The organism is Epibacterium ulvae (assembly GCF_018678075.1).
In the GTDB taxonomy this organism is placed as follows: domain Bacteria; phylum Pseudomonadota; class Alphaproteobacteria; order Rhodobacterales; family Rhodobacteraceae; genus Epibacterium; species Epibacterium ulvae_A.
On record NZ_JAHHIR010000039.1, the window covers coordinates 1 to 98,811 of the forward strand.

Consider the following 98,811-nt stretch of genomic DNA (forward strand, 5'->3'; position numbering starts at 1 on the left):
CAGCGTCTGTTCCGCCTGGGCTGCCAGCGTCGTGACCCCGCGCCGCATGTCGGTCACACCAGCCGCAAGCCAGACCCGCGTGTTCGCCGGAACAGGGATCATGTAGACAGGCCCCGGATGAGCTGGGCCAATGCTTCTGGATCATAGCTGCCGACAATCCTCAGTTGATGACCGCCCACGATATCGATCTCAATCGCGCTTTGTGCGGGCTTGGTGTCAGTCGTCGAGGCCGTCTCTTTGATCGGGGTGCGGTCGACAATCTCAACAGGAAGAAAGCACGGCTCCGGGGCAGTCTGTTCTTCGACAGCCTCCAGGTCAGGCGCAAACTTGGGATCACGCAGCCATTTGTGGATCAGATTGGTGTTCATCGCATACCGACGTGCAGCTTGCGCGACACAAACACCAGGCGCGCATGTTTGCGCGCAGATCGACACCTTCTCGTCATCCGACCAGAACCGCTTCTTCTGACCCTTCTTGCCCGCCATATCCGCCCTCAAGATGTCCACTAGCAATAGTGGACACTTATCAACACACTCTATGCCGCGTCAGACCAGCCTGGCCGGACGCTTACCTCATTTCTGACATTCGCCACGTGTTTACCAAAACTATCTGACCCGCCCTGCGCCCCATAGAAAAAGCGGACCCCGTTACAACGGGATCCGCTTTATATCTCTCAACCAAAACCCCCGCGTCCGGGAGCGGCCACCTTAGTTGGTGGTGGAAGTGGTTGTGCTTGTTTCGTCGTCGTCGGATACAACAACGCCAATCACAACGGCAGCGGCCAGAACGCCAGCTGCGATGGTGCCTGCTGCCAGACCGGTACCCGCGATGCCACCAGCGGCACCGGCGCCGCCAGCGCCACCGGCTGCTGCGCCTGGCTCAGCGGTTTGTGCGGAAGCGGAACCTGCGGCCAGAACGGCAACGAGAGCTGCTGCAAAAATCTGTTTCATAGTCAAAAAAACTCCATGGGGTTTTCATTAGGATATCCTGCCTGGACCCTAGGCAAGAAGTGACCTTATTTCAACGCGACTTATGCGGGCAAAACACTTAAAAATCAGTTTGTCCCGCCATCAGTGCACAGATGCCACGGCTTTGCGGCGAAAATCAGCCAATTCATGCTTAAAGCGTTAGCTGACGGATGCGAATATAGCCATTCAAAGGCCCGGCCCATTGGCGCGATTGCCAGACGCGGCCCGTGCGGGAATCAACCCAGAAGTCATTCACAATCCGTCCATTCGCGCCTTCGCAAGTCTCCTGCAGGTGGTGCGTGGCATAGGTGATCTCGACAATCTCCAGAGGCTCCGCCCCTAGATCGGCAACGGTGCAGGCCATCTCAAGCGTTTTGGATTCGTGATCGCCAAAACGCAGATCAAACAGCCGCGCGCCACGGCCTTCGGGGCCTTGCGGCCCACCGGACTGCGCCAGAGTTGACGCCGACAAAAGATCGCCGCGCAAGCCCCGCGTGGCAATCAAGATCCCATCACGCAAAGTCACGCTGACCTGGTCTTCGGTCACCCAATGCACCACCTCACCGGGGCCATCATCGCGGCGCACCAGCTGTGGCTGCAGATAGGCAAAGATTCCATTGGCCTCTAGCGTCACCTCGATATAGGGGCTGCCCAGCGTGTCCAAAAGCGCGCGGGTCAGGGGCGGGCGCTCCTGTTTGGGGGCGCGGCGCAGGGCGATCTGTTCGCGGATGGTCGAAAAGATCTCCACCTCCAAGGGGGTGCGTTCCGGGCCTTTGGCGCAGGCGGCCAGCAAGGCCAACCCCACAAGGGCGCCCATAAGACGTGTTTGCTTGATCATTCCCAGATCCTCGCCTTTTGATCGACCAGGCTTTTGCGATGGCCTTCGCGGATCTGCCCATACAGGCGTCCGGGCACCGACAGGCGCGCGCCGCCGTCGCGCTGGGTGGGGCGCACCGTCAGACCAAAGGCATTGCGCGAGGGTTTCCCCCAGAGCCAGTCCAGCGGAATGCGGAAGCGGATCCCCTTGTCAAAGGAGCCTTCGCCAAACTCTTCGGCCGAGACATTGGTGAGGGTGAAAAAACCGCCCACCGACCAGCCGTTGTTAAAGGTCTTGTCGACGCTGAAGGTCGCGCCCACATCGCCGGCCAGATAGCGACCCACATCCACCTGGGCCAGGAACCCGCGCGGTGCCTCGTAATAGGCCGAGGCATGGCCGGTAAAGACGCTGTACTCCTGAAAGGAGAACCGCTGATCGAAATCGCGTTGCTTCACATAGTTGCCCTCAACCCCCAGCGCGAGGCGGGAATTGACCGGCTTCCACAGAACTTCGCCTGAGACACCGCCAAAGTTACTTTCCAACAGGCCAACGGTGGCGCGGGCATAAAGATCAGACGCCGGTTTCCAGTTGCGCGCCACATAGAGGTTTTCCAGCGTGGTATCGAACTGGGCATATTCCACCTGATTGGTGCGCACCCGTGGCAGAACCGAGTTTGAGGCGCGCCCGTCTTCCACATTGCCCGCCAGACGGTGGCGAATGGTGCCCGAGACAAGCCAGCCCGGCGCCGGCGCATAAGAGGCTCCGAAATCCAGCCCCACATCCAGCCGGAAGGGTTGGTCGGGGTCAAAATAGGCTGGGGCCGCATAGGGCGAGATTGAGGTGGCAAAAGCCGGGTAGAGCTCATCGGAGAAATCAGCCCCCTCGGGCAAGGGGCCTGCGTTTTGAAAACCCGTGACCGCCACCAGCGCATCTGCGGCCTCGGGGGCAAATTCCAGCGCTTCCAGATCGCTGCGCCGGATCACCGTGGTCGACAGGCCCAAGCCCCGACGCACTGGTACAATCCGGAAGGTCTCCACCGAGGGCGGCAAGGTGCGCGCCATCGCGCGCGCCACCCGGCCGATGGTCAGCGTATAAGAGCGATAGCGGTTATTGCGATAGCGCACCTCGGCCACATTGCCCTCAAGGATCACCGCCTCCAGCGTCAGCCCATCCGCCTTCAAAGCGTCGGCCATCAGATCGCGGATCTGGCCGCGTTTGTTTTCACTGGCCGCCCAGTCGGGGCTCCAATGGGCCTCTTCGGTCGCCCATTGGCTGCGCGGCACCACCGGGGTGGGCGCGGGGATGCGAATGGGTTGGGTGGGATGGCGCGGGTTCAGCTGGATCTGCGCGTTTACACCAATTTCAGAGCCATAAAGGTAATAGGCCCCCAGCCGCAGACCGGGGCTTTGTTGGTATTCCACCCCAAAGTTCAGCGAGGACTTGCGTTCAAAGACGTTGGATTGCTGGGTTTCGAGCTCATAGGCGTCTGAGGAATATTCCGCCTTGATCCCCCAGCGGTCATCCAGCTCCCATTCCAGACCGGCAAACGGTGCCACATCGCCGCGGAACCATTGATCCACCGACAATTCGCCCCCGGTATCGCCGCCATTAAAGGCGCCGCGGGTGCCAATGGTGCCAATCGCCCCGTTTGACCCCAGCCGTCCCCAACCCAGACCGGCCGTGACTTTCAGCGTGCCATCCCCACCGCCCAGACCGGGCGTGTCAAAGGTCTTGGTCGCGGCAAGATATTCGCTGGCATAAATACCGGTGCCGGCAAAATCCTGCAGCCCCAGCGTCAGCGTGGGCAGGTATTTGCGTTCGCGCAAAAGCCGGAAGCGCACGTCAAAGCCACGGTCATAATAGGTGTTGAAGCCAAATAGGTTCAGGTTCTGGATGCCGTTATAACGAAACGACGCCGACAGCCAGGGCAGCGCCTGAAAGGTCAGGTTATACCGGCTGGTGCCGCCAAAATAGGAATAGGTGGTGGTGAACTGGCCTTCGGGCAGATGTTCGCCCGAGGGCAGGTCGATAATCCCCGGAGAGCCATAAAAGTTCAGACTGGGCTGGGCGGGGCGATCAAAATTTGGCGCCTCTGCAACCGTCTGCGCCTGTGCGATGCTGGTCAGGCCTGCGGTAAAAGCCAGCACCAGTGCTGCGCGCAGCTTTGCACGGCCCCGCATCTGCCTTGGGGTTGTTGTGGAACCGGTCACCTTCTGCCCCGCCTTTATCTCATGTCTTTGGCTTGCGCCTGTTTTTCGCCTTAGACCACGAAAGCCCGGCACCGATCAACTGTTGCTGGGATCTCGACCCTCAGGATGTGGCATGTGTGGCCACTTTGATCCCATCGCCTTCGACCCAATGGGCCACCAGGGCGCGTGCCGCCTCGGCGTCATTACTGGCCACCGCCTGGCGCAGCGCCCGCACAAAGGCGGCCACTTCGATCTCAGAGATCACCGCTTCATGGGCGCAGAAGATCTTGGGATGGCGAGTCAGCATCAGCTCATCGGTGAGCGTCAGCTCCTCTTCCATCTTTTCACCAGGGCGCAACCCGATGATTTCAATCGGAATATCTCCCTCGGGATTGGCCTCATCCCGCACGGTATAGCCACCGCTTTCGATCACTTGACGGGCCAGTTGGATGATCGGCACCGGTTTGCCCATATCCAGAACAAAGACCTCGCCGCCTTTGGCATCCGCACTGGCGGTCAACACCAGCTGCACCGCTTCCTGGATGGTCATAAAGAACCGGCGCACATCGGGATCGGTCACCGTGACCGGCCCGCCACGTGCCACCTGTTCCTGAAACAGCGGAATGACCGAACCCGACGAGCCCAGCACATTGCCAAAACGCACCATCGAATAGACCGTATGGGAGCTGCGGCTGGCCAGATCCTGCAACACCAGTTCCGCCATCCGTTTGGAGGCGCCCATCACATTGGTTGGGCGCACCGCCTTGTCCGATGAGATCAGGATAAAACGGTCGACGCCAAAATCCCCCGCCGCGCGCGCCAGGGTCCGGGTGCCAAAGACATTATTGGCCAGCCCCGCCAGCGGGTTTTCTTCCACCAATGGCACATGTTTATAGGCGGCCGCATGCAGCACCACCCGCACCTGATGGCGGCTCAGCACTTCGCGCACCTGACGCGGATCAGTGACCGAGCCCAGCACCGGCACCAATGCGATGCCATGCGCCTTGGCCTGGGCGCACAGCTCCTGGTGGATGGTATAAAGCGCCAGCTCCGACAGCTCATAGAGCACCAATTTGGTCGGGCGGCAGGCCATCACCTGACGACAAAGTTCCGACCCGATGGATCCCCCCGCGCCTGAAACCAGCACAACCTTGTCTCGGTAGGCATCTGCCGCTGCGGCCAGGGGCACATCATGAGCACGCCGGCCCAAGAAATTTTTCGGTGCCACGGGGGTGAGCTTTTCCACCAGAGCTTCGGTGCCGATCAGTTGGGCAAACGACGGCAGCGCCTGCACATCCAGTTTCAACGCCTGCAGACGTTGGGTTATCTGCGCCTGCTTTGGCATGCTTTGTGACGGCATTGCCAGCAATACGCGTGTGATTTGGCGGGTTTTCACCAGCTCTTCGATATGCGACGGCGCATAGACCTGCAGGCCAACCAATGTCACGCCCTGCAGGGATTTATTGTCATCCACAAAAGCCACCGGATCGATCCAGTCATGGCTGCGCAGCGCCTGTGCCAATTGGGTGCCTGTGGCCCCAGCCCCATAAATCAGAACACGGTTACGCGGTTGCGCCCGGCGGTAGATCGACATCACAATCTGAAACAACACCGCCCGCACCGCCACCATGGCGATAAAATAGACCAGCGCAAACACCACATAGGTGCCCAACGGCAGCGCCGGGCCAAACAACAGCATTGCCGCCGCCCCTACCCCACCAGCAAACAGCGCCACCAAGGCCGTCATCCCCACTGCATGGCGTTCATAGGCATTGAGCTGCACATGCGGCAGCCCCAGCCACAGCGCAAACAAGGCGGAAAAGACCATCACATAAGGCAAAACGGGCAGGCTGGCCGCAAGAAGATCCGCAGCCGGAGTTGGCAGGTTTTGTACAGCAAATGTAAAAACAAGCGCCAACGGCAGCAGCAGCAGGTCAATGCCCAGGAAAATATATGATTTTTGCGCCCGCGTCAGAGAGCTCAGTAGTCGAAACATTCGCGTCCCACCCACCCATACAGGGAGGTCTTTAATTCATGTGCCTGTGCTCATAAGGTCCAAAGCATCAATTCTTTTTTAACATCCGGCCAATCATCGTGGCCAGATGCGCATGTGATGCACATTTCAGCTATATCCCCCGAAATGCACCACGGCGCGAACCCTCGCGCCCGTCCTCACCTGTTCAGACAAATCACAGGCCTACACAGAGGCGGTAGCTTTTATTTGCACTGCAGCAAAATAAATCCCGCTTTGGGCGAAATTGTGCCAACAGATTAAGTTCTTATGTTTCCTGCGTGCACCACACAACTCAAAGATGCAAGTCTGATTTCCATGCCTTAGACCGCACCGTCGCAATTTGTGTCCCAAAACTCAGCAGATTCGCCCGCCCGGCTACCCCCGCCGCAACAGGTTGCCGATGGTCTGAAACACCAGGTCAAAGTCGTACCACATGCTTTGATGGCGCTGATAAATCAGATCCAGCCGCGCCTTGGTGGGCACGCAGGTGAGCGAATAGACCGTATCGGTCTCCTCAGAACTGGCGCAGCGCTCCAACAGCTGGGTTTCATGTTTGTGATAGACGATTGACGCAAGCCCGGTGACGCCGGGGCGCGACTTCAGCACCTCGTTGTAGATTTCCGGATAGGCTTCCACATATTGGCGCAGCGGCGGGCGTGGGCCTACAAAGGACAGATCGCCGCGCAGGATATTCCACAGCTGCGGGAATTCATCGAGCCGTTTGGAGCGCAGCCAGGCGCCGGTCCTGGTGATCCGCGCCGCTTTATCGCCCCCTGACACGCCGCTGTCGTCGTCAACCACCGTCATCGTGCGCAGTTTCCACAGGGCAAACGGCTCGGTCGGGGTTTTCATCCGCTCTGCCACATAAAACAGCGGTCGGCCTTCCTTGATCAGCAACCAGACCAGCAGCGCCAACAGCACCGGGCCCAGGATCACAATCAACAATGTGACAAAAAACAGATCAAACAGCCGTTTGCTCCAGGTCATAGTCTACCCCCGGGGATTCCTTTGCCGCCCTTATTGGCAGAAGCCATGCCATTGCGCCACCAGGCTGATGCCACAGGCGGGCACCACGGGCGTGTTCAGGCAGGATTGCAGCAGGGTCAGGTCCAGCGTGACATCAGAAATCGCATCCGCAGGGGCCGGGCGGGTGGCAAATTCCAGATCAGCCCTGGTCAAAAGCTCTCCCATTTCAATGGGGCGCAGCTGCGCCACGTTGAGCGCAGGCGGCAGGCGTTTGGCCTCCATCAGATCGCAGATCACCTGCGCCAGCGCCTGCACGCCAATGTAACTGCGGCGCGGCGTTGTGCCATCTGGGAACTGATCCAGCGTAAAACCGGGCTTCCAGCCGCCAAGGATCGCATCAAAGCCTGCCACATTGCCAATCCTGAGCGCGCAGACCGCCACCCCCAGCGCATCAGCCCGCATCCGCCCGGCCTCTTCCATCCGGACCTTGGCCTCCCCATAGGCGTTGGCGGGCCGCAACGGCTGATCCTCACGCAAGGGGCCGCTGCTGCGCCCATAAACCGCCGCAGATGAGGTCAAGATCACCCGGCCGCAGCCCGCATCTGCGGCGGCCTCGACGGCTGCGATGGCCAGACGGGCGTTATCCTCCAGATCGCCGCGCCCCGGCACGCTGCCTGCCAGACACAGGATATGGCCGCAGCCGGTTGCGGCCGCGCGCAACGCCTCTGGGTCGGTGAGTGGCGCAAAAACACGCCAATCCGCTCCGTTTTTCGTACTGTCGTCCGCCGGGCTGCGCCGCTGCAGACGCAGCCGCTCTTGCCAGCTTTCGGGCGCAAAATGGCGCAGCGCCTGACCAATGCGGCCATTTGCGCCCAGAATTAAGGTGGGTCTGGTGATGTCTTGCGTGCTCATTGTGCCGCGTCTTTCATTGTGATTGCGCCTTGTGTTGACGCAACTGCCCGTCTGGCTATCTTGCGTTTACCCAAAATTAATTTTTCCTGACTGGATTCTCAATGCTCCGCTTCCTGTCCGCCGTCCTGTTGTCAGGTCTGGTTCTTGTGCCCGCCGCCTGTAGCCGCTTACCTGGAGGAGCCCCGGCCAGCCGCGAGATCCTGCGCGAGGCCCAAGAGGTGGATGCGGATTTCGCGCTTTACCCGGTCACCCGCGCCTTTTTGCCCAGCGTTGAACATTGGCCCGCCACCGGCCAGCAAGAACACCTCAGCTGGATTGGTCGCAGCCAAGGGGCCAAAACCCAATATATCCAGCCCGGTGATTTGTTGACCCTGCAGGTCTGGGACAGCGGTGACAACTCGCTTCTGACGGCACCGTTGCAGAAGGTCGCACAACTACAGGACATGAAGGTTGCCGGCGATGGCACCGTGTTCATGCCCTATGTGGGCAAAGTTGCCGTGCGCGGCCTGACCCCGGATCTGGCGCGCGAACGTCTGCAAGAGGCGCTGGAAGAGATCGTGCCCAATGCGCAATTGCAGCTGAGCCTGCAGGAAGGGCGCAACAATTCGGTGGATCTGGTCTCGGGCGTGGCCCGTCCCGGCACCTATCCGATGCCGGATCGCAATTACACGGTTCTGGGGCTGATCTCAGCCGGGGGCGGCATTGGGCTCAACCTCAACAACCCACAGATTCGCCTGGTGCGCGGCAACCAGATCTATGGCACCTCGGTGGAAAACCTGCTGAATAACCCAACATTAGACACGCTCTTGCGCGGCGGTGACCGGGTGTTTGTAGAAGAGGATGAGCGCTATTTCCTCTCCTTTGGTGCCACCGGCACCGAGGCCCAGCATATTTTCAACCAGGACGCCATGTCAGCGATGGATGCGATTTCCGTGGCCGGCGGGTTGTCGGACCGCAATGCAGATCCAAAAGGCATCCTGATCCTGCGCGAATATGGCAATTCCGCCATCGCACCGGGCGCACGGGGACCGCGCAAAAAACGGGTGGTGTTCTCGTTGGATCTGACCACGGCAGACGGTCTGTTTTCCGCCCGTCAGTTTGCAATCCAGCCGCAGGATCTGGTGATCGCAACCGAGGCTCCGGTAACGGATGTTCTGACCGTCGCCTCGATCTTTGGCAATTTTGTCGGCGTCTTCAACACCACCAGCAATATCGGCAATTGATTTGAAAATAGAACCCTAAACCGGGGAATAGATCGGTTTAGGGCAGTTTGATCTGCGCGCCGGTGGTCACCAGACTGTTTATGCGCGTCAAGTGCTCGGGCAGACACCGGGTGAGGAAATCATAGTTCTCCACCACATGGGCGCGCGCATTTGGCCCCAGATGGGCATAGTCATCCGGATGCGCCAACACCTCGACCACCTGTTTGGCCAAGGCGGCAGGATCAAAGAAATCCACCAACAGACCGGTTTGCCCATGGGTGATGGCTTCCCGCACCGGACCCACATCGGTGGCCACCATTGTGGCCCCCATCGACATCGCCTCAAGACACGACCAACTGAGCACAAAGGGCATGGTCAGATACAGATGGCAGCGGCTGATCTGGATCACCTGTTGATAGGCGTCATAGGGCACCTGGCCCAGGAAATGCACCCGGCTCCAATCGACCCGGTGGCCCAGCTCGGCCTCCATCTCTCCGCGCAAACCACCGGGATGGGTGCTTGCCTTGCCATAGGATGTGCCATTGCCGCCAATCACCAGAACCCGCGCCGCTGGACGTGCCTCCAGGATTTCCGGCAGCGCGCGCATGAACACATGGAACCCCCGCGTGCGTTCCAGATTGCGCGCCATAAAGGTCAGCACCTCATCATCGCGGGTGATCGGCTGCTCCAGCCGGCCCAGCGACAGGTTCACATCGGGGTTGGGCTTTAACAGATCGGTGCGAATGCCGTCGTGGCAGGTGTAGAAGTTCGAATGAAACCGTTCGGGGAAACTATCGCGCTGCCACTGGGTCGGCACCGTGCCCAGATCCACCGCATCCAGATTTGCATTGGGCACCGCATTGCGGGCGCGCAGCAAAAACCGGCTGTGTTCGCTGGGCGGATCTTCGGGGTCAAACCCCACCGGACCGCCACTGTTCAGGTAGAAATATTCAAAAAAGCCCAGCACCGGCACATCTGGCCAGACGTCCTTCATGAACAAGAGTTCCCCCCATCCCGTGTGGCCCAGGATGATGTCGGGCTTGAACCCGGCCTCGCGCTCCAGCTTTTGTGCAGCCATCGCCGCACCAAATCCAGAGCCTGTGGCCTCTTCCCAGACTTTGGACAGCCCATAGGCCTCCTCCGCGGCGCGGTGATGGGGCTTATACTGCACCGTCTTCACGCCTTTGAACTGGGGCGCGGGGTGGCGCTGGGTCAGAAACACCAGCTCATGATCCCCCTGTGCCGCCAGCCACCCAATCATTTCCCGATATTGGCCGGGCATATTCTGGTGCACCAAGAGGATCTTCATGGAAAAGTCTTACTCCAAAAGTTTCGCCAAATAAGCGCCATAGGCGTTTTTCTTCAGCATTTCAGCCCGCTGTGCAAGCGCCGCAGCGGAAATCCAACCCTGATCATAGGCGATCTCTTCTAAACAGCCGGTTTGCAGACCCTGACGCTCTTGCAATGTGCGCACAAAATTACCCGCATCCAAAAGCGACGCATGGGTGCCGGTATCCAGCCAGGCATAGCCACGCCCCATGGTTTTGACGCTCAACGCGCCCTCATCCAGATAGGTCTGCAACAGATCGGTGATCTCCAACTCGCCGCGCGGCGACGGTTTCACGGCGCGGGCGCGTTCCGGCGCGGTACCATCCAGAAAGTAAAGCCCGGTGACCGCATAGTTGGACGGCGGTGCGGGGGGTTTTTCAATGATCTCGCGCGCCTGGCCCTGATCGTCGAAATCCACCACGCCGTAGCGTTCCGGATCCGCCACGTGATAGCCAAAGACGGTGCCGCCAGCCGGTTTTTGATCGGCTGCCGCCAGAAGATCCGGCAATCCGTGACCAAAGAAGATATTGTCGCCCAGAACCAGCGCAGAGGGCGCGCCGCCCAGAAACGCTTCGGCCAGGATAAAGGCCTGCGCCAGACCATCCGGAGAGGGCTGTACCACATAGGTGAAGTCCACCCCCCATTGGCTGCCATCACCAAGGGTGCGTTTGAACTGGGCCTGATCCTGCGGCGTGGTGATCACGCAGATCTCGCGGATGCCGGCCAGCATCAACACAGAGACCGGATAATAGATCATCGGCTTGTCATAGATCGGCAACAGCTGTTTGGAGACCCCCATGGTGATCGGGTACAGCCGGGTGCCGGAACCGCCTGCCAGAATAATACCTTTGCGCTGTAGTGTCGCTGCAGTCATGACCCTGCTCCCAAATCCTTCAAAATATCACCTAGACCCTGCCGCCAATCCGGCTGGGTTATACCAAAAACAGTCTCTAATGCGGTGCAATCCAGCCGCGAATTCAACGGGCGCACCGCGGGCGTCGGATAGGCAGTGGTGGGGATATCTTCGACCACGCATGTGGTGCCGCTTTGCGCAAATATCTCACGGGCGAAATCCGCCCAACTGGCAAAGGGGGTGCCCTGAAAATGATAGGTGCCGGATTTTGCCGGATCTGCCGCCAGCTGTTGCGCCATCTCCATACAGGCCGCCGCAATATCACGGGCCGGCGTGGGCGCGCCGATCTGGTCGGCAATAATGGTCAGCTTGTCACGCTCTGCCCCCAGACGCAGCATGGTTTTGACAAAGTTATTGCCATGGGCCGAGACCACCCAAGAAGTGCGCAGGATCGCATGGCTGCCCCCCGCCGCCTGCACCGCCTGTTCACCGGCCAGTTTGGAGCGGCCATAGGCATTGGGCGGGTCTACCGGATCTGCGGGCGTCCAAGGGCTCTCTCCGTTACCGGCAAAAACATAATCGGTGGAGATATGCAAAAACGGGATATTGAGCGCCGCGCAGGCCTGCGCCATCGCACCGGGCGCCGCCCCGTTGATGACAGAGGCCAGATCTTCTTCTGCCTCCGCCTTGTCCACCGCCGTATAGGCGGCAGCATTGATCACCGCATCAGGTGCGCGCGCCTCAATCAGTGCCGCACAGGCCGCAGGATCAGCGAGATCCGCCAGATCACGCCCCACACAGGTGACACCGTCAAACGGAGCCAATTCCTGCGCCACCTGCCCGGTTTTGCCAAAGACCAGAATGTTCATCTCTTACCCTCTCCACGCAGAAACGTGCCCCATGTCCGCGCGCGCTTTCATCTTTTCCCAAATACGTCCGACCGTGTCTTGACCGGGGGCCGCCTCTAAGCTTTCACGCCCAGACGTTCGCCGACGCCCGCGCGTTCCTGCAACGCGCGCCACCAGGCCTCATTGTCGAGATACCATTGCACGGTTTTCGCCAGACCTTCTTCGACCGTCACAGATGGCCGCCAGCCCAGCTCGGTGCGGATGCGGGTGGGATCAATTGCGTAACGCGCGTCATGGCCCGGACGATCCGTCACAAAGGTGATCTGATCCGCATAGGAACCACCACCCGCCTTGGGGCGTTTGTCGTCCAGAATGGCACACAGGGTTTTCACCAGTTCCAGATTGGTGCGCTCATTCTCACCGCCAATGTTATAGGCGCGGCCCAATGCGCCCTTTTGCACCACCAGCAAAAGCGCATCGGCGTGGTCTTCCACATAAAGCCAGTCGCGGATGTTGGAACCATCGCCATAGATCGGCAGATCTTGACCCGCCAGCGCATTCAAAATCACCACCGGGATCAGTTTTTCCGGGAAATGGAAGGGGCCGTAATTGTTGGAACAGTTCGTCAGCACCACCGGCAGACCGTAGGTTTCCGCCCACGCCCGCACCAGATGGTCGCTTGAGGCCTTGGACGCCGAATAGGGCGAACGCGGATCATAAGCCGTGTCTTCGGTGAACATCACGCTCGGATCTTTGGGCAGGCTGCCGTAAACCTCGTCCGTCGAGATATGGTGGAAGCGGAAACTCTCGGGCTTGCCGGCGTCGGTCCAATATTTGCGCGCTGCTTCCAGCATATTATAGGTGCCGGTGATATTGGTCTCGATGAAATCGCCGGGACCATCGATGGAACGGTCCACATGGCTTTCGGCCGCCAGATGCATCACCGCATCGGGTTTATGGGTTTCAAACGCCCGGTCCAAGGCGGCGCGGTCGCGGATATCGGCCTGTTCAAAGGCGTAATTGGCATGATCCGCGACGCTTGCCACATTCTCCAGACAGGCGGCATAGGTCAGCGCATCCAGGTTGACCACACTGTGGCCCTGGGCAATGGCCTGACGCACCACAGCCGACCCGATAAAACCGGCACCGCCGGTGACCAGAAGTTTCATGTCTCACCCTTTTGTTTAATCACCCGCGCCGGGGAGCCCACGGCCACCGCTCCGGCGGGAATATCGCTTAATACAACCGCATTGGCCCCGATCACCGCGTGATCGCCAATGCTGACAGGGCCCAGCAGCTTGGCGCCGGCCCCCACATCCACATGTCCCCCCAAACGCGGCGCGCCGCTGCGCCCGGCGGTGGTGCCCAGGGTCACCTGTTGAAACAACAGGCAATTGGGTCCGACCACGGCGTCCGGATGGATCACCACCCCATTGGGATGGGGCAACAACAGACCGCCTGCGATCTGCGCGTTCAAGGGAATATCGGCGCCAGTGACCGCAGACCAGAACCGGTGATGCAGCACCGCCAAACGGCGACGCAGCCCGCCAGCAAACCCAGCAGTACCGGGGCGCTGATAGGCGCGCAGGCTGCGCAACAGGCGCCGAGACGGCTGCCAGCCGCCTGTGCAGGCCTCACGGCTCCAGTCGGGATCCTGCGCCGACGGGGTCATCCCGCGACGCTTTCGGTCGCCTCAAAGGTAAAGGGGCTGTCCAGATCCGCCAGGGTCTGTGCCACCGCGTCCTTGTCAGACAGGATCGGGCTGCCATCAAAGCCCCAGTCGATACCGCAGCTGTCCCAGCGCACCGCACCATCACAGTCGGGCGCATAATAGTCGGTGCATTTATAGATGATCTCGGTCATCGGCGCGCGGGTGACAAACCCGTGCAGGAACCCTTTGGGCACCAACAGCTGTTTGCCGTTCTCTGCCGTCAATTCGACCCCGACCCACTGCCCATAGGTGGGCGAGCCCTTGCGGATATCCACCGCCACATCAAACAACGCGCCTTGCCCACAGCGCACCAGCTTGTCCTGGGCATGGGGGGGCGTTTGGAAATGCAGACCCCGAATGGTGCCCACTTCGGCGGACATAGAATGGTTGTCCTGCACGAACTCCAGATCAATGCCCGCATCCACCATCCGCTGCTTGTTCCAGCTTTCGCTGAAAAACCCACGTGCATCGCCAAAACGTTGCGGGGTCAGGATCAAAACACCGGGCAGTTTGGTTTGTTCCATCAACATTGTGAAACCCCCTTTACTCTCTTCTTGCCCATCCATAGGGGCTCTCCCGCGCCCGTGCCACAGGTTTTTTGCCCCCTGCCCGCACCAAACAGAGCCCGGCCCGAATCTGCAGCTGCAACCCACATTTCGCAGCATATAATCACCTATAAAGTGTGCGGCATTTTCCAGTCATAGTCATGATCGCGTCACAATCTGGTAACTCATTATTAAGGAACTCCCTGAGTTTTGCTCAAATTTGCCACGTTATTTTGGGCGCACCCATAAAGTCACAATTAATGGACCAGACAAGGCTTGCGCTCGCAAAATTAGATAGGCAAAACAAATCCGTATTGAATAAAATAATTATTGTCTGCGGCACTACCTTTTGGCTCTGGTCTGCACCCCCTCGCCCTGAGACGGCATCGTTTTTAAAGCTGTCTCCCAGGCATGGTTCGCCCCGGCCAAAGCATATGAATTATACGCCAAATGCTTTAGGAGCAGAATAGATATGGGACTGATTGATATGCGGAAGATGAGCCTGCCTCACACCAGCGAGTCCGCCCAGATACCTCCTGCAAAATTCTATCTTCGGATTGGCAAACGCCTCTTGGATCTGACCCTGGTTCTGATCGCGGCACCCATTGTTGTGCCCCTGATTTTGACCCTGGCCCTTGTGGTCGCTCGCGACGGCGGCAAACCCTTTTACCGCCAGACCCGCGTGGGCCGCGGCGGGCGTGCATTCACCATGTGGAAGGTGCGCAGCATGGTGCATCAGGCCGATGAAAAGCTTGCGGCCTATCTGGAGAAAAACCCAAAAGCGCGCGCCGAATGGGATGAGAAACAAAAGCTGAGCCAGGATCCCCGCATCACCCGGTTTGGCCGGATGCTGCGCAAAAGCTCGCTGGATGAGCTGCCGCAATTCTGGAACGTCTTTCGCGGCGATATGAGCCTGGTGGGACCGCGGCCGATGATGCCCGACCAACAGGTGCACTACCCCGGCACCGCCTATTACGACATGCGCCCCGGCATCACCGGCAGCTGGCAGGTATCTGCCCGTAATGAAGCCTCATTTTCAGATCGTGCCTGGTTTGACAACGCCTATGCGCTCAGCATTTCTCTGCGCCAAGATGTGCGGCTCTTGGCAGCAACCGTTCGGGTGGTGGTGCAGGCAACCGGGCGCTGAAGATCACGCGCGCGCCGAGCAAAAAGGCGGCGCCGCAAACCACTCTTCTCAAATCAAGCCCCCCATCTGCGTTCCAAACCTGGGCCCTATCCGTCAGACATTGACGGGATTGGAGTTCGGCCAGCCCAGACAAGCCCAGGCTCAGGCCCTGCGGAGGCGGGCTGTGAACGCAAAACGGGCCGCATAAGCGGCCGGGCATTTTGATGTCAGAAATTTTGGCGATATGCTGCGCCTTAGCAGAGCTCTTCCTTGACCGCTTTGACCGTGCGCAAAGGGGTCGCCTGCCACAGAAGACTGGCCAGCAGCATCACGATTGCGACGGGCCATAGGGCCGACAGGGCCAAGCCCAGCACCCCATTCACCGCCGAGATCTGCCCATGGCTGCGCTGTTCACGCCGCGTCATCGTGATCGCAAAAAGCGCCACAACACCGTAGCAGGCAGTCCATGTCATCGAGAGATCCATCGCGGTTTCCATACAGCTATATCTAACGGTAACTAGACTTGGTTAATTTGACTAAAAAAAGATTAATCCTTGGCGGAAATAGGGCAGGGTTTCGCCGATCCTGCCTACTCCTGCAGCGGCAAATTCGACCATGGATAAAAGCACCCCAAAAAGTCCGTGAAATAAAATGCACCTCGATAATTGAACACTCTATTTAATTCACGAAAAAATGAAAACCCGTGAGTTTTTAAATATCCCCTGGGTTGCGCTGGCCTTTCCCTCTTCTCACGCCGTGCCCCGCACGCGCGGGAAGAGCGGGAAGACAGGTCGAAACCAGGAAGTAGCCGGCGGGCAAACAGAGCGGCAGATCACCGCGTTTGGGCGCGCTTTTTGACCCAGCCCAGGAACGCCGCATCCGCATTGCGCAAAGCAGGCTGGCCGCTGCGCAGCCAGGTGGCGCGCCAATCGGCCTCCAGCGCATAGGCATCTGCGCCGGGCATCAGGGCGCGCGCCTCCTCCAGCGTCTCGGGGCGCAAGGTCGGCAGCGCCTGCGGCACGCCGCCGCTTTCGACCACAGCCCCCTTGCGGAAGAACCGCATCAGATCGCCGGGACGTTCCTCGATCGCGTAATCGGGCAACGTGTCCGCCGCAATCATATCGCGTAGCATTTTGCGAAACACCCGGCGCGGGCTGGCCGAACCGGATTTCTTCAGCAGCGTATCCACCGAGACGGTCCATTCCGGCTGGCGGCCACAGTGTTTGCGCGCCAGCTCATAGATCCGCCGCTCCAGCGGTTTGCGGAGCCGGAAATAGTCGCGGCTGAGCGTCAGCACCGATTTCGACAGCACCGCCCGATACAGCCAATCCGACAGGGTGACCGCGACCGAGACCATGCGCCCACCATTCTTTTTTGACGTGGGCGCCTTGCGCACGATCTCCCATTTCTCGATCAGGCCAAAGCCGCTGGTGATCTCATGACCGCCGGTGACAATATTGGTGGTGATCCTAGTGCCGGCCAGACGTTCAAACGCCTCACGCAAACGCCGGTAGGCATCGCCAGAGGTTTCGCGATTGGTGGCCACCAACAGATCATGCGCCGTCAGATGCAGGGTGCGGCTCACCTGGCGGCCCGCATTCAACGCCGCCATCAGCTGGCTGACACAGAAGATCAAGATGTCCTTGTCGTGGATGGTCGCCAAGCCTTTGACGCTGGGCGTCACCGTAATCTCGGCGCCATTGTGTTCGTAATTCAGGATGCGCCGATCCGGACGCGTGGCCAGCGAGAACAGCGGATGTTCCATCGAGACCAAATCGTTCTTGGGGATCGCCCCAAAAATATCGCACAGAAAGAACTCCCCCTGCCCTTCTGGGGGATATGCGCTCACCGCGTCTGTCATCGTAACTCTGCCTGCCTTCATGCCCCCGATTTCGGGGTGCGGATTATACTGCTCTGGTCTCCCCTGTTTGGCCTGGTTTGAGGTCCTGAAACGGGGCGACTCGTTTTCGTGGTTTTGATTACACCCACCCTAGAGTTATCCACATGCGCTCGCAACGGGGGTTTGGAATCGCTTTATCGGGGGATCGGAGTCATTTGATCGGGGTTTCAGAGTCACTCGGCGACGGAATTTGCACCCCATCCCCCTATAAAAAAGGGCTTTGCAGGGAGATTAGGACTCCTGTAACTAATATATAACTCAAAATTAACAGGGGATTTTTTTTCACACCCCTGCAACACCCCCCAAATCTCATGCCGCAACTGCCGGATTTGCTTAGAAAATCTGCAAGGTGGTGCGATATATCTTTCATGTAGCGCGTTTTGTGGTATTCTGCCAAAAACACCGCACATGGACCAGGGAGCCCCCTACGGATCCACGCGCGCCAAAGAGCACACAGACCAGAGCAGTCGCCATCCGCATGAGGCTTTGAACGCAAATGGCCAAAGATATCCACAAGACCCGCAGCGCGCCAAAAGACGCCGACCTGCCCCCCTATTTCAACATCGACCCCGATGCCGCCCTTGCGGATCTGGATCAGCCTACCTCCACCGAAGGCTTTGCTGAGATCGCCGAGGCCTGCGGGCGCGGGCGCACTGATCTGGCCAGTCGCGGCATGAATGAGGACGGCCAGAAAGAGCTGCGCCTGTTCTCCACCTGGGAGATCACCCGCTATGTGATACCCGTCGCCCAGGCCCATTTCCGCCGCGTGCTGAAACAGAACCCCGACCTGCCCCAGGGCCGGGTGGAGACCGAAGGTGGCGCCAAATGGTTCACCCTGGATGAGGTGCTTACCTTGCGCGCCTTCTTTGGCGCCCAGGGCTCCAAGGCCAAGGATTACACCCCCTACCGTCCCGAAGGCCTGCCGGCCAAAATGGTGGCTGTTGCCAATTTCAAAGGCGGTGTTGGCAAGACCTCTACCGCGGCCCATCTGGCGATGTCGGCGGCCTTGGATGGTTACAAGGTGCTGGTGGTGGATCTGGACAGCCAGGGTTCGATGACCTCCATTTTCGGCGGCAAGGTGGACGACGAATGGCAAACCGCCTTTCCGCTGCTGGCGCGCCACTACGGCGAACATCTGCGCCAGGAAAACCAGCGCCGCATGGATCGCGGCGATCCGCCCCAGCCCCTGGACGAGGCGCTGACCGCGGCGATGGATATGACCGCGCAAGACGTGATCCAGCCCACCCATTGGCCCAATATCGATCTGATCGGTGCTCAGCTGAATTTGTACTGGGCCGAGTTCCAGATCCCGGTCTGGCGCATGGCGGCCCGTTCGTGGAAGCTGTGGGATGCGCTGACCGACCGCTTGGAGGCCGACGGGGTCTTGGACCAATATGACGTGATCTTCATCGACACGCCGCCTGCCCTTGGCTACCTGACGATCAACGGGCTGTCGGCGGCGGATATCCTTCTGGTGCCCATGGGGGCGTCCTTCCTGGAGTTCGACAGTACGGGGCGGTTTTTCGATATGCTGCATTCCACCTTTGCCTCGATCGAGGAGGGGGAGAACCTTGCAGCGCGCGCGCTTGGCCGGCCCGAGATCGGCTTTGAATGGGATGCGGTGCGCACCGTTATCACCCGCTATGACGCCGCCCAACAGGGCGAGCTTGCCGCCTTGATGCAGGCCTATATGGGGCGGGTGCTGAGCCCCCATAAACAGGATTACACCGCCCTCATCGGTCAGGCCGGTGAGCAGGTGTCGGGCATCTACGAGGCGGATTATCGCGATTTCAACCGCGAGACCTATGCCCGGGGCCGGGAAACCTTTGATGCTACTTATGCCGCCTTCAAACGGCTGTTGCTGGGGGTTTGGCGACGCGATGCGTTGCAGGACGAGGCCGACCAGCGCGCGGCCCAGTAACGCCGCCCAAAGAATAATATGCCAGGGTGCACCGCCCCTGGACGAGGAGAGAGAGCATGGCAAAACGCAAACGGCTGACGCCGGCCCAACCCACCTATCTGGCACCGACGCCGGATGCCAAACCCAGCCCCTCGCTGGCAGGCCCCTCGATTGGTGCCGCGCCCATTGCCCAGGTCGCCAGCGAAGCCTCCACCCATGCCGCCCTGCAGGAACTGTCGGGCGTGCTGGAAAACGCCCGCGCCAAAGGGTTGATGATCGCCGAGTTGGCGGTGGATGCCATCGACGCCTCGCATCTGGTGCGCGACCGGTTGGAACAAAACCCCGAAGAGATGGCCGCGCTTATGGCCTCCCTCAAGGCGCGCGGCCAGCAAACCCCGATCGAAGTGGTTGCGGTGGATCCCCGCGCGGATGGCACCACCCATGGTCTGATCTCTGGCTGGCGGCGCCTGACCGCCTTGCGCAGACTCTATCAAGAGACATCAGAGCCGCGCTTTGCCCAGGTTCTGGCCCGCGTCATTGAACCCGGCAGCGCCGAAGACGCCTATGTGGCGATGGTCGAAGAGAATGAGATCCGGGTCAATCTCTCCCATTATGAACGCGCCCGCATCGCCGTGCGCGCCCTGCATGAAGGGGTGTTTGCCAATCAGAAACTGGCGCTTCAGGGTCTGTTTGCCAATGCTACCCGTGCCCGACGCTCCAAGATCGGCAGCTTTGTCACCCTGGTCGAGGCGCTGGATGATATGCTGTTCTACCCCACCGCCATCACCGAACGTCTGGGCCTGTCCCTGGTGCGCGAGATGGAGCTGGATGCAGGCTTTGCCGAGACCCTGCGCCAGGAGCTGGCCCTGACCGACCGCCCCACGGCGGAGGTTGAGGTTGAGGTCCTGATGCGCACCCTCGCCGCCGCTCAGGCCCCCGCGCCCGTGCCACCTGCCCCATCAGATGATGCCTCAAATCAGAGCCTAAATAAGCAAGCAGAGCCTGTCTCGAGCCCATCTGCCACCGCAGATTCCAGCGCGCCGGTGGCCAAACCACAACCCCGCCCCCGCGCCCGCAGCTTGTCGTCAACCATGGCACCGGGCGAACGGCTGATCCTTAATGCCGGTCCCGGCCTGCGTCTGGGCTTTTCCCCGGATGAGAAAAAGATCGAGCTGATGGGCGATGGGGTCACCGATCAATTGATGGAAGATCTGCAGGATTGGTTGCGCCGGCGACAGGGGTAATTGGGGCCTCTTTCATGGATCATTGCGCAAGAGAGACGGGGTGCCTGGCGGCGCCCCTTTTTATCTCTAACACATGGGGGTCTCCGCGTCGCTGCGAAACACTTCACAACGCATGCGTAAAGTTGAATGTTTCGCATGCGAAACATTTGGGGGCATGTCCTCCCCTGGCCTCTCACAAATCGGCAAAGCAATTGACATTGGGCGGCGGCTCAGGTGTTTCTCCCTGCGAAACTCAGACGATAAAAACACGCGTGCCAATACGGCCAAGGAGCAGTTCGATGACCCAATCCAATCCCGCCCCCCGGCGTCTTGTGGCTGTGGTGGTGACCTATAATCGCTTGGACAAGCTGAAGGTGACATTGGCGCGGCTGTTGGACAGTCCGGAACAGGAACTGGCGGCGGTGGTTGTGGCCAACAATGCCTCGACGGATGGCACCACACAATGGCTGGCGACGTTGGATGAGCCGCGTTTGGATATTCTAAACAGCGCCCAAAACACCGGTGGTGCCGGTGGGTTTGAAATGGGTATGCGCCGCGCGATGGAACATCATAGCCCTGATTGGCTGGTGGTGATGGATGATGATGGCCGCCCGGAACCCGGTGGTCTGGCGACGTTTCACGCCCTGCCTGCCCATCAGGAAGACGGTGGCAAGTGGGATGCGGTGGCGGCGGCGGTCTATTTTCCATCCGGTGAGATCTGCGAGATGAACCGCCCGTCCCGGAACCCGTTCTGGCACGCGCCCGAGTTCTTTCGCACCCTGTTCGGCGGCGGCCGGTCCGGGTTCCATATTCAACCGTCGGATTACGAGGGCGACGGGCTGCAGGTCGATGTGACCTCATTTGTGGGGTTTTTCATCTCAGCCCAATCGGTGCGCAAGATCGGCTATCCGGACCCTACCCTGTTTATCTATGGCGATGATGGGATTTATACGCTGGGGCTGACAAAATCCGGCGGGCGGATTGGCTTTGAGCCCGGCGTGCGGTTCGAACATGATCTGACTAGTTTTCAGGGCAACGTAGGTATTGAGAAAACCGCCGTGCAACGCGGACGACTGACGCCCTTGTGGAAGGTTTATTACTACCACCGCAACTTGCTGCTGCTCTACCGGATGGCAGCGGGTATTTGGTTCTGGCCCGCGCTTTTGGCGGTAGTGCCCAAATGGATCTTGAAAAGCCGTCACTATGGAACGGACCGCGCCATCTTTATGCGTTTGCTACGCTGCGCCCTACGCGATGGCCTGTTGCGCCACCCCGGTCTGTCCCATGCCGAGGTTCTGGAGCGCAGCGAGTAAAGGTGTTGCTTAACCGTTGATAATATCGCGGTGATAGCGGCCCATAAGTGTCAGCCCGAGGGTCAAAAGCATGAGCGCAACCGACAACACATAGACCTCGCTCACATAAGCTGCGGTGTAGGTCGGATAAAACCCGGTGCGCATCAGGCCGACGATATGGACCAGTGGATTGTACCAGAGCAGTTCCTGCGCAACGGGCGACATCTCATCATAGAGAAAGAAAATTCCCGATGCGATGAACAATGGACGGTTGAGGACACCCCAAATCAAGGCCCAGATCGGAAACAGTCCCATCAAGACACAATTGACAGATCCCACACCCAATCCAAGGATCATCGCCAGCCCCATTGCCTGCAAGACCGGAGGCAGGTTCAATGTGGCGCGGCTGTCAATCAGGATAAGTATCGCACCCAATAGCAAGATGGTGTTCAAAACCCCGGTCAGACTGTTCAGAGTAAATCGCGCGAGCAAGGCATCCACCCAGGTCACGGCAGGAAATTTCAACAGCGGACGGGAAAACCTGATCGCAGCACTACAGGATTGGCTAACGGTTCCATAAAGATCAAAGGGCATATAGCCAGTGGCATAAAACAACAGGAAGCTGGTGCCGAGAGCCGGAGAGCGCAAAAACAGCGAAAATCCGAGGCTCAGGAATAGAATTGCGGCCAGGGGTTCGACGACATTCCACAGGTATCCCCCCGGTGTCCGGCTGTAGCGCGTTGACATCTCGCGCAACATCAGCGCCGCAATTGTGCGCAAAGAGGCAAATCGACGTGGGCTGCTGCGGACGGTCGCAAGGGGGCCTGGCTGTGGGATGTGGGATGTTTTGGTCATAAAAGCCTTTGGTTATAAACCCGTTGTGGACGATCACCTTACGCGCGATACTATGGGCAATAGAAACGGTATTTACAAACAACTCTGAGGCAGGCGCCGAAACCGTGGCGTTAAAAGGACAGACAGCAATGACACAGGATCACGCGGCCGTAGACTTCAAGACGGTTCCGCAGGGAACCGCTGAGGGCGGCCAGACGGCGCAACCCGGCGTGGCGCATGCTGAAACTGAAGGCACAGAGGCTCCGTTGACCGTGACTGAGCAGCTGGCTGATGCAGAAAAGCGCGCTGCGGCAGCAGAACGGCGTGTGGGGCGGCTCAAGAGCAAACTGGCGGAGGCCAAACGCCCGCCGATGGCGGAGTCGGCCAAAATGAAACGCCGCCACTGGGGACTGATGGCCAGTTTCCTGGTTCTGGTTCTCGCCCCTTTGGCCGCAGTGACGTTCTATCTGACAACGATTGCCGAGGACCGCTATGCCTCTACGGCAGGCTTTGCAGTGCGTAGCCAGGAAAATTCCGGTGCAAATGAGCTGTTGGGCGGGCTGGCGCAATTGACGGGCGGCTCAACCGCATCTGACAGTGATATCCTGTATGAATATATCCAAAGCCAGGAGTTGGTCGAACAGGTCAATGCGGCGCTGGATCTGACGGAACATTTTGGTCAACATTGGCCCACGGACTGGGCTTTTGCCTTGTGGCCCGAGCCGACGCTGGAAGACCTGACCTGGTATTGGCACCGGATTGTTGGCATCTCTTATGACAGCGGTTCTGGGCTGATGGAGGTTCATGTGACCGCCTATGACGCGGAGTTGGCCCAGTTGATCAATCGCACTATTGTGGAACTGAGCCAGACCCGTATCAATGCGCTGAATGAACAGGCCCGCGAGGATTCCATGCGCTATGCGCGTGCCGATCTGGATGAGGCTCTGGAACGCTTGAAAGTAGCGCGTGAGGCACTGATCAAATTCCGTACCCGCACCCGAATTGTCGATCCTGAAACGGATATCCAGGGGCGTATGGGGGTGATGAACAATCTGCAGCAGCAGTTGGCCGAGGCCTTGATCGAGCTGGATCTGCTGCGCGGATCTTTGAACAATAATGATCCACGGATCACCACTGGGCAGAAACGCATTGATGTCATTCGCGAACGGATCAATCTTGAACGCAACTCATTTGCCTCGGCTGAGACCACGGAAAATGGCGGCATCGGCGAAGATTACCCATCGTTGATTTCCGAATACGAACGCCTGAGTGTGGACCGGGAATATGCCGAACAAACCTACCGCGCAGCCCTGACAGCGCTTGAGGTGGCGCGCGATGACGCCACCCGTCAAAGCCGATATCTGGCGACATATATCAAACCCACCCAGGCCGAGGCCTCGGAATATCCACGCCGGCTCACCTTGATTGGCCTCGCGGGGCTGTTCTTGTTGTTGGGCTGGTCGATCCTGACACTGATCTACTATTCGATCCGCGATCGCAGATAATCGAGGCAGGCATGATAAAGATCGAGAACCTGACCAAAAGCTTTCGGGTGACAGGGCACCGCAAGGTTGTGATCGACAATCTGTCGCTGACTTTGCCAACCGGAAAATCCCTAGCGCTTTTGGGGCGCAATGGGGCGGGGAAATCGACGTTATTGCAGATCATTGCAGGCACGTTGCACGCCGACAGTGGCCGGGTGTTAAGTGATGGTACGATCTCTTGGCCGGTGGGCTTGTCCTCATCCTTTCACCGGGATTTGACCGGGGTGGAAAACGTGCGCTTTGTGGCACGGATCTACGGCGTGGACACTGATCAACTGGTGGCTTTTGTGGAAGATTTCGCCGACCTTGGCCCATCATTCCATGCGCCCTTACGCAGTTATTCCAGCGGGATGCGGTCGCGGCTCACTTTTGGAACGTCTATGGGGATCAAATTTGATACCTATCTGGTCGATGAGGTGACAGCCGTGGGCGATCGGTCATTTAAAAATAAGAGCCGCGCGCTTTTTAAGGAACGGATGGGAAACGCGAGCGCGATTATGGTTAACCACTCCATGGGGCAGATCCGTCAGTTCTGTAATGCCGGCGTGGTGCTGGAAGCCGGGAAGGCCGAGTATTTTGAGGATCTCGAAGAGGCGATTGCCTTGCACGAAGAGCTCCTGTCCTAGGTGAAATCCGCTAATTAGGCTCTGTTTCACCGCCAAACAGAGCTTTATTCCGAGGTTACATCAGGCGCGAGTGTCTTTTGCCAATAGGGTTTTGAGGCCATCTCCTGATACCCCTTGCGGTGGGCGGCCTTGATGGCATCAAAGTCCCGCTTCAGCTCCCAGGTCAGCTTGACCGCGTCGCATGCAATGCGGAAAAAACGCCGTTTGTCATGGCGACGGGTATAGGCCTTATCGCGATCTGTATTGAGGAATGTAATCTGCGCGGCACCCAAGGCGTGATAGACCAGACCACGATCTTTGATGTGCAGCGTCATCCGACTGCCCAAACGACTCCAAAACGGGATTAAATGGCCATTTAGGGTCAAAAGCCCAAGTTTGGTGCGCCAAGGGCGGGACATACGGGTGATATTACGGGGCTGATTTTCCTGCGGTTGGGTCTCGATCGGGTGCCAGTTTTCATCGCTGGCCAGCTCTTTGATCGCGGCGCGGCGGGCGCTCATGTCGATATTGTCATCAAAAAACTGCGGACTCGACATCACGTCACGCCAGGCCATTAGCTGGGCCTCGGCGGTGGAATAGTGCATGCGCAACAGCGACCGCAGGATAAAACGCAACGGTACTTTGGCGGTGCTCAGCGGGCTGCGTGCCAGGCTGTCAAACACCAGGTGGTGATGGATATGATTGCGCAGATCCAGGTAAAGCGTTTGAGCGCTTTCTTTTTCGGTAAAGTCATCCTGGAAGGAAACTACCCCATTTAGGGTCTGAATATTGAAGTCATTGGCCAGCGAAAACGAGATGTCATCACCACGCACAAAGAAGGGGAACGGGTAATGCTTTACCTCGGCAATCGGGAAGGCAAAGAACCACCAACCACCATACAGGGTGTCTGGTTTTTGATCATTGACCCCATGTTGCATCTGCATCAACCGTGAGGTGCTGCGTAGGTTTGTGCCGCCCCACAAGGGGCGACATGCGCCATTAAACCAGGCCCCGCTTTCCCAGATTGCCCATTTGTTGGTGGTGTTGATCATTGCTCCGGCCAGCGCGGTTTTGGGGTCGCGGGCCAAAGCCAGAAACATATAGGTGCGCGCGATGTTTTCCATGTGAAACGACGCATCATCATCCATAAACAGACAATGGCTGGCGCCGGCAGTTTCGGCTTCAAGCAGGCCTCGGGCAAATCCGCCGGCCCCACCCAGATTGCGGTTGGGGTAAGGGGTCACATGATCGGATTTTACTATCTCGGCGCTTTGACCATTGTCCACCACCTGAACCCGGATACGGTCGCCGTGAGAAAAACCAGCTAAAAAGGTTTCCAGACGGTCCACCGTGGCGCGCACTTCGTCTTCGCGCTTAAAAGTGGTAATCGAGACGGTCAGGTCGGGCAGGGTGTCGGGCAGGCTGCGGGTGGCGAAACGGGCGGTCTCTAGGCGCACCTGATCGCCGATCGCAGTCAAGGCCAGTGCAAGCACACCGCCGACCTTGCCATTGGCATAAGCGCTTATATCCACCAAATGAGGCTGCCCAGGTTCAAGTGTCACAACCGAGCGGTGGATGACCTCGGCAGAGCGGCCGACGGGCGAGTGGGTGATCTGCAGCTCGACCTCTCCCGTGCCGATCAATTCCAGAAACAGACCGTCCAAGGTGCAGGCCTGCCAACTGTCTAGGTTGAACAGGTTGAAATAAGTGTCAAATGACAGCCGGGACGCCCGCGGGATCACATAGATACCGCTGTCATAGGAAAACCCCACAACACCGCGTTCGCGATGATACAGTGTTTGTTCGGTGCAGATGCCGGGCTCGGGAGCGAGAAAATTTTGCAGGGTAATCATAGAGCTCATGGTTGCGTCTCAGGCGCGTTTTGGGTGGATTTTTCGCCTATTAGGGCCTGAACAAAGGTCGTCAGCTCTGGGTTGGGAAGGTCAACCTGGCTGAGGGTCTGCAGCAGTTTCGCATGGGCATCGTGTAGCGGAATCAGACAGGGGCGGCGCATCCATTCCAGGTCTGGAAAGAAACCGTCTTGGCCAATGAGCGTGCCAAGATAGGCGTCGATTGGCGCAAAGGCCTCATACAGTTTGTGGCGCAGCTCAACACCAAAAAGTTCAACATCAGAATTGGTCCAGGGTGTCAGGTTGGTGTCGCCTCTCAACAAGAATTGCAACAGGGCCTGTGCTTGGTTACGGGGCAGGTCTTGATTGGCGCGGCGCTGCACTTCAAAGGCGGCACGCGACAGGCCGCGGTTGCTTGGGCCTTTGCGCGATAGTCCCATGGGAAAGGTGCAGCCGACTTGGGCGGTGAAATCCTGTACCGACCCACCAGCGGCCAGGATGGCGTCGTAGCTGCGCAAATGCAGCGAACTGTCTGGAAAGGCTGCGACCCAGGGGGCAATCATCTTGTGATAGTCAAAGTGAATGCTTTTGGTGTCCTTGAGCGCAGTTCCCTGATCCAGAGCCGCCGGTTTATGGCCAAACCGTAGCCGCTGGCCGAACCAGGAGGCAAGATATTCATCGGGGCGGCGCAGCGCGCAGTAAATCTCAAACTCGGCCTCGGGAAAGGGCGCACGCAGAGCGGCAATCAAGTCATCGTGGCCGTTGCCAAAATTGGACAGAACCTCGGAACAGATGATCACCGTATGGGGTTCAAAGACGTTGATTTGGTGTTGAATGGCGGCCAGCATATCGCTGGTTTGCGGCAAATGCCCATGCCAGGCAGGGGTTTTGGCTTTGGCGGGGGTTTTAGCTCTGTCGGCCAACATGCGAAAAGCCAAGGCATTGTGGGGCTCACGCAGGTTCATACAGGCCAGTTTCGGCTCTTTATGGATACCGGTGGCCTGCGCCAGCAGATGGCTTAGCCCCTCGCTTTCTACAGCAGGGTACAGAATGCCTTTTTTCAACAAGGACAGCGTATTGCGTGCAAAATAGGCCTGAAGAGCCGTGGAACCAACTTTGTGGTGACCGATATAGAGGATAATCTTCATAGATAGCTGCCTGTCAATGTGGCTCGTACTCCTGGGGACGTGCCCTAGCATGATTGGTACGGATTGTCAGAGCTTTGTGGAGGTGATGTCAGGAGAGTACGCGCCTGTGATGCAAAGACCATCATCCGGCTGGTCCGGGTCGGTGTGCGGTTGCTGCTTCAAGGAGTGGATACGTAACGGGCGCGGGCATTATCCACCTCATCGAGGCGTTTTTGGTGGAAAAAATGCGACCAGTCGACCGCTTCATTGTTCAACATGTCAGAGAAAATACTGGCCATCAGGGTCAGAGACTGGATTTCCGAGGCCGACAGATAGGTTGCAGGTTCAACGGATTGCGCGCGCAATCGCGCACCGCGCACGGCCCTTCTCAGCTCTAGTTCCAACAAGGGCGCCCCACTAAAGAAATCTCGGTCCATGGCGCAGGCATCCTCTAGGTAGGTGCGCTGTAGCGTTTTGGCCAAGGATCTGTGCAGCTGCAATTTCTGCCGGTTTGGATTGGCAGGCATCTTCGCCACGTGGCGGGAAAAATCCCATCCAATCCTGTGGCGTAGCTTTCGGTCTTTGTGCTGTAGGTTACGCTGCAAAACCTTCAGCCGCATCAAATCTACAAGGTCTAGAGATACATTGGCCGTATCATCACCGTGCAAGACATAAGGCTCATCTGGGAAAGCATGATGGATGAAATCAGTTACAACAGAGCCCTGCTGCAATTGGCTGTGGATCATGGGACGCAACACAAACGCATCACCAAATTCCTGGCGCCAGGCCGAAAACCGGGCGTGATAATTGGAGTTCTTGTTTTTCAAACGCAATGCTACAAACTCTGACAGATTTTTTGTCAGAGTTTGTGGCAGGCCCACTTTGGTGCGTTCACTGAACGAAGATACCAGCCGCGGCCCATGTGGACGGACGTAGGCAATGACGCGGATTTCATTGGCGGTGTTCGCAAAGAAATGATCCACCACCTTTTTGAAAAGCGGGGCAGGGATGCCTTCAAACTCTTCTGCCGAGACCAGCACATAATCGGCAGAAGAGTTGCGGATCTTCTGGGCCAACGCGGTCAACTGGGGGGCGTGTTTCTGGCGCTCTGCCTCTGTTTCGGCAGTCGCCCAAGCATGAAAGGGAGGTTTTAGCGCGTTCGACGTAAGCTTGGCCGGATAAAAGACCGTTTTTTGATCTAGCGCCACGCGCCCTTCGGCAAAGGCGAGTTGGATCGAGGTGGATCCAGTTTTGTGATCGCCAATGTGGAAAATAAGCGTTTTTGTGGCCATCATCGATTGCGAATCTTTCGTTGAAGTTCTCCAAATAGGGATTAGATGATTTCAAGCAAGCAAACAATAAGCCGGTGCATGCCGATAAGATGTATGCCGACGGTGGACTTGTGAGCTTTTTGAAGGCATGCCACATGAGGCTAGATAAATTTGAGATCTGAGTTACATGTTGCAACGCTATTTAAAGGCCGCCGTAAGTCGGATGCGGCCGCGCCCAAAGGCCCAGCGGGTGAAACACGCGCCAATTACATTTTCCTATATTGCGCCAAACCTCCAGGATGCCAGCCCTGACCGTCCGGCACGGGTCTATGCGTTTGGGTCGTCTTCTACCGAGGTGCTGGATTATGTGTTTGGGGCCACGTCACGCTACCGCAGCTATTGGGCCAGCGGCTGGTCTGCGCGAGGGCTGCGTAAGGACGACAATCGCAACTATGTGCTGCGGTGTTTAGAAGGGGCGGCGGCGCAGGATATTATTTTCCTGCATTTCGGCGTAGTGGACGCCCTGTTTAATGCACCGTTCCGAATGGAAAAAGGTAACTTTATGGACCCGGAAGGGTTTTGCCAGGAAGCTGCCGACGGCATCACTACTTTGGTGGCGGATCTCAAGGCGGCAGGGTTTGAAAATGTCTATACGCTGTGTGTTGGGGCGCCGTGTCGGGTGCCTGTTAACTATTTTCACCGCCGGTTTAAATTCCATGGAATTCCGGTGCGCTATCAAGCGCAGCTGTTGAACAGGATCATGGAGCTGACCGGGCAGCGTTGTGATATGCGGGATTTATCATCGGTGTTGGCAGACGAATATGCGCTGATGAAGCGGGAATTCTTGCGTGCGAAGCCTAATCACCATGCGGATTACAGCAAAATTCAAGATCTGGTCTGGCAAGGGATTGCCGACATTCCCGGGCTTCCACCACGGCGTGAGACCTGGCGTACATCGCTTTATCGCAGTGGTACCCGAGGCGGGGTTGCAGCACGGATTAAGGCCAAGAACTATGGCGCGGTTGATCTGAGCCAATTTGAGCCGGAAAACTTGTAACCTACGCCTAGCATGGGCGGCTCTGCGCCTGTATTGAAGCAGCCAGACATGATCCAAGTACAACCGCGACAGACGGTGAAAGAGGAAGTAGGATGACATCCAAAAAGCTGTTGATGGTAGGCGCAGGCCTTTCGGGCGCTGTGATCGGGCGGCATCTGGCAGAAGCCGGACATGAAATCACTGTGGTTGATGCGCGTGCCCATATCGGCGGCAACTGCCACACCGAACGCGACGAGAAGAGCGGCGTTAACGTTCATGTCTACGGGCCGCATATTTTCCACACCGATGACACTGAGGTCTGGGATTATGTGAACCAGTTTGAGACGTTCATGCCCTATAAAAACCGGGTCAAGACCACCTCACTGGATCCCAAGGGCGACCGAGGCGTGTTCTCGCTGCCGATCAACCTGCACACCATCAACCAGTTCTTTGGCAAGACCCTGCGCCCGGATGAGGCGCGCGCCTTTATCACCGAGGAGCAGGCCGATACCTCGATCAGTGATCCCCAGACCTTTGAAGAGCAGGCGATGCGCTTTGTGGGCGAGGATCTTTATGAGGCGTTTTTCAAGGGCTACACCATCAAACAATGGGGCATGCACCCGTCAGAGCTGCCCGCGTCGATCCTGAAACGCCTGCCGGTGCGGTTCAACTACGACGACAATTACTTCTTCCACAAATACCAGGGCATGCCGGAAAACGGCTATACGGCGATGATCGAGAAAATCCTCGACCATCCGGGGATCACGGTCAAGTTAGAGACTGTTTTTGATCGGAAAATGGGCGAGATCTTTGATCATGTGTTCTATTCTGGGCCGCTGGATGGCTACTTCAACTATGAGCTGGGGCGTCTGGGCTATCGGACGCTGGATTTCGAACGGTTTGAATTTGACGGCGACTATCAGGGCTGTGCGGTGATGAACTACGGTGAAGAGGCGGTGCCATATACCCGCATCACTGAGCACAAACATTTCTCCCCCTGGGAAAACCACGAGGGTTCGGTTTGCTACCGTGAATTCTCACGTGCCGCTGAACCCGATGACATCCCCTATTACCCGATCCGTCAGGTGAAGGAAAAAGCCCAGCTGGCCGATTACGTGGCATTGGCGGAACAGGCCGAGGGCGTGACCTTTGTGGGCCGTCTTGGCACCTATCGTTACTTGGATATGGACGTCACCATCCGCGAGGCGCTGGACACGGCGCGTAGTTTTGAAGCGGCGTTGGAGACCGGCGCAGCAATGTCTGCGTTTTTTGTGGCACCGGTGTGATATCGAATTCCTATTGGGGTATTGGTGCCGATAGACAATACGAAGCGAATGAATTTTTGATACGCTTCCATTTGTGAAATAGGAGATATGCAAGAGATGCGACCAAAGATTGTCATTGATTTGGACGGCACACTAACGATCGACGACAAGGACGTCGCATACCCTGACAAGCGGCCCAATTTGGAAGTGATTGAGAAACTGCGTGCATACGCCCAGGACGGGTATGGGATTGTCATTCATACCGCCCGAAACATGCGCACCTACAAAGGTAACCTCGGCGAAATCAACGTCCACACCTTGCCTGTAATCCTCGAGTGGCTGGCCAAACATGCGGTGCCGTATGATGAAGTAGTGGTTGGCAAAGTATGGTGTGGTCACGGTGGATTTTATGTTGATGACCGGGCCATACGACCTGATGAGTTTGCACGATTATCAGCGGGTGAAATTGAAAAACTCTTGGGATCCTGGGCACCTCAATGATTACTCTTATTACGTCCGGAGATTATGTCAACGCAGAGATGAAGGCCGAGTTCGGCCAGCTACCACCAGCAATGCTGCCGCTTGGAACATGGCGACTTATTGATCATCAGGTTCAGGCCCTCAAAGAACAGGGACAGGATCGGCAGATTTTTCTATCTCTGCCAGAAAGCTATGCGCTTGGAGAGGCTACTCTTAGTGATTTAGAGGCCAATGGTGTGAAGCTGATCTCTGTTCCAGATGGTCTCTCTCTGGGGCAGTCGGTCTTGCATTGTATCGAACAGGGTCAGTTTTCGGGACCCTGTTCGATCTTGCATGGCGATACGCTCTTGGATGTGCCGAGCTCTGAGCTGACCAATACACATCTCATTGGAGATCGAGTTGGGGGCTATGCTTGGGGCCATGCGGTGCTGGACAATGAGCGCTTCACCGGTGCAACCCCGCTGTCTCAAGGTGAAGAAAACGACGGCCCGGTTCTGGTTGGGTATTTTTCGTTTTCCTGTGCTCAGGAATTTGCCAAAGCTCTACTTCAGGTCGAGTGTAATTTCTTAGAGGCACTGGGACGCCATGCCAGCGAGGTGCATGTGCAAGCGCGTTGGTGTCCTGACTGGTCAGATTTTGGCCACTTGCAGACATACTACAGATCTCGGGCTGCGTTTGCATCAAGCCGTGCTTTTAACAACTTACAGATCTCAGATAGCATTGTGCAAAAATGGAGCAGTGACAGCGATAAGATCAATGCAGAGTCTGATTGGTATTCCAACCTGCCCGCCCGATTGCACCCTTATACGGCGCGCCTCATTGATGCAGGCGCAACCGAAACCGGCTGGCAATACTCCACGGAGTATGAACATCTACCAACATTGCAGGAGCTCTTTATTTTTGGGCGACTGGATCATGTGACATGGGATGAAATCCTGGGAGCCTGTGTGCAATGTTTGGAAGCCTTTGCCGACACGGATGTTGCGGATGCGCCGCAAGATGCTGCTCTCTGAGCGGAAAACCTTTCGCAGGATCGCGCAGTTTGAGGCTGAGAGCGGGCTGAACTTTGCACAAGACATGCGTTTGAACGGTCAGATTTTGCCTGCTCCCCGGCGCATCGCCGAAGAAATGATTGAGATCATTCGGAATGTTCCCAAACGGCCTGCTTCAGTCCTGCACGGTGATTTCTGCTTTTCCAACATCCTCTACAACAGTCGCACACGCCGCGTGCGGGTTATCGACCCGCGTGGTCATATTGATAGCTTTGGTACCACGATTGGAGGGGACTGCAGATATGATATGGCGAAACTGTCGCATTCTGTTGTGGGTTGGTATGATCTGATTATTGCGGGGCGTTTTGAGTGTCGCGTGTCACATGGGCAAACGCTTGGCTTTGATTTCGCCTTTGAGAATGCGCAGAGATATACGTGGATGGTTGAGCGACTTGAAAGGCTGTCGGTGACCGGTATTGCTTTTGACGCCCCTGAAATCAGGGCGCTGACTATTTTGTTGTTCCTGTCTATGTTGCCGCTGCACGGGGACCAACCCACGCGGCAAATGGCATTTTTGGCGAATGCACTTCGCCTGTATCAGCAGTTCTCATGAGGTTTTGATGATCGTTATACCCATGGCCGGCCTGTCCAGCCGGTTTACGAAAGCGGGCTATACAGAGCCTAAATATATGTTGCCGCTCTGGGGGGGGACAGTCTTTGATCACTCCGTGTCCAGTTTCAAAGCGGACTTTGAGGAGGAGACATTCCTCTTCATTGCGACGCAGCGTCCTGGGATTGAAGCTTTTGTGGAAAGCCGGCTGAAGGTACTGGGGGTACGCAATTGGTCCCTGGAGCTGTTGGAAGAGACGACCCGTGGGCAGGCAGAGACCGTTATGGTGGGCGTGGAACGCAGCGCGTGTCCGCCTGAGAGCGCGATTACGATCTTTAACATTGATACATTCGGCCATGCTCGGTTTCAGCCGAAGCAATCCAAATGGGCGCGCTCTTCCGGGGTGTTACAGGTCTTCCGCGGCAGTGGCGATAACTGGTCGTTTGTCGCGCCTTCGGCCGAAGAAGACGGGCGTGCGATCCAGACTGCGGAAAAACAGCCGATTTCGGATCTGTGTTGCACCGGCCTCTATCACTTTGCCAAGTTTAGCGACTATCGCAGAGCCTTCTGTCTGGAGCTGAAGGCACCGCAGGCTCCGGAACTTTATGTGGCACCAATGTACAACCACCTGATCGCAGATGGGCAGGCCATACACTATGATCTGATTGCGGAAGACGATGTGGTTTTTTGCGGTGTGCCCGCAGAATATGAAGCACATCTCAACAGAAAACCGGAAGAATAGGTTGTCTGCGTGGTACATGCCCCATACCAAGAGACCTGGATAAGACAATAAGCGACAGCGCGCCTTAAACTCTGGTGCGCCCACGCAATTCTCGATGAGCAGGTCACATAAAAAAGGTGAGCGAGATGAAGATGCACGATGTTCCTGAGGTGGTTGTTACCGGCGCGGTGCGCGACGAGGCTGAATTCAAGAACACATTTGAATTCCTCTTGGAACAACGCAGCCAGGGGAGGCTTGGCCGCATTGTCTTTTCGTCTTGGAAAACATTGGCTGAAACGGATGGACCCGTTTTAGAATGGTGCAAGGCGAAAGGGATCGAGGTCGTTCTGTCCCTGGAACCCCCTAAGACAATGATGGGAAACTGCTGGAAACAGCATCGCGCCCTGTTGGCGGGGTTGAAAATGCTGGACCCCAATAAACCGGTTTTGAAGACACGGACCGACAAAGCCCAGGATCAGACACGGCTTGTCCTCCAAGAGTATCACAGCCTTGGACTGAGCGCGTGTACGTCGCCGGTGTTGGACTTTCGCGTTCTGTGCACCAAAGTGTCCACTTCCATGATGTTCAACATCGCAGATATGGTTTTTATTGGCCTTGGGCACGATCTCCTTAAGTTGATCAACTTCGAAGGATATTATGACGTTGTGGCCGTGCCCAGCACGATCAATGCGGAAATTCGGATGTTCTCGTGGCCCTTTGTGCAGCACTATGGGTTTGTTGAAGAATACTATCGCAACATGAATGTCCGGCGTGTGTCCACAAAGCTCATCTCCGCCGAGGGGCGGGGGTATATTCCGGCCTATTTGTTGGGGCTCCACGCGCGCTATTTCCAGCTGCTGCGCACGTGTTTTCAATTGCCAAGTGGGCCGGTGCATCGGCAGACGGTTCCGTTTTCGACCGTTTGGGCCAACCCGCCGGAAGGGCTTGGGTACCCATCTAAGTTGATTGATGGCTTCCATATGGCGATTACCAATGATGCCATTCTCGACAAGATTGCCACGCTGGATTTCGCAGAAGATGCGCAATTGCTTCAGGTCCGCGATGCTTTGGAGAAAATCACCAATGCACCCTGCGATGGCGAGGTCCTGGCGTTATTTTCGTGGGATGAACTGGTGGATTTTGATCGGCGGGAAACCTCTGCTGGCCCGATGTTGCGCCGGGATCCGATATTTTTCTGATAATGTTCTGATTATGGTCAGCGTTCGATTTCGATCGCCCAGATTGCCGAGGAACGCCTTCTGTGCCTCCGTGAACTTCGATGCCTTCATGTGATTCCGCTCCCCTCCCAGCCTGGAAAAATTAGCGGAAAACTCCAGCTCCGAGCGATCCAGTTTTCAGGGAGCAGAGCATTAATTCTTTGGCTTTAGGCAGCCATCTTGTCCATCATCTTTATCTGCAAGAATTCCATTGGGCTCAGGTCATCGGGTCAGGACGTGTGATCGAATATGGTGGTCTCGACAATAGATTGGGACACCAAGCGACCCCAGCCGGGGCTACCATGAATCTTGTCCCCCTTCATCGTCGAGTAGTAGGGCTGGGCCAGGGCAGTGGTTTCAGGGTCTCGGGAAAGATCTGAAACATCAATGAGTGGGACGCCAAGGGCGTCAAAACGCCTGTGCAGAACCGCACGAAGCGCGTCATGGACCTGGACTTTGTAGTTTTTATTGTCGCGTGGGAGCGGGGAGACAATGTTCACTACGGGATGTCCTGCCTCTGTCAGCAGCTCGAAAAAATGAAGAATATGACCAAAAAAACCGGAAACGATTTTGTCCAGGACAGTATCTGAGATGAAATCTCGATCCGGGGTCGGGGCGGGGCACCATTGCGTCCACATCCAAGAGTGGACACAATGTTCAATACAGGTGACCGAGCACAGGATCTGAGCCTCTACGTCCAAAATGTTTGTGACCTGCTGTCCTGTCAACGCTGTGACCCATTGCTCAAACAGAGCTTGGGCTTCGGGGCGCGTGAAGGTCAGGGGGGCTGTTTGGGAATGAAAATTCTCAAACCAGCCGGGGCCTAGGGGGAGTTGGCCACCGACGATATTGTGGCTGGTCAGCTGATTTTTTAATGCGGGTATGAAGACGTTACAGTGGCTGTCTCCCAGGACAAGAATATTAGAGCTCACGGTTTTCATTCCCTAAAAGCATTTCATCACAGATGGTTTGTTGTTCCGCCGCAAAACGGTCTGCGGCTTCTTTGGCCGCTGCCGCCGTGTTGGGGGCAGGTGGTGTGATGTGGGGTGCGGGGACGGTCTTTTGATCTGCCTGATGGGCAGAGAAGAAGAGGTCCATTGCAGCGGCAATTCCGTCGGGTGAGGGGTCGCGCATGTTGTCCTGATAGAACTGTCCTTTGAACAAAGGGCTGGTGAATATTTCATAGGATGGAAAATAGTCGACATCGGGAAATTGGTCGCAGACTGTGCCTGCCACAGCGCGCAGGACCGATTTTGAGTAGCTGGTCGCACAAATCACGTTGTGTGCGGTGGCCGTGGCTTCCAGAGGTACGGGGGAGACCGTTAGAATGAATTTTAGATCCGGATTCTGGGACTTAAGGAAGCGGCGTAATGTGCAAAAGCTTTCCAGGTTTTCACTGAAACCGGTATTGGAAAACGCATATTTTTCATCGTCGAAGACACCGGCATTGACACCTGGGCACAGAGGAAAGACGGTTCCATCCTCTTGGCTGATCCACGTTTCCGTCAGCCCAAGTGTGAAAATAAGAACGTCCGCGTGCAAAAACATCTCGCGCACTCTGCGCAGGTGGCTCGCACGTGCAGCCTGGGCATCTTCTATGGAGGCAAAGCCGTTTGGTTCTATGGTGCTGCGCAGCGGGTCAAAAAAGCGGCTGTCTTTTTCCCAGAAGGGTTCGCTCGTTTCGAATTGGCCGAAGCTTCTCAACGCAAGTTGGTGCAGCTGTTCCAAAGTGTAGATATTGCCGAACCGAGCTGAAAACAGCTCATAGCCGAACGATTTGCGCTCGACCTCGGGAAAGAAGGGGGGGGCGGTTTCAAAATCGACAAATTGATATCCGTTTTGAATAAGATGGCGCCGTATATTCTGTGCGAAACAGCTGCCGGCTGCGGCCACTTTGGTCGATTTTGCAATTTTGAATTTCGGGGTGTAAAACGTAGACAGAGCGCGCGCCGTATCCTTGGCTGCTGCAGTTCTCCAAAAGTGTTTTCGCTTTTGCTTACGATAAGGGGTCATATATTGTCCTGCCTCAACTTGGAATGAATGAAGTGTGACAAACGCAGTCTGGCCAAGACGGCGGTAAAATATTCTTGACGGTACAAAAACAGCCAGACCCCTGCCAGCCAGGTCATGTTGACGAGGCTGCTCAGTGGAACGGCAAACAGTATGACAAGGCTGAAAGCCAAGAAGAAAAAGGCCCGTGCCCCATATTTTGGCGTATGGGCGCGATCCCCTTGGAAACGGTAAATCAAATAATTCGGCCAATGGCGGTAGACTTGAGCGATGATGAGGACCACGCCTGCCACAGAGGTGGGGAAAATCAGCCCGTAGCACAGAAGCTTAAATGCATGCAGACTCCAGAATGTATATATCCTATGTCGCTCTGGAGCATGGTTATGCAGGTGAAACAGGCCGCGTTGTGCTGCCAGAACCCCGCACCAAATCAACAGAAGGATACAGAATTCCGCGCCAGAAGATAGTGTGTCCGCAGATGTGACAAACGGCGCGAGCAGGGGAGACGTGATGCCTGCGCGCTGGGCCAGAGCTGTCCCCAGCGCGCCTAGAACGGTTGCCCAGATCCAAACCGCAGGCTGTAAAGGGTAGTCTTTGAACTTCTGCATATTGGGGCTGACATTGGGAGTTGCCTCCTTTTGGGCAGCGACGAAATCATTCTCCCAATATCCGATCTCGTAGACTGCATTGAAGGAGATAAAATAGCATAGACAGGACAGGGCCACCAAAAGTGCGCTTGGGATCAGTGCGACAAATTCAGCCAGTCCTAATGTGCTGAAAGAGGTGAGTGCTGGGAAGACTGCGAGCGCAAATGCAGCGAGGATGACCGGGAAATCTTCCTGAAACCGGTGCCGTTTGACGACATTCGCACCCGCGTATTTGCCTCTGTCCGTCAAGACAAACGGGAAATAATGCGCGAGTGGATCTGCCTTGTTCTTGCGATCCTGCCAATCGATCAGAAAGGCCTTGCGCGTATTGTTCAGCAGATCGTCGTCGTCTCTTGAGTCCGTGATGATGATGCTTTGGTCTGGGGAAAATTCGGAAATCCGTTGGGCACAGGTTGCCAGTTTCCCGCGTCGGCGAATATCGTGGGGCCCGGGGAGCACATGTCCACAAATCAGCTGGACATCTTTGAGCCCCATTGCATTTAGCAAAGGCCGCAACAACCAAGGGTGGCCGAGCGAAACAATAGCTATGCGTTTGGAATCCATAGACGTGAGGCGCTCGAGCAATGCAAAATTGACCATTCTTTCTACATAGCCAGGCGCTGCCTTACTCCATGACCAAAGTGTCCAGGGCATGAAGAACAGGCAGCAGGTGATCCGGATTGGGTCATAGAACTCATGTTGTTGGATGCCGCGCCGAGCAAGAGCTTTCCACGGGATGAGCCAGGTCACCAGCCAGTGCAAGACAACAAACCCCCAGTTCGGGCGGACTTGCTGCAGGAACAGCTCAGTCGAGTTTGCAAACATCAGCGTGTGATCGAAATCTACTAAAAAGCGGTTCTGTGTATCTGTGCCCAGGGTTTGGAACAATTCCGCGCGGTTCGTGTTGACCCGGTCATCATTATATTGATGCGTCGCGCGCACCGCTGTCTGGATGTTGGGCATCTCTCCAAAGCAATCGAACATAATGTCGCGCACGGTATCGACGGGCCGACGAAAGGCTGCATCTGCGTTTGGCCCAGATGTGAGATAGGACGTCAGGGCGTAGCCGATAAAGGTCGTGAACCTGTGTCGGCGGTTTTCCAAATTTTCATGCGCCAGTGCGGCCTCCAACGCCGGGCGGATTTCGGTTTGAGCATCATACGTAATGTTCTTGAAAGAAAATTGGTCCCGTCCCATTTGCAGAACTGGCTGTCCCTGGGCCATGGCTGTGACGATCAGGCCACTGCCGGTTGAGGCGACGACATCAGCATGGGCCATCACATCACGATAGTCGTGGTCGATGACAAAGAGATTGTTTCCCACTTGCTCGGGGAGGTCCAGCTCACGGAAGGAGGGGTGGGGCTTGAAGACCACATCACATTCCGGCGCGGTCTCGGCCAGGGCGATTGCGGCGTCGAGACTGCTGTCATAGAGGGGGACATGTTTGCGTTGGTCCTCTATACCAGCTGGTATAAAGCCAAGCGACAGATCATCTGGTGGAAAAAAGCCAATCAGCGGGCGGGCGGTGGCTTTTTTGTGCTCCAGAATGGCAGCAAACCGAGGATCGCGGTTTTGCGCGTACCGTGACATGTCTTCGAATGGGTGCGTACCGAGATAAGAGCGACCGAGTTCATGCAGGCGTTGCTCATCTGCGCCTATAAGGTCTTCATAAGAACGTTCAACCAGATCGGAATGTCCAACAAGTCCACCTGGTTCGATAAACCAGGAGTTGTTTAGGAAGCCGCGTTCCATGAGGTAAACTGAACAGCCTCTCTGGCGGGCAAGCTCTCCTAGAACACCACTATGGGGGCATAAAGTGTTCCATGACAGGATCAGATCGGGCTGGAACGTATCTAGGACATGGGACGTAAACCGCTCAAGGATGTCGAGCAGCTGGGCTGGGGTGCGATCGGTTCCTTGCAGGGACAGTTGGGCAATACGGGCGATCCAGATCTCACGCTGTGCCTCAGGCAGACGCTGCGCGGAATTGATCTCTTTGAGATCGTATTGTTTCTCGATGTTCGCAATGACCCAGTCAAAGGGATGGTGAAACGTTTGAAGATCTGGGTGTGACTGTGGTGAGAAGAATGAGAATTTTGCGTCAGTGGCCTCAAAGGCATCCCGCAGGCCGCGAAAGAACTTTGCGTCCTGTTCTTCTACTTTGGCCAGGTTGAATGCGATGACGTTTTTCATGATGTGACGTAGCCTTTAGAAAGGTGTACTGAAATGACCCGCATTAGCTGATCCTTTGATGACAGCTGGAGAGATAATTGCCCCCCAAATGCGCCAATATCTGATCCAAAAACCGGTCTAGATGCGGGTCTGTCCCAGCAAAGACCACGCAGCTTTCTGCCAGAAGATCGGGGGTGATGTCTTTTTTTATGTGTTGGCCAGTAAAGGCTTGCTGCGCGAGCCAGTAACGAAATGGCACACCGCGCATATGCGCCGGATCCTGTGGGGAGGGGAGAGCGAGCTGTGCTTTATCATTTCCCAGAACAGTGAGTGTTTTGGTATTGGCGGTCTCTTGCGCGCGGGCTAGCAAATCGGCGATTGCCGGGGCGGGCAATCGCCCATCTTCGGAGTTTGGCAAATTGAACCAGTGGCGGCACAGGGCCACGACGCCCTGGCACTGGGATGTGTCCCGTCTGTTAAAACTGATCGACAGACCGCCTTGGCTGGTCTGGAGAAGGGGGTGATCGGCCCGCGGAACAAGAGTCAGGGCATAGCTGTTCACGACATCCAGCTTTTCGGCTTGGAAGAAGAGGGATAGAACGGGCGTTTGCTGCAAATATGCAGCCGCTTGGGCGCTTTCACGGCAGAGCGGTATGCATAACACTGCTGGAAAGCGGCGAAAAACAGCATCAATCCGATTTGCAGTGTCCCGTGGCGCGGCTGGGTCACTCAGCACGGTCATCTGCCGTGTCAGCTCGAAAATTGGACGTGGGCTGAGCCGAGTTTCGCCCTCTTTGTCTTCGAGCAGAAGAAGGAAAATGTTCAGATGATCTTTCACAAAGGGTTGTAAGGTCTGGAACCAGTGAAAGAAGCGTTTGATACGGTTGGCAGAGATCATCACGCAGATGGATTTCCCGCTCTCAGCAGCTGTCCACAGGTTGTGGTTGACGGGGAGGGGGGCGCTGTCTTCTGATAACCAGACTCTACCTTCGAAGATGTTGGGGCTATCCAGGCCTTCGAGACGTACAAGGTGAGGCGTGTTTGTGTTGTACAGGGCGGAGAAGGAAAACCCTGCTTTCAGATCCGTCGCAGAAAAGTCACCGATGAGCTGGAGATCGGCCCAGACCCTGTATGCCCCCTCAGAGATCTCAGGGAATTGGATGGTCATGCGTCGGCTGCCAACATCAAAGGTGGCCTGTAGGGTTGAAGAATAGGTCATGTGTTGTCAGTGCACCATGAAATTCAAGGAGGTTGGGAAAGCGGGGACGGCCCTGGAAGCTTCCCTTTCTGGGTGCACATAGACAAGCGTTGCGCGGTGAACTCCAGACGGTTTCTTGTGGTTCAATGTTGCTGTAATGGCTGGGATGTCGTCGCGGGTGTCAACGCGACGGTTGATCAGCGCAGGTGAGCCATTGATCATGACATGCCAGCGAAACACATCATCGTCATCGGTGCCATACGGGAAAAGAAGCTGAACACCGGACAGCGGGAAAGAGGATTTGAACAGAGCCTCCAGGCGCAGTTCCGCGATGTCGTCCGTTTGGTGCCAAAGGGGCCCCACAGATTGTCCTTTTGTACTGACCTCAAGGCTGCGTTGCCGGATCTGGACCGGCCATTGCGCTTTCCAGACGCCGTTTGGAGCGCTGCCTGTTGCGGCTGGTTTCATATTGGGCAGCGGATTGGCGTGCCGGACGTCGGCAGGGGCCAAGACAGTATGCTGGGCTTTGCCGTTGGCATCATAAAGCGACAAAACATCGGTGGTATGTGCAGGCAGTGTGCTTGGGAGATACGAGAGTGACTGCACCCAGGTTCTGTCGGGGAGCGTTGTGGTTTGAGAGCGTCCCAGGACATAACCGACGAAACTATTGCGGCTGTAGGCCGAAAAGGTTCGGATATCTTCATCCCTTGTGACTTGGCGTGTTGTGGGAGAGATAATGCAGGTCCCAGGATGGGCGCTCAGCCCCTGATAGTACCAATTGGGCATCAGGTATGCTTCGGATTTTGTCGGCGGGCAGGCGAGCGGAAGCTTATCTGCGATTTGGCCGTTCACTCGGATCGTGACCTGGAAGGGGCCACCGTCGAACAGCCAGACTGGAAGTGGCACTTTGAATTTTCCTTCCAGCAAGGTGCCTGGCGCCGCATGCCAAATTCTGGTGGGCTGACCAACCGCAGTTTCGATTTCTATTTTGATCGCGCGAGGGGCTTTTGATGTGTGGGGAAACCGCAGTTTGAGCACAAGGTCTGGGCCCTTGACCTCGTAATGGACGATCTCTGGGGGGGAGGTATCGGTGGCGGGGGCTGCGGGCAGGTTTTCCAGCATGTCGATGACATGCCTGTATACAAAATCCGGGGAAAAATAGGTGCCCAGAAAAGTCTCGGCGTGTTGTGCCAGTGCCTGCGCCTGGTCTGGGTTTTCAATCAGCTCACTGATGGTGTCCGCAAAGCGAGACAGTTCGACGACACGTAACGGCGCAGATGAGGGGAACCCCATAGCGCCGGCTGGAGTTGTGACCACGCAGCGTTTGTAGGCCAGACCTTCAAGCGATTTGATTTTGAAACCGGTGCCGAAATTCGTGGGATTGATGACGATACCGCATTTCTCATAAAGAGGTTCCAGACGCGGAACAACGCCATGACAGGTGATCCGGCTGTCGTTGATATCCTTGAAGACTTCGCTGACCCGCCCGGCGATGTGCAGATGAATATTAGGATTGGAGGCTTTTAGCTGCGGCCAAACCTGGTTCAAAAATGCACGCAGCCCTTCGATATTTGGCTTGTAGCGTTGCCCGATGAACAGCAGCTGTGTCAGCTGTTCGGCGGTGGGAAGGACGCTGTCGGCATGAACCGCCAGAGTATGTTCGGCCGTGATGACAGTTTTCTGAGGGACGCAGTCCTGAAGAACGCGTTGTTCTTCGCTTTGGATGGCAATGATACCATCCGCATGCGTGAGAAGCTTTACTTCCTCTCGATAGGTGCAACGGCGGTCTTCCAAGTCAGATCCATGTTGCTGAGCGTTGCGGGCTCTCAGATGCTGGACATCATGCGCATCCAGAATAACCGGTCCCGACAGGCGTTCGGTGGCGTAGAGATTAAAGGCGAAATTCACGATTGTCGCGGCAGGCTCGTAGCAAATTTCCAGCGTCTCAAGAAGAGGCCCTAGACTGGCTTTGGCCTTCTTGAACATTTCATAATCCGGCGCGGAGTTCGGTGTGATGGTGCATTGGGGTACAAAAACGACCGCATCCGCATAGTCCTGCAATTCCTTGGCCGATCGATCGGTTGTCTCAGTGGCAAAATCGACGACCAATGCAACACGGTAGCCCTTCTTCCGCAGATGTTTGGCCATGGCATAAGACCGGGCCATCCCGCCGCCGGTGACTGGCCAGGATGTCATGCCCGTTGCATATACAACCCAAGGCGCATCTGCGCGCTCTACAGCGGACGGGAATTCATAATGCGCCCCGCCTTGGCTTGAGCGCCCGGACGGGCCCATGACTTGGGATGTGAGGTGTTTTTCACGAATGTTGGCCCGGCGTGTGTAAAGTTTACGGTCGCCGGAAAAATATTCGATTTGGACTTCTTTTTCCTTTGGGGTGTTGAGCAGGCTTGCCAGATAAAATCCGGTGCTTGGTTTGTCGGCAAAGTCGTGATTGTGGTTCAGAAATGTCCGGGATGCAGCCACAACGGTTCCGTCGACCAGCGCCTGCGCATGGGTGACGCCCAAAAAGCCGCACTCCCCCGAGACGACCAGATCCTGTGTCTCTGGGCAGAAATGTGCGGATGCAATCGAGGGGGCTTGCGTGTGGGACAGGACCAGCGGGACAATGTCGCCAAAGTGCACGGCGCCTTTTATGTCTTCGACCAACAGCTCCAGAGGGCCGCTGGGGGATTCCGCTAGATTGAATATGGCTGTCGCCACCCATTCGGCGTTATGCGTGCTCAAAGCCTGAGGGGCTTTTGTCCCATTTGAAACGGAGGCGCTCGCGCTCAGGAAGAGTCCATCGGCGCCCTTGATATGCATCTTGATCGCAGACTCTAGCCCAGGGATGGCCACACAGACCGCAAGGAGACCATGTGCGGCGGTATATGATGCGACTATTGCATCCTGCGAGGAGGCGCGGCGGCGTACAAAGATATTGCTGGGCTCCCACTGCAGAGGTCGCTGTATTAGGACCTCGCCATCCGCTCCAAGGGCGCGCAATTCAGCTGTGTTTGAATGTTCGTGGTTCGGAATTCTAGCCCGAAATCCGCAGTAAACCGAGCTGACCCCTGGATTGTCACGCCGCACATCCGGACGGTATTGATGCAATTGAGCGAGATGTACATGCGGGCCTGCATGGAGCTCAATACGAGAGATGAGATCTGGATCAGGAAGCCACCCGCTCACATGCAGGGTGGCCCCGTTGTCTAGGATTTGTGTTTGGGAGACGTATACGTCATCGGGGTGCAAGGCCTGAACGATAGCGTCCTGGGTTGCCATTTGCTTTCCATGGCGTGAGAGCATGTTGATTGTGCAATGCGCATTGCCCATGTGCGGTTCAGGCAATTTAAGCTGAGCTGTAAAATTGACGAGACGCGTTTTAGACCGGCGCAATAAATTACCCAAGCCGGTTCCGGTGTCCTGTTCCTGGATTTTGGCAGGCACGGACAGCTGTCTATAACATAAAGCGAGCGTGTCGTTTTCCTGCGTTAAAGTCGCTTGGCCGACGACATAAATGGTCGTTGGATCGAGAAAACGGGCAGAGGCCAGAGAGATCTGTTCTTTAAAATTTGGCATAAAGGGACGCAGGCCTGTGACTTGAGGAACATTGAGCAAAAACGTGCGACACATTAACCAGTGGTGTGCGTGATGAAGCCCGGTTGAATGTGACGGCTGATATTATGATGTGGCGCACAGCAAATACCTTTTAGTGGACGTGTGCTGATGTGGACTATGACCACATCAGCAGAGATGTTAAATACGAAAAGCTGAGAGGTGTCACGAGTTTACATCCAAGGGGTGCAGGGGTCTTCGGACATCTCGCGGAAACACCCCAGCCAGTCGTCCAGGGGATTGCACCTATGTGTTGTCTGCTTTGGAGTGTTGATGCGCGTCGTGCCATACTAGCCTGATCAAATGCAAAAACCGTCATAACTGTATTCTAGCTTATAGTTTTTATTTTACAGGACCATTTGAGGTTCGACTTGACCAGCCCAATCCGCTTTCAAAGCTTCAAACGCAAAAGTTTGCCCCGCTCTTTCCTGCCACTCTGGTCGATCCTCGGGCAGTTTTTGTTGTGCGGTTGTGACAAAGAGGGTGGACATATCGTCGTCGCCAAAGGCAGGACAGGAAGTATGACCGGTGAGGAGTGAAATGGCGCTTAAGAATTGCCCATCCGGGCTGTAACGCGCGACGCGTGCGGCGCCCCATTGGGCGTTCCACAAGCAGCCCTCGGCATCTACTACAGCGCCATCGGGCTTATATTCCGGGCTGTCGGCAGTGGCGTTGAGATCGACGAAGATGGTTTTTTGACCTTGGGGCCAGCCGGTTTCGGGATCCACGGGCTGGCGCCAGATGATACGGGTTTTGGTATCCGCCCAATAGGCACAGGCGCGGGCTTTGTCGAAACAGATGGCATTGGGGGTGCTGAGTTCTGTTTCCAACACCTGCAGCGCGCCGCCATCGGGGCTGGGTCGCCAGCGATAAAGCGTGCCCTGACCCATCTCTCCTGCTTTGGACATGGTGCCCATCCAGAACCCACCCCAGGGGTCGGCGCGCCCGTCGTTGGAGCGGGTCAGCGGATTGTCGGCCTCGATCTCGCAGAGCATCTCATCCGCGTGACTGTCCAGGTTAAACCGGCTGAGGCCGGTTTCGCTGGCGATCAGAAGGTGGTCATGGTCAACCCAGGCGGCGGCACTGACATTGCGATCAAACTGCCAGGTGAGGGCCTGACCATCCAGGCGTGACAGCAGCGTGTTGTTGACAATGTCAAACCAGAACAGCTGCTTGCGTTCGGGGTGCCACAAGGGACCTTCGCCTAGAGTGCAGCCGCGGTCATCAAAAATCTCGACAGCGAGGGAGTGGCTCATAGAGGCTCTCCTGTTGGGGGGAACATTTGGTCAAAATCTGCGCGCTCAAAGACGTCCAGCTTGCTCTGACGCGAGGCATTCATGATCCGGATACCGCGGGCGGCACAGACATCGCGCGCCTTGGCATAGGAGCGTTCCAGCACATCAAGATTGGGCTGATGCCAGGCCTCGCCGGGGCTGCGGTAGTCAGGGTGAAAGTGGTTTTGTTCACCTTCATAGATATATTGATTGCCGCGTTTCTGCGAGGGCAGCCGGTAGCTGTGATCCACCCCGATCAGGATGATTTCCGCACAGCCCATAAAAGCGGCCATTTGGATCTGGCTATAGGTGATTGTGGATCCCCAGGCGATCCCCTGGCTCAGGTCGTGGCTGAAGTGGGGAAACTCTGGATCCGAGAGCGGATCCTCAAAGGATTTGGGCGGCAGAAAGGGCGCAAAGATCGTGTCGCCCGCGTGATAGTCAAAATTGCGGGTGCTGGCGGGGAACAGCTTGATGCTACCGCTCAGCGCTGCGATCCGATCGCGGTTGTTCATGAGAACCAGATGATCTTCGACCGAGTAATAGTTGGGTCGCCAATCGGTGTCATCATAGGCCAAAAAGATCTTGTTAGAGCCAAAAGTTACCACATCCCGAAGCCGCTCCAGGTCGCTGGGGCGCAGGCTGGGGCCATTGCCGACCACCACCGCACGCTGCCCTTGGTGGCGATTGCGCAACAGAGACAGTGCCGTGCGGCTGGCGCGGGTGAGATCGGCTTCTATCTGGGCCGGATCCCACAGGTTGGTGTCGCGCAGGCGCTGCTCCATCTGGCGCTGGCTCTGGATCAGCTGTCGATGCAGATGGCGGGTTTGATCGATCTGCTCCAGTTTGATGCGCACGATTTCCGGAGATGGGGTGCGCGCGGCGCGCAGGCCCAGGCGCAGCCTTTCTCGTCGTGCAGTCTGGCGCCGCCAGGTTGGCACCCTTGGCGGCGGCCCAAAGGGGGCTAGCCTGACCACCCCCTGATCGGCAAAACGCGACATATAGGAGCTCAGCTCAGCCGTCGGCAGCCCGTGTGAATAGACGTGGCGCAGATCAAAAAGCGCGACAGGCCATTCCTGAGGCTTCCCCGAACCGTGAAGCACCACATTCTGGCGCAGAAAGCAGGCCAGCGCCTGTGTCCGGATGCGGCATTCTTGGGGTTCTGGGGCGGTTCTGCGGCTTAGGGCCAGATGGGTCGGAACCAGCGGCATATCGTCATCGTTGGATCGGACAGTCGGCCCCAGCCCATAAGCCAGATTGTGACAGATATCCCGGAGCCCGGTCCTGTCTTGCGGGTCCTCAGACACAAAGACTGCGTGCGCGTTGGGGCAGGGGGCCAGATCGTTGGTGCCGAAACAGGCGTCAAACTTCGCGTCCTCGGAACGGTTGACAATCACCGGCACCAGGCTGCCGCCCTGGTTGGCCAGTTCGATCAGATCCAGGGGCGGGCTAAAGCTGGAGCCCGGATAGGGGCAGTCGATCCGGGCGATTTCATGCTCTTGGCCATCGGGGCGGCAATGGCGCAGGCTGAGGGTGACGGCACCCTGGACCACCAGCAGTTCCACACCAAAAAAAGCCAGATGGCTGGCGTCGCGCCAGAAGGAGAGGTTAAAGGCATCTGCCTCTGGCCCGCCCTCTGCCCGGATGCTTTGCAGCCGGTAATGCATGCCCCGTGCTAACATGGATGTTTTCATTGCCCCAGGTGTTTGAACAGGTTGTCCAATGTGTTGCTGTGCACATATTCGATCGCTTGCACCGTGGAATTGGCGTTATGGCTGGACAGGGCTACGTTTTCAAAGCTGAACAGCGGATGATCTGCGGGCAGTGGTTCGACCTCAAACACATCCAGTGCGGCCGCGGCCACTTTGCCGCTGGTCAGCGCCGCAACCAGGGCCGCCTCGTCGACCAGACCGCCGCGGGCCACATTGCACAGGATCACCCCGTCTCGGGCGCGGGCCAAAGTATCGGCGGTGATCAGGTGATAGTTGTCCTCGGTCTGGTTACAGCACAGGCAAATGACATCGGCTTGTTCTAGTAGCGCATCAAATGTCACCAGTGGCGCGCCATCCGGGGCCTGATCCAGGGTTTCGGCCATAAAGGGATCATTGGCGATGACCTCCATGCCCAGGCCCCGCGCGCGCTGGCCCACACCCTGGCCAATGGCACCATAACCCACAACGCCCATGGTCTTGCCGGTCATGCCGGGGAAACGTCCCTTGGGCCATTCGCCCTGGCGGATCATCCGGTCGGTGCGCGCCAGGCGGCGGGTGGCCGCCAGGAGTAGACCAATGGCATATTCGCTGACCGCATCGCGGAAGGCGCCAGGCGAGTTGCAGACCGGAACGCCCAGTTTTTTGGCCGCGTCAAGGTCGATACTGTCGATGCCAGTGCCCCATTTGGAGATCACTTTCAGACGCGGCAGAAAGGCGTCGAGGACGGCGCGGGTGATTTGATCGTCGCCAGCCAGCCAGCCGTCGATCTCGCCGGCATATTCCAGGCATTGGCCCACATCCATAAACTGGTTCACCTCGGGCCAGATCGGGGTCAGGCCGCGGTCGCGCAGTATCGCATCGAAGCGGTCGCGCTCGTTGATCATCATAATATTGGATACAAGTACGTTCATGGCGCGGGTCCTCAGGTACCTTTATGTTTGGTCAGAACGCTCAAGAGCGCCTCGGCGATATCCAGATCTTCCTGGGTCTTGATCACATGGCCGGAAATCGCCCCCACGGGGTAGAAAGCGATTTTGCCATTATAAGTCCCAATAGAGCCGCTTTCGACCGCCTCTATATAGGGTTTGGCGCGCCAGCCGGTGATCGACCAAGTGACCCGCTGCGTGGGTTTCAGATCCTGGGAATTGGTTTTCTCGGCAAAGGTGAAATTGACGGGCTGATCCTCATAAGCCACCTCGATCCGATCTTCGATGCACGACAGCATCACGTCAGCGTCTGAGGCGATAAACGCCTCGGCAAAGGCTTTGACTTCTTCGGCGGTCAGCAAAGGCGCGATGGAATGGACCTGGATGATTAGATCGCAGTCGACGTTTTTCAGGAAATCATAGACAAACTGTTCGGAGGTGGCGACCGAATTGCCCAGCTCTTCGGGGCGTTGGTAGAATTTGATACCGTATTCTTCGGCGAACTGTCCAAATTCGGCGTTTTCCGAATTGATGTAGATCTCGTCAAACAACCCGCTGGCCTGGCACTTCTCGATCGCATGGGTGATCAGCGGCTGGCCGGCCAGCGGCGCGAGGTTCTTTTTCTTGAGGCGCTGGCTGCCCATGCGTGCGGGGATCATTGCAACGGTTTTCATCTCATCATCCTTTGTCTGGGACGGCTGTTTCAACCGCGCGAACGGGCAAACAGCGGCGCATATGTTTCAAAAATCTCTGGTGCGGCGCAGAGGCTAAGCTGGTTTTCATCCAAGGGGCGCGACGTATTGGTGGGGGCATAGCTGCCATAGGTCAGCCCCGCCTCCTGGGCGACCAGCGCGCCGGCCAGATCATCCCATCCCTTGGCCTCGCGGCTGGCAACCAGGCTGGCCCGTCCTGCCGCCGCATAACATAGATGCAGGGCCTGGCTGCCGAAATTGCGCAATTTGAAGGCACCCAGTAGATCCACCAGCGCTTCGGGGGCGGCCTCGGCCAGATCTTTGAGCAGCCCAGAGGAGACAATCGCCAGCCGTGCCTTGTGGGATGTGGGGGAGACAGGGTAACCATTGAGCCGTGCACCGCGCCCAGTTTCCGCAGAATAAAGATCCCCCTGGGGGATGTCATAAACCGCTGCCAGCAGCGGCTGGCCCGCTTCCAGCAGCACCACGGCGACCGAATAGGCCGGCAAGCTCGCCACAAAATTCACCGTGCCATCCAAGGGATCCACCAGCCAGGCGGGGCCTGCACCGTCATGGGCGGCAAAGTCTTCTTCGCCCATCACAACCGAGCCGGGCAGTAGTGCGGACAGTTCCTGTTCTAGCCGCGCCTGCATGGCCAGATCGACCGAGGTGACCAGATCCAGCCCGTCGTCTCCCTTGTCCAGCGTGTCAAAATCCTGCGCAAAAACCTCCTGCACCAGAGCGGGCAGGAGGTCACACAACCGGTTGTGGAGGTCGGTTGGAAGATCGGTCGATTGGCCAGACGCCATATCAGAACTTCCGGTCGGCAATCAGGCCAGCATCCATATGGGTCATGCGCAGATATTGGGTCAGAATATGGATGAACGCCATGTGGATGTCTTCGACCACGCCATAATTATCGGCGTTTACATGGGCGTTCACATCCGCCAGATCCTTGGAACGGCCGCCGGAGAAGCCGGTGAAGGAAATAGATTTCAGCCCGATCTCTTTGGCCACTTCCAGAGCGCGCACCACATTCTGACTGTCGCCCGAAGAGCTGACGGTCCAGACCAGATCGCCGGGGCGGGCCATGGATTGCAGCTGATAGGCAAAGACCTCATCATAGGAGATGTCGTTGGCCAGCGCCGAATTCATCTCGGTATGGGCCGATAGGGACATGAACCGCGGCATCAGATCGGTGTCGGTGCGCACGCACTTCAGGAAATCGCACAGCGAATGGTTGGCAATCCCTGCCGAGCCGCCGTTGCCGCAGATATAGATAAAATTGCCCGCTGCGATGGTCTCGCGCAGAAGCGTGGCCACCTTGTCCAGTGCCCTCAGGTCGCTCACCTGGGTCGCTTTGGCGAGGGTGGTAAAATAATCGGCGGCAAAGTTTGCGCAAGTATCATAGGGGGCGGTTGGGAAAAAGTCACTCATATGTATGGGGCCTTTGGGTCGGTCAAAAAGGATCAGTCAGGTTTCCAGAACAAACCGCAGCACGCCGGATTTAAGGCTGCGTTGCAGCAGGATCTGTAAATCCCGCAGGCGGTTTTTGTCAGCCTCACGAAAGAAGCTGGACCAGAAGGGAATGTCGCTGTTTTCTGCAGAATTGAAATAGCGTTCCAAGATCACCGCATCGCGCCGCCCCGGAGTAGAGACTTCCAGCGCCTTGAAGCCAAGGCGTTTTACAAGGGTTTCAAAACCTTTGATGGAGAATACGGTCAGCCGGTCCAAGGGCACAAAACTGGGTGAATCCGCGCCGAGAATTTCATATTCCAGCCCATCGGCGCAGGAACTCGCAACAAAGAACACAGTGCCAGGGGCCACGGCCCCCTTGAGGGTGCGCAACAGGGCTGCGGGATCCGCAACCCTGTCCAGCTCTGCGGGCAACAGCACGGCCTTGGGGGCGAGCTTGGCGACCTCCTCACCTAGGGCCGTGAAATCATCGCTGTCCGGGGTGAGGGGCAAAAAGGACCAGCTGCGATTGTGGCTCAAGCGCTTGGTTGCTTCGGGGAAGCCCGGTGCAAGGGTGGCAAAGCGGATATCCAGAACCCGATCCAGTGGGCGTTCCAGCCGCGCTTCGGTGAGGCTGACCCAGTTCAGCAGCGAGGTGAATTCAAACGCGCGGTCGTCTGCATCTGGGGTCTGAGCCAGGCGGCTTTGGTCCAATGTTGCCTGATCTGGAGTTCGAGCCGCATAGATCGTATTGCAGTTTGTGCAGTTCTGGAATTCCAACAGGGTCTGCGAAAAGCTACGGCTGCTGGCGCAATTTGCACCACAGGCCGGGCAGCTGCTGCGGGTCTGCCAGTTGATGCTGTTATCCAGCATCAATTCCAAGAGCGCCTTGTTACGGGCCAGACGATATTGCACGGGTTTCTGGCCTGCAACCGTATCAATGTCCGGCAGGTGGTCCAGAAAAACAGGTGTTTGCATGGCTATTACCCGATTGCTTTGAGGGTGTTTTCGTGCAAGGTCGCGGTCCAGTTCGGATCAGCGGCATAGATCGCCTCAACCAGCTCCATCACATCCAGCGCCTGTTGCGAGGTGCCGCATTTCAGTGGTGCGCCATCCACAACGGCGGCGTGGAACTCGGCGATCTCCTTGTCCCAGGAGTGATCCTCTGTAAAGCGGATTTCCTGTTGTTCAGGGTTGGGGATCGGATTGCCGGTGGAATCCAGACGGTTGAGCGCCACAGTGAGCACCTCAGCCCCGTAGCTGCCCGAGGCCGACAGGATGCCATCCACCGAGATAAACCCATTGCGCATATAAAGTTCAAGTCGGAAAGTATGCTGCCATTGGGTTGCCGAAGAATGCACCGAGGCAACAATGCCATCGGGGTTTTTCATCAGGGCAAAGGCGTTGTCTTCAACCGGGACATCGGTCCAGAAATTGCGCTGCACAAAGCTTTGGACTTCGGTGAAACGACCGGCGAACATCTGGAACAGATCCAGCATATGGATGCCTTGGTCGATCAGGATACCGCCGCCTGATTGTTCGGGATCGTTGCGCCAGTTCTGGGCATAGTTCGGCCCGCCCGCCTTACCGTAAACGCCGCGCATGAAGTAAAGGTCACCCATGGTGCCCGCCTGGATGAGTTTTTGCGCCTCTTCAATGGCGTCATGCACGCGATGATTGAAGCCGAATTTCAACACCACCCCATTGGCGGCCTCTTCGGCGACCATCATACGCCGGACATCTCCTGAGTTTCGCCCCGGCGGTTTTTCGGAAAACACATGTTTGCCGCGTGCCAAAGCGGTGCAGACCACATCGGGGATCATCATGTTGGGGACGCTGCAGACAATCACATCAGGATCATAGTCGTAGACTGCCATCGGTTCGGTGACCATGGGCACTGAAGCGCCTGGATCAATCGCAGTATCACAGGCCACGACCACGTCAAACCCGCCATGGCGATCCATGGCGTCATGACGAATGCGGCCCATTTTCCCATAACCGATAATTGCTGCACGCAAAGTCATATCCGTCCACTCTTTGATTTGGCGCAGAAGGTGTCATGTGCCGTCATTTTTGCCCTGATCGGCGCCAACAGTCGAGTTGATGCGCAGGGATTGTCGCAACTTTACTGATCCCCTATGGAGGACGCAAGCGCCAAGGTGCCCAGGTGGAAACTCAAGTGTTTGCAGAGGCAGATGGTGTGTCTGAGATTTGATTTTTTACTCTAAAGGTCAAAGGTTTATATTGGATTTTGCAGCGCTTCTTGGAAATGTGACAAAATTATGAAGAAGATGAGGATGACGGGGATGGAACAGGTGATTGCGGCCTTAAACGTAGCGCGCACCAATGGGGAACAGGCGCGGTTGGAAAGCGCGGATTTGCCAGCAGATATTTCTGCCGCATATGCCGTTGCAATGGCCCAGGTCGCGGAGGTGGCGGGGTGGAAAATTGGTGGGGCAAATCCTTGGTCTCGCGCGGTTTTTGACAATCAGGAGGTCTTTGTTGGCCCGCTCAAACCCAGCGAGGTCAGTCTGGGCTGTGCGACGCTTTCCTTGGCAGGATTGGTGGCGCCTCTGGGGGAGCCCGAGCTGATGTTGGAGATCGCAGACCCCCAGGGCAAGACCGCGGAAGAGCGCTTCTCTCGGATGGGGTTGGGGATTGAAATCCCTGCGTCGGTTTTGCCGGACGTATTGAAACCGGAGCTGATGGGGCAGGTTTGCGACCGCGCCGGTGCCGGTCATCTGTGGATTTCTGGGCTGATACAATTTGACGCGGATAGGTTGAGTGCGCCGTTTGACGCCCAATTCACCCATAATGGTGCAGAGCCGGTTGTAGCTACCAGCGCCAATGTGATCGCAGGCCCATTGGGCGCCACCGAGGAATTTCTGATGCTGGCGCAGCGTTACGCTTTCCCGGTGGCCTCGGGGCAATGGATCGCGACTGGTGGTTTGTGCCCGGCGGTGGCTTTGCAGCCGGGAGATCAGCTGCGGTTGACCGCCTGGGGAGAAGATCTACGGCTACAGTTCACCTGATCCCTCACCGCACCAGCCAGCGTTCAAGGCCTCCGTCCAGCTCTTGCAACCGCCGCCAGCGGGGATCTGTGGGTTGGCCTGCGCGCAAGGTCAGCTTGCCCAGAAGGCCCACCATGGCCCATTCGGGGCGCTCGGTGCGGGGAATATAGACCTGATTAGGGTCGAGATCGGGGGAGATTTCCCCGGTGCGGCTGCCAAAGGCATCGCGCATATACTTGCCCTGCCATTCGCCCAGATCTGCATCGCCCAGGAGGGTTGGCGCGGATGAGATCACGCCGATGGGGATTTCGCCTGCTTGGGCGGTGCGGATCTTGTCACCTTCTAGCACCACCGAGATCCCGCGCCGGTCTGCGCCCTCAGAGTTGCCATCACCCCATTCAAAAAACTCTGCATAATCGGCTCCGCCCGATTGCCAGCTGCCTGCGGCCATGCCGTCGCCTGTGGCGGTCAGGCGGAACTGGGGGGTGCCTGCGGCCTCGGCCAGCAGCAGATCCTCGCTGGTGCCGGGCTGCGACAGGCGCAGACGGGGGGCGGCGCCGGCCGACAGGACCAGCGCATCGGCAAATGTGCTGCCATCGGCGCTGAGCTTCAGGCTCAGATCATCGGTGCCGGTCAGACCGATTTCGGCGCGACCACTGAAATTGGACTGCAGCAACAGGCTGGCGGTGTCGCTGGGGCTGGCCTTGTTCAATTTGACCTGATGGCCGGCGCCTGCATGGGTGAACAGGCTGGCGGGGGCGGCAACTGCCAGTCGGTTGGTGTCATCGGCCGGGGTGGCCACGCCGATCCGGGGGGTTGCCAGACAGGGCAGGGGCATCCAGGCACCGTCCTGCCAGACCCGCATCTGCCCGTCTCGCTGATCCCAGATATGCCAGCCGGGGTGGGGGGCGAGAAACAGCCAGCCGCCGCCAGATTCTACACCTTGCCAGATGGCCAGGCGATGGGCCTGTCCGGCCCAGGCGGCATTGGGGGCAGCCCCCAGCGCATAGGCCGCGCCAAGGGTGGGGGCGATGGGGGGCACTTGGGCGTCGATCTCTTGTACCACCAGCTGCACCAAACCATCCAGACGGCGCAGCGCCTCATTGTGGGTCACATGTTTCTGGGCCTGGGCAGGCAGGATGAAAGGCAGATCCAGACGGGGAGAGAGATCGGGCATGAGGCGCACTCCGGCTTGGGCTGTGAGAGGACGCCACTCTCGCAGAGCCGGGTCAACGCGCCCCTAAGGGGGCGTACGCAGGGCGCGCAACACCCAGCATTCAAAAAGCCGGGTACAGGCAGTGGCTAGACCGGGACCGGACAGGGGGCAGAGGGGGCCGCGTGCGGACAAAAGGGGATCAAAGCACGTCGGCAATCGGGCAGATTGTTCTTAGATTGAAGACAATATCCATGGTTTCGCCGCAATCCGGTGCCGGTCGCGGGCTGATCACAACCCCAAAGTGTTCAAACAAGGCGAATTTGCGACGCGTGGGGGCGGCGATGGATTTCAGATTTTATGGTGGTTTTGGCAAGGCGCAGGGGGTGGCGGATCTGCTGCTGGTGCCCGGTGCGGGCGGCGCCTATCTGGTGGCGGTCGAACGGCTGGGCGGGGGGCTGCGCAGCTATGGGACCGCCACATTGACAGAGCGCGATTACCGCCCGCATCAGGGGGCGAACCTGCTCACTGGAGCGGCTGTTGCCTTGGGCGGGGACAGCGGGCGGCTTTTGCTGGCGGGCAGCGATCTGGCCCGGCTGGACAGTCATCTGGTCAGCAGCAGCGGTACGATTGCCGCGCAGACCAGCTGGAGCCTGCCCGGTCTTGCCCAGGGGGCTGAGGTTTCAACCCTGACCAGCACCACCAGCCAGGGACAGGCGCTGGTCTATGGGGTGGCCGACGGGGCGCTGCGGGGCTGGCAGGTGTCTGAGACCGGCAGCGCCAGCGCGGTTGCACGTTCTGGTGGCGCTGCGCCCTATGGGCAGGCGGGATCACCGGGGCCTGTGGCGTTGGATGTGGTCACCACCGGCAGCAGTCAGATCCTGGTGGCGGCGGATGCGGGCCTGGGCGGGCTGCGCAGCTACCGGATTGCGGCCGGAACCGGGGCGCTGACGCCTGCGGATGAGCTGGGCCGTGACCAAGGGCTGGGCATTGCAGCCCCGACGGCGGTGGATGCGATCATCGCCTATGGGCAGGCCTGGGTGGTGCTGGCGGCTGCGGGCACCAGCAGCCTCAGCGTGATGGCGGTGGCGGCCAACGGCGATCTGACCCTGGTGGATCATGCCATCGACAGTCTGGGCAGCCGGTTTGGTCAGGTCACCGCGGTGGAGAGTTTTGTGGTGGATGGCCATGCCTTTGTGCTGGTGGCGGGGGGCGATGGCGGCATGGATCTGTTGCGGCTGCTGCCCTCGGGGCATTTGGTGCAGGCCGCCCAGGTTCTTCATGCGCCGGGGCAGGGGCTGCAGAATGTCACCGCGATTGAGACCCGTGTCACGGGGGATACCGTGTCGATCTTTGTCGCCTCCGAAGGGGGGCTGAACGCAGATGGTGAGGGGATCGCGCGTTATGGTTTCAGCCGGGCGGCGCTGGGGCAGGTGGCAACCGCCAGCGCCGCCACGCTCAGCGGGACGGCGGGCGATGATCTGCTGATAGGCAATGGCACCGCTACCACGATCACCGGCGGGGCGGGCGATGATATGTTGGTGGCATCGGCTCCTGGCGACCGGCTGGAGGGCGGCGCAGGCGCGGATTTCTATGTCATCGCGCCGGGGCGTGCGGGGGCAGACCGGGACCGGGTGGTTATCGCCGGGTTTGAACCGGGTCACGACCAACTGGATCTGAGCCTGTTGGAGGGGTTGCGCAGCCTGTCCCAGCTGCAGGTAGAGGCGCGCCACAATGGGATCGACTTGCACTGGCAGGGCGGTGAAATTCGTGTCGAAAGCCGGGATGGCGGCTCTCTCTCTCTCACGGATCTTTGGCCTCAAGGCTGGAAGCGCGCCCATCACCTGCCCTTGGGAGAAACCTTGCCCGCCACGGCCGACGACGACACCGTTGTTTCCGGGGGCGGAAGTGACGGCAGCGTAACCCTTGTGGGGGGGGGCGGTGACGATAGGCTTGCGGGGCAGGCCGGGGCTGATGTGTTGGAGGGAGGAGCAGGGCGCGATCATCTTTTGGGGGCGGCGGGCAATGACACGCTTAGAGGTGGGGCTGGTGGCGACCAACTGGAGGGCGGCGACGGTGCTGATCAGCTTGACGGTGGCCGCGGCAATGACACGTTGATCGGCGGCAACGGTGCGGATCAATTGCTGGGGGGCGACGGGGCCGACAGGCTGGATGGCGGGCAGGGTGCCGATACCCTGCGTGGAGAGGCGGGTGCCGATCACATATTTGGCGACCAGGACGACGATTTCCTATGGGGTGGCAGTGGCAATGACAGCCTGTTCGGAGGCAGCGGCGCCGATCAACTGTGGGGAGAGGCCGGCCATGATGTGCTGCAGGGCGGCGGCGGGTCAGACGCGATTCACGGTGCTGCGGGGCGCGATAGCATCTGGGGCGGCGGTGGTCACGATGACATCTGGGGTGGCGCGGGCCGGGATCAGATATGGGGTAAAAACGGCGCGGATGACATTCGGGGCAATGGCGGGCAGGACACGATCCAGGGCCAGCAGGGCAATGATGCGATTTATGGCGACGCCGGTGCTGATGTTTTAAATGGCAATGGTGGCCACGACGATATCTGGGGCGGCGCGGGCCGGGACCGTGTCTCTGGTGGCAACAAGGGGGATCACCTGCGGGGGGGGCGCGGAGATGATCGCCTGTATGGGCAGCGGGGCCATGACCTGCTGGAGGGGCAGCAGGGCGATGACAGGCTGCGGGGCGGTACGGGAAATGACACGTTACGCGGCGGGTTAGGGGCGGATGTGTTTATTTTTGATGACAGCAATGGCCGTGACTGGGTGTTGGATTTTACCCAAGGGGAAGATGTGCTGCATCTGCGGTTTCTTAGGAGAGAGGGCGCGCAACGCCTGTCTGACGTAGGGATCCACCAAAATGGCGTGGATCTGGTGCTGGATATTGGCACCGGCCAGATCACATTGGCCGATCAGGCCGGCCTGCAGCTGGAGGTGGATGATTTTCTATTCTGACACAAGACCAGCAGGCCAGGCTAGAACAGAAACTGATCCGCGCTGAGATCGCTGAGATCCACATCCAGCAGCCACATATTGTTGCCTGCGTCATCGCGGATCACAACCCCGGTGTCGGTGGCCTGCATACGGGCCCCAGAGATACCTTGAGACCCTGTGAGACCCTGAAAATCAGTGATCCCGGCGGCGCGGCTGAGGTCAATTCGATCGCCCTCAGCGCGGGTGAAATCGAGCACCTGATCTGCACCGCTCGCAAAGACAAAAATATCAACACCCGCACCCCCGGTCAGCACGTCGTTGCCGTTGCCGCCATTCACGATGTCGCGGCCTGCCCCGCCGTATAACCGGTCATTGCCATTATCGCCCCACAACAGGTCATCACCTGCCTGCCCCCTCAGAAGATCAGAACCTCCCCCCCCGGCCAAGCGATCCTGACCACTGCCCCCATTCAGCGTATCCTGGTGCTGCCCACCAACCAACCGGTCATCACCGTCCTTGCCATGCAGACGGTCACGTCCTTTGTGGCCAAATATCTGGTCATTGCCGCTGTCGCCAAACAGCTTGTCGCGCCCCGCCAACCCGGCGATCCGGTCGTCGCCTGCCCCGCCACGTATCTTGTTGCCGGTTGGGTTGCCGGTGATCCAGTCGTCCCCATCACCGCCCCAAGCCTGTTCGATGAAATTGACCACCCGGCCGTCTTCACGCACCTTGGCGGCCACGGCGACATTATCGGTGACACCGCCAATGGAGGAATAGTGCCCGGCGCGCAGGTCGATATGGGCATCTTGGGTGAAATCGGACGCATCCAGCAGGTCGGTCCCTCCGCCATCCCAAATGGTCAGGATCACATCACGTAAGCGCCCGTCTTCGCCCCGGATCTGCATATTGGTGGCCCCGTATTGAAAGGCGCGCTCGGCCTGACTGGCAAACCCGTCGCCCGCCCCCAGATAGACGGTGGCCGTGTTGCGGGTCTCGGTATTGGCGCCATAAAGCGCCTGCGTGGCTTGAATGTCCCAAACCATTGGGGTCAGTGGAAAGGCCGCCATCCGGGGGTTTTCCAAAAATTGAGACGGGTGATCCACATAGGACATCACCGTGTATTTGGCACTGCTGTTTGGGTCGTCGGGGCGATCATTGGGATGGCTGAGACCCAGCGCATGGCCCAGTTCATGCAAGTAGGTGTACCAGCTGGAGTGACCGGTTACCGGACCCACGCCCGGGACATTTTGCTGATCAAACCCGGCATTGACCCAGATGTCACCGCTGTGAGATCCAAACCGCCCCAGAACATCCGCATTGGGGTAATAGGCAAACCCATAAAGGCCGGTTTGAAATTCGGCGCTGCCGATGACGATATCGGCGTTGCTGCCGCCACCCTGAACCAGATTGACAGTTGCGACCTCGTTCCAGCGGGCAATCGATGCCGCCATCATGGCGCGTTCGCGGGCATCCATGGCAAACCCGGCAAAGCTGCCAAAGGAGGTGCCGCCAATGTCCCAGCCCGCGCCTGAACGGTAATAGCTGGGTGGGGTTGAGGTGATGAAATCATAACGCAGTACCTCATCGCCTGCGTGCCAGGCCCGCTCCCCATCGGCCATCAAGGATCGATAATCGCTGTATTCGGGCATGGCAGTTCCCTCCTTCGTTTCCCATTTGTTCCAAATCTACCTATGGGTGATTAAGGAAAGGCTATTTGAAAACAAAAAGAGAACATCCATCACTGCATGAAGGACCTAAATTGCAGTTAGGTGCTCCGTGACGGTTGCGCGTGACATAGGAGGTGACATGGGCATGGGCAGGATATGTCTGACGTATACACGACTGACATTTGGGGTTTTTAGCACCTCTCGGCCTTTGGTGTGCTCTGACGTCAATGCAGGATCATTTGTGCCGACTGCAGGCTTGAGAATGGGCGATATAATCCGTAGGACTATCATACAATTTCAGTTTGCAGGTACATCAGCATGACCATTACCCCTGTTCTTCTGTGCGGCGGCTCCGGCACCCGGCTTTGGCCTTTGTCACGCAAAAGCTACCCCAAGCAATTTGTGCCGCTGGTGGGGGAGTCGACGCTGTTTCAGGCCTCTAGCCAGCGCCTGTCGGGGGCGGGTTATGGCGCGCCTGTGGTGCTGACCAATTCCGATTTCCGCTTTATTGTCACCGAACAGCTGTTGGAGGTGGGGATCGACCCCGGCGCCATATTGATCGAACCCGAAGGGCGCAATACCGCGCCTGCGGTACTGGCGGCGGCCCTGTGGTTGGAGAAGACCGACCCAGACGGGTTGATGCTGGTGGCGCCCTCAGATCATGTGGTGCCGGATCCCGAAGCCTTTCGCGCCGCGGTCGCCGCCGGGGAAGAGCGCGCACGCGCAGGCCGGCTGGTGACCTTTGGCATCAAGCCGACCCATGCGGAAACCGGCTATGGCTACCTGGAACTCGAGGGCGATCCCGGTGATTTTGCGCCTGTGCCGCTGGCGCTGAAACGCTTTGTGGAGAAACCCGACCTGAAAACCGCCGAAGCGATGCTGGCCTCGGGTCAGTATCTGTGGAACGCGGGGATTTTCCTGTTCTCGGTGAAAACCATTCTGGCGGCTTTCCGTGCCCATGCGCCGGATCTGATGGCGCCGGTGCAGGGGGCGGTGGATCAGGGCAAGACCGATCTGGGCTTCTTGCGTCTGGACCCTGCGGCCTGGAGCGGGGCTGAAGATATCTCGATCGATTATGCGGTGATGGAGCGGGCCGATAACCTGACGGTGGTGCCCTTTGCGGCTGGCTGGTCCGATCTGGGCGGCTGGGACGCGGTCTGGCGCGAAAGCAGCCCCGACGCGGCCGGGGTTGTGACCTCGGATAATGCCACCGCAATTGATTGTGAAAACAGCCTGCTGCGGTCCGAGGATGCCAGCCTGGAAGTGGTGGGGATTGGCCTCAAAGATATCATCACGGTCGCCATGCCCGATGCGGTTCTGGTCGCCGATGCCTCCCGCGCGCAGGATGTGAAAAAAGCCGTGGCCGCGCTCAAGGAAAAATCCGCCAAACAGGCGGTGCAATTCCCCAAGGATCACCGCCCTTGGGGTTGGTTTGAAAGCCTGGTGGTGGGCGAGCGATTCCAGGTGAAGCGTATTCTGGTGCACCCGGGTGCGGCCCTGTCGTTGCAAAGCCATCACCACCGCTCGGAACATTGGATTGTGGTGGAGGGTACCGCCAAGGTCACGGTGGATGATACCGTGCAATTGGTGAGCGAGAACCAGTCAGTCTATATTCCCCTCGGCGCCACCCACCGGATGGAAAACCCCGGCAAAGTACCAATGGTGCTGATCGAAGTGCAGACCGGCAGCTATTTGGGCGAAGACGACATCATCCGCTATGAGGATGTCTATGCCCGCACATAAGCCATGCGCTGTTGCAAAGATAACAAGCGGGTAAGCCAGCCCTTGGGGGCTTGCCTTCCTTTCGGGGGCAGTGTTCAAGCAGAACACTCTCATAAAAGACCGTCTGGGCACTGGCCTGGGGTTTGGCGGTCTTGGCCCCCAAAGGACACCCAGGAATGACACGCGCTTCCTCTCACACGTCTGCGACATCTCATAAAACCGCGCTGGTGACCGGGGCGGCCGGGTTCATCGGCTATCACTGCTGTCAGGCGCTGCTGGCGCAGGGGCTGCGTGTGGTGGGGCTGGATGTGATGAGCACATATTACGATGTGTCGCTCAAACAGGACCGTCTGGCGCAGCTTGCAGGGGATTTCCGCTTTGTTGAGGGCGCGGTTGAGACGCCGGGCCTGTTGCTGGATCTCTTTGCCGAAGAGACGTTTGACGTGGTGATCCATCTCGCAGCCCAGGCCGGAGTGCGCTATTCGATCGACAATCCGCGCGCCTATCTGGACAGCAATATCGCCGGCACCTTTGAACTGCTGGAAGCCGCCCGCGCCCATCCGCCGGCCCATATGTTGCTGGCCTCCAGTTCGTCCGCTTATGGCGCCAATACCCAGATGCCTTACGCCGAATGCGCGCCGTCGGACCATCCCCTGTCGTTTTACGCCGCCACCAAAAAGGCCGGTGAGGCGATGGCCCATTCCTATGCCCATCTTTATGATCTGCCGATCACCCTGTTTCGGTTTTTCACCGTCTATGGCCCCTGGGGCCGCCCCGATATGGCGCTGTTCAAATTCACCAAGGCAATTTTGGCGGGCGAGGCGATCGACGTCTACAATCACGGCGATATGAGTCGGGATTTCACCTATATCGATGATCTGGTGGCGGGGATTGTGGCGCTGATCGACGCGGTGCCTGTGGCGGGGGAGCGGGCCCATGCCAGTGACAGTCTGTCGCCGGCCGCGTCCTGGCGGATTGTCAATCTGGGCAATTCCAAACCGGTGCAATTGACCGAGTTCATCACCGCCATCGAGGCCGCCACCGGCAAAGTGGCGATCCAGAACCTGTTGCCGATGCAGGCCGGTGATCTGCCGGCCACCTGGGCCGATACCACATTGTTGGAAGCGCTGACGGGCGAGCGACAACACACCGATCTGCGCAGCGGCGTGGCGCGGTTTGTGGCGTGGTATTGTAGCTATTACAGCTGAACCGCTGTTAGAGCGGCGCTTATTCCAGTATGGGAACTGGGCGTGCGGCCTCCTGCGCGGCCTTTATATTCTGCTCCAGACTGCGTTTGGAATACATAGAACAAAGCACCACCCCGTCTGGATTGCAGGCCCGCGCCCGCGCCAGAAGAGCGGCGGCGGCCAGCTCTTTGAGGGGGGCCTGCGGCGCGGCCAGGTTTGCGCTGCGCAACCGTTCCAGCAGCTCTGTATCCTGTCGCAGGCGGCGTTCCAGATGGGCCAATTCCCCCGCCACCCCAAAGACGGAATGGGTGATCACATCCAGCCCCGCAGTACGTGCCGTTGTCAGGGGGGCCTGATCCGCGACTGGATGCGCCAGTTGCACCGCAGAAAACGGCGTGCCAATGCGCGCCGCCGCCAGGGCCGCCGCGCCATCGCCGGCCACCGCCAGGGCGCGGGCTTTGCCAGAGGTGGTCAGATCCTCCAACACGCGCAGGATCTCATCGCGCTCCAGATCCTGGGGGTCGGCATTGTGTAACGCATAAAGGGTGACCTGCTCTAGGTTGAGCCGTTTCAGAGACTGTTCCAGGGAATTTTTCAGGATATCGGGGGTCAGCGGCAGTCTGCGATTGGCGGTGGCACCGGATTTCCGGATCATCGCGCGCATCGGGGACAGGGCGCGGCTGGCCGGGCGCAATGCGGCACGCAGCAGCTTCTTGGCCGGGTTTTGGGGCGGTGGCAACAGGCCGACCTTGGTGCAGATTTGCGCCTGGTCCCGATCGGCCCCACGTTCGGCCAAAAACGCGCCAAGCAGCATCTCGGCCTCGCCGCCGCCATAGGCCGGGGCCACGTCAAACCAGCGCACCCCCGCAGCCCAGGCCCGCGCCAGGGCCTGCTGTCCCTGGGCGGCAGAGACCCGTGATCCCAGCGAGGCGCAGCCCATGCCCAGCGATGAGGTTTCAACCCCAATTGCGTGCAGCGTGACCTTATGCATGACAGCACTCCTTGAGGTGATCCGCCAGGCGCAGCCCGATCTGCAGTGCCGTCAGCGTGGGGTTGGCCTGCGATGATGTGGGCAGGATGGCAGTTGAGACGACATAGAGGTTGGCCAGATCAAAACTCTGCGCCATGGCGTTGACCACCGCCTCTTTTGGATCTGTGCCCATGCGGATGGTGCCTTCTTGGTGATTGCCATGGATGGCTTCTTTGAGCACACCGTCTGCGCGGTCCGCCGCGTCGTAGCGATAATGCAGTCGTCCCAGACCCTCGGCGCGCAGCCAGGTCTCAATCTCGTCATGGGCCTTCAGGACGCTGGCCACATCTTTGTCCGAGTAGCGGAACTCGATTTCGAGACGGCGCATCCCGGTGGCGTCGCGCTCAGAGCTCAACCGCATCTGGCTGGCGGCATCTGGCAGGTGTTCGCTGTGGAACTCCAACCCATAGCGGCGGGCGGGGTTGGTCAGGAAAAACCCCGGGATCCGGTGTTTGGCAAAATAGCGATGATAGATGAACCAGGGGGCAAAGCTCAGCGTGCGCAGAGGGTCGCGCAGAATGTTCAACAGATGCGGCAGGCGGGCATAGGGGCCGGGGCCGCAATGGCGCAGACGGATGGGCTCTGCGATGATACGTTTGCCAATCCCCGGCAGGGTCAGCCCCAGAAACACCGACGACAGCGGCCCCGAGCGATGGGCGGGTTTGGCGATCTCGGGCACCACGGGCCAAAAGGCGACATTGGCCAGGCCGGCCTCTTGTTGACAGGCATCAGACGGGGTGATGCGGCGGCGGACATAAGATCCATGCGCATCCACATGATAGGTCAACGCATCATGGAGCGCGGGGGTGTCAAAGGTGATATCAGCGATCTGCCCGTTCACATGCCCCATGTAATATTTACCCAAAGCCCCATCGGCACCGCCAAACAGATCCGGGTGCTGGTCTTGGACATTCAGCAGCAACCGGGTTGAGGCATTGCCGCCCCCGGTCAGGATCACGCGGCTCACCGGCAGCTGTGCGGTGGTCTGTTCAGATGTCTGCCCAGTGGTCTGGGACGTGTGGAAATGCAGGTTAAGCGCGGCGATCTGGCTCGGTTCTGTCTGGCCCGGTTCTGTCTGGCTCAGCTCAACCCCGGTGACGGTGATATTGAGCGCCAGTGTGATCCTGTCGTCCTCGGCAAGGCGGTCGCGGTGTTTCACATGGGCGCGTGGCTGGTTCACCCAGCGCTCCAGCCGATCCACCTGAAAGCGATCCGAGGTGGTCTGCACACCGGGCGCGGGCGCGGAAAACACCGGCGCGCCGGCCCCGAGCAGGCTGCAGGCTTCCTCCAATGTCGGGTCCAGGTCGTCTTTTTGGATCGGCCAGCCCTCAAGCCCGAGCCAGGGGCGGGGCTGAAAATCGATGTCATCACAAGGAACGCAGCGCCCACCCCACAGGCCACCCGCCCCACCAAGGCGCCGCGCCGTGGTGATATGGGCTGCATAATGATGATCCGGCGTCAGCACGTGGTCGGCCGAAAGATCCTGACGCTGCGCATCTGCCGCCTCGCCGCCGCTTTCCAACAGCAGCACCCGAAAGCCCCGATCCGCCAGGGCCACGGCCATATTGAGGCCAATGGGCCCCGCTCCAACCAGGGTAATCTCGGCGTTAAGCGCCCTAAGATCCGCAAGCGATGCTGTGTTCAAAATCGGCACGATACCGTCCTTAGGAAATGAGAGTTTATTTTATGAAATATATTCAGGTGTTTATCGGTGGTTCGTCAAAAATGGCCTGTTTCAGCATCCAGCCGGCCCGCACCAGGCGCAGCCGCAAAAGCGTCACCACAACCGCCCGCTTTTCTGGCCCGTTCAAGGCGTGATGGCGCAGCGCGCGCGGGATATGCAACAGGCCGGAACCGGCCACCGCAAAGGCCCGCAGCCCCCAACAAAGCCGGGCTTTGGCATGGGTGCCGCCTGCAAAATAGTTCTCGGATGTGGTGCGGCGCCATTTTTTGCGCAGCGCCGCCCAGTTTTGCCGGGTGGGATGGGCGACCTTCAGCTCTGGGACAAAGCGAATGCCATAGCCAAGCGCCCCGGCCCGGTGGCACCAATCGCTGTCTTCGACCACACGGGGGTTGAAATCCCCCACCGCATCAAAGGTTGCACGGGTGGTCAGCAAATTGGCCGTCACCGAGAAGCCGCGCGCAATATAAGACTGTTGATGAAAGGCAAAGACGGTCTCAAACGCTTCGGCGCCGCTGCGCGGGGGGGGGGTCTCATCAAACACGGTGACCGTGCCGCCGATCATCCCGTCTTCGGCGGTCTGATCCAACGCCATGTCCAGCCAATTGGGGGCAGGGATACAATCGGCATCGATAAAAAACAGCCGGGGGGCTGTGCTGTGGTGCACGCCCATATTGCGGGCCTCAGCAGCGCCTTTTTTGAGCGCGGTGACAAAACGCACCTGGGGGAAGTCGGTGATGATGGCGGATATATCTTCGGTGGAGTTGTTGTCGGCCACAATCACGTCCACCGGGCGTGCAGGGGTCAGCTGGGGGATCAACGCGGTCAGGCATTTGCGCAACCGCGCGCCGTCATTGAAATGGGGTATGACAACAGCTGCTAAAAAGTCCTGGTCGTGAGGCGCCTGTGCACTCATACGAATTTCCATTCTTGCATAATATCTTAGGCTCGGTCCTAAGGCAGTTTGTCCCAGATCGACAAGACCTGTTAAATGGGACGCGAATCTACGGTTGCAGGTTTCAATTACAATGTGACACAGCCAACGGGATCTCGGCGGCGAACACAATTTCTAAAGGCTAGGTGTCTGAGGTTTTGGCTGTTTTGCGGCTACAGCGAATTTCCTGATAATCAGCGTTATGTTACATGTAAAGCATGTTATTTGATGAGCGATAGAGTAATGCTAGGATGAAAACCGGTCTCTGGTGACCGCTGCCCCTTGACTGCTTGCTGTGGCTTTGTACATCAATCAGTATAAAGATCTTAATTCATTAGATGATTTTCAGGAGCCCGCAATGACTACAGGGGTTGTCTTGGTTGCCTTTAATTCAGGGCCGTTGTTGGTGGACTGTGTCCAGAGCCTGTTGGACAGTCAAGGCGCGGATCTGCGGATCTTGGTGGTCGACAATGGCTCTGCTGAGGATACCGGCGCGCTGTTTGCTGCCTCGGATCTGGGGGCGCAGCTGATATCACATCAAGTCCGGCCCACCGCGATTGAACCGGGTCAGGTGGCCTTGTGGACATTGTCTCAGAACCACGGGTTTGCCGGCGGGGTGAACCACGGCTTGCGCGCCTTTATGGGGATGGAAGATGTGGACCACATCTGGGTTTTGAACCCTGACGCGGTGGTGCTGCAGGATACGGCCGCCGCACTTGAGACGCGGGCCCGCGAATTGGGTCAGTTTGGCATGATTGGCGGCCGCGTGTGTTACGGGGCAGATCAGAACGTCATCCAAAGCGACGGCGGCCGGGTCAATCGCTGGACCGGTATCACCTCGCTTTTGAACAATAGAAAAGCCGCCGATCAGACTGATTTCCCTGCGGAAGAGGCGGTCGATTTTGTTTTTGGTGCGCATATGTTTGTCTCCAAAGACTACATCCGCCGGGTCGGCTATATGCCCGAAGACTACTTCCTTTATTACGAGGAAACCGACTGGTGCCTGCGCCGGGGCGATGATCCGGCACTGGCGCTTTATCTGGCACCTGATGCGGTGGTGTACCATGTGGGCGGCGCCACGATTGGTTCTAAAACTACCACTCAGGCGGTCTCTTCTCTGTCATCCTATTTTATGGCGCGCTCGCGGATGCGATTTATGCGCCGCCACTGGCCGCGCGCCCTGCCCTTTGCCTTTGCCTATACGGCAGCCAAAGTGGTGCAGCTGATGTTGCAGAAAAATCCCAGCGCCGCGCGGGCCTGCCTATATGGGTTGCTGTGCCTGCCAGTGCCAAAATCTTTACGTGCCAAAATAGGCACCAACGCGGTGAATGTTTAATGCCTCTCCGCTTTGCCAAGTTTCCTCCTGTCACGTGCTATTTTTGCAGCCCTGGCCGCGTGGAAGGATGCAAATGGGAAATAATCGGGGCCCAAAGACCGTGCGCCCACCACGTCTAAAAGACTCTAAATAACGCTGTTTTCTCTGCAGCAGCGGTTTCAGAAAATGTGATGACCGGATCAGACGCCACATATGCGTTTGATACGACGGGGCCGTTTTGCCGTGCGACGATCCTTTGGGCCTTTGGTCTGGAGGGTTTGCGGATGTCCATGTTTCGGAGAACAAGTCTATGCAAAGGCTTTCTTTTATCGACAGCAGCCGGGGCATGGCTGTCCTGCTGGCAATACTGTCCCATGCGGTTTTGCATTTTGCAGCTTTTGTGACCTTTGCGGATGGGGCGGTTTGGCTGCGGTCGGGTTTAACACGGTCTGCCACACCGACCTTTTTGGTGCTGTTTGGGGTGATGTTAGAGCTGGCGTATTTCCGCAAAACGCGTGACGGTGGAGATATCGCAAACGCCCGCACGCGATTGTTTCACCGAATGCTCACCTGTTATCTGCTTTATGTGGCGGTGACGCTGGCGGCGGTGATCACATACAAGCTGACATGGGCGCAAGGTGGCCTGGCCATCAGTTTTCGCGGCACCGGGCGGTTTGCGGATATTTTAAAGATCTATGCCGCCTTGTTCTTCATCGTGGCCCTGACCTATCCGATGGGGCATCGCTGGGGGGCAGTGTTTTTCCTGGTTCTGGCGACGCTTGGCTGGGGGATAAAATCCTATCTGGATGGTCTGGGGTTGCCCAGGTTTGCGCCGACCCAGTTTCTGTTTGGCTATGGGCGTGGCGGCGGGCCGACCATTCTGCCGGGGATGACGCTGGTTGCCTTTGGCTTGTGGATCGGTGAGGCGATCAGCGGGCGGCGGGCGGCCTTTTGGGCTGTATTTGGATTGGCCCTGGCCGGTTGTGTGATGGGCGCTGGCCTGCAGCAATACGGCGGTATCGGCTTTATCTGGCGCATTATTCTAGAGCTGCGCTGGCTCAACCACCCGTATTATTACGCCTATGGCTGTGTGGTCGCGGCAGGGTCGCTGGCAATCTTTTATGCGCTGTGGCGCTTTTGGCCCGCGCCGTCACGATATGTCTCAACTGCATTTGTGGGCCGCGATACACTGTTTTTCTATGGGTTTGGCAACATCGCGTTGAATATGCTGCCCGCATATAAAGGCGCAGATCCCGAGATCGCGCTGATGTTCATTGTGGCCTTTATGTTGGGGCTGACATTGGTGGTCATCTGCAAAGCCCCGATTTATGCAAGCCTTGACCGGATCACACGCGGCGGGATGGCACGGGGTGTGACCTGGTTGGGCCGGATAAACCATCAGTGTGCACAAAAACTGATGCGGATGGCGCGCCTTTTTGACCGAGTTTTCTATAGCCGCAGCTAAGATCTAGGTCTTGCCCGCGTCAGCAGCCGCTTGAGAGGAAAGACAATTGTGGGATCAAAATCTGAAAGCTGCCGCACACAGATCACAAGCGCGATCTTGGCAAAAACAAGCGAGAGCGCTGTGGCACATGCAGCGCCCTGAAGGCCCCAGATCGGGATTAGAAAGATGTTCAGGCCTATATTGAGCGCAATGGCTGCGACGTTGATCCCCAACACCCACCGTTCTCGTTTAAGCATCACCAAAACGGCGCCTGCTCCGCCTCCGAGAATGGCACAGGCTTGCCCCGCAATCAGAATGATCAAAGCCGGTCTGGCTGCGCGAAACTCATCGCCAAACAGCCCCAAATATAAGTCGCCGCCAAAAGCCAATGCAACGCAGATTACCAGGCCAAGTGCGGTTGTGATTGTCACCGCTTGCCCCATTAAAACCTGTGCTCCTTTGGTGTCTTGGCGCGCCAGAGCGCGGGCCAGCATTGGCCCCAGGGTCTGCACTGCAGCCAAATTGGCCAGATTGACCAGGGCCACACCGCGCACCGCCGGGCGATAGATCCCTACATCCCCATCCCCCAGGAGCAAGCCGATCATAATCACATCCATGTCCATCAACAGCATGTTGATCATGGTGGTCAGCATCATTGGGATAGAGGCGATGTACCACCATCTGCGGTGTTGCGCGGTGTCGTCGCTTTGGCGGCCGGACTGTGGCAGCGCTTTGATCAGCCGGGCCACCCAGCTCCACATGGCGATGGCTGCGGCCAACGCGGCAAAAGTGGCAATCACCAACAGCTGCGTCGGAGACAGCGCCTGTTCCCAAAACAAAAAGGCCGCCACCGTCAGCACATAAAGCGCCGGGCGCAGGATGGAATCAAACAACCTGGCTGTCACAATACGCTGGAACCCAGCCATGTTCTTTTCGGCTGTCAGCACCAGAACATTGGCCAGGGCAAAGATGGCCACCAAAGCCCAGCCCGGCGCGAGGATCAGCACGCCAAACTGTTCCAACAGGAAAAACCCCAGCGCCACCACACAGGACATGACCACGATTGTGCCCAGCTGTACCTTGAAATACCGCCGCAAGCCTGCCCGGTTTTTATGCTCGGCAAAAATCGGCACTTCGCGCATCGACAATTCCGCCATGCCAAGCGACAGGCAGGCGCCTGCCAAGCTCGCACAGGTGTAGGCAAAGATATATGCGCCAAAGCTTTCGGCACCCAGGTGCCGGGCAATCATAATAGAGCCTAAAAATTGAAGACCCAGGGCCACAAACCGCAACCCAAAAGAGGCAATGGCTTTCCAGATCATTTCAGGCATGGCAGAAAGGCGATGCGACATTAGCAGTCGTCCTGGAAAATAATTTTTATTAACAATTACATATTCGACCTCTCTAGGGGACACCAGAATTTGTTTACGCCCTAGAGTTCAATTACTTGGAGATGGATGTTTTCATGGCATCACACCCTTTTTTACGCGTTTTTGTCGTGGGATGCTCCCGTGGTGGAACAACAGTGACCCAGCGGCTGATTGCGGATCGCCTGCATCTCCTAACCTTGCCGGAAACCCGGTTTTTCGTCAGTCTCATTGGTAATACCGACCGGCGCATGTTTCCCGAAACCTATCGCCCGCAAGGGGCGGCGCAGGCGCTGCGGATGACAATCCGGAACGCCCTGGGGTTGAGCAGCGGCCTGGAATGGCGCAATGCAGATATGATCCCCGGCCCCCGGCGGCGCAAATGGAGCCCGGTGGCGCGGATTGCCCGGGATTTTCAAACCGGCATGGATCATTTGGCCCAAGAAGCCCAGGCTGTGGGCTGGTTGGAAAAAACCCCGATGCATGTGCATTACACTGCCGAGATCGCCGCCCATATCGACAACGCCTGGTTTATCCATGTGATCCGCGACGCCCAGGACACGGTGGCCTCGATCTGGGATGCGGCGCAGAAATACGACGACCCCTGGCCCATCGTTTATGACCGGATTGAACGGGCGGTGGACAATTGGAACGCCTCGATTGCTGACAGCGCGGGCATGGTGGGCCAGCCCCGGCATCTGTTTGTCCGCTACAGCAGCCTGACCGCCCAGCCCGAGGCGGTTTTGGATCAGATTTCCCAGGCCATGGGCCATGGAACGGGACAGGCGGCGCCGGATCGGGAGGTGCGATCCGGCCAGATGCGCAGCGCAGCCGGGCTGACCTCGGCGCGCGATCAGGCCTGGAAAGGGGCGGCGACCTCAGGACAGGTCACCCCGGCGCGATCCAAATGGGACAGCGCGCTGACGCCTGAGGAGCAAACCCGCGCTTCGGCGCTGATCCAACCCCTTCCCGCCGCGTTAGAGACTGCGATGCGCCCGTTTGACCTGCTCCTGGCAGAGGCCGCATCATGATAAATGCGAGAGATGACCACAAGGATCTGCCCCCATGTCACAGGCGCTAACGATATCGGTGATCGTGCCGACATATAACCGCATAGAATCCCTGCTGCGCGCGCTGCAGTCCATTCTGGAGCAAAGCCGCCCTGCCGATGAGATCATCGTGGTGGATGATGGCTCCGAGGAGGATGTGGCGGCAGCTCTGGCCCCTTTGGGCGATCAGATCACGCTGATCCGCCAGGACAATGCGGGCGTGGCAGCCGCGCGCAATACCGGGGTGGCCCAGGCCCGCGGGACATGGCTGACGTTTCTGGATTCCGATGATCTGTGGCTGGAGGACCGGTTGGCGGTGCTGGAACGCGATTTGGCGGGATGCAGCGATGACATCGCCGCCCATATCGGCAATGTGGTCTATACCGGGGCGGGCTATGCGGAGGATCTCTTTGGCATCAAACAGCTGTCCTTTCCGCAAGATCGCGCCGAATGGGTGGCAGATCCGCTGCCGCTGGTGATTGCCGGCATGACCCTGCAAGGCGCCGCCGTGCGCCGGACGGCCTTTGCGGCGGCCGAGGGGTTTGACACGACCATGCGGATGATGTCGGACACGGCGTTTTTCTGCCAGCTGGCCCTGGTGGGCCCCTTTTTGATGAGCGGGGTGATGATGTCCGAGATCATCCGCCTTGAGGGGGACACCAGTTCCATCACCAGCCTGCGGCGCACCAAGCGGCTTTATGCGGCGCAGATGAAAACCCACTACCTGGAGGCGCTTTTGCCCCGAGAGCTGAGCCCTGCCCAGGCCCAATTGGTGCGCAAACAACTGAGCGGTGCCCTGTTCAAGACGGCCGAGGTCCTGCATGAAAGCGACAAACGGGGCGCGCGGCAGCTGTTGTGGCGTTCCGCACGCGACCATCCCGAACCGCTCAAAGGCTGGATCAAGGCGCTGGCCGCCTGTGTGTTGGGCCAGCGCGGCTATACTTCGGTTGCGGTGCAGCCCAAAGTGCTGGATCGCAGCTAGCCTATATTTGTTCCACAAGACCCTTATTTTCAGAGGCTTTAGATGACGTCCCCCTTTTGTATTGTCGTGGCCAGCAATGACGCTGAGAGCTTGAACCGAAATCTGATGGCCTCTGCGCTGGTGCAGGGCGGGGTGGAGGTGAATGTGCAGACCGGCGCCCCTTCGGCGAGCATTGCCTATAACCGGGGTCTGGATGCGACCGAGGCGCCGATTGTGATCTTTGCCCATCAGGACGTCTATTTCCCGCCCGGCTGGGAGGAAAAGCTGTTGGCGGCGATCGAAACTGTCGCGGCGCGTGATCCTGATTGGGCACTGATTGCGCCCTTTGGGGTGACCAAGGCGGGTGAGCATATTGGCGAGGTCTGGACCACCAGCCTGTCGCAGGTGGTGGGGCGGCCGGTCACGGCGCCAGAACAGGTCGAAAGCTTTGACGAGCTGACCTTTGTGATGCGCCGCGACGCCGGGCTGCGTTTTGATGAGGGGCTGCCCAATTACCACCTTTATGGCACCGATATTGTGCAGAGCGCCCATGCGGCAGGGCACTCGGCCTGGGTGGCGCCACTGGCGATGGTGCATAACGATGGGTTTCACGACCATCTGCGCGCCGATTTTCGCGCCTCCTATCATTTCACCCGCCGCAAATGGCGGCAGAACCTGCCGATCCGCGCGCCCATGGTCTGGATCCGCTGGCATGGGCTCAGCCTGCCCTATCTGCAGCTGCGTCACTGGAAATCTGTTGAAAAACGCCGCCTCAGATCCGGCGATCCCACCCAGGACCCGCAGCTGATCTCCCAGGCCTGTGGCTGGGAAAAAGGAGCCGATTGAGGTAAGAACGGATCGAGCCAGTCAATCGAGTGCATATAGCCCCCATGCCATCCCAAACCCTGCGCCCCCAACAGCCCAACGCCGTGCGCGCCAGATCTGCCGCTGCGGGTCTGGTGCAACAGCCGGACCGGCATCGGCTGTTGGCACTGTTTTTGATCACCCTGGTGATCCCGGTGTCGGTGTCGGTGGCGGGGCTGCGGCTGACACCGGCCCGGGTGCTGTTGTTGCTGGCGGTGGTGCCGGTGACCTTTGCGCTTTTGTCGGGCAAACGCGGCAAGATCATCGCCACTGATATTGTGATGGGGTTGTTCACCCTGTGGGTCATCGTAAGCCTGCTGTTTTCAATGGGGCCTTCAATTCTGGAATTTGCAGGGATCACTGGGTTGGAGATCTGGGGCTCTTATGCATTGGGGCGCTATCTGGTGCATAATCGCGCAGCTTTTCTGGCCCTCACCCGGTTCCTGGTCTTTGTGCTGATCTTTATCATCATCGAGGCGATGGCCCAATCAGTGTTCCATTTCAGCCTATATGATCCAGTGTTTTCAATCTTTGGCGACGTCTTTCCTTGGCCGCGCGAGCTCCGGTTGGGATTGCTACGGGCTTCTTCCACCTTTGAGCATCCGATCCTTTATGGGGTGTTATGTGCCAGCACATTCTCTTTGCTGGTCTATGCGCCGCGCAATGAGAAACCCGGCATCAAAGGCTGGCGGATTGCGTCCTTGCCGGGGGCCGCGACGTTTTTCTCTCTCTCTGTTGGGGCTTGGTTGCCGTTGCTGCTGCAGATCGCGCTGATGGGTTGGGACTATGTCTTTCGCAAATTTGCCAAACGTTGGGTCGTGCTGATCTCGCTGTTTGTGGGCTTATTTGTCTTGGTGGATCTGGCGTCAAACCGTACGCCGTTTGAGGTCTTTATTTCTCTGTTCACACTCGACCCCAACACCTCCTATTGGCGGATTTTGATTTTCAAATATGCCATCGATGATGTCTGGCAGAACCCGCTGTTTGGCATTGGCCTCAGAGATTGGAGCCGCCCTCATTGGATGTATAGTTCCAGCGTCGATAACCTGTGGCTACTGACCGCGATGCGCTATGGATTTCCGGGGCTTTTGTTTTTTATGGGTGCCTATTTCCTGGCAATATTCCGCTGTGTCAAAGTGAAGTCTCGCGATTATCAACGGCAGAAACAACAGACCTCGTTGGTGTTTACCCTGGTGACTGTGGGTATCGCGGTGGCAACGGTGCATTTGTGGGGCGCGACCTTCCTCTATTTCTGCTTTTTGTTGGGGACCTCAAATGCGTTTTCAGAACCTGATGCGCCGGAACCAGATAGCGAAGAGGCCAAAGCAGATCCTGCTCCAGCCTCCTCTCCTTATACCCGTGCCCCGCTACGGCCGGGGCAGAGACCTTGGTAAATAGACCCTTTTATGGGCGTTCGATCGCACCAAAATCGTTGTGGCGCCCCTGAGGGCGTCGGGTTCCAAACACATCTGTGATCGAGATGATGGTGGGAACGCCATCCACAAGCGGCCCATTGGCGCGCGGAGTGAAATCGCCGGTGGCGGGGGATTGAAACAATGTCGCAGCTGAGGCCACCGCAACATTTTCCGCCAGCGCCTGGGGAAGATTTGAGTAGGACATGGCCACATTGTTGCGGACCTCCACATTCTTGCTGGGGGTGCCATTTCTATGAGGTCGTACTGTGACCCAGGGGGCTTGGCCGGTAAACGTTTCAGGATGCACCACCGTATTATGGACAATCACACTGTCGCGCCCGCCATAAAGGGCGATGCCGTGATAGGCGCTGACCACCAAGAGATTGTTCACGATTTCAAAGTTGCGGTAAAACCCGTCAAACAGGCCGATGCCTTGTAGGTTGCAGCGCAAGGGGTGGCTGCGGTCTCCGGTCCATTCCAGGATGATATTTTCGGCAATGGTGACATTGGCAATTGCAGCCGCAGCGCCCTGATTGCGCGGAGACCAGGATTGAAACCCATCGTCGTGGTTGGCGTCCACATCCACACAATCCTGTACACGGTTGCCGCGAAACAGGCTGTTGTCGCCAATCCCGCGCAGCCCGTCGCCACTGAAACCGGTGATCACATTGTCGACCACCACCGCGCCCGCGCGCGAGCTGGAAATCCCGCCGCCCACAGCCGTAAGACGATTGCCGCGCGCCGTTACATTCGGACCGAGGATCTGCAGGCCGGTGCCTTGCCAGATCTGCCAATCCGCAAGGCTCCATTGCATATAGTTGGCCCCGTCTTCGCGACCGCGGATGTCAAACCCTTCCACGGTGATATGCGCGCTTGCACTATCGCTGCGCACAATGGGGCGGCGTTTGGCCGGGGTGCTGCGCGGCCAGACCGACAGATCCATGAAATGCAGGTTTCTCAACCCGTTGAGATCCAGATAGTCAAAATGCGCCTGACCGGGATCTGCCGCCCGTACCAAGACGGTTTCAGCAGGTCGAATGCCGCTCCAGACGCGCGCGCCATAATGCCCATCCATCAGGGCCACATGGTCACCTTGTCCGGCGGTTACCGCGACCACAGCCTCGGCAAGACTGTGATAGGGCGCGCGCGCACTGCCATCTGGTGTGGGGGATGGGGGCACCGAAGGCGGCGCCATATAGACCGGGGCGGCCGTGACAGAGGAGGCTGTCCAGATGGAGAACAGTCCCAGAATAAAGAAGGCCAACGCACAACGGCGCAGCACATGATCCGTTCGAAAGCTGAAGCAGGTCATAACGATCCAATAGCAATGGAAAATGGGAAGAGGGAGGGACAGGGATGCACCAGAAATGGTCGTATGGCGGCGCGTGCATCTGTGCCGCAGTTCTCTAAAATCTACCTCAAATAGTTTGCCAAAGTATTAAAACTCAGCATTAATCTGCGCAAACATAGTACAAAAAATTTGAGGATGCACATGATTGCGCGCGTACAGGGAAGCGTCATTGTAACGATCCTGGCTCGAATCCAGGTTTGGATGATGACTATTGTAGTGACCGGAGCCGTTGGCACAGTGGCATTTGGCGTGGGTCCTGCATCCGCGCAGGCAGGTTCTTATATTATCAAACCCGGAGATACGTTGCGGTTGGAAGTGCTGGAAGACACTAGCCTGAACCGCAATGCGCTGGTTTTGCCCGATGGCACCATCAGCTTTCCACTGGTGGGGGTGATCCGCCCGTCGGGACGCACGGTCAACCAGGTGCAGAACATGCTGCGTGGCCGTCTGGCGCCCAATTTTGCCACCCCGCCCACCGTCCATGTCTCGGTCGCGGCATTGCGCAATCCCGCCGAAGATCTGGCGGATCCGCAGTTTGACATCTTTGCTCTGGGCGAAGTGCTGGCGCCAGGCCGCAAGGAAGTGGAGCCGGGCATTACCCTGCTGCAATTTCTCGCCGAGGCCGGTGGTTTGAGCCGGTTTGCCGCTGAAAAACGCATCGAACTGCATCGCACCGATCCGCAGACCGGGCAGGTTGCAACATTCCTGTTCAATTACCGCGTTCCCCAGGGCGATGGCAGCACCATCAATGGCGGCACCCGGCTGCAGGCAGGGGATGTGATCAAAGTCCCACAAAAACGCCTGTTTGAATAAGGGCAGCCGATGACACGTCGATCTTTGAACCGGTCCAGGCCCCAGACGGCTTGGACCGCGCTTTTTGCCCCTTCCCTGTTTGTGCTGCCGCTGTTTGCCCTGACCGTGACGCCCGCCGCGCGGGCCCAGGATGCGCAAAACAGCGCTCCGCTGCCGCGCTATAGTTATGAACTGAGTCAGAGCCTCAGGGTGAGCGACAATATTCGCCTCAACCGCAACTCTCTGGGCACCACAACCGCCGCTGAGACCAACGCCCGGGCAAGCTACCGCTTTGAAGACGGCCTCCAGAACCTGGCACTGGAGGCCGGCGGGGTGTTCCGGGTGGTGGATGATCCGGTCCTGGGCTCGGACCAAGATCTGAGCGACGCGGACCTGCGGCTGAACTACCTGCGCGAAAGCGCCAATGCGCGTCTGGCGCTGCAAAGCAGCTATGTGCGCCGGGACCTGTCTTTTGACGATGCCCTGAACAATGATGGGTTGACGGACCAGGATTTTTCGACCAGCGCCGGGCGTCGCGATGACATCAATACACAGTTCCGGTTTGACACTGGACTGTCGGATCCTTTGGGGTTGAATGTGACCCTAATCCAGCGGAATCGCCGCTTTAACGAGACCAACGATCCAGATCTTTTTGACACAGATACCACCAGCGCCCGGATCGGCGCGGTGTTTCGGTTTGGCCAGACCACCGAGGCAGAGCTGAGCCTGTTTCAATCCCGGTTCGAGTCTGAAAACGCCGCCCGTACCGAACGCGACACCCAGCAGCTGGTGCTGGGTCTGACCCATGCGTTTTCTGCAATTACCACGCTGCAGCTGGATCTGGGCTATGCCGAGGTGGACGAGCGTTTTACCGCCCTGCCCGACAACCTGGACCGCAACAGCGGTGTGATTGGCACGTTGGCGGTGACCCGCGCGCGCCGCAATGGTGAAGTCAGCGCCAGGCTGGCCACCAACGTCACCCAAGCCGGGCGGCGCAATACATTTGAAATCGCCCGCCGCTTTGTGCTGCCCACCGGCGTGCTGGCCTTTAGCCTTGGCGCGGTGGATGGCACCACCACCAACCCGCGTGCCATTGGTTCGGTCGACTACCGGCTGAACTGGGTCCGCTCCAGTTTTCGCGCGCAGCTGCGCCGCACCGGTTCGGTCAGTGACACCACCTCAGTTGTGACTGAAACCACCCGGCTGACCCTGGGATATGATTACGAACTGAACCCGCTGACCAACCTGTCCCTAGATCTGCGCCACGCCAGCATTCATGAAACCGGTCTGAACACCGATCCCGATCGCAGCCGCTCGAGCGTGGATCTGACCCTGACACGGGATCTGGGCAATGAATGGGATCTGGTCACCGGCTATCAATTCCGCCGCTCAGATCGTGACGACACCGGTTCGGCCCATTCCAACACGTTGTTTTTCACACTTAATCGTGAATTCGGCGCGCCGAATTAACGGCCGAGGGGGCTTGGGCTTGGGCGTGATTTTGTGCTGATATGCCTGTGGCAGGCCCCTCTGCCAGACGCCCTGTGACAAGAATGCGGAGATCGCAATGGCCCTGTCCCCCAAAGCCCCCACACAGGCCCTGCCCCAGGTGTTGATGAACCCTGTTGGGATGTGGTGGCTGACCCTGCTGACCTTGGGGTCGGTGCCGGTGTTCTGGATTGGTCTGGTGTCGCTGGGCCAGGCCTGGTTGACCCCGGAATACAGCCACGGGCCGCTGATCCCGGTGATCTCGCTGTATCTTTTCTTACGTGAATTGCGCGCCGCACCGCCGTTGGACACGCCTGTCACCGACCGTTGGCCGGGCGTCCTGGTGATGGGGTTTGCGCTGGTGCTGGCGATCTTTGGCAATCTGACCCGGATCCCGGATATTGTCACCTATGCGCTGATCATCTGGACCGGCGGGCTGGTGTTGACCGTTTTTGGCTGGCAGCGCGGGATCCGCCATCAATTGCCGGTGTTCCACCTGATCTTCATGCTGCCGCTGCCGCAATTTATCTATTGGAAGCTTACCATCTTCCTGCAGGGGATCTCCTCGGAAATTGGCGTCTGGATTGTGCGCCAGGCCGGGGTCTCGGTGTTTTTGGAAGGCAATGTGATCGACCTTGGCGTCTATAAGCTGCAGGTGGCCGAGGCCTGTTCGGGGCTGCGCTATCTGTTCCCGATCCTGTCGTTCTCTTATCTCTTTGCGATCCTGTATCGGGGCCCGATCTGGCACAAAGCGGTGCTGCTGCTGTCGGCGGCTCCGATCACCGTTTTGATGAATTCAGTCCGCATCGGCATCATCGGCGTCCTGGTGGACAGCTCTGGCATCGAACAGGCGGAAGGGTTTTTGCACTTCTTTGAGGGCTGGGTGATTTTCATCTGCTGCATCGCGCTCCTTTTTGGCCTGGCGGTGGCCCTGCAACGCCTGACCCCGAACCCGCTGCCGCTGTCACAGGCGGTGGATCTGGATGTGGAGGGGCTGGGCGCCATCTCGCTGCGGGTTCTGGCAATCCGCACCTCGGCCGCGTTGACGGCGGGGGCTTTGCTCACCACCAGCGTGTCCGCCGCTTGGCTCGCCTTTGGTGAGATTGAGACGACCCATCTGGACCGGCGACCGTTTTTGCTGTTTCCCCGCCAGATCGCTCAGTGGTCCGGCACCACGTCGCGGCTGGAACCCGATATCGAAGAGATCCTGGGCGCGGATGACTATCTGAATGCCACCTATCTGGCCGAAGGCGGCGATCTGGTGCATTTCTTTGTGGCCTTTTACAACAAACAGACCGAAGGCTCGGGCATCCATTCCCCCGAGGTCTGCCTGCCCGTGGGCGGCTGGGAGGTGTTCTCTCTGGCGCCCCATGCGGTGGATATGACCGACGCGGGCTATGGCCAATTTGAGGTGAACCGGGCGGTGATCCAGAAAGGCGTCAGCCATCAGCTGGTCTATTACTGGTTTGAACAGCGCGGCAAGCGGATGACCAATGATTACAAGGCCAAGGCCAGCGTGGTTTATGACAGTCTGACCATCGGGCGCACCGATGGGGCTTTGGTGCGCTTTGTGACGCCGATCCACGCCGGTGAAAGCGAAGAGGCCGCCGATCAGCGTCTGCAGGGCTTTATGCGGGCCAGCCTGTCGCGGCTGCCAGAGTTTGTGCCCGAATAGAGCTGTCGAATAGGGCTGGGGTGGTGCCCGCTTTAGGCCAGCTGTGACTGAGATTAAGCCTGGTTGCGCTTGCGCCGCAGCAGCCACAGGCCACCAAGCGCGCCTGCCAACAGCGGCAGGCCGGCCGGCAGGGGCACCGGTGCAATTTCCAGGTTCAGCTGCGCAGCCGGTGTGAGCCGCGACCAGGCCCAAAGATATTCGCTGCGTTGCTGGCTCGACAGGCTGCTGAGCACGGCCCCCACATAGAACTGGGCCTCGCCCGTCGCCAGAGAGGCGTTCAGATCCTCCAGCGCTTCCGCATCCAGGGTGACGCTGATCTGATTGACGGCGCGTGAGCTGTTGCCGGGGGTGGCATAGTCCAGGCTGCCATATTGGCGCCCGCTGCCCAGATCTTCAAAAGCGGCCAAACCGCCCTGGCCTGCGCGCAGCTGCCCGGTGTCGCTGGTGACATCGTAAAACTCCAGTGTCTCGCTTTGATCGCTGGAGCGCGCCAGACCGTTGCGGGCGGCAAAGACCAGCGTGGCGCCGGTGATCCGCCCCGCATCCGCCTGGGTCAGCGCGGCCTCCTGGCTGTCGCCATCCTCGGGCGCGGCGGTCAGGTCAAACCCATACCAGCTGCGGTATTCGCGCCCATTGCTGAGCCGGCCGGTCAAAGTATTGAGATTGCTGGGTGTATGGCTGCCATCATTGCGATACCACCCCTGATCCACCGTATCCAACGACAGGGTTGCCCCCAGCGCTGCCGATCCGGTCAAAAGGGCACCACAGAATGTGACCTGAGCCAATGCGGTCTGAAATCGAATAGCGATCATCACGGCCTCCCGAGCGCGGCCGGTCGACCTTGGATATCGGCAGATGCGGCGCAGATTGGTTAACGGTTGCTTAACACTTGATTAACCATTGCCCGGCAAATGGGTCTGAATTTTGCCGCGAATGGGGCGGCGGTTGGGAAAAATCCAGCCGCCGCCCCGTATTTTTACCTTAATATTCCAGTTTCCCTATGAGTTGTGCACCCTCAGTTCTGGGCGGCCAATTGCGCCTGCACCTGATCCAGGAATGGTGGTGCTGTGGCTCCGGCCGCAACCAGATCCAGAACCGCCTGATACTGGGGACGGGCGTCTGCGGGGCGGTCCAATTGACGGTACAGCTCTGCCAGATGGAAGCGCACCACCGGATCACGCGGCAGGCCAGCAACCGCGGCCTCCAAATAGGGCTGGGCTTCCTCCAGATTGCCAAGCCGGGTGGCGATCCAGCCGTAGGTGTCCTGGAAGGCAGGCACATCGCTGCCGCGCAGACGGCGGGCAATCACAAAGGCACGCTCCAGGCTTTCGTCATCCTCACGGTAGCTGGCCATCAGGCTGGCCAGATTGTTGGCCAGAACCGGCGAGGTGCTGTTTTGCGCATAAAGCTCCTCGTAGATGGCAATCGCGCGGTCGATCTCACCGCGCGCTTCGGCCTGGCTGGCCCGGATCCATTGGATATTGGCACTGTTGGGCAGGGCCCCTTCGGCACGGGTCAAAATATCCTCGGCAGCGGTCTCATCGCCCAGGCTGCGGCGCAGACGGTAAAGCGACAGCCAGCTTTGCTCGCTTTGGGGGTAGGCCACAACCAGCTCCTCCAGCAGGGCGGCGGCAGGTTCTAGACGCCCATCGGTGGCCAGAACCCCCGCCTGCAGGAAGCGGAGGGTGGGATTGTCGGGGTTATCCGCCAAAAGTTCGGAGGAATAGGCCAGCGCGCCTTCGATGTCGCCATTGGCCAGACGCACACGGATCAGCGCCGCCGCGGCCTGCAGCCCGTCGTCCGCACCATTGTCAGCCAGCTGCCCCAGGAAGCGTTCCAGATCCTGCGCCCGGTCCTGGGCCGCCAGCATACGCGCGGTCAGCTCCTGCGCCACCCCCTCGGCCGGGGCACCGCCGATCGTTTCCAGCCGCGTGATCACCTGGCGCGCCCGCGGCCAGTCCTCGGTCTGCACATAAAGCGCCCCGAGACGGCCCAAAAGGCCCAGATGGTCTGATTGATTGCGCAAAGCCGCCTGCAGCACATCTTCGGCAGAAAAGAACTTTTCGCTGTCGATCAGGTGATTGGCATAGCGCAAGGTCTCAGCCGGGCGGTTGCCCGAGGCCTCGGTCGCCAGCGCCAGCATCTCTCGCATCAGGCCCTGGTCGCCGGCGCGCTGATGCGCCTGGGCCATCAAAGTCAGCAATTCGGGATCGCGCGGCGCACTGTCCAATGCATTGCGCAGCTCAACCAGCGCATCACCCGGTTGGTCGTCCCGGACCAGCCAGCCGGCCTTCATCTTGAGCGCGCCCAGATGACCTGCATCATGGTCCAGCACCTCTTCGACGCGGGCCCGCGCGCCGACGCTGTTGCCGGTGGCCTGCAACATACGGGCCTGCAGGACCTTGATCGTGTCGATCTCGGCACTGGCCTCGGCCCCCGACAAGATCGCCTCAAGCGCGGCGACGGCATCGTCCCGATTGCCGCGGTCATATTCCAGATTGGCCCGCAGCGCGCGCAGCTGGTTTTGATCCTCGGGCGCCTCCGCCAGCATCTGATCCACCTCGGCAATCGCCTGATCGCCGCCATGATACTGGGTTACAAAACTCAGCAATTCCAGACGGGTTGCGGACCCCTCCAGCGTGCTGTCAGCAACGCGTCCACGCAGATATTCTTCGGCCTCCTTAAGGCGGTCACCCTCGATCAACCGCGCGACCAGGGTGCGGTGCAGATTGGCCTCCGGAAAGCGGGTGACCATGTCATGCAGATGGGTGATCACCACATCGCGGGCGCCAAGCTGTTCCAACACGCCCAACCGCAGACTGTGCAGCGGCAGGTTCTGCGGTTCTGCCGCCAACAGCCGGTCAGACAGATCCAGCGCCGCCTGCCAGTCTTGCGCGCGCAACAGCGCATCCAGCACCACCTGCTGCACCACCGGCAAATCCAGCTGCTGATCCAACAGCGCATTGGCGCTGGCCACGATCTGCGTCACCTCGGACGGGTCTCTGGCCTCCAATGCCGTGCGATACTGCAGCCCCAGCCGCACCGACCGCAGCACCAGATCATCAGGCGCTTGTGGTTCGGCCACATCCAGATGCCGCGCCGCCTCATCCCAATTGTTGGACGTGGCCGACATCCGCGCCAAAGCGCTGCGTGCCTCAAGATGTTCAGGATCCTGTTCCACCAGGCGCAGATACTGGCTGTAGGCCTCGGCCAGATTGCCGCGGTCCTCATTCACCTGCGCATAGGTCAGACGGGCCGCAATATGATAGCCATTGAGTTGGAACACATTGCGCAGCTCCACAAGCGCGCGGTCCACATCGCCCTCCTCAAGCAGGGCGAGACCTTTTTCATAGTGTTGCTGCGCCCGCTCTTCGGCGGTGTCGCAGGCGGCCAGGGACAAGGGTAAAATCAAAGCACAAAGAATAAAAAAGCGCTTAAACATCAGAATTATACCTCTAAACGCAGGGTGCTGCATTAAATTTCAATGAGGGGCGTTGCGAATCCCTTGGTGACGCTCATAACGAGCTCATAAAACATTTATCACGTTCGCCGCACGGTTTTGACAATTGGCTCTCAGGCACTTTTTCGTGTCTTTTGAACAGAGAGGCCATCGCAAACGATCCGGGCGCTATATTGAGTATACCTATACATTCAAACCGCGATATTTTTTAGCGGAGACTGGAAATCGGGATGCAAATTGCAAGCGCCTCTTTTATATTGCACCATAATGGGCAGACGGGGCGACGGCAGAATGCAGAAATCACCACGAAATCTGAAACTTGTGCGGATTGTGCCGTGAAGATCGGGACCTGATATGACACGGCCAGATCTGCTTTATGCGGACCATTTCGGGCTTAGCGAGCGCCCTTTTTCCCTGGTGCCCGACCCCAGTTTTCTGTTCTGGTCCCAGGCCCATCAACGCGCCTTTGCGGTGATGGAATATGCCATCTATACCCGCGCGCCCATCACCTTGATCACCGGCGAGATTGGCACCGGGAAAACCACATTGCTGCAGGAGCTTTTGTCGCGCCTGCAAGAGGATGTGGTTGTGGGCCTAATCTCCAACGCCCAGGGCGGGCGCGGCGAGTTGATCCAGTGGATCCTCAATGCGCTGCAGGTGCAGATCGATCCCCAGGCCTCCTATGTGCAGATGTTTCAGATGCTGCAGGACTACCTGCTGGCGCAATATGGCGCCGGGCGGCGGGTGATGCTGGTCTTTGACGAGGCGCAGAACCTGTCGATGGAAGGTCTGGAAGAGCTGCGCATGCTCACCAATATCAATTCCAACAAAGATGTGCTGATCCAGCTGGTACTGGTCGGCCAACCCGAGCTGCGCGATATGGTGCAGGATCCGCGCCTGGAGCAGCTGTTGCAGCGCATCGCCTCCAATTATCACCTGCGCGATATGACCCAGGACACCATGCAGGCCTATATCCAGCACCGGCTGCAGGTGGCAGGTGGCCGTGGGGATGAATTTCAGACGGATGTTTTTGACATGATCTTTGCCGAGACCCAAGGCACCCCGCGGCTGGTTAATCAGCTTTGTGATTTTGCCATGCTTTATGCCTGGAGCGCCGAAGAGATCCTGGTGAGCCCGGCCACCATCCAACAGATCCTGGACGATGGAGTTTATATGCGCCGCCAACGTCGCATCGAACGGGAGGCTATATAGATGGAAACCCTCTGGTATTACCTGTCGATATTTCGCCGTCGTTTCCATTATTTCCTGATTGTCGCCACCGTGATGGCTGCGGCCTCTGTGATTGCGGCCCTGTCTCTGCCGCCGGCCTATGAAAGTCGCGCTGTCTTGCTGGTGGAAAGCCCACAGATCCCCGAAGAGCTGGCGGCCTCGACCGTGCGCTCCTCGGCACTGGAGCAATTGCAGGTGGTGCAGCAGCGCTTGCTGACGCGGGACAATATGCTGGCGATCGCCCGCAAGCTGGATGTGTTTGAAGACATCGATCAGATGAACCCCGATGCGATTGTCACCGCCATGCACGGGCGCACCACCATTGCCATTGCCGGCGGGCGACGCAATGAAGCGCCCGTGATGACGCTGAGCTTTGAGGCGGCCGCCGCGCAGACCACGGCCGAGGTGTTGAATGAATATCTGGTGCTGATCCAGACTCAGGATGCGGAATTCCGCCAGGGGCGATCTGGTGAGACGCTGAATTTCTTTGTCCGTGAAGTCGAGCGGCTGAATCAGGAACTGGACCTGCAGGGTCAGACCATTCTGGCCTATAAACAGGCCAACAGCGAGATCTTGCCCGACAGTCTGCAATTCCGTCTGCGCCAGCAGTCGGTGTTTCAGGACCGGTTGATCCAGATCGACCGCGAGGTGGCTGAGCTGCAAAGCCAGCGCACGCGCCTGCTGCAGCTCTATGAGCTGACCGGCGGGGTCAACAATTCTGCCGTGACTGAGAACCGCGCGCTCAGCCCCCAGGAACGCAGGCTCGAAACAGCTCAGGCCGAACTGGCCGAGGCGCTGACCGTCTTCTCGCGGGAAAACCCAAGGGTCAAAGTGCTGGAGGCACGGGTCGCACAGCTAGAGGCGGATGTGACCGCCGTCCTCGCCCTCGCCCCGGCTCCCGAAACCGAAGACGCAAACGCCGCCGCAGCCGAACAGGCACAATTGCCGGCGGTTCTGGTGGTGCAGCTGAGCGAGGTCGACAGTCGGATCGAAGCTCTGGACCTGCAACGCATCCAAACCCAGGAGCGTCTGGATGCGCTGAACCAAGGGATCGACAGCACCCCCGAAGTGACCATCGCCCTGGAGGATATGAGCCGCAAATACGCTTCGTTGCAGAACCAATATGAACAGGCCGAGGCGCGGCTGTCCAAGGCCCAGACCGGTGATCAGATCGAAACCCGCTCACGCGGGCAGCGGATTGTGGTGATCGAACAGCCCTCGATCCCGTCCCAGCCCACCAAACCCAACCGCACGCTGATTGCCGGTGGCGGCACCTTCTTTGGCATTCTGGTCGGGATTGCCCTGGTGGTGATGTTGGAACTGTTGAACAATTCACCACGCCGCCCCGAAGATATCGTGACCAAATTGGGCATCACCCCTTTGACCACCATCCCCTATATGCAGAGCCGCGGCCAACGGATCCGCAACCGCAGCTGGCGGGGCATGCTGGCCCTGATCATCATTCTGGGCGTGCCGGCAGCGGTCTATGCGGTACATCTTTATTATCTGCCGCTGGACCTCATTGCAGATAAAATCATGACCAAATTGGGCGTGCGCTGGTAGGCCGCTTAAAGGAGACGCAGAATATGGAACGGCTTCAGGCAGCGATTGAAAAAGCCCGTGTACAACGTGATCAACAGGGCGAGCGGGGCATCCGCCCCCTGGCGGCGGCCTCTGCGCTGGCGGCGGATGCGCCCTCGGAATGGCAGGAGCTGACTCAGATCACCCTGGTGGCCAAACATCTGCGCCGGGGCCGGATCAACGCCCCGGACGGGGGGCATGCAGAGAATGCGCCCTTTGATCTGCTGCGCACCCGGATGCTGCAATTGTGCAAACAGAACAATTGGCACCGGGTGGCCATTGTCTCTCCCCATGCGGGATGCGGCAAATCCACCACCGCGGCCAATCTGGCCTTTTCCCTGGCCCGCCAGAGCGAATTGAACAGTCTGGTGTTTGATTTCGACCTGCGCCGCAGCGGTCTCAGCCGCCTTTTGGGGCAACGTCCGCGCCCCGGCATGACCGCCGTCCTGGAAGAGCGCGCCGAATTCTCCGACGCCGGGCTACGCTATGGCGACAATCTGGCCTTTGGTCTTTTGTCTGAAACCCCTGCGAAAACCCCATCTGAGCTGTTGCAAAGTAGCCGCGCGGCGGGCGTCTTGAACCGGATTGAGACACGCTATGGCCCAGATCTGATGCTGTTTGACATGCCCCCTTTGATGAGCAGCGATGACAATTACGGGTTTTTACAGAATGTCGATTGCGCCCTGATCCTGGCCGCCGCCGAAGAGACCGCGATGACCCAGATTGATGTAGCCGAACGTCAGGTGAGCGAGCTGACCAATGTTCTGGGCGTGGTGCTAAACAAATGCCGCTATACCTCAGGTGCCTTTGGTCATTCTTACGAAAGCTACTAAGCATTACAGTGCTACCAGCCCCAAGCGGCCATAAAAAGAGCGGCCTCTTGAGGCCGCTCTTTTTCGTGATCATCTTTAAACGCTAAAGGCGTTGCTTATACTGTCAACGCCTTCCGACGACGCCCAGCAAAGCCAAGCCCCGCCAGCGCACCAAACAACAAGATCCCCGCAGCTGGCAGCGGCACTGGTGCCACCGACGTAATAAAGGATGTGATGGTGTTGCTTGAGCCACTGCTGGCAAAGCTGAGCGTTGCAAACGAGTCATCATACCCGTCAGCGCTCAGAAAACCTGTTGCTGTAAAGGATTTGATAGCCCCGTCAGACAGGTCGCTGAAAGATTGCGCCACAAAAGAAATGCCACTGGCCAAGGTCAGGAGCGTCTGATCACCGACAGCGCCAAAGTCAAACCCAAACGTGGTGACAAAAGTGCCGCTGTCCGCAGCAAAATCACCGGTGCCCAAAAACGCAAACGCAGGGGTCAAAAGGCTTACAGACCCATTTGGGGTGAAATCAGAAGCGTCCAGGTTGACAATGCCGGCAATGTCAACCTGACCGGAAATAGTTGCCGCTTGCGCGGAGGAAAGCGCGGTTAATGACACAAGACCCAGTGTCAAAACCGCCGCAAGTGCTTTGAGTCTTTTAAACATGTGTATTCCCTAAAAATGATCTTTTGAACCGTTGGAAAATGCGCGCTCTTACCCACAAACACAGCAAGAAACGTTTCGAACAAACTTCTCTGCATTACTTAAATGGCGTGCAGGATCGGATCAATTCCACGTATCTCGAATTTTATGGAAAAATATTTACGGCCGTATATATTATCGATCACGTTTTCGTTTTACGATACGGCTTTAAGCCATTCAGCCAAATCGGGTATTGCCAAGCCTGTGAATTGATAATGATCGTGCTCAATCTGGCTGTTTAATTTCGAATCAAACCACGCCTTTAACCGTTATGAATAAACGTGCTAAGCCGCTGGATAAGACGGTCTTCGGCAAAAGGCGCAACTCCGTTTCCCACCTCCCCTGCAGCTGTATCCGGGGTAGTCAGCAGCAGATCCAGCCGCTGTGCCAGCATTGGGCTGTCTTCCACTGCAAAAATACCGCTGCGGGATTTGAACCGCGCCATCGTGGCATATTGATGGTCATTGCGATGTTCGCCCAGATGGGCCCGGCGCGGCATGATCACTGTGGGTTTGCGAAAGCTCATGGCGGTGATGATGGAGCCCATGCCCGCATGGCCCACCACCACACGCGCCTCTTTGACGCGGGTGTTGAATGTATCGGGGCTGATCTTCTCGGCCCATTCAAAATGACGGGGGCGATAGCTGTCGCCGTTGAGATGGCCCAGCTGACCAAAGACGCGGATATCCGTGCGCGCGTTTTGTGCGCACCAGTCATCCATCGCCTGCGCCAGACGGTCGAACGGCAATTGGGTGCCTACGGTCAAAAAGATCATATGACAGATCCGCTATAAGAGGGGCCGTCAGGGTCGGCCAAGTTTTCCCATTGGGTCAGCCACAGATCGCAGCGCCCCCCCGCCATCTGCCCCGACAGGGACAATGTTTCCGCATTGGCGATACTGTCGATCCAGGCGGCGCGTTTGCCCATCCAGGAGGCCAGCCGCAGGGCAAAGAACCCCGGCGCCGCCCCAGTGGTGATCACCACATCCGGGCGCGAGCGCAGCATGATCCAGATGATTTGCAGCAAAGAGACCATCAATCGCAGTTTTTGCCAGCGGTTGGCATCCTTGACCGCGTAAAAGCGCACCTCAGCCGCATCACCGGGATCTGCCAACACGCTGCTGCGCAATTGCGGGTCGGTCGACACATAGGTCACCCGGCAGCCGGCCCAAGCAGGCGACAACCGTCTAAGTTGTACCCAATGGCCGCCAGCAGAGGCAATCGCAAGGACATGTGGAGGCTGTGTCACAATCATACGTCCTGTATCTAAAGATTCCGAGACATCGCTCGGCAAACTGCTCTTCTCCGGAGAATTCGATCCCGGTTGAGGTAAATTTATACCTGATTTCCCCGTGATAAAATGATTTTTTCGAAACAGGCAGAGTTTCGCCGGGCTATTTTACGACTTTGTGATGGGAAGGTCGCGCTGCTGCCTGTCGCATTGGCAGCACAAGCGCCAGCAGCCCGCCCCCCAGATAGCCGCCCAGATGCGCCTGCCAGGCCAGGCCGCCATTTTGCAGCACCCAAAATAGAAAATTGAGGAGAATCAACCAAAGAGTGAATAAAATCACCCGCCGCAGCGGCGCTTTTGCACGATAGAGGTCCAGCCCATGCCACAGCTGACAGGCGCCAATCAGCCCAAACAATCCCCCCGACAGCCCCACCATCGGCTGGGGAGAGGTCGCCAAAACCCCATAGGCCGCCCCCCCAGCCACAACCGAGCCCAACAGCAATAGCCCCAACCCGGCTTGCCCGGCCTCTTCCACAACCCGCCGCCCCAACAGCAGCAGCAAGATCATATTGCCCAGCAGATGCCACAGATCCGCATGCAACAGCCCATAGGTGACAAACATCGCCACCGGCTGTCCCGGATAATTGGGACGCCAATTGTCCAACAACCCCGGCCAGAACCCGGCATATTGCAGCGCCAGCCCGCGCCCTGGCACGATGGCAGCCAAGGTCTCGCCCCGCGCCTCGGACAGCCAGCCTGCGCTTTGGATCTGAAACAGCGCCTCTGCCGCGCAACATAGGGCCATCAGCCCCCAGACCAGCCCCCCCGCAAGCAAACGCCGACCCGACACCGGGGGCGCCAGCAGATCAAGAGCAAACAGATGGGATAGATTGGGCCAGGACATGCCGCATAAAACCACAGGCGTGATCCGGATCCTAGGCCCGGCCTGAGGGAGGGTAAACCTTGCCTGCTCCTTAACGCCGCGCCCGCCCGCAGCGCTCAGGCGGCAACAGCCCTGCGCCCGCGGTTATGCTGACGCCTCCTCTGTCATCTCGCCCAGGATGCGGATCCACATGTTGGTTTCGCATCTTGGCTCTTTTCAACAGGAGTTGCGCCCCATGTCGCAGATCGATCCGTTTCAAAGCCACCAGCGCGGGCTCTCCAGCCCGGCCAGCCGCCATTTCCCCATCACCCCGGCCGATGACGTGGACCTGCCCCTGCGCCCACGGGTGTTGCGGGTCCTGACCACCGGCACCCTGACCCTGCGCGACGAAGACGACCAGCGTCTGACCTATCCGGTGCAGGCCGGTGAGGTGCTGATGTTCTCTCCCATCGGCGTAGAGGCCAGCGGCACCACGGTTGATCTGGTGGGCTGGCTCTAATGCTGGGCTTGCGCCTCGCTGTCACGGCGGTTCTGTTTCAGCAGCCATTTGCCGCACTCACCCGCCTTTTGCGCAACCAGGACGGCACGCTCACCGTGCAATCCCTTGATGCTCCGAGCATGAGAACCACCCGGACCCAAGACGGCACAGTCACCGTGGAGAATTAAAATGCCCGAATTTCGTTGGTCAATTGATGGCGGTGTGACCTGGACCTATGAGGACCAGCCGTTGCCATATACGCTCCCCGTAACGGCAGAGCAGACACCGATTGTGCAAGCGCTCGGCGCCCGAGTTGTTGTTGGGGATTACGTCGGCCCGGTTGTTGTGCCAGGGGCCGACACTCCCAGCTACTCCGCGCTGGATGCGGCAAACGTCGTCCTGGTGGGGGCTTCCCTGCTGGATCGCGGCGATGATACGCCAGAACAAAGCGCCTATCTCAATGCGGCCTTTGCCAATATGGGCTACACGGGGGCGCTCGACAATCGCGCCAATGGCGGCGACCGCTTCCCGGAGACCCAGACCCGGCTGGATGGGATTATTGCCGACTATGCCGGCCAAGAGGACGCCACCTTTGTGCTGATGCACCGTTCGGGCAATGATGTGTCCCATACACGTCCGATGGATGCGGCGATTGCCAGCGCGTTCCGCGCCGATTTGGATGCGATCACCACCAAACTAAAAGGCGCGGGGTTTGCCCATCTGGGGGCCAGCAATATCACCAAACGGTACTATGAGACCGCCCCAACCGTGGACGCGGGTGTTCTAAGCACCGACATCAATGGTTCTGGGCCCTATAACACCGATTGTGTGGTGCCGTGGGTCGCGGCTGAGATGCCCGATCATGCCGGGCAGATCGATGCTTATACTTGGATTGAAAAAACCCACTGGTTGGTTACCTCCAATGACGGCATTCATCTGCGGGCGGATTGGGAGCATATCTTTGCCGAATGGCTGCTATGGCAGAATGCACGCATCTATGCGGATCACCGGGCTGATGTCGCGGGGCGCTCCTTTGTGTTTCATACGAGCTCATTCTCAGCGGCACAGGCAACAGAGCTTGGTGGCACAGTGAACCCGGTGCCCAAATTACGCACGCGCAACGTCGACACTTCCGGGCAGGTGGTACCTTATCTGGTGGCCGAGTTCGAGGGCGGGATCAATCCCAAGAATACCGGCGGCGGCGGGGCATCCGCTGCCGTGGCCGATGTGCGGCTGCAACCGTTCACGGGCGCTCGCATGCATTGTGCGGTGGCAGCGGATGCTGCAGCCCATGATTACATCACCTGGCGTCTGTCTGGCCTACCATCAGGGGCCACGGGCAGGCTGACCGCTATGGGGTCTCGGGCCACAACGGCCAGTGACCGGGTGGGGGATGTCACAGTCAACGGAGCAGGCATTGGTCAATTGGATGCGGCAACAACCGCCACCAGCAACCAGATCAGCGCTCCGTTCACCGTCACGCCGCGGGGCACGATCGAGGTCACAATCACCCCGACCCCAGGCAGCACCTATGCCTATCTCAATGCGCTAGCGATTGATTTTGATGGATGAAGCCTGCGTTTTGCCAGAATGGACCGTCAGGAACTGCACCCCATCCGGCAACACCAGAGCCGCGCTCAAAGAACCGGTGGCATAGGCGCCCGTATCCACCGCGATCCGCCCCGGATGCAATTCGGGGCGGGGAACAATCACATGACCATGCACCACCCAATGCCCGTCCCGCCGCCTGCGGCGCAGAAACTGCGGATGGCCCCAGGTCAGATGCACCGGATCCTGCGCGGCAATCGGGCGGCTGGGATCGGCGCCCGCATGGGTTGCCACCACATTGCCCGATTGAAACACCCGCGGCAGCGCCTCGAGCCACTGCAATGTGTCCGCGCCCATGGCCGCCAACAGATCATCCCGGATCTCATGGGGGTCTTGTCCGACCGCCACCCCATAGCTGGCCAGGGTGTCCAGCCCCCCATGGCGCAGCCAGATCTGCCCCGACCCGGCCGGATCATCCAGAAACCGCAGCAGCATCTCTTCGTGATTGCCGCGCAGACAGGTGATCTCCGGCAGGTTCTGCAACAGATGCAGCACCGCAGCACTGTTGGGGCCGCGATCCACATAATCCCCCAGACAGACCACCGGCACGCCCCGCTTCAACTGCCGCAACAGATCCGCCAGCTGCTCGAAACAGCCGTGAATGTCGCCAATCGCATAAAAGGGTTCTGCGGGGGTCAGGCGCGGCTGAGGCCGCAGACGGTCAAAAACACCCATCCCCGCCGCACCCTGCCTCAGTCGTTGCCAAACAGATCGCGGGTAAAGACGTTCTCAGCCACATCCATCAGCTCTTCGGTCTGGCGGTTGGCCACGATCACATCGGCGCGTGTTTTAAACTCTGCCAGATCACGCACCACCTCGGAGCCAAAGAAGTCATCCTCTGGCATGCTGGGTTCATAGACAATCACCGGAATGCCCTTGGCCTTGATCCGTTTCATGATCCCCTGCACCGAGGATTGGCGGAAATTATCCGACCCCGCCTTCATCACCAGGCGGTGGATCCCGACACAGGTGGGGTTTTTGGCGATAATGGCCTCGGCCAGGTAATCCTTGCGGGTGCGGTTGGCATCGACAATGGCGCGGATGATGTTTTGTGGCACTTCTGAATAATTGGCCAGCAGCTGTTTGGTGTCCTTGGGCAGGCAATAGCCGCCATAGCCAAAGGAGGGGTTGTTGTAGTGGCTGCCGATGCGAGGATCCAGGCCGATGCCTTGGATGATCTGGCGCGCATCCAGATCGCGCGACATCGCATAGCTGTCCAGCTCGTTGAAAAACGCCACCCGCATTGCCAGATAGGTATTGGCAAACAGCTTGATCGCCTCGGCTTCGGTGGAACCGGTGATCAGCACATCGATCTCTTCTTTCAAAGCAGCCGCGCGCAACAGGTCGGCAAAACCTTTGGCAGCAGCGCTGTCATCGCCCACAATGATCCGCGACGGGTGGAGATTGTCATAAAGCGCCCGCCCCTCGCGCAGGAACTCCGGGCTAAAGATCACCTTGTCGGTCTGCAGCTCCTGGCGCAGCCCCTCGGTATAGCCCACCGGGATCGTCGATTTGATCACAATCATCGCATCCGGATTGATGGCGCGGGCCTGTTTGACCACCGCCTCAACCGAGGATGTGTCAAAGAAATTGTTCTCGGGATCATAATTGGTGGGGGTTGCGACTATAATATAGGCCGCACCATCAAAAGCCTCGACCGCATTGGTGGTGGCGCTCAGCTGCAGCTCTTTGGTCGCCAGATACTCTGCCAGTTCCGCATCCACAATCGGTGATTTACGCTGGTTGAGCTGGGCCACGCGGGTCTCATCAATATCGAGCGCCACAACCGGATTGGCCTGTGCCAACAGCACCGCATTGGACAATCCCACATAGCCGATCCCGGCAACCGCTATTTTAATATCAGACATTACAATCATCCAACCTATTGGTGTTCATATAAAATAATGACGCTGCTGTATAGGCGCCTTTGCGCGTTGCGTACATAAGCACCAGCAGCAGATTAAGCCGCTCAGCTCCAATAAAACAGCCCAGCAGGGAGTAAAGATGTAAAATGCCGCCGCCCGCTTGGGATGCGGGCACCCTTTATCAGACCTCTGCCCGCGTCAACCGTGCCTTGAGCAGGGCCAGCCCCCGGTCCAATAGCGCGCGCGCGCCGGTGGCATCTGCGCCTTCGACATACAAACGCAGCTCAGGGGCGTTGCCGGACGGGCGCACATGCACCACGCCGCCCTCGGCCAATGTGATCCGCACCCCGTCGGTCAGATCAACGGCGGCTTCGGTCACGTTCAACGCCGCCAGAAACTCTGCTCGCGCCTCTGCATTCCCAGCCAGGGCCGCAACAAAGGGGTGCGAGGCCTCTTGCGGCACCTCCTGCAGACGGTCCGCGACGGTGACAACCGGCGGCTCGCCCGCGACCCGCGCCGACAGGGGCCCGTCGCCGGCGGCCATCAGCGCCATCACCAAGGGCAAGACGCAGTCGCGGGTTTTCAGCGGCACCAAGGAGCCCGTCGGCCCCTGCGCCGCAAATCCCAATAAATAACCGCCATTGGCCTCATACCCGACCACCTTACCCTGCCCCTGTGCCATGCCCGCAATCACATAGGGTGAGCCAATGCGGGTGAGGGTGACCGCTGCAAAGCCTTTTTGCGTCACGCCGGAATTGGAGGAGATCGGCGTCACCACGCAATCCGCCCCAAGAGCGTCCGAGGTGATTTGCCCCATCACATCGCCCGGCACGATCTGGCCGCGCTCATCCGCCAACAGGGGCCGGTCGCTGTCGCCATCCATCGACACCAGCGCATCCAGATCATGCGCGCTCACCCAGGCGGCGATTTGCGCGCGGGTCTCGGGATCCACCGCTTCGGTGTCCACCGGGATAAAGACCTTGGAGCGGCCAAGCTCCAGCACCGTGGCGCCAAGGCTTTCCAAAATCTCTGCCAAGAGATTCCGCCCCACCGCCGAATGGCTATAAAGCCCGATCCGCTTGCCGGTCAGCGCATCAGGTCCACAGGCGGTCACATAACGCGCCACAAAAGCCGCCCCAACGCCCGGGTCTTTTTCAACCGCGCCGCCGCCCGCACTGGGACTGCGGCCCAGATGCGCCTTGATCGCGGTCTCGTCGTCTTTGGTGATCTCACCCGTTTTGGAATAGAACTTCAGCCCGTTGCGATCGGCGGGGATATGGCTGCCGGTGATCATGATCGCCGCCGCGCCCCGTTTCTGTGCCGCAAGCGCCAGCGCCGGGGTGGGCACCGCACCACAGTCAATCAGCGTGAGCCCCTCGCCCACAACCGCATCGATCACGGCTTGCGCAATATCGGGCGAGGAGGGGCGCAGATCCCAGCCGAGACAGATGCCCGTGCCCGTATCACAGGCCGCAATAAAGGCGCGCACGTGATCGCCCACCAGCGTGGCCGTCAGCTCCACCACCAGACCGCGCAGCCCGCTTGTTCCAAATTTCGGTGCCATCTGATCTGCCTCTTGCCCGTCTCTCACATGGATGTTCGGGCAGACCATATCCAGTGCCTCCCCCCTTGCCTAGGCAAGAACCGCCCCCTAGGAAGGCAAAACAACTGGCGCCAGATCGAGGGTTTTTCATGTCAGAGCAGACCAAGACCGCCCCCAACGTCTCAGCTGAGGCTATTATCGCATCGGGCCAGCATGTGCTGAGCGTGGAAGCCGCCGCCCTGGCCCAGATGGGCGACGCTCTGCCCGCTGATTTCGCCGCCGTTGTGCAGCTGATCCTGGGCGCCAAAGGGCGGGTTATCGTCTCTGGCATTGGCAAATCCGGCCATATCGGGCGCAAGATCGCCGCGACCTTTGCCTCCACGGGCACGCCGTCCTATTTTGTCCACTGCGCCGAGGCCAGCCACGGTGATCTGGGCATGGTGACCCCGGCTGACATCTGCCTATTGATCTCTAATTCGGGCGAAACCACCGAATTGCAGGATATTCTGGCCCATACCCGGCGGTTTTCGATCCCCACGGTGGCGATTTCCTCCAAGCCCGACAGCACGCTGATGAAGGCCGCTGATTACCGCCTGTGCCTGCCGCCCGCGCCCGAGGCCTGTTCGATTGGCATGGCGCCCACCACATCGACCACGCTGACGCTGGCGTTGGGGGATGCCCTGGCAGTGGCTTTGATGGATCAACGCGGGTTCATGCCCGAAGATTTCCGCGTTTTTCATCCGGGCGGCAAACTGGGCGCCCAGCTCGCCACCGTGGCCCAGCTGATGCATGCCGGTGACGACCTGCCCTTGGTGGCCAGCGACACACCCATGCAAGACTGCCTGCTGACCATGACCTCCAAAGGGTTTGGCATTGCCGCTGTGGTTGCGGATGAAAAACTGGCCGGCGTGATCTCGGACGGGGACTTGCGGCGCAATATGGCGCAGCTGATGCGCACCACCGCCGGTGACATTGCCAATCCCACCCCGATCACCGTCGCCCCAAACGCGCTGGCGGCCAGTGCATTGGCCACCATGAACGCGCGCAAAATCTCGGTGCTGATGGTGGTGGACGCGACCGGCGCGCCCGTGGGCATCCTGCACATCCACGATCTGTTGCGCGCTGGCGTGGCGTAATCTGCGGCTCAAATAAAAGGTATATCCCCGATGAAAACCGTGATCCTGATCCCCGCGCGCTATGCCTCAACCCGCTATCCCGGCAAGCCGTTGGTCGAGTTGAACCAACCCGATGGCAGCCGCAAAAGCCTGATCCGGATGAGCTGGGAGGCCGCGATGGGCGTCACCGGCGTCGATGAAGTCCATGTGGTGACAGATGATGACCGCATCAAAGAGGCCGCCCAGGCCTTTGGCGCCTCCGTGATCATGACGCCGACCACATGTGAAAACGGCACCGCCCGCTGTGCAGCGGCGCTGAAAGCCGGCGATATTAACGCCGATCTGGTGGTGAACCTGCAAGGGGACGCGCCGCTGACGCCGGCCTGGTTTGTCGAAGATCTGATCGCCGCGATGAAAGCCGACACCGAGGCCCAGGTCGCCACACCGGTGCTGCAATGTGACCCGCTGACTTATGGCCATTTCGTCGAGGACCGTAAAGCCGGCCGCGTCGGTGGCACCACAGCCGTGTTCAATGCCAAACGCCACGCGCTTTATTTCTCAAAGGAAGTGCTGCCTTATATCGATCCCGGCAAAGTGCCGGATGCGGACATCCCCGTCTATCACCACGTAGGCGTCTATGCCTATCGCCCGGACGCCCTGCGCGCCTATGGGACCTGGGGCGAATGTGATCTGGAAAACCGCGAAGGGCTGGAACAACTGCGCTTCCTGTTCAACGGCACGCCCGTGGCCTGTGTCGAGGTCGAAGGGCGCGGTCGCGTGTTCTGGGAGCTGAACAACCCCGAAGATGTGGCCCGCATCGAAAGCGTTCTGGCCAAACAGCTGTGATCTTGTTGGGGACCGCCTTGTTCGGCCCGCTCCCCCAGCAGATTTGCCAAAACCCAGATAGGGTGCCCCAACGGAGGGCTTCACGGGTTGCAGGCACCTGCAACGGCGGCTTTGCGCACAAGGACGAAACCGCTCTCGCGGTATTGGCGCTTGTTGCCGGTGATGCGCGCTGATCGGAGCGCAGCGATTTTGTGAACTGACTGACCTGTTGGACGATTGGGGCTTCTCAATCTGATAACAGGAGGTCTTCATGACCGATCAATATGTCCCGAAGCTGCGCCAACGTTTTCTGGAAGATATGCAGATCAAGGGCCTGCAACCCAAGACGCAGACGATGTATCTGCGTGCGATGCGTGACTTCACCCGGTTTCTTGGACACGCACCGGACAGCGCGACACCGGAGGAATTACGGGCGTTTCAATTGGATATGAAGGAGCGCGGCGTTGGCGCGCCAACCTTCAACAACCGGTTGATGGTGCTCAGTTTCTTCTTCGCGTCCACCTGCCCACGCCCGGAGATGAAGCGGCATATGCGGTATCAGCGGGCGGCCAAGAAGATTCCTGTCGTGCTCAGTGCCGAGGAAGTTGCCCGCATCATTGAAGCGGCACCCGGGCCCGGGGTGCGATACCGTGCGGCCTTCAGCGTGGCCTATGGCGGTGGTTTGCGGGCAAGCGAGGTCACGCATTTGAAGGTAGGTGACATTGACAGCGACCGGATGTTGATCCGGATCGAGCAAGGTAAGGGGCGTAAATATCGCCAAGTGATGCTGTCGCCCAGCTTACTGGACCTGTTACGCGACTACTACCGCGAAGCCCGGCCACAAGGATGGATGTTTCCAGGTCGCAACCGGATCGACCCGATCTCGACGCGGCAGTTCAACCGCGCCTTTGGGGTAGCCTGCGACTTCGCCGAGATCAAAAAGCAGGTGTCGCCCCACACTTTGAGACACAGCTTTGCTACACATCTGCTGGAAAGCGGGACTGATATCCGTGTCATTCAGGTGCTGTTTGGACCTGTCGCGGTTTGATGCCGCTCCTTTGATAGCATTTGTTTCAGCAAAGGAGACTGACTATGGGACTGAAACGGACGGACGAATTCCGCCAAGATGCAGTGCGGATCGCGCTGACGAGTGGGCTGACACGCAAGCAGGTTGCTGATGATCTGGGTGTTGGCATGTCGACGCTGAACAAATGGATTACGGCGCAGCGAAACACGGATGTGGTGTCGAAAGAGGATTTATGCCTCACCCAAGAGAATGACCGGCTTCGGCGTGAGAACCGCATTCTCAAGGAGGAAAGGGAAGTGCTTAAAGAGGCTACGCGGTTTGCGAGCATTTCGC

Annotated in this window: 85 protein-coding genes and 1 pseudogene; 37 read left to right on the plus strand and 49 right to left on the minus strand. The window is 58.4% G+C overall.

Annotated elements, in window-relative coordinates:
- From KMP13_RS20500 to KMP13_RS11435, 8 genes and pseudogenes are all read right to left on the minus strand, one after another.
- Nucleotides 1–102, minus strand: a pseudogene (locus tag KMP13_RS20500) (IS66 family insertion sequence element accessory protein TnpB); the annotation flags it as partial.
- Complete coding sequence (tnpA, locus tag KMP13_RS11405) at nucleotides 99–485, minus strand: IS66-like element accessory protein TnpA (protein WP_215265984.1); 387 nt, start codon at nucleotides 483–485, stop codon at nucleotides 99–101. The pseudogene KMP13_RS20500 and the gene tnpA, both read right to left, overlap by 4 nt.
- 222 nt (nucleotides 486–707) lie before the next feature.
- Nucleotides 708–950 (minus strand): hypothetical protein, encoded by a 243-nt coding sequence (locus tag KMP13_RS11410; RefSeq protein WP_215265985.1) that lies wholly within the window; start codon nucleotides 948–950, stop codon nucleotides 708–710.
- A 169-nt stretch (nucleotides 951–1,119) separates the two neighbouring features.
- The gene (locus tag KMP13_RS11415) at nucleotides 1,120–1,806 is read right to left on the minus strand and encodes a YjbF family lipoprotein (RefSeq protein ID WP_215265986.1); all 687 of its coding nucleotides are present in this window, start codon (nucleotides 1,804–1,806) and stop codon (nucleotides 1,120–1,122) included.
- On the minus strand, nucleotides 1,803–3,965 hold the full coding sequence (locus KMP13_RS11420; RefSeq protein ID WP_215266064.1) for a YjbH domain-containing protein: 2,163 nt from the start codon (nucleotides 3,963–3,965) through the stop codon (nucleotides 1,803–1,805). The genes KMP13_RS11415 and KMP13_RS11420 overlap by 4 nt, the downstream gene beginning before the upstream one ends.
- 130 nt (nucleotides 3,966–4,095) lie before the next feature.
- Complete coding sequence (locus KMP13_RS11425) at nucleotides 4,096–5,970, minus strand: nucleoside-diphosphate sugar epimerase/dehydratase (protein ID WP_215265987.1); 1,875 nt, start codon at nucleotides 5,968–5,970, stop codon at nucleotides 4,096–4,098.
- A gap of 393 nt (nucleotides 5,971–6,363) precedes the next feature.
- A complete protein-coding gene (locus KMP13_RS11430; protein WP_215265988.1) occupies nucleotides 6,364–6,975 on the minus strand; it encodes a sugar transferase in 612 nt (203 codons plus the stop codon).
- A 30-nt stretch (nucleotides 6,976–7,005) separates the two neighbouring features.
- Nucleotides 7,006–7,866, minus strand: a complete 861-nt coding sequence (locus KMP13_RS11435; RefSeq protein ID WP_215265989.1) for an NAD-dependent epimerase/dehydratase family protein — start codon at nucleotides 7,864–7,866, stop codon at nucleotides 7,006–7,008.
- Between the two features lie 101 nt (nucleotides 7,867–7,967).
- Here KMP13_RS11435 and KMP13_RS11440 point away from each other — a divergent pair, with 101 nt between their 5' ends.
- Nucleotides 7,968–9,089 carry a polysaccharide biosynthesis/export family protein gene (locus tag KMP13_RS11440; RefSeq protein ID WP_215265990.1) on the plus strand — a complete coding sequence of 374 codons (1,122 nt, stop codon included), beginning with the start codon at nucleotides 7,968–7,970 and terminating at the stop codon, nucleotides 9,087–9,089.
- 37 nt (nucleotides 9,090–9,126) lie between these two features.
- Here KMP13_RS11440 and KMP13_RS11445 read toward each other — a convergent pair whose 3' ends face one another.
- The 6 genes from KMP13_RS11445 to rfbC all read right to left on the minus strand — a co-directional run bounded on the left by KMP13_RS11445 (nucleotide 9,127) and on the right by rfbC (nucleotide 14,339).
- Complete coding sequence (locus KMP13_RS11445) at nucleotides 9,127–10,377, minus strand: glycosyltransferase family 4 protein (RefSeq protein ID WP_215265991.1); 1,251 nt, start codon at nucleotides 10,375–10,377, stop codon at nucleotides 9,127–9,129.
- Nucleotides 10,378–10,386: 9 nt separating this feature from the next.
- Nucleotides 10,387–11,271 carry a glucose-1-phosphate thymidylyltransferase RfbA gene (gene rfbA / locus KMP13_RS11450; protein WP_215265992.1) on the minus strand — a complete coding sequence of 295 codons (885 nt, stop codon included), beginning with the start codon at nucleotides 11,269–11,271 and terminating at the stop codon, nucleotides 10,387–10,389.
- The gene (gene rfbD, locus KMP13_RS11455; protein WP_215265993.1) at nucleotides 11,268–12,119 is read right to left on the minus strand and encodes a dTDP-4-dehydrorhamnose reductase; all 852 of its coding nucleotides are present in this window, start codon (nucleotides 12,117–12,119) and stop codon (nucleotides 11,268–11,270) included. The genes rfbA and rfbD overlap by 4 nt, the downstream gene beginning before the upstream one ends.
- A gap of 95 nt (nucleotides 12,120–12,214) precedes the next feature.
- Nucleotides 12,215–13,267: a dTDP-glucose 4,6-dehydratase gene (gene rfbB / locus KMP13_RS11460; RefSeq protein ID WP_215265994.1), complete on the minus strand. Its 1,053-nt coding sequence runs from the start codon at nucleotides 13,265–13,267 to the stop codon at nucleotides 12,215–12,217.
- The gene (locus KMP13_RS11465) at nucleotides 13,264–13,770 is read right to left on the minus strand and encodes a serine O-acetyltransferase (RefSeq protein ID WP_215265995.1); all 507 of its coding nucleotides are present in this window, start codon (nucleotides 13,768–13,770) and stop codon (nucleotides 13,264–13,266) included. The genes rfbB and KMP13_RS11465 overlap by 4 nt, the downstream gene beginning before the upstream one ends.
- Nucleotides 13,767–14,339, minus strand: coding sequence for a dTDP-4-dehydrorhamnose 3,5-epimerase (rfbC, locus tag KMP13_RS11470; RefSeq protein ID WP_215265996.1), 573 nt, complete (start codon nucleotides 14,337–14,339; stop codon nucleotides 13,767–13,769). Before rfbC ends, KMP13_RS11465 begins: the two co-directional genes overlap by 4 nt.
- A 487-nt stretch (nucleotides 14,340–14,826) precedes the next feature.
- Here rfbC and KMP13_RS11475 point away from each other — a divergent pair, with 487 nt between their 5' ends.
- On the plus strand, nucleotides 14,827–15,501 hold the full coding sequence (locus KMP13_RS11475) for a sugar transferase (RefSeq protein WP_215265997.1): 675 nt from the start codon (nucleotides 14,827–14,829) through the stop codon (nucleotides 15,499–15,501).
- A 233-nt stretch (nucleotides 15,502–15,734) separates the two neighbouring features.
- On the opposite strand, the gene KMP13_RS11480 is transcribed toward KMP13_RS11475, so the two are convergent.
- A complete protein-coding gene (locus KMP13_RS11480) occupies nucleotides 15,735–15,953 on the minus strand; it encodes a hypothetical protein (protein ID WP_215265998.1) in 219 nt (72 codons plus the stop codon).
- A 359-nt stretch (nucleotides 15,954–16,312) separates the two neighbouring features.
- On the minus strand, nucleotides 16,313–17,341 hold the full coding sequence (locus KMP13_RS11485; RefSeq protein ID WP_215265999.1) for a replication initiator protein A: 1,029 nt from the start codon (nucleotides 17,339–17,341) through the stop codon (nucleotides 16,313–16,315).
- A 535-nt stretch (nucleotides 17,342–17,876) separates the two neighbouring features.
- Here KMP13_RS11485 and KMP13_RS11490 point away from each other — a divergent pair.
- From KMP13_RS11490 to KMP13_RS11500, 3 genes are all read left to right on the plus strand, one after another.
- Nucleotides 17,877–19,301, plus strand: coding sequence for an AAA family ATPase (locus KMP13_RS11490; RefSeq protein WP_215266000.1), 1,425 nt, complete (start codon nucleotides 17,877–17,879; stop codon nucleotides 19,299–19,301).
- Between the two features lie 56 nt (nucleotides 19,302–19,357).
- Nucleotides 19,358–20,524, plus strand: coding sequence for a ParB/RepB/Spo0J family partition protein (locus KMP13_RS11495; RefSeq protein WP_215266001.1), 1,167 nt, complete (start codon nucleotides 19,358–19,360; stop codon nucleotides 20,522–20,524).
- Nucleotides 20,525–20,802: 278 nt separating this feature from the next.
- Nucleotides 20,803–21,816, plus strand: coding sequence for a glycosyltransferase (locus KMP13_RS11500; protein WP_215266002.1), 1,014 nt, complete (start codon nucleotides 20,803–20,805; stop codon nucleotides 21,814–21,816).
- A gap of 9 nt (nucleotides 21,817–21,825) precedes the next feature.
- On the opposite strand, the gene KMP13_RS11505 is transcribed toward KMP13_RS11500, so the two are convergent.
- A complete protein-coding gene (locus tag KMP13_RS11505) occupies nucleotides 21,826–22,650 on the minus strand; it encodes an ABC transporter permease (protein WP_215266003.1) in 825 nt (274 codons plus the stop codon).
- 128 nt (nucleotides 22,651–22,778) lie between these two features.
- On the opposite strand from KMP13_RS11505, the gene KMP13_RS11510 reads away from it, so the two are divergent.
- Nucleotides 22,779–24,134, plus strand: a complete 1,356-nt coding sequence (locus KMP13_RS11510; RefSeq protein ID WP_251363814.1) for a sugar transporter — start codon at nucleotides 22,779–22,781, stop codon at nucleotides 24,132–24,134.
- An 11-nt stretch (nucleotides 24,135–24,145) separates the two neighbouring features.
- Complete coding sequence (locus KMP13_RS11515; RefSeq protein WP_215266004.1) at nucleotides 24,146–24,799, plus strand: ABC transporter ATP-binding protein; 654 nt, start codon at nucleotides 24,146–24,148, stop codon at nucleotides 24,797–24,799.
- A 44-nt stretch (nucleotides 24,800–24,843) separates the two neighbouring features.
- On the opposite strand, the gene KMP13_RS11520 is transcribed toward KMP13_RS11515, so the two are convergent.
- The 3 genes from KMP13_RS11520 to KMP13_RS11530 form a co-directional block, all read right to left on the minus strand.
- Nucleotides 24,844–26,640 (minus strand): glycosyltransferase, encoded by a 1,797-nt coding sequence (locus KMP13_RS11520; RefSeq protein ID WP_215266005.1) that lies wholly within the window; start codon nucleotides 26,638–26,640, stop codon nucleotides 24,844–24,846.
- Complete coding sequence (locus tag KMP13_RS11525; protein WP_215266006.1) at nucleotides 26,637–27,776, minus strand: hypothetical protein; 1,140 nt, start codon at nucleotides 27,774–27,776, stop codon at nucleotides 26,637–26,639. Before KMP13_RS11525 ends, KMP13_RS11520 begins: the two co-directional genes overlap by 4 nt.
- 158 nt (nucleotides 27,777–27,934) lie before the next feature.
- Nucleotides 27,935–29,050, minus strand: coding sequence for a hypothetical protein (locus KMP13_RS11530; RefSeq protein ID WP_215266007.1), 1,116 nt, complete (start codon nucleotides 29,048–29,050; stop codon nucleotides 27,935–27,937).
- 163 nt (nucleotides 29,051–29,213) lie between these two features.
- Between KMP13_RS11530 and KMP13_RS11535 the strand changes: the two genes are divergently transcribed.
- The 7 genes from KMP13_RS11535 to KMP13_RS11565 all read left to right on the plus strand — a co-directional run bounded on the left by KMP13_RS11535 (nucleotide 29,214) and on the right by KMP13_RS11565 (nucleotide 35,329).
- On the plus strand, nucleotides 29,214–30,083 hold the full coding sequence (locus tag KMP13_RS11535; RefSeq protein ID WP_215266008.1) for a hypothetical protein: 870 nt from the start codon (nucleotides 29,214–29,216) through the stop codon (nucleotides 30,081–30,083).
- A gap of 92 nt (nucleotides 30,084–30,175) precedes the next feature.
- The gene (gene glf / locus KMP13_RS11540) at nucleotides 30,176–31,348 is read left to right on the plus strand and encodes a UDP-galactopyranose mutase (RefSeq protein ID WP_215266009.1); all 1,173 of its coding nucleotides are present in this window, start codon (nucleotides 30,176–30,178) and stop codon (nucleotides 31,346–31,348) included.
- A gap of 87 nt (nucleotides 31,349–31,435) precedes the next feature.
- Nucleotides 31,436–31,828: an HAD hydrolase family protein gene (locus KMP13_RS11545; RefSeq protein ID WP_251363815.1), complete on the plus strand. Its 393-nt coding sequence runs from the start codon at nucleotides 31,436–31,438 to the stop codon at nucleotides 31,826–31,828.
- A complete protein-coding gene (locus tag KMP13_RS11550) occupies nucleotides 31,825–32,820 on the plus strand; it encodes a hypothetical protein (protein ID WP_215266010.1) in 996 nt (331 codons plus the stop codon). Before KMP13_RS11545 ends, KMP13_RS11550 begins: the two co-directional genes overlap by 4 nt.
- Nucleotides 32,795–33,412, plus strand: a complete 618-nt coding sequence (locus tag KMP13_RS11555; RefSeq protein WP_215266011.1) for a hypothetical protein — start codon at nucleotides 32,795–32,797, stop codon at nucleotides 33,410–33,412. Before KMP13_RS11550 ends, KMP13_RS11555 begins: the two co-directional genes overlap by 26 nt.
- A 7-nt stretch (nucleotides 33,413–33,419) precedes the next feature.
- On the plus strand, nucleotides 33,420–34,151 hold the full coding sequence (locus KMP13_RS11560; protein ID WP_215266012.1) for a hypothetical protein: 732 nt from the start codon (nucleotides 33,420–33,422) through the stop codon (nucleotides 34,149–34,151).
- A 125-nt stretch (nucleotides 34,152–34,276) separates the two neighbouring features.
- Entirely contained in the window at nucleotides 34,277–35,329 is a 1,053-nt protein-coding gene (locus KMP13_RS11565; RefSeq protein WP_215266013.1) for a hypothetical protein, read from the plus strand.
- A 248-nt stretch (nucleotides 35,330–35,577) separates the two neighbouring features.
- Here the strand turns inward: KMP13_RS11565 and KMP13_RS11570 are convergent, their stop codons facing one another.
- The 13 genes from KMP13_RS11570 to KMP13_RS11630 all read right to left on the minus strand — a co-directional run bounded on the left by KMP13_RS11570 (nucleotide 35,578) and on the right by KMP13_RS11630 (nucleotide 53,072).
- On the minus strand, nucleotides 35,578–36,279 hold the full coding sequence (locus tag KMP13_RS11570) for a hypothetical protein (RefSeq protein WP_215266014.1): 702 nt from the start codon (nucleotides 36,277–36,279) through the stop codon (nucleotides 35,578–35,580).
- Nucleotides 36,269–37,360 carry a GSCFA domain-containing protein gene (locus KMP13_RS11575; RefSeq protein WP_215266015.1) on the minus strand — a complete coding sequence of 364 codons (1,092 nt, stop codon included), beginning with the start codon at nucleotides 37,358–37,360 and terminating at the stop codon, nucleotides 36,269–36,271. The genes KMP13_RS11570 and KMP13_RS11575 overlap by 11 nt, the downstream gene beginning before the upstream one ends.
- Nucleotides 37,357–40,197, minus strand: a complete 2,841-nt coding sequence (locus KMP13_RS11580) for a hypothetical protein (protein WP_215266016.1) — start codon at nucleotides 40,195–40,197, stop codon at nucleotides 37,357–37,359. The genes KMP13_RS11575 and KMP13_RS11580 overlap by 4 nt, the downstream gene beginning before the upstream one ends.
- A gap of 43 nt (nucleotides 40,198–40,240) precedes the next feature.
- Entirely contained in the window at nucleotides 40,241–41,395 is a 1,155-nt protein-coding gene (locus KMP13_RS11585; RefSeq protein ID WP_215266017.1) for a hypothetical protein, read from the minus strand.
- Between the two features lie 6 nt (nucleotides 41,396–41,401).
- Nucleotides 41,402–44,119 carry a glycosyltransferase family 4 protein gene (locus KMP13_RS11590; RefSeq protein ID WP_215266018.1) on the minus strand — a complete coding sequence of 906 codons (2,718 nt, stop codon included), beginning with the start codon at nucleotides 44,117–44,119 and terminating at the stop codon, nucleotides 41,402–41,404.
- A 1,217-nt stretch (nucleotides 44,120–45,336) separates the two neighbouring features.
- A complete protein-coding gene (locus tag KMP13_RS11595) occupies nucleotides 45,337–46,245 on the minus strand; it encodes an SMP-30/gluconolactonase/LRE family protein (RefSeq protein WP_215266019.1) in 909 nt (302 codons plus the stop codon).
- Nucleotides 46,242–47,945: a 6-hydroxymethylpterin diphosphokinase MptE-like protein gene (locus tag KMP13_RS11600; protein WP_215266020.1), complete on the minus strand. Its 1,704-nt coding sequence runs from the start codon at nucleotides 47,943–47,945 to the stop codon at nucleotides 46,242–46,244. The genes KMP13_RS11595 and KMP13_RS11600 overlap by 4 nt, the downstream gene beginning before the upstream one ends.
- An 8-nt stretch (nucleotides 47,946–47,953) precedes the next feature.
- Nucleotides 47,954–48,886 carry a phosphoglycerate dehydrogenase gene (locus KMP13_RS11605; protein WP_215266021.1) on the minus strand — a complete coding sequence of 311 codons (933 nt, stop codon included), beginning with the start codon at nucleotides 48,884–48,886 and terminating at the stop codon, nucleotides 47,954–47,956.
- 11 nt (nucleotides 48,887–48,897) lie between these two features.
- Entirely contained in the window at nucleotides 48,898–49,575 is a 678-nt protein-coding gene (locus KMP13_RS11610) for a cytidylyltransferase domain-containing protein (RefSeq protein ID WP_215266022.1), read from the minus strand.
- 29 nt (nucleotides 49,576–49,604) lie between these two features.
- Nucleotides 49,605–50,402, minus strand: a complete 798-nt coding sequence (locus tag KMP13_RS11615) for an inositol monophosphatase family protein (RefSeq protein ID WP_215266023.1) — start codon at nucleotides 50,400–50,402, stop codon at nucleotides 49,605–49,607.
- A gap of 1 nt (nucleotide 50,403) precedes the next feature.
- A complete protein-coding gene (locus KMP13_RS11620) occupies nucleotides 50,404–51,030 on the minus strand; it encodes an SIS domain-containing protein (protein ID WP_215266024.1) in 627 nt (208 codons plus the stop codon).
- Between the two features lie 36 nt (nucleotides 51,031–51,066).
- Nucleotides 51,067–52,026, minus strand: coding sequence for a class I SAM-dependent methyltransferase (locus KMP13_RS11625; protein WP_215266025.1), 960 nt, complete (start codon nucleotides 52,024–52,026; stop codon nucleotides 51,067–51,069).
- Between the two features lie 5 nt (nucleotides 52,027–52,031).
- Entirely contained in the window at nucleotides 52,032–53,072 is a 1,041-nt protein-coding gene (locus KMP13_RS11630; RefSeq protein WP_215266026.1) for a Gfo/Idh/MocA family protein, read from the minus strand.
- Nucleotides 53,073–53,354: 282 nt separating this feature from the next.
- On the opposite strand from KMP13_RS11630, the gene KMP13_RS11635 reads away from it, so the two are divergent.
- On the plus strand, nucleotides 53,355–54,080 hold the full coding sequence (locus KMP13_RS11635) for a hypothetical protein (RefSeq protein WP_215266027.1): 726 nt from the start codon (nucleotides 53,355–53,357) through the stop codon (nucleotides 54,078–54,080).
- 4 nt (nucleotides 54,081–54,084) lie between these two features.
- On the opposite strand, the gene KMP13_RS11640 is transcribed toward KMP13_RS11635, so the two are convergent.
- Complete coding sequence (locus KMP13_RS11640; protein WP_215266028.1) at nucleotides 54,085–55,236, minus strand: peptidase G2 autoproteolytic cleavage domain-containing protein; 1,152 nt, start codon at nucleotides 55,234–55,236, stop codon at nucleotides 54,085–54,087.
- A gap of 320 nt (nucleotides 55,237–55,556) precedes the next feature.
- On the opposite strand from KMP13_RS11640, the gene KMP13_RS11645 reads away from it, so the two are divergent.
- The gene (locus tag KMP13_RS11645) at nucleotides 55,557–58,196 is read left to right on the plus strand and encodes a calcium-binding protein (protein ID WP_215266029.1); all 2,640 of its coding nucleotides are present in this window, start codon (nucleotides 55,557–55,559) and stop codon (nucleotides 58,194–58,196) included.
- 20 nt (nucleotides 58,197–58,216) lie between these two features.
- Here the strand turns inward: KMP13_RS11645 and KMP13_RS11650 are convergent, their stop codons facing one another.
- Nucleotides 58,217–59,824: a M10 family metallopeptidase C-terminal domain-containing protein gene (locus tag KMP13_RS11650; protein ID WP_215266030.1), complete on the minus strand. Its 1,608-nt coding sequence runs from the start codon at nucleotides 59,822–59,824 to the stop codon at nucleotides 58,217–58,219.
- A 336-nt stretch (nucleotides 59,825–60,160) separates the two neighbouring features.
- Here KMP13_RS11650 and KMP13_RS11655 point away from each other — a divergent pair, with 336 nt between their 5' ends.
- Together KMP13_RS11655 and KMP13_RS11660 are read left to right on the plus strand one after the other, a co-directional pair.
- Nucleotides 60,161–61,585, plus strand: coding sequence for a mannose-1-phosphate guanylyltransferase/mannose-6-phosphate isomerase (locus tag KMP13_RS11655; protein WP_215266031.1), 1,425 nt, complete (start codon nucleotides 60,161–60,163; stop codon nucleotides 61,583–61,585).
- 155 nt (nucleotides 61,586–61,740) lie between these two features.
- Nucleotides 61,741–62,772, plus strand: coding sequence for an NAD-dependent epimerase/dehydratase family protein (locus KMP13_RS11660; protein ID WP_215266032.1), 1,032 nt, complete (start codon nucleotides 61,741–61,743; stop codon nucleotides 62,770–62,772).
- A gap of 19 nt (nucleotides 62,773–62,791) precedes the next feature.
- On the opposite strand, the gene KMP13_RS11665 is transcribed toward KMP13_RS11660, so the two are convergent.
- From KMP13_RS11665 to KMP13_RS11675, 3 genes are read right to left on the minus strand one after another with little or no spacing between them, the layout of a single operon-like run.
- Nucleotides 62,792–63,742 (minus strand): aldo/keto reductase, encoded by a 951-nt coding sequence (locus KMP13_RS11665; RefSeq protein WP_215266033.1) that lies wholly within the window; start codon nucleotides 63,740–63,742, stop codon nucleotides 62,792–62,794.
- Complete coding sequence (locus tag KMP13_RS11670; protein ID WP_215266034.1) at nucleotides 63,735–65,435, minus strand: GMC oxidoreductase; 1,701 nt, start codon at nucleotides 65,433–65,435, stop codon at nucleotides 63,735–63,737. The genes KMP13_RS11665 and KMP13_RS11670 overlap by 8 nt, the downstream gene beginning before the upstream one ends.
- Before the next feature lie 43 nt (nucleotides 65,436–65,478).
- Nucleotides 65,479–66,378: a glycosyltransferase family 2 protein gene (locus tag KMP13_RS11675; RefSeq protein WP_215266035.1), complete on the minus strand. Its 900-nt coding sequence runs from the start codon at nucleotides 66,376–66,378 to the stop codon at nucleotides 65,479–65,481.
- A 376-nt stretch (nucleotides 66,379–66,754) separates the two neighbouring features.
- Here KMP13_RS11675 and KMP13_RS11680 point away from each other — a divergent pair, with 376 nt between their 5' ends.
- Nucleotides 66,755–67,732 carry a glycosyltransferase family 2 protein gene (locus KMP13_RS11680; protein ID WP_215266036.1) on the plus strand — a complete coding sequence of 326 codons (978 nt, stop codon included), beginning with the start codon at nucleotides 66,755–66,757 and terminating at the stop codon, nucleotides 67,730–67,732.
- A 289-nt stretch (nucleotides 67,733–68,021) separates the two neighbouring features.
- Complete coding sequence (locus tag KMP13_RS11685) at nucleotides 68,022–69,176, plus strand: hypothetical protein (RefSeq protein WP_215266037.1); 1,155 nt, start codon at nucleotides 68,022–68,024, stop codon at nucleotides 69,174–69,176.
- Here KMP13_RS11685 and KMP13_RS11690 read toward each other — a convergent pair.
- Complete coding sequence (locus tag KMP13_RS11690; RefSeq protein WP_215266038.1) at nucleotides 69,173–70,507, minus strand: oligosaccharide flippase family protein; 1,335 nt, start codon at nucleotides 70,505–70,507, stop codon at nucleotides 69,173–69,175. The genes KMP13_RS11685 and KMP13_RS11690 overlap by 4 nt on opposite strands.
- A gap of 113 nt (nucleotides 70,508–70,620) precedes the next feature.
- Between KMP13_RS11690 and KMP13_RS11695 the strand changes: the two genes are divergently transcribed.
- From KMP13_RS11695 to KMP13_RS11710, 4 genes are read left to right on the plus strand one after another with little or no spacing between them, the layout of a single operon-like run.
- Complete coding sequence (locus KMP13_RS11695) at nucleotides 70,621–71,553, plus strand: sulfotransferase (protein ID WP_215266039.1); 933 nt, start codon at nucleotides 70,621–70,623, stop codon at nucleotides 71,551–71,553.
- A gap of 34 nt (nucleotides 71,554–71,587) precedes the next feature.
- Nucleotides 71,588–72,553: a glycosyltransferase family 2 protein gene (locus KMP13_RS11700; RefSeq protein ID WP_215266040.1), complete on the plus strand. Its 966-nt coding sequence runs from the start codon at nucleotides 71,588–71,590 to the stop codon at nucleotides 72,551–72,553.
- A gap of 42 nt (nucleotides 72,554–72,595) precedes the next feature.
- Nucleotides 72,596–73,378 (plus strand): glycosyltransferase family protein, encoded by a 783-nt coding sequence (locus tag KMP13_RS11705; protein ID WP_215266041.1) that lies wholly within the window; start codon nucleotides 72,596–72,598, stop codon nucleotides 73,376–73,378.
- Between the two features lie 44 nt (nucleotides 73,379–73,422).
- Nucleotides 73,423–74,790, plus strand: a complete 1,368-nt coding sequence (locus KMP13_RS11710; protein WP_215266042.1) for an O-antigen ligase family protein — start codon at nucleotides 73,423–73,425, stop codon at nucleotides 74,788–74,790.
- Nucleotides 74,791–74,800: 10 nt separating this feature from the next.
- On the opposite strand, the gene KMP13_RS11715 is transcribed toward KMP13_RS11710, so the two are convergent.
- A complete protein-coding gene (locus tag KMP13_RS11715; RefSeq protein ID WP_215266043.1) occupies nucleotides 74,801–76,123 on the minus strand; it encodes a right-handed parallel beta-helix repeat-containing protein in 1,323 nt (440 codons plus the stop codon).
- A gap of 243 nt (nucleotides 76,124–76,366) precedes the next feature.
- On the opposite strand from KMP13_RS11715, the gene KMP13_RS11720 reads away from it, so the two are divergent.
- The 3 genes from KMP13_RS11720 (at nucleotide 76,367) to xrtD (ending at nucleotide 80,117) form a co-directional block, all read left to right on the plus strand.
- Nucleotides 76,367–76,975 carry a polysaccharide biosynthesis/export family protein gene (locus KMP13_RS11720; RefSeq protein ID WP_251363816.1) on the plus strand — a complete coding sequence of 203 codons (609 nt, stop codon included), beginning with the start codon at nucleotides 76,367–76,369 and terminating at the stop codon, nucleotides 76,973–76,975.
- 9 nt (nucleotides 76,976–76,984) lie between these two features.
- Nucleotides 76,985–78,424, plus strand: a complete 1,440-nt coding sequence (locus tag KMP13_RS11725) for a hypothetical protein (RefSeq protein WP_215266045.1) — start codon at nucleotides 76,985–76,987, stop codon at nucleotides 78,422–78,424.
- 97 nt (nucleotides 78,425–78,521) lie between these two features.
- Nucleotides 78,522–80,117, plus strand: a complete 1,596-nt coding sequence (gene xrtD / locus KMP13_RS11730) for a VPLPA-CTERM-specific exosortase XrtD (RefSeq protein ID WP_215266046.1) — start codon at nucleotides 78,522–78,524, stop codon at nucleotides 80,115–80,117.
- Between the two features lie 53 nt (nucleotides 80,118–80,170).
- Here xrtD and KMP13_RS11735 read toward each other — a convergent pair whose 3' ends face one another.
- Together KMP13_RS11735 and KMP13_RS11740 are read right to left on the minus strand one after the other, a co-directional pair.
- Nucleotides 80,171–80,929: a VPLPA-CTERM sorting domain-containing protein gene (locus KMP13_RS11735; protein ID WP_215266047.1), complete on the minus strand. Its 759-nt coding sequence runs from the start codon at nucleotides 80,927–80,929 to the stop codon at nucleotides 80,171–80,173.
- 203 nt (nucleotides 80,930–81,132) lie between these two features.
- Nucleotides 81,133–83,559 carry a tetratricopeptide repeat protein gene (locus tag KMP13_RS11740; protein WP_215266048.1) on the minus strand — a complete coding sequence of 809 codons (2,427 nt, stop codon included), beginning with the start codon at nucleotides 83,557–83,559 and terminating at the stop codon, nucleotides 81,133–81,135.
- A gap of 372 nt (nucleotides 83,560–83,931) precedes the next feature.
- On the opposite strand from KMP13_RS11740, the gene KMP13_RS11745 reads away from it, so the two are divergent.
- Genes KMP13_RS11745 through KMP13_RS11755 form a run of 3 tightly spaced genes read left to right on the plus strand, consistent with a single transcriptional unit; the run spans nucleotide 83,932 to nucleotide 87,221 of the window.
- Entirely contained in the window at nucleotides 83,932–84,789 is an 858-nt protein-coding gene (locus KMP13_RS11745; protein WP_215266049.1) for an ExeA family protein, read from the plus strand.
- On the plus strand, nucleotides 84,790–86,370 hold the full coding sequence (locus tag KMP13_RS11750; protein WP_215266050.1) for a GumC family protein: 1,581 nt from the start codon (nucleotides 84,790–84,792) through the stop codon (nucleotides 86,368–86,370).
- A 23-nt stretch (nucleotides 86,371–86,393) separates the two neighbouring features.
- Nucleotides 86,394–87,221, plus strand: coding sequence for a CpsD/CapB family tyrosine-protein kinase (locus KMP13_RS11755; protein ID WP_215266051.1), 828 nt, complete (start codon nucleotides 86,394–86,396; stop codon nucleotides 87,219–87,221).
- 95 nt (nucleotides 87,222–87,316) lie between these two features.
- On the opposite strand, the gene KMP13_RS11760 is transcribed toward KMP13_RS11755, so the two are convergent.
- The 4 genes from KMP13_RS11760 to KMP13_RS11775 form a co-directional block, all read right to left on the minus strand.
- Complete coding sequence (locus KMP13_RS11760; protein WP_215266052.1) at nucleotides 87,317–87,868, minus strand: VPLPA-CTERM sorting domain-containing protein; 552 nt, start codon at nucleotides 87,866–87,868, stop codon at nucleotides 87,317–87,319.
- A gap of 298 nt (nucleotides 87,869–88,166) precedes the next feature.
- Nucleotides 88,167–88,679 (minus strand): glycosyltransferase, encoded by a 513-nt coding sequence (locus KMP13_RS11765; RefSeq protein WP_215266053.1) that lies wholly within the window; start codon nucleotides 88,677–88,679, stop codon nucleotides 88,167–88,169.
- Entirely contained in the window at nucleotides 88,676–89,152 is a 477-nt protein-coding gene (locus KMP13_RS20925) for a UDP-N-acetylglucosamine--LPS N-acetylglucosamine transferase (protein WP_215266054.1), read from the minus strand. Before KMP13_RS20925 ends, KMP13_RS11765 begins: the two co-directional genes overlap by 4 nt.
- Before the next feature lie 145 nt (nucleotides 89,153–89,297).
- A complete protein-coding gene (locus KMP13_RS11775) occupies nucleotides 89,298–90,038 on the minus strand; it encodes a rhomboid family intramembrane serine protease (protein WP_215266055.1) in 741 nt (246 codons plus the stop codon).
- Nucleotides 90,039–90,252: 214 nt separating this feature from the next.
- Here KMP13_RS11775 and KMP13_RS11780 point away from each other — a divergent pair, with 214 nt between their 5' ends.
- Genes KMP13_RS11780 through KMP13_RS11790 form a run of 3 tightly spaced genes read left to right on the plus strand, consistent with a single transcriptional unit; the run spans nucleotide 90,253 to nucleotide 92,067 of the window.
- A complete protein-coding gene (locus KMP13_RS11780; protein WP_215266056.1) occupies nucleotides 90,253–90,516 on the plus strand; it encodes a spike base protein, RCAP_Rcc01079 family in 264 nt (87 codons plus the stop codon).
- Nucleotides 90,516–90,683 (plus strand): hypothetical protein, encoded by a 168-nt coding sequence (locus KMP13_RS11785; RefSeq protein ID WP_215266057.1) that lies wholly within the window; start codon nucleotides 90,516–90,518, stop codon nucleotides 90,681–90,683. The genes KMP13_RS11780 and KMP13_RS11785 overlap by 1 nt, the downstream gene beginning before the upstream one ends.
- A 1-nt stretch (nucleotide 90,684) precedes the next feature.
- Entirely contained in the window at nucleotides 90,685–92,067 is a 1,383-nt protein-coding gene (locus tag KMP13_RS11790) for a hypothetical protein (protein WP_215266058.1), read from the plus strand.
- On the opposite strand, the gene KMP13_RS11795 is transcribed toward KMP13_RS11790, so the two are convergent.
- The 3 genes from KMP13_RS11795 to KMP13_RS11805 all read right to left on the minus strand — a co-directional run bounded on the left by KMP13_RS11795 (nucleotide 92,044) and on the right by KMP13_RS11805 (nucleotide 95,532).
- The gene (locus KMP13_RS11795) at nucleotides 92,044–92,778 is read right to left on the minus strand and encodes a metallophosphoesterase (protein ID WP_251363817.1); all 735 of its coding nucleotides are present in this window, start codon (nucleotides 92,776–92,778) and stop codon (nucleotides 92,044–92,046) included. The two genes, KMP13_RS11790 and KMP13_RS11795, sit on opposite strands and share 24 nt — an antisense overlap.
- Before the next feature lie 17 nt (nucleotides 92,779–92,795).
- Entirely contained in the window at nucleotides 92,796–93,962 is a 1,167-nt protein-coding gene (locus tag KMP13_RS11800) for a nucleotide sugar dehydrogenase (protein ID WP_215266068.1), read from the minus strand.
- Nucleotides 93,963–94,149: 187 nt separating this feature from the next.
- Nucleotides 94,150–95,532: a phosphomannomutase gene (locus KMP13_RS11805; protein WP_215266059.1), complete on the minus strand. Its 1,383-nt coding sequence runs from the start codon at nucleotides 95,530–95,532 to the stop codon at nucleotides 94,150–94,152.
- Between the two features lie 128 nt (nucleotides 95,533–95,660).
- Between KMP13_RS11805 and KMP13_RS11810 the strand changes: the two genes are divergently transcribed.
- The 4 genes from KMP13_RS11810 to KMP13_RS11825 form a co-directional block, all read left to right on the plus strand.
- Nucleotides 95,661–96,647 (plus strand): KpsF/GutQ family sugar-phosphate isomerase, encoded by a 987-nt coding sequence (locus KMP13_RS11810; protein WP_215266060.1) that lies wholly within the window; start codon nucleotides 95,661–95,663, stop codon nucleotides 96,645–96,647.
- Nucleotides 96,648–96,677: 30 nt separating this feature from the next.
- Nucleotides 96,678–97,472 carry a 3-deoxy-manno-octulosonate cytidylyltransferase gene (locus KMP13_RS11815; protein ID WP_215266061.1) on the plus strand — a complete coding sequence of 265 codons (795 nt, stop codon included), beginning with the start codon at nucleotides 96,678–96,680 and terminating at the stop codon, nucleotides 97,470–97,472.
- 250 nt (nucleotides 97,473–97,722) lie between these two features.
- Nucleotides 97,723–98,499: a tyrosine-type recombinase/integrase gene (locus KMP13_RS11820; protein WP_215266062.1), complete on the plus strand. Its 777-nt coding sequence runs from the start codon at nucleotides 97,723–97,725 to the stop codon at nucleotides 98,497–98,499.
- A 44-nt stretch (nucleotides 98,500–98,543) separates the two neighbouring features.
- Nucleotides 98,544–98,811: transposase (locus tag KMP13_RS11825; protein ID WP_215266063.1), on the plus strand; the 268-nt coding region annotated here is incomplete at its 3' end.

Excerpts from the sequence above, each read along its gene's own strand:
- KMP13_RS11440 (WP_215265990.1), top strand. The coding sequence starts at position 7,968 with ATGCTCCGCTTCCTGTCCGCCGTCCTGTTGTCAGGTCTGGTTCTTGTG.
- KMP13_RS11650 (WP_215266030.1), bottom strand. The coding sequence starts at position 59,824 with ATGCCCGAATACAGCGATTATCGATCCTTGATGGCCGATGGGGAGCGG.
- KMP13_RS11630 (WP_215266026.1), bottom strand. The coding sequence starts at position 53,072 with ATGACTTTGCGTGCAGCAATTATCGGTTATGGGAAAATGGGCCGCATT.
- KMP13_RS11600 (WP_215266020.1), bottom strand. The coding sequence starts at position 47,945 with ATGTTAGCACGGGGCATGCATTACCGGCTGCAAAGCATCCGGGCAGAG.
- KMP13_RS11415 (WP_215265986.1), bottom strand. The coding sequence starts at position 1,806 with ATGATCAAGCAAACACGTCTTATGGGCGCCCTTGTGGGGTTGGCCTTG.
- KMP13_RS11410 (WP_215265985.1), bottom strand. The coding sequence starts at position 950 with ATGAAACAGATTTTTGCAGCAGCTCTCGTTGCCGTTCTGGCCGCAGGT.
- KMP13_RS11690 (WP_215266038.1), bottom strand. The coding sequence starts at position 70,507 with ATGTCGCATCGCCTTTCTGCCATGCCTGAAATGATCTGGAAAGCCATT.
- KMP13_RS11710 (WP_215266042.1), top strand. The coding sequence starts at position 73,423 with ATGCCATCCCAAACCCTGCGCCCCCAACAGCCCAACGCCGTGCGCGCC.
- KMP13_RS11725 (WP_215266045.1), top strand. The coding sequence starts at position 76,985 with ATGACACGTCGATCTTTGAACCGGTCCAGGCCCCAGACGGCTTGGACC.
- KMP13_RS11675 (WP_215266035.1), bottom strand. The coding sequence starts at position 66,378 with ATGAGTGCACAGGCGCCTCACGACCAGGACTTTTTAGCAGCTGTTGTC.
- KMP13_RS11750 (WP_215266050.1), top strand. The coding sequence starts at position 84,790 with ATGGAAACCCTCTGGTATTACCTGTCGATATTTCGCCGTCGTTTCCAT.
- KMP13_RS11780 (WP_215266056.1), top strand. The coding sequence starts at position 90,253 with ATGTCGCAGATCGATCCGTTTCAAAGCCACCAGCGCGGGCTCTCCAGC.
- KMP13_RS11645 (WP_215266029.1), top strand. The coding sequence starts at position 55,557 with ATGGATTTCAGATTTTATGGTGGTTTTGGCAAGGCGCAGGGGGTGGCG.
- KMP13_RS11420 (WP_215266064.1), bottom strand. The coding sequence starts at position 3,965 with ATGCGGGGCCGTGCAAAGCTGCGCGCAGCACTGGTGCTGGCTTTTACC.
- KMP13_RS11525 (WP_215266006.1), bottom strand. The coding sequence starts at position 27,776 with ATGAAGATTATCCTCTATATCGGTCACCACAAAGTTGGTTCCACGGCT.
- rfbC (WP_215265996.1), bottom strand. The coding sequence starts at position 14,339 with ATGTTGATGGAACAAACCAAACTGCCCGGTGTTTTGATCCTGACCCCG.
- KMP13_RS11790 (WP_215266058.1), top strand. The coding sequence starts at position 90,685 with ATGCCCGAATTTCGTTGGTCAATTGATGGCGGTGTGACCTGGACCTAT.
- KMP13_RS11805 (WP_215266059.1), bottom strand. The coding sequence starts at position 95,532 with ATGGCACCGAAATTTGGAACAAGCGGGCTGCGCGGTCTGGTGGTGGAG.
- KMP13_RS11795 (WP_251363817.1), bottom strand. The coding sequence starts at position 92,778 with ATGGGTGTTTTTGACCGTCTGCGGCCTCAGCCGCGCCTGACCCCCGCA.
- KMP13_RS11495 (WP_215266001.1), top strand. The coding sequence starts at position 19,358 with ATGGCAAAACGCAAACGGCTGACGCCGGCCCAACCCACCTATCTGGCA.
- KMP13_RS11745 (WP_215266049.1), top strand. The coding sequence starts at position 83,932 with ATGACACGGCCAGATCTGCTTTATGCGGACCATTTCGGGCTTAGCGAG.
- KMP13_RS11700 (WP_215266040.1), top strand. The coding sequence starts at position 71,588 with ATGTCACAGGCGCTAACGATATCGGTGATCGTGCCGACATATAACCGC.
- KMP13_RS11490 (WP_215266000.1), top strand. The coding sequence starts at position 17,877 with ATGGCCAAAGATATCCACAAGACCCGCAGCGCGCCAAAAGACGCCGAC.
- KMP13_RS11605 (WP_215266021.1), bottom strand. The coding sequence starts at position 48,886 with ATGAACGTACTTGTATCCAATATTATGATGATCAACGAGCGCGACCGC.
- KMP13_RS11580 (WP_215266016.1), bottom strand. The coding sequence starts at position 40,197 with ATGAAAAACGTCATCGCATTCAACCTGGCCAAAGTAGAAGAACAGGAC.
- KMP13_RS11620 (WP_215266024.1), bottom strand. The coding sequence starts at position 51,030 with ATGAGTGACTTTTTCCCAACCGCCCCCTATGATACTTGCGCAAACTTT.
- KMP13_RS11655 (WP_215266031.1), top strand. The coding sequence starts at position 60,161 with ATGACCATTACCCCTGTTCTTCTGTGCGGCGGCTCCGGCACCCGGCTT.
- KMP13_RS11515 (WP_215266004.1), top strand. The coding sequence starts at position 24,146 with ATGATAAAGATCGAGAACCTGACCAAAAGCTTTCGGGTGACAGGGCAC.
- KMP13_RS11475 (WP_215265997.1), top strand. The coding sequence starts at position 14,827 with ATGGGACTGATTGATATGCGGAAGATGAGCCTGCCTCACACCAGCGAG.
- KMP13_RS11775 (WP_215266055.1), bottom strand. The coding sequence starts at position 90,038 with ATGTCCTGGCCCAATCTATCCCATCTGTTTGCTCTTGATCTGCTGGCG.
- KMP13_RS11760 (WP_215266052.1), bottom strand. The coding sequence starts at position 87,868 with ATGTTTAAAAGACTCAAAGCACTTGCGGCGGTTTTGACACTGGGTCTT.
- KMP13_RS11665 (WP_215266033.1), bottom strand. The coding sequence starts at position 63,742 with ATGCATAAGGTCACGCTGCACGCAATTGGGGTTGAAACCTCATCGCTG.
- KMP13_RS11575 (WP_215266015.1), bottom strand. The coding sequence starts at position 37,360 with ATGACCCCTTATCGTAAGCAAAAGCGAAAACACTTTTGGAGAACTGCA.
- KMP13_RS11595 (WP_215266019.1), bottom strand. The coding sequence starts at position 46,245 with ATGAGCCACTCCCTCGCTGTCGAGATTTTTGATGACCGCGGCTGCACT.
- KMP13_RS11810 (WP_215266060.1), top strand. The coding sequence starts at position 95,661 with ATGTCAGAGCAGACCAAGACCGCCCCCAACGTCTCAGCTGAGGCTATT.
- rfbD (WP_215265993.1), bottom strand. The coding sequence starts at position 12,119 with ATGAACATTCTGGTCTTTGGCAAAACCGGGCAGGTGGCGCAGGAATTG.
- KMP13_RS11685 (WP_215266037.1), top strand. The coding sequence starts at position 68,022 with ATGCAAAGGCTTTCTTTTATCGACAGCAGCCGGGGCATGGCTGTCCTG.
- KMP13_RS11660 (WP_215266032.1), top strand. The coding sequence starts at position 61,741 with ATGACACGCGCTTCCTCTCACACGTCTGCGACATCTCATAAAACCGCG.
- rfbA (WP_215265992.1), bottom strand. The coding sequence starts at position 11,271 with ATGACTGCAGCGACACTACAGCGCAAAGGTATTATTCTGGCAGGCGGT.
- KMP13_RS11785 (WP_215266057.1), top strand. The coding sequence starts at position 90,516 with ATGCTGGGCTTGCGCCTCGCTGTCACGGCGGTTCTGTTTCAGCAGCCA.
- tnpA (WP_215265984.1), bottom strand. The coding sequence starts at position 485 with ATGGCGGGCAAGAAGGGTCAGAAGAAGCGGTTCTGGTCGGATGACGAG.
- KMP13_RS11615 (WP_215266023.1), bottom strand. The coding sequence starts at position 50,402 with ATGGCGTCTGGCCAATCGACCGATCTTCCAACCGACCTCCACAACCGG.
- KMP13_RS11640 (WP_215266028.1), bottom strand. The coding sequence starts at position 55,236 with ATGCCCGATCTCTCTCCCCGTCTGGATCTGCCTTTCATCCTGCCTGCC.
- KMP13_RS11565 (WP_215266013.1), top strand. The coding sequence starts at position 34,277 with ATGAAGATGCACGATGTTCCTGAGGTGGTTGTTACCGGCGCGGTGCGC.
- KMP13_RS11680 (WP_215266036.1), top strand. The coding sequence starts at position 66,755 with ATGACTACAGGGGTTGTCTTGGTTGCCTTTAATTCAGGGCCGTTGTTG.
- KMP13_RS11560 (WP_215266012.1), top strand. The coding sequence starts at position 33,420 with ATGATCGTTATACCCATGGCCGGCCTGTCCAGCCGGTTTACGAAAGCG.
- KMP13_RS11530 (WP_215266007.1), bottom strand. The coding sequence starts at position 29,050 with ATGATGGCCACAAAAACGCTTATTTTCCACATTGGCGATCACAAAACT.
- rfbB (WP_215265994.1), bottom strand. The coding sequence starts at position 13,267 with ATGAAACTTCTGGTCACCGGCGGTGCCGGTTTTATCGGGTCGGCTGTG.
- xrtD (WP_215266046.1), top strand. The coding sequence starts at position 78,522 with ATGGCCCTGTCCCCCAAAGCCCCCACACAGGCCCTGCCCCAGGTGTTG.
- KMP13_RS11545 (WP_251363815.1), top strand. The coding sequence starts at position 31,436 with ATGCAAGAGATGCGACCAAAGATTGTCATTGATTTGGACGGCACACTA.
- KMP13_RS11635 (WP_215266027.1), top strand. The coding sequence starts at position 53,355 with ATGGAACAGGTGATTGCGGCCTTAAACGTAGCGCGCACCAATGGGGAA.
- KMP13_RS11610 (WP_215266022.1), bottom strand. The coding sequence starts at position 49,575 with ATGAAAACCGTTGCAATGATCCCCGCACGCATGGGCAGCCAGCGCCTC.
- KMP13_RS11715 (WP_215266043.1), bottom strand. The coding sequence starts at position 76,123 with ATGACCTGCTTCAGCTTTCGAACGGATCATGTGCTGCGCCGTTGTGCG.
- KMP13_RS11815 (WP_215266061.1), top strand. The coding sequence starts at position 96,678 with ATGAAAACCGTGATCCTGATCCCCGCGCGCTATGCCTCAACCCGCTAT.
- KMP13_RS11755 (WP_215266051.1), top strand. The coding sequence starts at position 86,394 with ATGGAACGGCTTCAGGCAGCGATTGAAAAAGCCCGTGTACAACGTGAT.
- KMP13_RS11555 (WP_215266011.1), top strand. The coding sequence starts at position 32,795 with ATGCGCCGCAAGATGCTGCTCTCTGAGCGGAAAACCTTTCGCAGGATC.
- KMP13_RS11520 (WP_215266005.1), bottom strand. The coding sequence starts at position 26,640 with ATGAGCTCTATGATTACCCTGCAAAATTTTCTCGCTCCCGAGCCCGGC.
- KMP13_RS11505 (WP_215266003.1), bottom strand. The coding sequence starts at position 22,650 with ATGACCAAAACATCCCACATCCCACAGCCAGGCCCCCTTGCGACCGTC.
- KMP13_RS11705 (WP_215266041.1), top strand. The coding sequence starts at position 72,596 with ATGACGTCCCCCTTTTGTATTGTCGTGGCCAGCAATGACGCTGAGAGC.
- KMP13_RS11430 (WP_215265988.1), bottom strand. The coding sequence starts at position 6,975 with ATGACCTGGAGCAAACGGCTGTTTGATCTGTTTTTTGTCACATTGTTG.
- KMP13_RS11740 (WP_215266048.1), bottom strand. The coding sequence starts at position 83,559 with ATGTTTAAGCGCTTTTTTATTCTTTGTGCTTTGATTTTACCCTTGTCC.
- KMP13_RS11510 (WP_251363814.1), top strand. The coding sequence starts at position 22,779 with ATGACACAGGATCACGCGGCCGTAGACTTCAAGACGGTTCCGCAGGGA.
- KMP13_RS11500 (WP_215266002.1), top strand. The coding sequence starts at position 20,803 with ATGACCCAATCCAATCCCGCCCCCCGGCGTCTTGTGGCTGTGGTGGTG.
- KMP13_RS11735 (WP_215266047.1), bottom strand. The coding sequence starts at position 80,929 with ATGATCGCTATTCGATTTCAGACCGCATTGGCTCAGGTCACATTCTGT.
- KMP13_RS11465 (WP_215265995.1), bottom strand. The coding sequence starts at position 13,770 with ATGACCCCGTCGGCGCAGGATCCCGACTGGAGCCGTGAGGCCTGCACA.
- KMP13_RS11480 (WP_215265998.1), bottom strand. The coding sequence starts at position 15,953 with ATGACATGGACTGCCTGCTACGGTGTTGTGGCGCTTTTTGCGATCACG.
- KMP13_RS11445 (WP_215265991.1), bottom strand. The coding sequence starts at position 10,377 with ATGAAGATCCTCTTGGTGCACCAGAATATGCCCGGCCAATATCGGGAA.
- KMP13_RS11435 (WP_215265989.1), bottom strand. The coding sequence starts at position 7,866 with ATGAGCACGCAAGACATCACCAGACCCACCTTAATTCTGGGCGCAAAT.
- KMP13_RS11585 (WP_215266017.1), bottom strand. The coding sequence starts at position 41,395 with ATGACCTATTCTTCAACCCTACAGGCCACCTTTGATGTTGGCAGCCGA.
- KMP13_RS11535 (WP_215266008.1), top strand. The coding sequence starts at position 29,214 with ATGTTGCAACGCTATTTAAAGGCCGCCGTAAGTCGGATGCGGCCGCGC.
- KMP13_RS11720 (WP_251363816.1), top strand. The coding sequence starts at position 76,367 with ATGACTATTGTAGTGACCGGAGCCGTTGGCACAGTGGCATTTGGCGTG.
- KMP13_RS11485 (WP_215265999.1), bottom strand. The coding sequence starts at position 17,341 with ATGACAGACGCGGTGAGCGCATATCCCCCAGAAGGGCAGGGGGAGTTC.
- KMP13_RS11550 (WP_215266010.1), top strand. The coding sequence starts at position 31,825 with ATGATTACTCTTATTACGTCCGGAGATTATGTCAACGCAGAGATGAAG.
- KMP13_RS11625 (WP_215266025.1), bottom strand. The coding sequence starts at position 52,026 with ATGCAAACACCTGTTTTTCTGGACCACCTGCCGGACATTGATACGGTT.
- glf (WP_215266009.1), top strand. The coding sequence starts at position 30,176 with ATGACATCCAAAAAGCTGTTGATGGTAGGCGCAGGCCTTTCGGGCGCT.
- KMP13_RS11820 (WP_215266062.1), top strand. The coding sequence starts at position 97,723 with ATGACCGATCAATATGTCCCGAAGCTGCGCCAACGTTTTCTGGAAGAT.
- KMP13_RS11695 (WP_215266039.1), top strand. The coding sequence starts at position 70,621 with ATGGCATCACACCCTTTTTTACGCGTTTTTGTCGTGGGATGCTCCCGT.
- KMP13_RS11425 (WP_215265987.1), bottom strand. The coding sequence starts at position 5,970 with ATGTTTCGACTACTGAGCTCTCTGACGCGGGCGCAAAAATCATATATT.
- KMP13_RS11765 (WP_215266053.1), bottom strand. The coding sequence starts at position 88,679 with ATGATCTTTTTGACCGTAGGCACCCAATTGCCGTTCGACCGTCTGGCG.